General features: G+C 43.9%; 94 protein-coding genes, 4 tRNA genes and 2 rRNA genes (1 of these 100 running past the window's edge). 50 read left to right on the top strand and 50 right to left on the bottom strand.

Annotation, left to right across the window (positions count from 1 at the left end; translation table 11 throughout):
- From W293_RS0114775 to W293_RS0114705, 15 genes are all read left to right on the top strand, one after another.
- Window positions 1-207: the final stretch of a c-type cytochrome gene (locus tag W293_RS0114775; protein ID WP_025653162.1), read on the top strand. Its footprint begins 414 nt before the window's first position; 207 of the gene's 621 nt are visible here — the last part of the coding sequence; its start codon lies off the left edge, out of view; it ends in the stop codon at window positions 205-207.
- Window positions 208-337: 130 nt separating this feature from the next.
- Entirely contained in the window at window positions 338-1,006 is a 669-nt protein-coding gene (locus W293_RS0114770) for a DUF411 domain-containing protein (RefSeq protein WP_025653161.1), read from the top strand.
- 108 nt (window positions 1,007-1,114) lie between these two features.
- On the top strand, window positions 1,115-2,818 hold the full coding sequence (locus W293_RS0114765; RefSeq protein WP_025653160.1) for a copper resistance system multicopper oxidase: 1,704 nt from the start codon (window positions 1,115-1,117) through the stop codon (window positions 2,816-2,818).
- Window positions 2,819-2,849: 31 nt separating this feature from the next.
- Complete coding sequence (locus tag W293_RS0114760) at window positions 2,850-4,034, top strand: copper resistance protein B (protein WP_025653159.1); 1,185 nt, start codon at window positions 2,850-2,852, stop codon at window positions 4,032-4,034.
- Between the two features lie 51 nt (window positions 4,035-4,085).
- The gene (locus tag W293_RS0114755) at window positions 4,086-4,592 is read left to right on the top strand and encodes a DUF305 domain-containing protein (protein ID WP_037026089.1); all 507 of its coding nucleotides are present in this window, start codon (window positions 4,086-4,088) and stop codon (window positions 4,590-4,592) included.
- A gap of 135 nt (window positions 4,593-4,727) precedes the next feature.
- Entirely contained in the window at window positions 4,728-6,071 is a 1,344-nt protein-coding gene (locus W293_RS0114750; RefSeq protein ID WP_037026091.1) for an APC family permease, read from the top strand.
- Window positions 6,072-6,200: 129 nt separating this feature from the next.
- Entirely contained in the window at window positions 6,201-6,854 is a 654-nt protein-coding gene (locus tag W293_RS0114745; RefSeq protein WP_025653156.1) for a methyltransferase family protein, read from the top strand.
- Window positions 6,855-6,969: 115 nt separating this feature from the next.
- Entirely contained in the window at window positions 6,970-7,242 is a 273-nt protein-coding gene (locus tag W293_RS17565) for a DUF5676 family membrane protein (protein ID WP_025653155.1), read from the top strand.
- Between the two features lie 103 nt (window positions 7,243-7,345).
- Window positions 7,346-7,501 (top strand): hypothetical protein, encoded by a 156-nt coding sequence (locus tag W293_RS17300; RefSeq protein WP_156915658.1) that lies wholly within the window; start codon window positions 7,346-7,348, stop codon window positions 7,499-7,501.
- 138 nt (window positions 7,502-7,639) lie between these two features.
- Complete coding sequence (locus tag W293_RS0114730; RefSeq protein WP_025653154.1) at window positions 7,640-10,477, top strand: copper-transporting P-type ATPase; 2,838 nt, start codon at window positions 7,640-7,642, stop codon at window positions 10,475-10,477.
- 77 nt (window positions 10,478-10,554) lie between these two features.
- Window positions 10,555-10,836: a Sec-independent protein translocase subunit TatA gene (gene tatA, locus W293_RS0114725; RefSeq protein WP_025653153.1), complete on the top strand. Its 282-nt coding sequence runs from the start codon at window positions 10,555-10,557 to the stop codon at window positions 10,834-10,836.
- 56 nt (window positions 10,837-10,892) lie between these two features.
- Window positions 10,893-11,279: a Sec-independent protein translocase protein TatB gene (gene tatB, locus W293_RS0114720; protein ID WP_025653152.1), complete on the top strand. Its 387-nt coding sequence runs from the start codon at window positions 10,893-10,895 to the stop codon at window positions 11,277-11,279.
- The gene (tatC, locus tag W293_RS0114715) at window positions 11,276-12,133 is read left to right on the top strand and encodes a twin-arginine translocase subunit TatC (RefSeq protein ID WP_025653151.1); all 858 of its coding nucleotides are present in this window, start codon (window positions 11,276-11,278) and stop codon (window positions 12,131-12,133) included. Before tatB ends, tatC begins: the two co-directional genes overlap by 4 nt.
- A gap of 84 nt (window positions 12,134-12,217) precedes the next feature.
- Window positions 12,218-13,504, top strand: coding sequence for a hypothetical protein (locus tag W293_RS0114710; RefSeq protein WP_025653150.1), 1,287 nt, complete (start codon window positions 12,218-12,220; stop codon window positions 13,502-13,504).
- A gap of 397 nt (window positions 13,505-13,901) precedes the next feature.
- The gene (locus W293_RS0114705) at window positions 13,902-14,324 is read left to right on the top strand and encodes a two pore domain potassium channel family protein (protein ID WP_198015458.1); all 423 of its coding nucleotides are present in this window, start codon (window positions 13,902-13,904) and stop codon (window positions 14,322-14,324) included.
- Window positions 14,325-14,429: 105 nt separating this feature from the next.
- Here W293_RS0114705 and W293_RS0114700 read toward each other — a convergent pair whose 3' ends face one another.
- Window positions 14,430-14,831, bottom strand: coding sequence for a hypothetical protein (locus W293_RS0114700; RefSeq protein WP_227502393.1), 402 nt, complete (start codon window positions 14,829-14,831; stop codon window positions 14,430-14,432).
- A gap of 343 nt (window positions 14,832-15,174) precedes the next feature.
- Between W293_RS0114700 and W293_RS0114695 the strand changes: the two genes are divergently transcribed.
- Window positions 15,175-15,564 carry a DUF6122 family protein gene (locus W293_RS0114695; RefSeq protein ID WP_025653147.1) on the top strand — a complete coding sequence of 130 codons (390 nt, stop codon included), beginning with the start codon at window positions 15,175-15,177 and terminating at the stop codon, window positions 15,562-15,564.
- Between the two features lie 434 nt (window positions 15,565-15,998).
- On the opposite strand, the gene W293_RS0114690 is transcribed toward W293_RS0114695, so the two are convergent.
- Window positions 15,999-16,412 (bottom strand): PaaI family thioesterase, encoded by a 414-nt coding sequence (locus tag W293_RS0114690; RefSeq protein WP_025653146.1) that lies wholly within the window; start codon window positions 16,410-16,412, stop codon window positions 15,999-16,001.
- 252 nt (window positions 16,413-16,664) lie between these two features.
- On the opposite strand from W293_RS0114690, the gene W293_RS0114685 reads away from it, so the two are divergent.
- From W293_RS0114685 to W293_RS0114675, 3 genes are all read left to right on the top strand, one after another.
- Window positions 16,665-17,804 (top strand): siderophore-interacting protein, encoded by a 1,140-nt coding sequence (locus tag W293_RS0114685; protein WP_025653145.1) that lies wholly within the window; start codon window positions 16,665-16,667, stop codon window positions 17,802-17,804.
- Between the two features lie 267 nt (window positions 17,805-18,071).
- Window positions 18,072-20,360 (top strand): TonB-dependent receptor, encoded by a 2,289-nt coding sequence (locus W293_RS0114680; RefSeq protein ID WP_025653144.1) that lies wholly within the window; start codon window positions 18,072-18,074, stop codon window positions 20,358-20,360.
- 112 nt (window positions 20,361-20,472) lie between these two features.
- Window positions 20,473-22,185, top strand: a complete 1,713-nt coding sequence (locus W293_RS0114675) for a multidrug ABC transporter permease/ATP-binding protein (protein ID WP_025653142.1) — start codon at window positions 20,473-20,475, stop codon at window positions 22,183-22,185.
- A gap of 209 nt (window positions 22,186-22,394) precedes the next feature.
- Here W293_RS0114675 and W293_RS0114670 read toward each other — a convergent pair whose 3' ends face one another.
- Complete coding sequence (locus W293_RS0114670; protein WP_025653141.1) at window positions 22,395-23,912, bottom strand: PepSY-associated TM helix domain-containing protein; 1,518 nt, start codon at window positions 23,910-23,912, stop codon at window positions 22,395-22,397.
- Between the two features lie 379 nt (window positions 23,913-24,291).
- On the opposite strand from W293_RS0114670, the gene W293_RS0114665 reads away from it, so the two are divergent.
- Both W293_RS0114665 and W293_RS0114660 read left to right on the top strand, forming a co-directional pair.
- Window positions 24,292-26,499, top strand: coding sequence for a TonB-dependent siderophore receptor (locus W293_RS0114665; RefSeq protein ID WP_025653140.1), 2,208 nt, complete (start codon window positions 24,292-24,294; stop codon window positions 26,497-26,499).
- 105 nt (window positions 26,500-26,604) lie between these two features.
- Window positions 26,605-27,348 (top strand): siderophore-interacting protein, encoded by a 744-nt coding sequence (locus W293_RS0114660; RefSeq protein ID WP_025653139.1) that lies wholly within the window; start codon window positions 26,605-26,607, stop codon window positions 27,346-27,348.
- Window positions 27,349-27,404: 56 nt separating this feature from the next.
- Here W293_RS0114660 and W293_RS0114655 read toward each other — a convergent pair whose 3' ends face one another.
- Window positions 27,405-29,030 (bottom strand): long-chain-fatty-acid--CoA ligase, encoded by a 1,626-nt coding sequence (locus W293_RS0114655; RefSeq protein WP_025653138.1) that lies wholly within the window; start codon window positions 29,028-29,030, stop codon window positions 27,405-27,407.
- A 631-nt stretch (window positions 29,031-29,661) separates the two neighbouring features.
- On the opposite strand from W293_RS0114655, the gene W293_RS17095 reads away from it, so the two are divergent.
- Together W293_RS17095 and rluB are read left to right on the top strand one after the other, a co-directional pair.
- A protein-coding gene (locus tag W293_RS17095; protein WP_156915659.1) for an IS5 family transposase occupies window positions 29,662-30,413 on the top strand; the annotation gives its coding sequence in 2 pieces (ribosomal slippage) (window positions 29,662-29,890 and window positions 29,890-30,413; 753 coding nt in all).
- Window positions 30,414-30,603: 190 nt separating this feature from the next.
- On the top strand, window positions 30,604-31,536 hold the full coding sequence (rluB, locus tag W293_RS0114640; protein ID WP_025653136.1) for a 23S rRNA pseudouridine(2605) synthase RluB: 933 nt from the start codon (window positions 30,604-30,606) through the stop codon (window positions 31,534-31,536).
- Window positions 31,537-31,657: 121 nt separating this feature from the next.
- Here rluB and W293_RS0114635 read toward each other — a convergent pair whose 3' ends face one another.
- From W293_RS0114635 to W293_RS0114625, 3 genes are all read right to left on the bottom strand, one after another.
- Window positions 31,658-32,257 carry a hypothetical protein gene (locus W293_RS0114635; protein WP_025653135.1) on the bottom strand — a complete coding sequence of 200 codons (600 nt, stop codon included), beginning with the start codon at window positions 32,255-32,257 and terminating at the stop codon, window positions 31,658-31,660.
- A gap of 44 nt (window positions 32,258-32,301) precedes the next feature.
- Complete coding sequence (locus W293_RS0114630; RefSeq protein ID WP_025653134.1) at window positions 32,302-33,000, bottom strand: hypothetical protein; 699 nt, start codon at window positions 32,998-33,000, stop codon at window positions 32,302-32,304.
- A gap of 272 nt (window positions 33,001-33,272) precedes the next feature.
- Entirely contained in the window at window positions 33,273-34,004 is a 732-nt protein-coding gene (locus W293_RS0114625; RefSeq protein WP_025653133.1) for a hypothetical protein, read from the bottom strand.
- Window positions 34,005-34,728: 724 nt separating this feature from the next.
- On the opposite strand from W293_RS0114625, the gene W293_RS0114620 reads away from it, so the two are divergent.
- Window positions 34,729-35,331 carry a LysE/ArgO family amino acid transporter gene (locus W293_RS0114620; RefSeq protein WP_025653132.1) on the top strand — a complete coding sequence of 201 codons (603 nt, stop codon included), beginning with the start codon at window positions 34,729-34,731 and terminating at the stop codon, window positions 35,329-35,331.
- Window positions 35,332-35,474: 143 nt separating this feature from the next.
- Here the strand turns inward: W293_RS0114620 and W293_RS0114615 are convergent, their stop codons facing one another.
- The 4 genes from W293_RS0114615 to W293_RS0114600 form a co-directional block, all read right to left on the bottom strand.
- The gene (locus W293_RS0114615) at window positions 35,475-36,857 is read right to left on the bottom strand and encodes an NAD(P)-binding domain-containing protein (RefSeq protein ID WP_025653131.1); all 1,383 of its coding nucleotides are present in this window, start codon (window positions 36,855-36,857) and stop codon (window positions 35,475-35,477) included.
- 467 nt (window positions 36,858-37,324) lie between these two features.
- Window positions 37,325-37,966: a MarC family protein gene (locus W293_RS0114610; RefSeq protein WP_025653130.1), complete on the bottom strand. Its 642-nt coding sequence runs from the start codon at window positions 37,964-37,966 to the stop codon at window positions 37,325-37,327.
- Window positions 37,967-38,233: 267 nt separating this feature from the next.
- Entirely contained in the window at window positions 38,234-39,094 is an 861-nt protein-coding gene (gene nadC, locus W293_RS0114605; RefSeq protein WP_025653129.1) for a carboxylating nicotinate-nucleotide diphosphorylase, read from the bottom strand.
- A 168-nt stretch (window positions 39,095-39,262) separates the two neighbouring features.
- The gene (locus W293_RS0114600; protein ID WP_025653128.1) at window positions 39,263-40,309 is read right to left on the bottom strand and encodes an NUDIX hydrolase; all 1,047 of its coding nucleotides are present in this window, start codon (window positions 40,307-40,309) and stop codon (window positions 39,263-39,265) included.
- Window positions 40,310-40,802: 493 nt separating this feature from the next.
- On the opposite strand from W293_RS0114600, the gene nadA reads away from it, so the two are divergent.
- The 3 genes from nadA (at window position 40,803) to W293_RS16855 (ending at window position 44,865) form a co-directional block, all read left to right on the top strand.
- A complete protein-coding gene (gene nadA, locus W293_RS0114595) occupies window positions 40,803-41,942 on the top strand; it encodes a quinolinate synthase NadA (protein WP_025653127.1) in 1,140 nt (379 codons plus the stop codon).
- A gap of 1 nt (window position 41,943) precedes the next feature.
- Complete coding sequence (nadB, locus tag W293_RS0114590; protein ID WP_025653126.1) at window positions 41,944-43,893, top strand: L-aspartate oxidase; 1,950 nt, start codon at window positions 41,944-41,946, stop codon at window positions 43,891-43,893.
- A gap of 78 nt (window positions 43,894-43,971) precedes the next feature.
- The gene (locus tag W293_RS16855; RefSeq protein WP_025653125.1) at window positions 43,972-44,865 is read left to right on the top strand and encodes a phosphatidate cytidylyltransferase; all 894 of its coding nucleotides are present in this window, start codon (window positions 43,972-43,974) and stop codon (window positions 44,863-44,865) included.
- 150 nt (window positions 44,866-45,015) lie between these two features.
- Here W293_RS16855 and W293_RS0114580 read toward each other — a convergent pair whose 3' ends face one another.
- From W293_RS0114580 to W293_RS16585, 3 genes are read right to left on the bottom strand one after another with little or no spacing between them, the layout of a single operon-like run.
- Window positions 45,016-45,831: an SDR family NAD(P)-dependent oxidoreductase gene (locus tag W293_RS0114580; protein ID WP_025653124.1), complete on the bottom strand. Its 816-nt coding sequence runs from the start codon at window positions 45,829-45,831 to the stop codon at window positions 45,016-45,018.
- A gap of 8 nt (window positions 45,832-45,839) precedes the next feature.
- A complete protein-coding gene (locus tag W293_RS0114575) occupies window positions 45,840-47,045 on the bottom strand; it encodes a patatin-like phospholipase family protein (RefSeq protein ID WP_025653123.1) in 1,206 nt (401 codons plus the stop codon).
- A 14-nt stretch (window positions 47,046-47,059) separates the two neighbouring features.
- A complete protein-coding gene (locus W293_RS16585) occupies window positions 47,060-49,837 on the bottom strand; it encodes an alpha/beta fold hydrolase (protein ID WP_025653122.1) in 2,778 nt (925 codons plus the stop codon).
- Window positions 49,838-50,104: 267 nt separating this feature from the next.
- On the opposite strand from W293_RS16585, the gene W293_RS0114565 reads away from it, so the two are divergent.
- The 3 genes from W293_RS0114565 (at window position 50,105) to W293_RS0114555 (ending at window position 53,463) form a co-directional block, all read left to right on the top strand.
- Complete coding sequence (locus W293_RS0114565; RefSeq protein ID WP_025653121.1) at window positions 50,105-51,016, top strand: lysine exporter LysO family protein; 912 nt, start codon at window positions 50,105-50,107, stop codon at window positions 51,014-51,016.
- Window positions 51,017-51,191: 175 nt separating this feature from the next.
- Window positions 51,192-52,448: a hypothetical protein gene (locus tag W293_RS0114560; protein WP_025653120.1), complete on the top strand. Its 1,257-nt coding sequence runs from the start codon at window positions 51,192-51,194 to the stop codon at window positions 52,446-52,448.
- A 1-nt stretch (window position 52,449) separates the two neighbouring features.
- The gene (locus tag W293_RS0114555; RefSeq protein ID WP_025653119.1) at window positions 52,450-53,463 is read left to right on the top strand and encodes a hypothetical protein; all 1,014 of its coding nucleotides are present in this window, start codon (window positions 52,450-52,452) and stop codon (window positions 53,461-53,463) included.
- 202 nt (window positions 53,464-53,665) lie between these two features.
- Here the strand turns inward: W293_RS0114555 and W293_RS0114550 are convergent, their stop codons facing one another.
- The 6 genes from W293_RS0114550 to W293_RS0114525 all read right to left on the bottom strand — a co-directional run bounded on the left by W293_RS0114550 (window position 53,666) and on the right by W293_RS0114525 (window position 59,662).
- A complete protein-coding gene (locus tag W293_RS0114550) occupies window positions 53,666-54,859 on the bottom strand; it encodes a hypothetical protein (protein WP_025653118.1) in 1,194 nt (397 codons plus the stop codon).
- Between the two features lie 58 nt (window positions 54,860-54,917).
- Window positions 54,918-55,580: an OmpA family protein gene (locus W293_RS0114545; protein WP_025653117.1), complete on the bottom strand. Its 663-nt coding sequence runs from the start codon at window positions 55,578-55,580 to the stop codon at window positions 54,918-54,920.
- 12 nt (window positions 55,581-55,592) lie between these two features.
- Window positions 55,593-56,255: an OmpA family protein gene (locus W293_RS0114540; RefSeq protein ID WP_025653116.1), complete on the bottom strand. Its 663-nt coding sequence runs from the start codon at window positions 56,253-56,255 to the stop codon at window positions 55,593-55,595.
- A gap of 11 nt (window positions 56,256-56,266) precedes the next feature.
- The gene (locus W293_RS0114535) at window positions 56,267-56,965 is read right to left on the bottom strand and encodes an OmpA family protein (RefSeq protein ID WP_025653115.1); all 699 of its coding nucleotides are present in this window, start codon (window positions 56,963-56,965) and stop codon (window positions 56,267-56,269) included.
- A gap of 38 nt (window positions 56,966-57,003) precedes the next feature.
- Complete coding sequence (locus W293_RS0114530; protein WP_025653114.1) at window positions 57,004-58,272, bottom strand: FAD-dependent monooxygenase; 1,269 nt, start codon at window positions 58,270-58,272, stop codon at window positions 57,004-57,006.
- Between the two features lie 79 nt (window positions 58,273-58,351).
- Complete coding sequence (locus tag W293_RS0114525) at window positions 58,352-59,662, bottom strand: FAD-dependent monooxygenase (protein ID WP_025653113.1); 1,311 nt, start codon at window positions 59,660-59,662, stop codon at window positions 58,352-58,354.
- A 669-nt stretch (window positions 59,663-60,331) separates the two neighbouring features.
- Between W293_RS0114525 and W293_RS0114520 the strand changes: the two genes are divergently transcribed.
- Both W293_RS0114520 and ybeY read left to right on the top strand, forming a co-directional pair.
- Entirely contained in the window at window positions 60,332-61,420 is a 1,089-nt protein-coding gene (locus tag W293_RS0114520; RefSeq protein WP_037026095.1) for a PhoH family protein, read from the top strand.
- A 144-nt stretch (window positions 61,421-61,564) separates the two neighbouring features.
- Window positions 61,565-62,161 carry an rRNA maturation RNase YbeY gene (gene ybeY, locus W293_RS0114515; protein ID WP_025653111.1) on the top strand — a complete coding sequence of 199 codons (597 nt, stop codon included), beginning with the start codon at window positions 61,565-61,567 and terminating at the stop codon, window positions 62,159-62,161.
- Between the two features lie 93 nt (window positions 62,162-62,254).
- Here the strand turns inward: ybeY and W293_RS0114510 are convergent, their stop codons facing one another.
- Both W293_RS0114510 and W293_RS0114505 read right to left on the bottom strand, forming a co-directional pair.
- Window positions 62,255-63,130: a mechanosensitive ion channel family protein gene (locus W293_RS0114510; protein WP_025653110.1), complete on the bottom strand. Its 876-nt coding sequence runs from the start codon at window positions 63,128-63,130 to the stop codon at window positions 62,255-62,257.
- Window positions 63,131-63,291: 161 nt separating this feature from the next.
- On the bottom strand, window positions 63,292-64,179 hold the full coding sequence (locus tag W293_RS0114505; RefSeq protein WP_025653109.1) for an energy transducer TonB: 888 nt from the start codon (window positions 64,177-64,179) through the stop codon (window positions 63,292-63,294).
- 765 nt (window positions 64,180-64,944) lie between these two features.
- On the opposite strand from W293_RS0114505, the gene W293_RS0114500 reads away from it, so the two are divergent.
- Entirely contained in the window at window positions 64,945-65,742 is a 798-nt protein-coding gene (locus W293_RS0114500; RefSeq protein WP_037026097.1) for a hypothetical protein, read from the top strand.
- A gap of 189 nt (window positions 65,743-65,931) precedes the next feature.
- Here the strand turns inward: W293_RS0114500 and W293_RS0114495 are convergent, their stop codons facing one another.
- The 14 genes from W293_RS0114495 to ndhC all read right to left on the bottom strand — a co-directional run bounded on the left by W293_RS0114495 (window position 65,932) and on the right by ndhC (window position 83,541).
- Window positions 65,932-66,762 carry a ferredoxin--NADP reductase gene (locus W293_RS0114495; RefSeq protein ID WP_025653106.1) on the bottom strand — a complete coding sequence of 277 codons (831 nt, stop codon included), beginning with the start codon at window positions 66,760-66,762 and terminating at the stop codon, window positions 65,932-65,934.
- Window positions 66,763-66,933: 171 nt separating this feature from the next.
- On the bottom strand, window positions 66,934-68,412 hold the full coding sequence (gene nuoN, locus W293_RS0114490) for an NADH-quinone oxidoreductase subunit NuoN (protein WP_025653105.1): 1,479 nt from the start codon (window positions 68,410-68,412) through the stop codon (window positions 66,934-66,936).
- Window positions 68,413-68,415: 3 nt separating this feature from the next.
- On the bottom strand, window positions 68,416-70,044 hold the full coding sequence (gene nuoM, locus W293_RS0114485) for an NADH-quinone oxidoreductase subunit M (protein WP_025653104.1): 1,629 nt from the start codon (window positions 70,042-70,044) through the stop codon (window positions 68,416-68,418).
- A gap of 1 nt (window position 70,045) precedes the next feature.
- A complete protein-coding gene (gene nuoL, locus W293_RS0114480) occupies window positions 70,046-71,920 on the bottom strand; it encodes an NADH-quinone oxidoreductase subunit L (protein ID WP_025653103.1) in 1,875 nt (624 codons plus the stop codon).
- Window positions 71,921-71,924: 4 nt separating this feature from the next.
- Window positions 71,925-72,233, bottom strand: coding sequence for an NADH-quinone oxidoreductase subunit NuoK (gene nuoK / locus W293_RS0114475; protein ID WP_025653102.1), 309 nt, complete (start codon window positions 72,231-72,233; stop codon window positions 71,925-71,927).
- A gap of 98 nt (window positions 72,234-72,331) precedes the next feature.
- Window positions 72,332-73,063: an NADH-quinone oxidoreductase subunit J gene (gene nuoJ / locus W293_RS0114470; RefSeq protein ID WP_025653101.1), complete on the bottom strand. Its 732-nt coding sequence runs from the start codon at window positions 73,061-73,063 to the stop codon at window positions 72,332-72,334.
- Complete coding sequence (gene nuoI / locus W293_RS0114465; RefSeq protein WP_037026099.1) at window positions 73,060-73,620, bottom strand: NADH-quinone oxidoreductase subunit NuoI; 561 nt, start codon at window positions 73,618-73,620, stop codon at window positions 73,060-73,062. The genes nuoJ and nuoI overlap by 4 nt, the downstream gene beginning before the upstream one ends.
- A gap of 193 nt (window positions 73,621-73,813) precedes the next feature.
- On the bottom strand, window positions 73,814-74,800 hold the full coding sequence (gene nuoH, locus W293_RS0114460) for an NADH-quinone oxidoreductase subunit NuoH (protein ID WP_037026128.1): 987 nt from the start codon (window positions 74,798-74,800) through the stop codon (window positions 73,814-73,816).
- Between the two features lie 52 nt (window positions 74,801-74,852).
- The gene (gene nuoG / locus W293_RS0114455; RefSeq protein ID WP_025653098.1) at window positions 74,853-77,930 is read right to left on the bottom strand and encodes an NADH-quinone oxidoreductase subunit NuoG; all 3,078 of its coding nucleotides are present in this window, start codon (window positions 77,928-77,930) and stop codon (window positions 74,853-74,855) included.
- Between the two features lie 10 nt (window positions 77,931-77,940).
- Window positions 77,941-79,365, bottom strand: a complete 1,425-nt coding sequence (gene nuoF, locus W293_RS0114450) for an NADH-quinone oxidoreductase subunit NuoF (RefSeq protein ID WP_025653097.1) — start codon at window positions 79,363-79,365, stop codon at window positions 77,941-77,943.
- Window positions 79,362-79,871, bottom strand: coding sequence for an NADH-quinone oxidoreductase subunit NuoE (nuoE, locus tag W293_RS0114445; protein ID WP_025653096.1), 510 nt, complete (start codon window positions 79,869-79,871; stop codon window positions 79,362-79,364). Before nuoE ends, nuoF begins: the two co-directional genes overlap by 4 nt.
- 188 nt (window positions 79,872-80,059) lie before the next feature.
- Window positions 80,060-81,835 carry an NADH-quinone oxidoreductase subunit C/D gene (nuoC, locus tag W293_RS0114440; protein ID WP_025653095.1) on the bottom strand — a complete coding sequence of 592 codons (1,776 nt, stop codon included), beginning with the start codon at window positions 81,833-81,835 and terminating at the stop codon, window positions 80,060-80,062.
- A 198-nt stretch (window positions 81,836-82,033) separates the two neighbouring features.
- On the bottom strand, window positions 82,034-82,702 hold the full coding sequence (locus tag W293_RS0114435) for a NuoB/complex I 20 kDa subunit family protein (RefSeq protein WP_025653094.1): 669 nt from the start codon (window positions 82,700-82,702) through the stop codon (window positions 82,034-82,036).
- Between the two features lie 215 nt (window positions 82,703-82,917).
- Window positions 82,918-83,541 carry an NADH-quinone oxidoreductase subunit A gene (gene ndhC / locus W293_RS0114430; RefSeq protein WP_025653093.1) on the bottom strand — a complete coding sequence of 208 codons (624 nt, stop codon included), beginning with the start codon at window positions 83,539-83,541 and terminating at the stop codon, window positions 82,918-82,920.
- Window positions 83,542-83,649: 108 nt separating this feature from the next.
- On the opposite strand from ndhC, the gene W293_RS17290 reads away from it, so the two are divergent.
- The 6 genes from W293_RS17290 to argB all read left to right on the top strand — a co-directional run bounded on the left by W293_RS17290 (window position 83,650) and on the right by argB (window position 91,695).
- A complete protein-coding gene (locus W293_RS17290; protein WP_156915660.1) occupies window positions 83,650-83,811 on the top strand; it encodes a hypothetical protein in 162 nt (53 codons plus the stop codon).
- 578 nt (window positions 83,812-84,389) lie between these two features.
- Complete coding sequence (locus W293_RS0114425; RefSeq protein WP_025653092.1) at window positions 84,390-86,423, top strand: UvrD-helicase domain-containing protein; 2,034 nt, start codon at window positions 84,390-84,392, stop codon at window positions 86,421-86,423.
- 127 nt (window positions 86,424-86,550) lie between these two features.
- On the top strand, window positions 86,551-87,954 hold the full coding sequence (gene mgtE / locus W293_RS0114420) for a magnesium transporter (protein WP_025653091.1): 1,404 nt from the start codon (window positions 86,551-86,553) through the stop codon (window positions 87,952-87,954).
- A 336-nt stretch (window positions 87,955-88,290) separates the two neighbouring features.
- Window positions 88,291-88,755: a dUTP diphosphatase gene (gene dut / locus W293_RS0114415; protein ID WP_025653090.1), complete on the top strand. Its 465-nt coding sequence runs from the start codon at window positions 88,291-88,293 to the stop codon at window positions 88,753-88,755.
- A 123-nt stretch (window positions 88,756-88,878) separates the two neighbouring features.
- Window positions 88,879-90,747 (top strand): phosphomannomutase, encoded by a 1,869-nt coding sequence (locus tag W293_RS0114410; RefSeq protein ID WP_025653088.1) that lies wholly within the window; start codon window positions 88,879-88,881, stop codon window positions 90,745-90,747.
- A gap of 36 nt (window positions 90,748-90,783) precedes the next feature.
- A complete protein-coding gene (argB, locus tag W293_RS0114405) occupies window positions 90,784-91,695 on the top strand; it encodes an acetylglutamate kinase (RefSeq protein ID WP_025653087.1) in 912 nt (303 codons plus the stop codon).
- An 86-nt stretch (window positions 91,696-91,781) separates the two neighbouring features.
- Here argB and W293_RS0114400 read toward each other — a convergent pair whose 3' ends face one another.
- Together W293_RS0114400 and W293_RS0114395 are read right to left on the bottom strand one after the other, a co-directional pair.
- A complete protein-coding gene (locus W293_RS0114400) occupies window positions 91,782-92,153 on the bottom strand; it encodes an arsenate reductase (protein WP_025653085.1) in 372 nt (123 codons plus the stop codon).
- A 36-nt stretch (window positions 92,154-92,189) separates the two neighbouring features.
- Window positions 92,190-92,807, bottom strand: a complete 618-nt coding sequence (locus W293_RS0114395; protein WP_025653084.1) for a hypothetical protein — start codon at window positions 92,805-92,807, stop codon at window positions 92,190-92,192.
- A 143-nt stretch (window positions 92,808-92,950) separates the two neighbouring features.
- On the opposite strand from W293_RS0114395, the gene leuS reads away from it, so the two are divergent.
- The 7 genes from leuS (at window position 92,951) to W293_RS0114360 (ending at window position 102,025) form a co-directional block, all read left to right on the top strand.
- Window positions 92,951-95,638, top strand: coding sequence for a leucine--tRNA ligase (leuS, locus tag W293_RS0114390; protein WP_025653083.1), 2,688 nt, complete (start codon window positions 92,951-92,953; stop codon window positions 95,636-95,638).
- 122 nt (window positions 95,639-95,760) lie between these two features.
- Entirely contained in the window at window positions 95,761-96,423 is a 663-nt protein-coding gene (locus W293_RS0114385) for a hypothetical protein (RefSeq protein ID WP_025653082.1), read from the top strand.
- Between the two features lie 58 nt (window positions 96,424-96,481).
- Entirely contained in the window at window positions 96,482-97,555 is a 1,074-nt protein-coding gene (gene holA / locus W293_RS0114380; RefSeq protein ID WP_025653081.1) for a DNA polymerase III subunit delta, read from the top strand.
- Window positions 97,556-97,819: 264 nt separating this feature from the next.
- Window positions 97,820-99,148, top strand: a complete 1,329-nt coding sequence (locus tag W293_RS0114375; RefSeq protein ID WP_025653080.1) for an efflux RND transporter periplasmic adaptor subunit — start codon at window positions 97,820-97,822, stop codon at window positions 99,146-99,148.
- 119 nt (window positions 99,149-99,267) lie between these two features.
- Entirely contained in the window at window positions 99,268-101,268 is a 2,001-nt protein-coding gene (locus tag W293_RS0114370) for a MacB family efflux pump subunit (RefSeq protein ID WP_037026101.1), read from the top strand.
- Window positions 101,269-101,717: 449 nt separating this feature from the next.
- Window positions 101,718-101,793: transfer RNA gene (locus W293_RS0114365), tRNA-Lys, on the top strand.
- A 156-nt stretch (window positions 101,794-101,949) separates the two neighbouring features.
- Window positions 101,950-102,025: transfer RNA gene (locus W293_RS0114360), tRNA-Lys, on the top strand.
- A 240-nt stretch (window positions 102,026-102,265) separates the two neighbouring features.
- Here the strand turns inward: W293_RS0114360 and W293_RS0114355 are convergent.
- Window positions 102,266-103,033 carry an MBL fold metallo-hydrolase gene (locus W293_RS0114355; protein ID WP_025653078.1) on the bottom strand — a complete coding sequence of 256 codons (768 nt, stop codon included), beginning with the start codon at window positions 103,031-103,033 and terminating at the stop codon, window positions 102,266-102,268.
- A 374-nt stretch (window positions 103,034-103,407) separates the two neighbouring features.
- Window positions 103,408-105,495 (bottom strand): catalase, encoded by a 2,088-nt coding sequence (locus tag W293_RS0114350; protein WP_025653077.1) that lies wholly within the window; start codon window positions 105,493-105,495, stop codon window positions 103,408-103,410.
- A gap of 439 nt (window positions 105,496-105,934) precedes the next feature.
- On the opposite strand from W293_RS0114350, the gene W293_RS0114345 reads away from it, so the two are divergent.
- Window positions 105,935-106,729, top strand: a complete 795-nt coding sequence (locus W293_RS0114345; RefSeq protein ID WP_051395153.1) for a dienelactone hydrolase family protein — start codon at window positions 105,935-105,937, stop codon at window positions 106,727-106,729.
- 97 nt (window positions 106,730-106,826) lie between these two features.
- On the opposite strand, the gene W293_RS0114340 is transcribed toward W293_RS0114345, so the two are convergent.
- The 3 genes from W293_RS0114340 to W293_RS0114330 form a co-directional block, all read right to left on the bottom strand.
- Complete coding sequence (locus W293_RS0114340; RefSeq protein ID WP_025653075.1) at window positions 106,827-107,507, bottom strand: DUF938 domain-containing protein; 681 nt, start codon at window positions 107,505-107,507, stop codon at window positions 106,827-106,829.
- A gap of 33 nt (window positions 107,508-107,540) precedes the next feature.
- Window positions 107,541-108,005 carry a flavodoxin family protein gene (locus W293_RS0114335; RefSeq protein ID WP_025653073.1) on the bottom strand — a complete coding sequence of 155 codons (465 nt, stop codon included), beginning with the start codon at window positions 108,003-108,005 and terminating at the stop codon, window positions 107,541-107,543.
- Between the two features lie 68 nt (window positions 108,006-108,073).
- Window positions 108,074-108,484: an OsmC family protein gene (locus W293_RS0114330; protein WP_025653072.1), complete on the bottom strand. Its 411-nt coding sequence runs from the start codon at window positions 108,482-108,484 to the stop codon at window positions 108,074-108,076.
- A gap of 62 nt (window positions 108,485-108,546) precedes the next feature.
- On the opposite strand from W293_RS0114330, the gene W293_RS16580 reads away from it, so the two are divergent.
- Window positions 108,547-108,825, top strand: coding sequence for a DUF1289 domain-containing protein (locus W293_RS16580; RefSeq protein ID WP_319802581.1), 279 nt, complete (start codon window positions 108,547-108,549; stop codon window positions 108,823-108,825).
- Between the two features lie 27 nt (window positions 108,826-108,852).
- On the opposite strand, the gene W293_RS0114315 is transcribed toward W293_RS16580, so the two are convergent.
- Window positions 108,853-109,308 carry a hypothetical protein gene (locus tag W293_RS0114315; protein WP_025653071.1) on the bottom strand — a complete coding sequence of 152 codons (456 nt, stop codon included), beginning with the start codon at window positions 109,306-109,308 and terminating at the stop codon, window positions 108,853-108,855.
- Between the two features lie 43 nt (window positions 109,309-109,351).
- Window positions 109,352-110,011 (bottom strand): DUF4145 domain-containing protein, encoded by a 660-nt coding sequence (locus W293_RS0114310; protein ID WP_025653070.1) that lies wholly within the window; start codon window positions 110,009-110,011, stop codon window positions 109,352-109,354.
- 152 nt (window positions 110,012-110,163) lie between these two features.
- Between W293_RS0114310 and W293_RS16575 the strand changes: the two genes are divergently transcribed.
- The gene (locus W293_RS16575) at window positions 110,164-110,505 is read left to right on the top strand and encodes an IS630 transposase-related protein (RefSeq protein WP_037026110.1); all 342 of its coding nucleotides are present in this window, start codon (window positions 110,164-110,166) and stop codon (window positions 110,503-110,505) included.
- Window positions 110,444-111,004 carry an IS630 family transposase gene (locus W293_RS0114300; protein WP_156915661.1) on the top strand — a complete coding sequence of 187 codons (561 nt, stop codon included), beginning with the start codon at window positions 110,444-110,446 and terminating at the stop codon, window positions 111,002-111,004. Before W293_RS16575 ends, W293_RS0114300 begins: the two co-directional genes overlap by 62 nt.
- Here W293_RS0114300 and W293_RS0114295 read toward each other — a convergent pair.
- The 5 genes from W293_RS0114295 to W293_RS0114275 form a co-directional block, all read right to left on the bottom strand.
- Window positions 110,991-111,407 (bottom strand): DUF4917 family protein, encoded by a 417-nt coding sequence (locus W293_RS0114295; RefSeq protein ID WP_025653068.1) that lies wholly within the window; start codon window positions 111,405-111,407, stop codon window positions 110,991-110,993. The genes W293_RS0114300 and W293_RS0114295 overlap by 14 nt on opposite strands.
- 261 nt (window positions 111,408-111,668) lie before the next feature.
- Window positions 111,669-111,782: ribosomal RNA gene (gene rrf / locus W293_RS0114290) — 5S ribosomal RNA — on the bottom strand.
- 180 nt (window positions 111,783-111,962) lie between these two features.
- Window positions 111,963-114,824, bottom strand: a 23S ribosomal RNA gene (locus W293_RS0114285).
- Between the two features lie 357 nt (window positions 114,825-115,181).
- Window positions 115,182-115,257 (bottom strand) — tRNA-Ala (locus W293_RS0114280).
- Between the two features lie 9 nt (window positions 115,258-115,266).
- Window positions 115,267-115,343: transfer RNA gene (locus tag W293_RS0114275), tRNA-Ile, on the bottom strand.

Raw genomic sequence — 115,343 nt, 5'->3', positions numbered from 1 at the left:
TGGGGCGCAACCCATGATGACGATAGAATGTGGGCGATGGTGGCTTTTATTAGAACGCTACCTGAACTAAATGCCGACCAATATACAATGCTCACCACAAGATTTAATAGCGATATGATGGACATGGATATGAATGATATGGACATGGAGATGATGGACGCAGATATGATGGATATGTCGGGTGAAGGTGCTGAGATGCAGCATTAATTGTTGAATAAAAAACGCAGTGCTAGGTAGTACTGCTTTTTAGGCTTTAAAGCTTGCTCGTATTACTTCATTTAGTGGTCGGGCGTGATTTTCTAAAATACTCAATAATCAAACGCTCAGGAGTGGTTTTATGGGACGCTATACTAATATATTCACTAGTGGACATAACCGGGTATCAGGTCGTGTCCTTTTATTGTTAACGGCATCCTCACTATCGTTAACACTAGCTGCTTGCAGCCAAGCTAATACTAGCGCCTCTGATTCAGAGACAGCACAACCAAAAGAGGCTGTTGTTGCTACGCAAACAGCACAAGAAGCTGAAGTTGCTACGCAAGAAGTAGAAAAAGCTGAAGTTGCACCGATTATGACCCCCGTAACCACTCAGTCCACGTTACTCAAAAATGTCTCAGCAACGGTTTATAAAGATCCAAACTGTGGCTGTTGTAAAGACTGGGTAAGCTATGCAAAAGATAATGGTCTAAGTGCAACCACGCAGCACCCTAAAGACTTGTCCTTATTTAAAGATCGTTACGGCGTACCAAAGGAAATGCGCGCTTGTCATACCACAGTGACAACCGATGGCTATGTGTTTGAAGGTCACGTTCCTGCCAAATATATGGCACAGTTCTTAGAAAACCCACCGGTACAAGCGATTGGACTTGCCGTACCCGGTATGCCAGTGGGTAGCCCTGGCATGAAATATCAGGATAAATTCATGCCGTATAAAGTCATGCAATTGAACAAAGATGGCAGCACAGAAATATATGCTACTATTGAGTCTCCAGCTCAGCAACTGTAAATTTAGTTTTACTTAAATAGTGTTTTAGTTAACTTACTGGTAAGTTATTGATGTATTATTAAAATACAGGCTTAAATACCATCTCGTAAAATAAATTAGGTCAACATTATGAATAATAAGAACATGTTTAACCGCAGGCGTTTTTTGACAGGGTCATCGACCCTGCTTGGTGCGTCAATGCTATCCACGCTGCCATCCATTGCTAATAGTGCGCTAAGCAAAGGTCAGCAAAACGTTGTCGTCAATAGTGATAAAGCCGATCATGTCGTCCCTATCTTGACGGGTAATGAGTTTGACCTTTACGTCAGCGAAAAGATGATTACGGTTAATGGTAAGTCAAGTATGGCGACGCTCATTAATGACTCATTGCCAGCGCCGACGCTTAAGATGCAAGAAGGCGATACGGTCATCATCCGTGTCCATAATCAACTGAATGAGTCGACCTCTATTCATTGGCACGGCTTGCTCGTTCCGTTCGAGATGGACGGCGTGCCTGGCATCAGCTTCGATGGTATTCCTGCCAATAGTACGTTTACTTATAAATTCAAACTCAAGCAATCGGGTACTTATTGGTATCACTCGCACACGGGCTTTCAAGAACAGACCGGTATGCGCGGTGCTATCGTCGTTGAGGCTAAAGGACGAGAACGTCACCCTATCGCAGAAGACCATGTCATTTTACTTAGTGATTGGACGCACCGTGATCCGCATAATTTATTGAAACTACTAAAGCAGCGTGCTGGCTTTGATAATTATCATCTGCCAGACTTTAAAAAGCTATTGTCCGATATTGCCGCTACGGATCTAAAAGCTGCTTTTGATAAGCGCAAAACGTGGAATCAGGTGCGGATGATGCCGACAGACTTTACTGATTTATCTGGTGAGACCACGTTTACTTATCTTATGAATGGTAAAACCACAGCGGCTAACTGGACGCAACTTGTCAAGGCTGGACAGCCTGTCAAACTACGTTTTATTAATGGTTCAGCGCAGACGATATTTGATGTACGCATCCCCGGCCTAAAAATGAAAGTCGTCGCGACGGATGGGATTGATGTCAGTCCCGTCGATATCGATGATTTCCGTATTGGGGTGGCCGAGACTTATGATGTCATCGTGACGCCCACTAAAGACGCGCATACCATATTTGCTCAAAACATAGATCGGTCAGGCTATGTTGCGACAACGCTTGCTACCAAAAAAGGGGCTCGTGCTGCGATACCAGCGATGGATAAAATCGAGTGGCTCACCATGGCAGATATGATGGGAGCTATGGGTGCGAATGGCTATGACGCCAAGCACGCCAAAACAGAATATGACTTTAAGTCCGATATGCGTGTGGACAGTCCACGTATGAACCTTGACGATCCAGGTATCAACCTGCGCAATATTAATAGAGAGGTTTTGAATTATAGTCAGTTGCGCTCTGTCGGCGATGAGATAATGGCAGAGCAGCGCAAACCCACCAGAGAGATTGAAATACATCTGACGGGAAACATGGAGCGCTATATTTGGGCTCTAGACGGGGTTATGTTCAAAGATGCCGCACCGGTCAATATTAAGCCGGGCGAGCGCGTACGTATTACCTTAGTCAATGACACCATGATGAATCATCCCATGCATTTGCATGGTATGTGGAGCGATCTGCGGATGCCTTCAGGTGAGTTTCAAGTACGTAAGCATACGATAATGGTACAGCCTGCACAAAAGATAAGCTTTGATGTCACCGGAGAAGCTGGCAGATGGGCATGGCATTGCCACTTGCTCTATCACATGGAAGCAGGGATGTTTAGAGAAGTTGCCGTTGTTTAAGCAAATCTTTGGTTGATAGGTGAGAGATGAGATGAAAATACATAAAGTAGGTTTACGGTTCGCCGGGGTATCATCATTGGTATTATTAGCATCATCATTTGCTAATGCTGCTGACCCGTCCACGGTTAAAAAAGACATGACTATGTCAGATATGGACCATAGTAGTATGGACATGTCGGATATGGATCATAGCAAAATGGATATGTCTGGTATGGACATGTCGGATATGGATCACAGCAGCATGGATATGTCGGGCAATATGTCAGATATGGACCATAGTGGCATGGATATGTCAGGCGATATGTCGGATATGGATCATAGTGGTATGGATATGTCAGGCGATATGTCGGATATGGATCACAGTGGTATGGATATGTCAGGTGACATGTCAGATATGGATCATAGTGGCATGGATATGTCGGGCGATATGTCAGGTATGGATCATAGTGGCATGGATATGTCGGGCATGGATCATGGCAGTATGGACATGTCAGGAATGCAAGGTGGCGAAGCTCCAGCTGATGCTCGCAGTCCTGACTATTCAAACGGTGTTCCCTATGGTCGCTTTGGTAAGCCTGTGATGATGGGTAGCTTACCGTTATGGGGCGTATCAGTAGACGATTTGGGCTATCAATTTGACGATGATCAAATCAATTATAAGTTTGATACGTGGTACGGTACAGACAGCAACCGCGTAACGCTACGTAGCGAAGGTAGTGTTCAGACTAAGGACGATAAAAAAATTGATAGTCTGACCTCGCTCGCTTACTGGAAGCCTCTCGGTATCTATTGGAACGGAGAAGCAGGTGTCGCTTATGATACCAAAAACGATAAGGCTGCCCTTATGGCGGGTATCGTAGGTACTGCACCATACTTTGTTGAAACAGATGCAAGAGCCTATCTCTATACTGATGGTCAAGTACGTCTTGACTTAGGTACGGCATATGAGTGGCGTTTGACTCAGCGTTGGGTTGTCAGACCAGAAGTAGGGCTGACAGCCTTTAGTAAAGACGATACTGACAACGGTATTACTAAAGGATTTAATGAGTTTGGGGCTGAAGTTCGGTTAGCTTATGAAACCCTAAGTCGTCAATTATCACCCTACGTTGGTTTTAGTTATGCATCAGCCTTAGGGGATGCACGAGACTTACGCCGCCAAGAAAACGTAGCCGTTGACTCTAGTAGTGTAACCGCTGGCGTAATGTTCTGGTTCTAAATTATAAAATGTCCATTATACCAATATTGTTAAATTTAAAGAGGTCACATTATGAATACTGCTAACAATGCTGCTAACAATGGGAATATGAATCATCAAAGCCATCAACAGGGTATAAATCCTTATGTGAAGTTCACTTTGATGATATTAACATCCACAGTGGTGATGTTTATCATGATGTATTTTAATACCTATAAATTGGATCACGTCTATTTTAGTGAAACCCGAGCTTATATGGCATTGTATATGGGCGCTGTGATGGCCATTATTATGCTCGCCTTTATGAGCAATATGTATAAAAAAACCAAGATAAACTTGATGGTCTATGGGGTTAGTGTGGTGTTATTTGCCTTTGGTCTATGGGGTGTGCGCTCGCAGCAAACTGTCGACCAAGTAGATTGGATGCAAGCCATGATTCCGCATCACTCTATTGCTATTTTGACCAGTGAGCGTGCCGATATAGAAGACCCACGGGTAAGAGAGTTGGCGGATGGCATTATCGAAGCACAAAAGCGTGAAATCGCTGAGATGCAGCAACTTATTGATGATTTAGAATGATAATAATAAGTAAGTTCTTTTTTAAAGACTATTTATTAAGTCGTGACTTTTAATTCTAATTATACCTACTCCTTACTTCAAAAATAACCTGTAAAACTGAAGTTCTACGAAGAAATAGATTAAGGTCGAATAAGTATGAAGCAAGATAGAACGACTCGCTATCAGAAGGATAGTTTGACATTATCAGGAACAGTTATGCTAGGTACCGGTGTCATGATCGGCGCTGGTATTTTTGCTCTGACTGGTCAAATGGCTCAGATGACAGGTTCGCTTTTCCCCTTGGCGTTTTTAGCCGCTGCAATCGTTGTTTCTTTTAGTGCCTATTCCTATATCAAAATCTCTAATGCCTACCCATCAGCTGGTGGTGTCGCGATGTACCTACACCAAGCGTACGGAGATCGTTTACCGACTGGCTTTAATGCCCTGCTGATGTATTTCTCCATGGTTATAGCGCAGAGCTTTTTGGCTCGGACGTTCGGGTCATATACCATGCAGTTATTTGGTGGCGATGACAGCGGTCGCATGGTATCCGTTCTTGGCGCAGCGCTTATTCTTGCTGCATTTTTGATTAATTTGCTTAGCAATCGTTGGATCCAAGGGGTCGCATCGGTTATCGGTATTATAAAAATTGTTGGGATTCTCATCTTCGGGCTGGTTGGTGTCTGGCTGGCTGATAGCTTTGCAATTGATTCTTCTACATTAGGTGACACTAATACTGTTGGTAACTTTCTTGGCGCAACGGCGCTAGGCATACTGGCCTTTAAAGGCTTTACCACGATCGCCAACAGTGGCTCGGAGGTAAAAGACCCTCATCGTAACGTCGGCCGTGCCATTATAATTTCAATCGCAATCTGCGTAGTAATTTACACCCTAGTCGGTTTCGCGGTGTCTAGTAATCTATCTCTTGCTGAAATTATTGAAACCAAAGATTACTCTTTGGCTGCCGCCGCACGCCCAGCACTTGGCGACTATGGTCTATGGTTCACAGTAGCAATCGCAATGGTAGCTACCGCTGGTGGTCTCCTTGCTAGTATCTTTGCAGTCTCTCGTATGCTCGCTATGCTAACCGAAATGAAGCTGGTACCCCACCGTCATTTGGGGATGCCAGGCAGCGTTCAAAAACACACACTGGTCTATACCGTGGTGTTGGGTTTGGCTTTCACAACGTTATTTGATCTTTCACGAATTGCAGCGCTTGGCATTGTTTTCTATCTGATCATGGATATCGCTATCCACTGGGGTGTTCTAAGATACCTCCGTCAAGACATAAAAGCGGTGATGTGGGTACCTGTAGTGGCCATACTTCTTGATATCTTAGTCCTCGGTGGTTTTATCTGGATCAAACTACACTCAGATCCATTCGTGCTTGGCGTAGCAGTCGTTACTATCGTAGTGATTGCTGTGGCTGAGCAGGTTTATCTCAAGTCGTCAGCGAGGAGAAAGGCTATCGAAAAAGATGCACTTACACACCAACATTGACAATAACATTAAAGGATTTATAAAAAACTGTTTGGTTTAAAATTGCGTAGATTTAAGCGTCTACTTACTATCTTCAACAAGTGATTTCATGCAATACGATATTCATAAAGAGAACGGGGAAAGTAAGCCATGAATGAGTCATTTAATCACGCTGGAACTTGGGGTCTCGCACTAATTGTTATTGTGCTCATTTCTTGGTTCTTTTACCGTTATTTCGCACCAAAGAACTGGCGTGAATGGGCGGGTGCTGGTGTAGTTCAGGCTTTCATCATTGCACTTTACGCAGAAATGTATGGCTTTCCGCTCACTATATATTTATTAGTACGGTTTTTTGGTTTAGACAGCCAATATATCAGCGCCAGCTTATGGTCGACCCTTGTTGGTTTAGGTGAGACAGGCATGATGATCTCAATGCTACTCGGCTATGCTATTGCATTTTTAGGAGTCGGACTTTTTGCTCAAGGTTGGCGTCAAGTCCATAAAGCACGGGGTGAGAACCGCTTGATGACGGAGGGGCTTTATGCCTACGTGCGTCATCCTCAGTACACGGGGTTGTTTATTGCGCTGTTCGGGGAAGGCGTAGTGCATTGGCCAACACTATTCTCAATCGTTCTGTTTCCAATTATTGTACTAGTTTATACATGGCTCGCTCGACGTGAGGAACAACAGATGCTCAAAACATTTGGAGAAGATTACCTTGCCTATAAACGGCAAGTGCCAATGTTTATTCCTCGTTGGGGTAGATGGCGTCAACTCGCTGCCGCCTCACGAATCAAGAAGTAATATTAGTACAGCATAAAGCTTTTACTCACACTGCTTTCTTAGGCTTAAAACGGACAGATGGACGGTTGATGGGTTTAAGCTTGAACGACATCATGTAATAACAAGAAGTATTAAGATGGCTAAATCAAACTTAACAACAAGTACTTTGAGGATTGCTCCTGTTGGCAACAGTGTATCGCTGTTTCTACTCATTAGTTACCTGTTATGCATAGGCTTTGGCTTACTTGCACCCGAACAGATAAGTATGCATGAAGCTTGGGCGCCTCTACTACCTGGCTTTGAGTGGTTGACGTGGACAGGTTTTCTAATTGGGCTTGTAGAATCGTATCTTTACGGTTGGTATTTCGCAATCTTATTCGTGCCACTATATCGTTGGTTCGCAAAATAGTTCAAAGGTACTCGTATATGAATAGTCAGCAAATCTTTTCAATTTGAGCGAAAATGAATTGAAAAGTTAGAGTAATCACAGTTTAGAGTAAGGAGAAATAATAATGAATGGCATGATGAATGGGTCGATGAACGGCTCAATGATGCAGGGTATGGGCTGGGTTATGATGCTTATCTGTTTGTTATTCATCTTACTGGTTTTCGCAGTACTAGTATTAACCATCAAGGCTCTGCTCAAGTATTTGCGTGATAAAGACTAAATTCCAATTGAAAAGTATAGAAATTATTTTTTAGAGGTTTTTAGATTAATGATTAGATGAATAGCAATCAAGGATTGATGATAGTGCTTTAAGAGCTGTATTTATTATCAATATTTATTGTCTTCAAGGAGTAGTTTTATGAAACATATTGCCGATGAAAAATCTATCAAAGGTGGTCAGTACGATAAAGTACCAGAAAATTATAGTGGTACGGTTTATATCTGCCCGATGCATCCTGAGGTTAGAGATACTAAAAAGAGCAATTGTCCGATATGCAGTATGTTTCTTAAGCCTGAAGACGAGGTTGCTGAATCCGACAACAATAAAGATAGTCATGCGCATTGTCATGGAACGGATGCTAATAATAGTAATGAGGCAAAACCTATCGAAGACGGCAAGTACGATAAAGTACCGGAAAATTATAGTAGTACGGTTTATATCTGCCCTATGCATCCAGAAGTAAGAGATATCGAAAAAAGTGACTGCCCAATATGCGGGATGTTTCTTCAGCCTGAAGACGAAGTTGCTGAATCCAACAACAATAAAGATAGTCATGCGCATTGTCATGGAGCGGATGCTAATAATAGTAATGAGGCAAAACCTATCGAAGACGGCAAGTACGATAAAGTACCGGAAAATTATAGTGGTACGGTTTATATCTGCCCGATGCATCCGGAAGTTAGAGATACTAAAAAGAGCGATTGTCCGATATGCGGTATGTTTCTTAAGCCTGAAGACGAAGTTGCTGACTCTAGTAACAATGATGATCACGCTAGCTGTCATGGAAAGAGTGGTGGTAGTGGCGAAGTAAAATCTATCAAAGGTGGCAAGTACGATAAAGTACCAGATGATTATAATGGCACGGTCTACACTTGCCCTATGCACCCTGAAGTTAGAGATATTGAGAATAGCGGCTGTCCAATATGCGGCATGGCACTTGAGCCAGAAACGATCACCATTGGCGAAGAAGATACCTCAGAGCTTGACGATATGACCCGCCGATTTTGGATATGTACGGTACTCACTATACCGCTATTAATATACGTTATGAGCGGTATGTTTGGAGTTGACTTTAGTCAGTATGGTGTACCTTCACAGGTTTTACAGTGGGCTGAGTTAGTGCTTGCGACACCTGTAGTGCTTTGGGGAGCCGCCCCGTTTTTCGTCCGTGGTTGGCAGTCAATAAAAAGCCGCAATCTCAATATGTTTACTTTGATTGCGATAGGCGTAGGCGCGGCTTTTGGTTTCAGTCTGGTAGCAACCTTTCTGCCCGGTATTTTTCCAGACAGCTTTAGAGATGCTAACGGACAAGTCGGTGTCTACTATGAAGCAGCAGCTGTCATTGTAACCTTGGTATTACTGGGTCAAGTATTAGAGCTCAAAGCCAGAAGTCAGACTTCAGGTGCGATTCGAGCGTTACTTGAGCTAGCACCACCAACCGCAAGACGTGTGGAAGAAAATGGTGAAGAAGTCGAAGTCTCGCTTGATGAGGTCGTCACTGGCGATAAGCTACGGGTTAAACCAGGTGAGAAGTTACCCGTAGATGGTACAGTGATCGACGGTAATAGTAATGTCGATGAATCAATGGTAACGGGTGAACCAATCCCTGTATCAAAAGTAGCAGGAGATACCGTGACTGGTGGTACGGTAAACGGCACCGGAACGCTATTGGTCGAAGCGGTCAATGTTGGAGCAGATTCGGTATTATCTAAAATTGTACAAATGGTTGCCGAAGCCCAGCGTAGCCGCGCACCTATACAGAAATTGGTAGATAAGGTGGCTGGGTGGTTCGTACCGATTGTGCTTATCTCCTCCGTCATTACCTTTATTGTCTGGGCGATATTCGGCCCTGAGCCCGCTATGGCCTATGCTTTGGTTAATGCCATTGCGGTACTGATTATTGCCTGTCCTTGCGCCCTTGGTTTGGCAACGCCGATGTCCATTATGGTTGGTACTGGCAAAGGCGCGCAAAACGGTGTCCTTATCAAAAATGCTGAAGCGTTAGAGAGTATGGAAAAAGTCGATACCATTGTCGTCGATAAGACCGGAACACTGACCGCTGGTAAGCCTGAGCTTACCGCAATTGATGCGCAGGTAGGTCAAGATGAAGACGAGTTTTTAGCCTTAGTAGCCGCAGTAGAAAGTGCAAGCGAGCATCCTTTAGCAGAAGCTATCGTTAGAGCGGCTCAAGAAAGATCACTCATTATTCCTAAAGCTACTGACTTTAATTCGACTACTGGCGAAGGCGTACAAGCCGTGGTCGATGGTAAGAAAGTCGCTATTGGTAACTCTAAGCTTATGGAAAGCCTAAATAGTTTTGATAGTGAGCTGTCCACCAAAGCTGATGTCCGTAGAAAAGACGGTGAAACGGTCATGTTTGTGGCTATAGATGGTAAAGCTGCTGGTATTATTTCAGTTGCTGACCCTATTAAACCAAGCACCAAAGAGGCGATTTCATTGCTTCATGACGCAGGTTTAAAAGTTGTGATGCTAACCGGTGACAACGAAAAAACTGCGCAGGCAGTCGCTAATAAATTAGGTATTGATGAAGTTCATGCGGATGTCTCACCAGAGGACAAAAACCGTATTGTCAAAGAAATGCAAGACAGCGGTAAACTGGTAGCTATGGCGGGTGATGGTATTAACGACGCACCAGCGCTAGCGCAAGCTAATGTTGGTATCGCTATGGGAACGGGTACCGATGTGGCAATGGAGAGTGCGGGTATTACTCTGCTAAAAGGTGATTTAATGGGAATTGCAAAAGCTTATAAGCTTAGCCACGCCACCATGCGCAATATCAGACAGAACCTGTTTTTTGCCTTTATCTACAATGCACTTGGTGTTCCTATTGCCGCAGGTGTGCTGTATCCCATATTTGGGCTTCTGCTCAGTCCGATGATAGCAGCGGCAGCTATGAGCTTGTCATCATTCTCGGTGATCGCTAACGCACTTAGACTACGTCGGTTGGACTTGTGATGTAAATGTTAGTAAAAATTGTCAAAACGTAATACCCAATACGGGTTTTATTAGAATTTAAAAATAAGGATATCGTTATGGGTAGTTTCTCTATTACACATTGGCTGATTTTGTTAGTAGTCGTAGTCGTTGTATTTGGTACTGCCAAGCTTAAAAACGCAGGTAAAGATTTAGGCGGTGCGGTAAAGGGTTTTAAAGAAGCGGTCAAAGATGAAGAAACCGAACACGCGCGTAAGAATCGGATGCTTGATCATGAAAAGAGTACGCCAACTTCAGATATCGACTTAAATACGCGTGTAGGTAATCAGGCTGATGATGTGGAAATCAGCCCTACCACTGAGGATAAGCATAAAGTGTAAAAAGTGTCATTAGCTGACGATACTCACTCGCCTATTAACTATTACATTTGACTGTTATGTTTGATATCGGATTTTCCGAGTTACTCTTATTTGGCATCATTGCCTTGATCGTATTGGGTCCAGAAAAACTACCACAGGCTGCACGTACCGCTGGGCAATGGTATGCCAAATTGCGTCGTATGATATCCACCCTACAATCTGAAATAGAGTCTGAGCTTGATCTGACTGAAACACGAAAACAAATGCAAGATGAGCTAGCAAACATCCGTCAGACTGAGACAGATATGAAGCGTGAGCTGGCAAAGATGCGTGGTAATATACAAAAATTTGAAGACTCACAGAATCAACACTCAGATGAGCCACATCAGCCAGTCGCTCTTGATGAGCAAGATCATCAGCCCAATAGCGCCTCCTCCTTAACCAAACAGGAGGCAGATAAATGAATCTATTTAAACGACAAAAAAGCCGACAACAAAAGATAGCGGATACAGAACTTGAGGCGACAATAAACACGGCTGATAGTCATAAGTCTGATGATGTGCTGAGTGCACTTGGTGACATGCCTATTACGGCGCACTTGATAGAGTTACGCGCCCATTTAATCAAGATATGCGTAGCAGTTTTAGTTATATTTTTAGCGCTGGTAGGGTTTTCACGTGAGCTCTATACTCTTTTATCAGATCCTTTGGTTGCTCAGTTGCCTGCTAATTCGACTATGATTGCGACCGATATCACCTCGAACTTTATGGCACCTATTCGTTTGACAATTTTTGTCGCTGCATTTTTAGCAATGCCTTATATTTTGTATCAAATTTGGTCATTCGTTGCGTCTGGTCTTTATAAAAAAGAGAAAAAAATAGCCATTCCAGTATTACTGTCTTCAATATTTCTATTTTATACGGGTGTTGCCTTTGCCTACTTTATTGTACTCAAAAGCGTATTGAAGTTTTTTATCCTATTTGCGCCACAAAATGTCATACCTATGACCGATATTGATAGTTATTTGAGCTTCGCTCTCAAGTTATTTATGGTATTTGGCCTCACCTTTGAGATTCCAGTAGTTACTTTATTATTGATATTAGTTGGGATCGTTTCTACTCAGAGTCTTGAGGATAAGCGTCGTTATATCATAGTCGGTTGTTTTGGGGTTGCAGCAGTAGTGACACCGCCCGACGGGGTATCTATGCTATTGCTGGCAATTCCAATGTGGCTATTATTTGAGCTGGGTTTGTTTTTAGCAAAAGTATTGATTAAAGAGGAACCAAGTATTGATTTAACCTCAAAAAATGAAACATAAAAAAGTTACTAACCTCAAACGCCTCTGTTTTTACTATTCACTAAATATGTCAATGTGAGCACTCTACTTAGCGATGGAATTTAAATGGAAGAAATAATCGATAACAACAAAAATGACAGTCTTGCAAATCGACTTAACAAAGAATGTTACTGCATTACCCTCGATCGTAAAGCCCTCAATACAAGCCTTCACGATCAATTGGTAGAGACTAGAAACAATCCAATAGGAGCGAACGAGCTTAATAAGCTTTTTTCAGCAACACCAGTGTTCGTTCCCAAAACAGAGATAGAGGCGATGGAACGAATCGTCAGGGCTATCGAGTCAGCTGCCGAACTGCCATTGTATCAAGAGCAAGTGCTGTCGTGGGCACCAGAAATAGCTGCTTTCGACCCAGGTCCAATAGGGGCTCTCATGGGTTATGACTTTCACTTGAGTAGCGACGGCCCCCAGCTCATCGAGGTCAATACCAATGCCGGCGGCGCATTTCTGAATGTGTTGCTCGCTCGCGCACAAAAACGCTGTTGCAACCCCTCAGAGCAAAGCGCTGCAACCAATCAAATGCTAGATAGGTTCGAGGAAGCAGTGTTTGACATGTTCAAACAGGAATGGCAGCGACAATCCACTGTTGCTATGCCCAATCGGATAGCTATTGTAGATAATGATCCCAAGAGTCAATTCATGTTCTTAGAGTTCCAATTGGCCTGTCAGCTGCTCCAAGCTAAGGGTATTGATACTGTGATACTAGATCCCTCTGAACTCGAATATGTCAATGGTGTGCTGACAGCCCATGGACAGAAAATCGATATGGTCTACAATCGATTGGTCGATTTCGCATTTGAGGAGCCTGACCATGCGCTGCTTAAGCAGGCGTATCTAGAGGATGCTGTGGTAGTGACACCCAATCCTCATGTACATGCTATGTTGGCCAACAAACACAACTTAACCTTACTATCCGATGCGCAGACATTGCATGCTTGGGGGCTAGATGACGCTGCAGTTGAATATCTAAAAAATTCTGTACCAAAGACACGAATAGTTGCAAGAGATGATGCAGCAGAGTTGTGGCGTACTCGACGAGACCTGTTTTTTAAGCCAGTGGCTGGTTATGGAAGCAAAGGCGTCTATCGCGGCAGTAAACTGACTCGACGCGTTTTTGAGAACATACTGGATGAGGGTTATATTGCACAGACTTTTGTGCCTGCAACAGAGCGAGCGCTAAAAATTGATGATACCGTAATGACGAGAAAGGTGGACATACGTCTTTATACGTATGGTGGACAACTGCTGCTACCTGCTGCGCGTGTTTATCAAGGCCAAGCTACTAACTTCCGTACGCCAGGCGGTGGATTCGCGCCCGTCTTTCAGGTGTGATTATTTGGGTTTGGCTTTTTAAGTAACTTTGAGCAACATTTACTATATGAATTGTTCTGTATGCTAATGTAACAATCAAAGGATCTTGCTGAACTGGGAAAATGATGATCCAAACCGTTATTTATTACTTCTTGCATTGAAATAATTACTATAGCCGATTATCCCATCCTAGAATGAGTTAACACATTTAGGACGGGACAGATACTAAATAAAAGGGATACGTTATCTTATGACGCGAAACGGACATAAATTTTTCTGACTTATTGTGCTTACGTTGTACTTACGCCGAGAGAAAGAAAAAACTACTGTTGATAGTTAGAGCGTGATAATCTGTGCTGTTCCTTCGACTATAACATAGCTTCCTTGAAGAGGGTGAAAAGTGGTTCTGGCAATTATAATGGCAGCGATTTTGATTGCTGTCTGTACAGCAATACATTACGGCGTATTAAAATTTTCGTCACAGTTTGTGACGCCGTCGCGTCATCCGGGACACTGCCTTGGGGTCACAGTTGCTTCAATCGTACTGGCTCATATCCTTGAGGCACTGCTTTATGCGGCTGGGTTCTGGGTTGCTGTGCATAACTTTCAGGTTGGCGACCTGGCCTCGTCCTCACCCAACGGCAGTGCCCCCCTTAACTTTATGGACTACTTTTACTTCTCGCTAGTTAACTATACAACGCTTGGGCGAGGTGACCTCATGCCTGACGGTCATCTTCGATTTATGACCGCGATGGAGGCCTTTCATGGTTTCCTATTGATTACAGTGTCCGGAACCTTTGTGCTTCAGATCATGAGTGGTCAAAAACCCCTTTCAAATTAGCTAAACATCCTCTCAACGATATATCGCGCAGTACTTCATGTCAGGATATGGATATTGCCTACTCCGGAAGAGCTTTGAGAGAGTATGGTTATCGCTTTACTCGATCTACTCGCATTCGGTACGCTTCGAAACCAGCCACCCAAGAAACATCCACTTGATAGTGTAGATCAATACTATCGGGACGACCACCCACTGAGCAAGCGGCAACACACCTGTGCCAAGCAGTGGCATTTTAGGCATAAGATCACTATAGCTCCACCTCTGACCGGCTCCAGTTGCCCAATACTCAAAGATTATGGTCACAATCAGGCCAACGGCAAAGTACATTAATAAAGTCGATAGACGCCATGGCTTTGTGATCCAGAACCAGTCTCTTGTAAACAGTGCCGCAAGCGCGTAAGCACTAAAAGCAATATTAGCATCACCGACAGTTGCCCGTGTACAAAGCTCGATTACCTGCCAATGGCTCACATCAGGCATGTCAGCAAAAAAGGGGACTTGTGCCATTTCCCAAAAAAAATGTAGAAAGAAGCTTACCCCCCAAATCATTAAAGTAAGCACAGCTGACGCTACTACTCGATGCGATTGGTTTACTAAAATCATAATACCTCCAAAAATATCCATAGCAATAAATACAGCTCTATGCTCAATTGACTGTCGTTACCAGACCGAGATACTATTTATTAGTGTCTCCAAATGCTAAATTAGCATGTTACTTGATGCGCATATTTATCACAGTTAGGTGACTAATTCCCATATATTAGACGATGGGTTCGCGCATTTTTTCAGGTGTGATTGTCCTTTGCCACCAGCGCACTGTTTAAACTATTATCTTGAATTGGAAAAAACGATGATTCAGACCGTTATCCATTATTTTCTACATTTTGGCATGCCGCTGATTATCTCTTATCTATTTTTTCGTGACGACTATAAGCGCGTCTACCTCATACTCTTGGCAACCATGCTAGTAGATTTAGATCATTTGCTAGCCACGCCTATTTTCTCGCCCAATCGTTGTAGTATTAACTTTCATCCACTGCATACTTACTATGCGATGGCAGTATATATGGCTATGCTATTTTTACCTAAGCCTTATAAAATCATTGGTTTGGGCTTGTTATTACATATGCTAACCGATTTGAATGATTGCGTGATGACCTATCTTAATTGTCCGCAGTGCTTGATTGAAGCGCCTGCTCGTGAGTTGGTAGCAGAATTTGTCAGAGCTACTAAGTCTTGAAGCTACTAAATTTTGAAGCTGCTTTAGGCGGTGTTGTTTAACTCCTTTCTTATGAACCAGTCTCCTTAGAAGTTTGCGCAGAAGGCATACATACCTCGCTATTCAAACCTTAATTTTCTAACACTCATCTCAAAAATTTAACTATTCTGATGTAAATGGCTACATTATAGCGGTTTGCTATAAGTAACCTATAAGAGCTGCCTTGTCTGGCATCAATGCAGCGGTCGTCGGTTTACTACTAGCAGCGTTTTATCAACCTGTATGGGCAAGCGCTGTTCTTGAAGCTATAGAATATTAGAAGCTGTTTAGCATTCACAAATAGGCAGGGGATGCGGACTCAGTTACCGCTAGCAGGCTCAATGATATTTAGCCAAACATCTTTTGTTTTAAGTAAATGGCCTTGTCTTAAGCAAATAACCTTGCCTTAAAATCGTCTATCTAGATTTTGGTGGTACAGAATAAGTGCCAACCACATGAGCCACTAAGTCGCTAGAGCCTTCTGAATAAAGAGAAACCTCACCTACAATTAGTGTGCGCCCTACTTTCATCAACGTGCAGTCGGCGATGATACGGGCTTCTGCTGAGGGTTTACGCAAAAAGTTAATGGTCAGGTTCGTTGTCACTGTCAACGGTACAATGCCAATTTTTCCCAGTATCGCCACATAGATGGCTACATCAGCGATACTCATTAACACTGGCCCCGAGACCGTGCCACCAGGTCGCAGCTCATTGATACCTATCTCGTGCGACAAGATCGAACCCTTATCATCTACTGCCTCAACCCTGCATTTAGTTTGTGGAAACTCTGCCGTCATAAAGGCGACGATTTCTTCTTTGCTTGCAGACATACCTAGCCCTCGGTTTGATTATTTTCACTACCGACGCCAGCTCTTTGCTTGAGTAAGCGCCGTCATAAACAGTGATAGCATAACTGATATTATCAGCCGCATCTATGCCCACCTCATTTCACTTATGCGCCACTTTCACTGACAGTAAATCGATAAAAAAGATTATTAGCATAATATATATGTTAATGATTATCATTAACATATATAATGTTGTTCAAAGATTATTTGAATTTTTGGCTTGGATGACATGTTATGGCTCAACCACTTGCTCAGTACGATATCGAGAAAACACCGTTAGACATAGCTGATAAAGATCAGTTTATAAGTCATGTCAATGAAGAGCATCAAGATGAACTCGCTATGTTTATCAATGCATGGACTTCCACGACAGTGAGTGAGTACGATATCGCCTCGATAAAAGAGCTATATACGGATGGGATATTAATGGATGTCACAACCACCAATCATGACACCGAAACCTTAGCAAACACTGCCACTCTCAGCAGTCAATATTTTATCAATTTTACGACGCCTATTAGTGAGTCTATGACGCTACAAGAGCAATATATAACGCTATTACAAACCTCTGCCAATAAGCTTGGTAAGCGTACGATCAAGCTTCAAGAGCAGCGTTTTACTGTCATTAATGGCTACTACGCTAGCCCCAATATGTATCGATTAGTAGTAACCGCGCCTGATAATACGCCACTATCTCACCCCGGTTACGCGTATCTGTTTGAGCTAGATTCAGACGGCTTATCTGCCCAGAAAAATTCTTCAAAAGACCATTCAAGAGATAGCGACAAGCCTTTGCAACGCTATTATACCTTGCGAAAAGTATGGCAAGATTCGAGCAACTCGTCCGTCCAAGCGTGGATAGACGTCTACATCCATGGCGACACGGCAGGAGGCAACTGGGCTCGCGCGCTTGACTGCGGCGTGCAAATCAAAACAGTGCGTGAATATCCAGAAAAGACAGAACATCTCAGCGAAGGTCAGTGCTTACTCATCTGTGATGAAACCTCTCTGCCGACGATGGCCAATCTATTAGAGAACTGGCAGAATCCGTTGCCACCTTTAGTCATTGCCATCACTAACGATCCAGAGGATAGCAGTTATCTACAGACGCTAACGCTCAGTCATCGACTGCGCCATGATGCGCATTTTTTGCAAGACAATTTGTGCCATCTCATTAATACCCCAACGACTGATATTACTGAGCAAATAATGGTATTATTAAAGACACAATTTGCGAGACTGCCTCTCAAGATTGGAAAGGTATGGGGTGCGCTGGAAGCAGCGAATATCAAATCATTACGACAGCAATTAAAATCAACACTGGGTCTATCACGCCAAGACATGGTCATCAAAGTCTATTGGCGTGCACAATAATTATTATCTTTATCTGTTTATAAGCAGCCGCCATGTAGTAAATAATAGGCACTCGACAACCTATTAACTATTTGAGATGGCTCATAAATTTAGCTATTAATAATCATTGATGCCGATCACTTATCAACTTTAGACGACTCATTATATTACCTATCAAAAACTGACATTCAACACCATAAAAATAACTTTAGATTTAATCTAGTAATATATTGTAATGAAAATGATTATCGTTATAATATGCATTTAACCTACGTGCTGGAAATATTCATGCAACTGTCTCGCTTATATTCTGCTTTATTTCGCCCTAACCTCTTAGACATCTCTCGCCATCCATTTTCACTAAAATCACTGTGCTCATCTTGTCTGTCCACATCGGTAATATTACTGGGTGCAAGTCAAGCTGCGTGGGCACAAACAGAGGCAAGTGCCGATTCTCAAGCAGATACCCCAAGTGTGGTACTCGATGCGATTGTCGTGACCAGTAGCGCTGATGCGTCAGCCGATGGGTTACCAGATGCCTATGAAGGGGGTCAAGTAGCGACAGGAAGCCGCGTCGGAATCTTGGGCAATCAAGACATCATGGATACGCCGTTCTCTACTACCTCATATACCAATGAATATATCAGCAATCAACAAGCACAAAGTGTGGGCGACTTGCTCAAAAAAGACCCGACTGTTCGTGTCGCTAGAGGCTTTGGCAATTTTCAAGAAGCCTACTTTATGCGCGGCTTTGTCACAACCTCTGATGACACGATGTATAACGGTCTATACGGCATATTACCAAGGCAGTATATCGCTACTGAATTGTTTGAGCGCGTTGAGGTTCAGCGCGGGGCATCCGCCATGCTCAATGGCGCAGCACCAAGTGGTGGTAACGCTGGTGGTACGATTAACCTGCTGCCCAAACGAGCTGGCAATGACCCGCTACGTAAGGTGACACTCGGTTATGGTCAGGGCGATCAAGGCAAAGTTGCCGTAGACGTCAGTGATCGCTTTGGTACTGATGATGCGTTTGGCGTTCGCTTTAATGCCGCTTATCAAGATGGCGACAGCGCGATTGATGATGAATCCTCGACACTGGGTCTGGCGGCGTTGGGATTAGATTATAGAGGCGATCAGTATCGACTATCAGCTGATTTGGGCTGGCAAGACAACAAACTCAAAGAGACTCGTCCTAGTGTCACACTTGCTGGTGTTTCTAGAGTACCAAAAGCACCAGACGGCTCAAAGAATTGGGCGCAGCCTTGGACGTATTCAGATGAAGAAGATGTCTTTGGTACAATTCGAGGAGAATATGATTTTACTGATAATATTACCGCTTATGGTGCTTACGGTGTGCGAAGTGGTGAGGAAGAAAACTCACTGGCCAATCTAACCGTCAACAATGTTGATGGTGCAGGTACGTTTTATCGCTTTGATAATTCTAGAAAAGATTTGGTACAAAGTGCTGAGCTCGGTCTGCGTGGTAAATGGCAAACAGGTGAAGTGGCTCATAATTGGGTACTAGCAGCGGATCTCTATGACCAAGAAGAAAAAGGGGCATTCGCGTTTGATTTTGGCAATCAACCTGCGACCAATTTGTACCACCCTACCGACTACGCTGAGGTCCCTTTTACAAGCACAGCAATCTTCGGTGGTAACTTAGACGATCCAAAACTAACCAACGAGAAGCAATTCCAAAGCTTTGCGCTAGCAGACACCATATCACTGTTCGATGACAAATTAAAAACCACCTTAGGCGTGCGTCATCAGAATATAAAAACCACCAGCTATGATCCTAACACTCAGGCTAAAACGGCTGATTACGATAAAAGTGAGTGGACACCAAGTATCGGTATCGTCTATCAACCGAGCATGGACTGGTCTGTTTATGGTAACTATATCGAAAGCCTAGCGCCAGGCGCAAGGGCACCTCTGACTAATAGTAGTGGTGCTGTCACTAATGGTGGTCAAGATTTAGACCCTTATGTGAGTGAGCAAACTGAGGTTGGCGTTAAGTATGACAACGGTCTGATTGGCAGTAGTTTGGCGATATTCCGCACTGATGAGCCGCGTGCTTATATCAATGACTCAAACACGTTTACCGCTGCTGGAGAAAATCGCCATCAAGGGGTGGAATTGACTGTATTTGGTAGCCCGAGCGAAAACATGCGCTTCAATGCTGGTGTTACTTACTTAAATGCTGAGCAAAAAGACACGAGCGATGTGACGTTAGACGGTAATCGAGTCATCGGACTGCCGACGCTACAAAGCAACGTCAACCTAGAATATGATGTTGCGGCATTCGAAGGAATGACTTTGACCGGCGATATCATTCACACAGGTGCACGTTATGCCGATGCCGCCAACAGCTTAAAAGTTGACGGTTATACCACGTTAGATCTAGGTGCTCGCTACAAAACCATGCTCGCTGGACAAGACGTGACGCTAAAAGGAGTGGTTACTAACGTGACAGGAGAAGACTATTGGCAATCAGTAGGCGGTTATGCGGGTGCTGGGTATTTAAATGCCGGTGAGCCTACTGCGTTAAAAGTATCAGCGACGTTCGACTTTTAAGACATGCGGATTAAACCATATTTATAAGACTTAGATAAAAGGGATTAGGCACAACCTACTCCCTTTTATACCATCAAAAATACGCAAAAAAATATTCTATTATTGAGCCACTATGTCCTCTCGCACCACCGTTTCTTTATACCACATGATTTGGGCACACTATCGTCTGCCCTTTCTTAAAGTTATTTTTCTTAATTTGGTTAATGCGGCTGTCAGTGTGGGCATCATCGCTTTTATCAATCACACCTTTATTAGTCAGCCTGTTTTTAATACCTTATCGTGGGCAAGTTTGGGTCAATTCTCAGCCTTGGTTGTCCTGCTATTGGTCACTACTTTTTTATCACAATATGCCTTAACCCGTCTCGGTCACAAGTTTGTCTATGAGCTCAGAACCAAGCTGGTCAAACAAATCATCGATACCAACGTCCCACAAATAGACCATTTGGGTAGCGCACGATTACTCGCCAGCCTGTCCTCAGACATTCAATCAATTACCGTTGCCTTTGTCCGCATGCCAGAATTGGTACAAGGGGTGATTTTATCTACTGGGGTCGCTCTTTATTTGGGCTGGCTGTCATTGCCACTATTACTGATTATCATGGTTTGGATTGTGATGACCATTTGGATAAGTACTATTCTGGTTAAACATGTCTATCACCATCTCACCGCCATCAGAGAGATCAATGATGAGTTATATGCAGATTATCAATCGATAATAGAGGGCCGTAAAGAGCTCGCATTGAACCATCACCGCGCCGAAAAACTCTACCAACATGATTTTTTAAATCATGCCCAGTCTTATCAAGAGCGAATTATTAAAGCGGATACGTATCATTTATCGGCAGTGAACTGGTCGAACATCATGATGTTTGCAGCGATTGGGGTTGTGTTTGCCGTGTCCAACTATCTTGATATACCCATGGGCGTCGCGACCACTTTTTCTTTAACGATTTTATTTATGCAGTCACCTCTGCTCCATGCAGTTGGTGCTTATCCAACCATGCAAACAGCGCAAGTTGCCTTGGACAAAATACAATCATTGGAGCTAGCGGATTATCATTCAGCGTTTGCCACTGACACCATCGCAACAGACTGGCAATCTATTTCTTTGACCGATATTCACTACCGTTACGACAACAGTGATGCTGATACGTCTGCCTTAGTAACAGAAAAAACCGCTCACTCAAATGATATATTACAAGACGTCACTCTCACTTTAAGACGTGGCGATGTGGTCTTTTTGATTGGTGCGAATGGTAGCGGTAAGTCTACTCTTGCAAAGATTATTACAGGCATTTTTACCCCTACCACTGGCTCTGTACATATAGACAATCAGCTTATTGACTCCAAAAATAATACCGATTATCGACAGCTTTTTTCTGCCATTTTTAGCGATCAGCATCTTTTTAAACAATTGATTGGCAGTCATGGCAGCGATCCTGATATGACGCTAGTAACCACTTGGCTGCATAAATTAAATTTGCAAGATAAAGTCAGTGTGACGGATCATCGCTTATCTACGGACAAATTATCGCAGGGACAACGTAAACGATTGGCTATGTTAATCTCTGTTGCTGAACATAAGGACATACTGTTACTTGACGAATGGGCTGCTGACCAAGACCCTGCTTTTCGTCGCGTATTCTATCAATCATTGATTCCTGAGCTAAAAGCGCTGGGTAAAACCCTTTTTATTATCAGTCATGATGACAGCTACTTTGAGCATGCGGATCGATTGCTGCTGATGAAAGAGGGGAAATTGATCGAGCTGAATGCTGAAGAACGTCAACGCGCCAGTACCGATGCCATCTCTATGTTGAAGTAATACCAATCCCAAAAAGCATGATTAGCGACGTCAATCTCGCTTATTCTATAAAAAATAGTACTTGCACTCCTCTTCCTTGCTACCCAAATTTTTGGAAATGGTATACATATGGTCTGAAGCATAAATATTTAAGAATAGAGCAATAAGGCTAAAAAATGGGTGTCTTCTAGAAGACACCCATTTTTTCATCACAAGCAAGAGTCGATTGTTTATTTTAATAGTTTCTGTAGAAATCCAACACGCGATATCACCAAAAAGTCCAATAATCCGATGACGATAATAGCAATAATTGCGGTTGGAAAAATAATAGACACAAGCAGTAAGGGAATTGCAAACGGCCACCAGATAGAAAAACTTTGACCGCGTGCTGGTGGGTTTAGCCCCACTTTTTCACTGGAATGACGTGGACGGCGTTGCCACCACATAACATAACCGCTCACAGAAATAGCAATGACCGATAGGCAAAATAAAACGTTGGCAAGCACGCTCCATAATCCCAGCGTACCCATATGAATAGCGGCACCTGCTGCCATGAATTTGCCAAAGGGATTGTAATCATTAAAGCGAATGTCTGTTAAAACCTTACCCGAATAACGATCGATATGTACGGTACGATCCGCGGTTGGGCTCTTCATATCGTAGCTCATGGAATCTTGGCTAATCGTCCATACCCCAGTCGAGCCTTGAGGTAGATTCATCTGATAACGTCCTTCAAAACCAATTTCACGGACAAAGCGATCCACCGTATCAATCATAATAGGTATATTTGGCGCGATACCATTCTTACCCATGGTCGTCCCTGATACGGGCATCGGTGTCAACTCAAGCACCCAAGGTACATCTTTGGTACTGCCCGTGTTTAATACATCACCATGTGTGGGAGCCACGGCTGGTGATGCACCATGAACGTGCGGCGCGGCGTTAGTCATATCCATACCAGCATGGTGTTTATGGCTGGGGTCAATTGAAAGCGGTATGGGCGCAACGCCCCACTTACCTGCGGGAAATTGGCTCCATGCCTGCACGACTCGCTCGCCCCAAATACCAGCCCACGCCATGCCTGAAATGCAGAAAAATAACAACACAATAGATATCCAACTGCCTAGCGTCGCATGGATGGTTCGAAAAAATGGGCGTTTTTTCTTCAGCGTGGTATTGTCATCAGGAACCAACATGGCTTTGAAAGATTTACGTTTTTTCCACCACAGATACCATCCCGTTAAAATCATTAAAATAGTCAAGGAGGCCGTGGTTTCTTGGATATAGTCACCGACTTTACCCAATAGCAAATCACTATGAATAGCATCAAAAGTGTTATACAAACTACTATTAGTAGGTATGCTGTCAACAATATCGGCCGTGTAAGGATTCACCGACACCATATTGTCATGCCCTTCTGACACCACCTGAAACAAGGCCACCGTATTGTTCTCACGAGGAGCAATGTATTTTACCAATGTGCTATCGGGCAGCGTGTTGAGCGCGTTCTTAGCTTGAGTGGAGATAGGGGCTTGGGTAGCGACAGGTGCTTGCACCATCGACTCTGGGGTAGGCACAGTCACACGGTCATTGTCTCGCCCTGAGGTGTTAGACATGAGTATCATCCCAAGCCCTGTACACGCCAAAATAACTAAAAAAGGAGCGACAAACATGCCTGCATAAAAATGCCAGCGCCATACCGTAAAATAGCGTTGATTGTTAGTTGGTTGATGGGTGCCTCTGTTCATAAATATGACCTTTAACAATCTCTGGTTGCTCAATGAATAACCTAAATCTATCAAGAATTTTAATAAATCCTGTCCACTTATTGATCTCAAAGTTGATTTCAAATAGACGGCTGTATCATACGAGGAAACCGATTTAAACACCATCGTTTATAGTAAGAAATTATCATCATATTAGATATTTTTAGTCTATATAAATCTGTTTGACTCACACCAATTTAGAGCATACATACAATACATTTTGACGATGTATGCATCGCTCTATTGCATACAATATCTCCAAAAACTCTTTATTTGTAAATTTTTTATGATAATGATAATCATTAATGTTATTATTCCTTTTTTAATTTTTAGTATTTCATAATAATTTATAGGAGCTATGATGCGTTTTATCTCAACGTCTACATCCATTCGTCAAAAACGTTTAACACTCGCCGTGCAACTGGGATTGGCAATGGGTCTGAGTCACGCCGCTTACGCTGAGACGATACCGAATAACATCGAAAATAGTGTAGAGAACGACGTTGATAATGATGTTGATGAGACTGCGACACCATCAGCCATCTTAGATAGTATTACTGTCTATGCCGACAGCTATCGCAGTACAGGTACAAAAACTGCATTAGATCCCAATGATGCGCCCATGAGCTATACAAGAATCGATCAAGCATTACTGCAAAAACGCCAAGCAGACAGTGTCAATGCTGCATTACGTTATGAGCCAGGGGTGAGTGCTGAAAGTCGCGGTACCGTATCGATCTTTGACGAATACAACATTCGCGGTTTTAAAACTTACTCCAATTTTTATGATGGCTTAAGACTGCCCTACGATGGTGCTTGGAACCTGATGCCACAAGTCGATATTTACGCAACAGAAGCAGTCGAAATGGTAAAAGGACCAGCATCCTCGCTTTATGGTTATGCATCCCCAGGTGGCATGGTCAATCAAGTCGCTAAAACCCCCAAAAGCACCCAAGCGTCTGAAGTGCAGCTGCGACTCGGCAATCAAGACTTAAAAGAAGTGGCTGTCGATACCACAGGACCTATCTCAGACACGCTAAATTATCGTCTAGTGGCATTAAAACGCAAAAAAGATGGGCAGATGCAGACCACAGAAGAAGAACGCACGCTGATCAATCCGTCATTGGACTGGCAACCTACAGAGGATGTGTCCGTCCTTGCCAATCTGTTTTATCAAGATGATCCAGAGATGGTGCCCTCCACTCCGCTACCTGCCGTTGGCACTGTCTATAATGCCAGCTATGGAAAACTGAGCAGTGATGCTTATGCGGGTGACAAATGGAATCGCTTTAGCAAAGAAGTATTCATGCCCAGTGTCACAGTGAACTGGGACATCAATGATAAGTTGACGTTCAAGCACATTCTGCGCTATACCGATGCCGACGCGCAGCAGCGTAATATGTACAACAGCGGGTTTGTAAGCGGCAGTGACAAAATACTAAACCGTGTGGCCTACACCACTGATGAAAGTATGAACAACTGGACCACTGACAATCAGCTTGCTTATCAGCTGGATACTACCAATACCTCCCATAACCTGTTATTTGGTATTGAGTATCAAGAAACAGACAGCACCGCCACCTATTATGATGCTGGCGCGGACGGCACGCCAAACCTTGATTTGTCTAACCCAGATTTTTCGAAAATCAATGCCGATATGTTGCCTTTAGACGCTTATCGTCAAGATGAAGACATCGAACAAAGCCAGCTTGGGTTTTATGTACAGGATGAGATGAAATGGCAAGATTTGACGATAGTAGCCGGCTTACGTCACGATAATTTTGATAGTATCACTAAGCAGACAAAGGCTTCTGAAGGTGCCATCTATAGTGATCAAACTATTGACAATGATGCCTCGAAAACCAGTGGTCGTCTCGCAGCTATCTATGACTTTGATAATGGACTATCGCCTTATGCCAGCTATTCTCAGTCTTTTCAGCCAGTCGTTGGCAGTAATTTCATTACCAATGAAGCCTTCAGACCCACCACCGCCGATCAACTAGAAGCTGGTGTCAAATATCTCTCCGCCGATCGCGCCACACAAGGGACATTAGCAGTATTTGATATCACCCAAAAAAATGTAGTGGTGGCTGACGAAATCAACTATAGAAGTCAAACACAAACGGGTGAAATTACGTCCAAAGGGTTTGAAGTTTCAGGCAGCCACATGCTCAATGACTGGGTAGATATCAATGCAAGCTACAGCTATACCGATGCTGAGATTACAGAGGATGAATTCAACCCTGATGTGATCGGCAACACCCCAGCACAAACGGCAAAGCATAAAGCCACACTTTGGACAGACTATTACGCCACAGACAAACTGACACTCAATGCTGGCGTGCGCTATGAAGGCGGTATGCAACTTGACAAACAAAATTCAGATGCGCTGCCAAGCGTGACTTTGGTAGATATCGGCGGCAATTATCAAATCAATCCGATGCTCACTGTCGGCGCGAGTATCAACAATCTGTTTGATAAGACCTACGTCGGCGCTTGTTATGATATTAATAACTGCTGGATGGGGTCTGAACGCCAAATGTCCGTCAGCCTAAAAGCCCATTTTTAGGCAATGTAGGACTTACAATTACCAGAGAATGTCAGTCTTATAGATTGGCTTTCTCTCGAATGATGCATTATGGTATTAAACAATGGAATGAAAGGAAGTATTAAAATGGCAAAACCCAATCCAAGATTGCTTGAAGTCATTCAGACCAAATACATCACGCCACATATGTGCCGCGTCACATTTGGCGGTGCTGAACTGACTGATTTTCCAGCAGATCAAGAAAGTGCTTATATCAAGCTGATGTTTTCTCAAGGCGATGACACTCGACCATTGATGCGCACCTATACTGTCAGCGCCCAGCGTGATAATGAGATAGATGTCGATTTTGCGCTGCATGAGACAGAAGGCCCTGCTTCAACATGGGCACGTAACGCCCAAGTGGGTGAGCAAATATGGGTAGGCGGCCCTGGACCAAAGAAGCTGATTAATAATGAGGCAGAGTGGTTTTTATTGATCGGTGACATGACAGCGCTGCCGGCGATTACCGTCAATCTTGCCCAACTACCTGCGGACGCACGCGGCTATGCAGTCCTTGAGGTGAGCACTGAAGCAGATAAGCAACTACTTAAAAAACCAGACAACGTTGACATTCATTGGGTAATAAACGCACATCCAAATGCAGAAAGCAGCCCATTACTTGAACATACTAAAACGCTTACTTGGCTAGCAGGGCAACCTGCGGTCTGGGCGGCATGTGAATTCCATAGTATGCGCGCCCTACGTCAATACTTTAAAGTAGAGCGTCCAATACCAAAAACGCATTTATACATATCCAGCTACTGGAAAGTCGATAGCACAGAAGATCAGCATAAAATTGTGAAACGCAATGATGCCGAAAGTCTAGAATAAAGCACGTTAAATAAAAAAAGTCCGCTTATTTGCGGACTTTTTCATAAAAAATATGATTAAGCAAGCAAGACATCACCATGCTCATCACGTAAGTTATTTTTCATCATTTTCCCTGCGCCGTTGAGCACGATATTATCGACAAAGACGACTTTGTCAGGTATTTGCCAACTGGCCACTTTACCTTGGTAGAACTCAAGAATTTGCGCTTCATCGACTGCCGAATCCGCTTCTTTGACGACAATCAACACTGGACGCTCGCCCCATTGCTTATGGGTCGCTGCAATCGCTGCGGCCATCTTAACCTCTGGGTGCTCCACAGCGATGTTTTCTAGTTCCACAGAAGATATCCACTCGCCTCCTGATTTGATCAAATCTTTTGAGCGGTCACGGATATTCATATAACCATCGCCATCAATCGTAGCGATATCACCGGTATCAAACCAGCCATCGGCAGTGATGGCATCTTTATTTTCAGTGAAATAATCATCAATGACCCAATGCCCGCGAATCTGCAAGCGCCCTTGTGACTCACCATCTTCAGCAACTGGCTGGTCTTTTTGTTCCGTATCCATCAGACGTATCTTGACACCATAAGGAGGGCGACCTTGCGATTTACGCAGCTCGTTAATCTCTTCTTTACTGAGTGATTTGTGCTTGGCTTTTATCTGATTCATCGTGCCAAGTGGACTGGTCTCGGTCATGCCCCAACCATGTATCGCATCACAATTAAAGTCTTCTCTAAAGGTTTTGATAACTGATGGCGGACATGCTGCACCGCCGACGATTGTACGCGTCATACTGTCCAGCTTACTGCCTCTGTTTTTGGCAGCGGTTAGCAAACTTTGCCAAATAGTTGGCACGCCCAAAGCCACCGTCACTTTATAGTCATCAATGACAGACACCAAGCTGTCTCCATCAAGATTGGGGCCAGGCAGTATCAAAGAGCAGCCCGTCAGAGCAGCGGCATAAGGTGTGCCCCACGCGTTGACATGGAACATCGGCACGACTGGTAGCAAGACATCTTGGGCAGATAACGAGGACACATCCGGCATACACAAAGCCATCGCATGCAGGACTGAGGAGCGATGAGAGTACAAGATGCCTTTGGGATTGCCTGTCGTCCCTGAGGTATAACAGAGTGAGCTTGCCAGCTTTTCATCAAACTGCGGCCAGTCAAAATCAGGGCTATTATCTGCCAACAATTCATCAAAGAACAGAGCATTCGGCAACTGCTCTAAGACTTTTTCGTCCCTATCGCCCAAGTAAATAAAATGCTTAATGCTTTTGATATGCTCTTTAATGGCGCTAATCAGCGGCAAAAAAGTAATGTCGAAGAACAAAGCCTGATCATCCGCATCGTTAATGATATAGGCAAGCTGTTCGGGGAATAGACGGGGATTGATAGTATGGCAAATCATACCGCTACCCGATATTGCGTACCACGCTTCTAGGTGACGGCGATTGTTCCATGCCAAGGTTGCGATGCGCTCTGATGGCTTCAGCCCCAGTGCTTGTAGTGCATTTGCCAAGCGTTTTGAATTGTTGGAGACAGTCAGCCAATCACTCTTGGTCATCTCGCCATTAACTTCTTTTGACAAGATAGCGGTATCACCATGATATTGGGCGGCGTGCTCAATGAGGCTGCTAATCAGCAGCGGCTGATACATCATTTTTCCTAACATCTGAATATCCTTATAGTGATTTTAGTGCTCGTCCGTGGGCATATTTTATATATGGAGCCTCATTAGTATACGTGACTCTAGACGTTGAGGAAGCGTTTAATTTTGCTTAATAACAATTACAAATGTTTGCTTTTTTAGCACTCAAGTAGCCGTTATAAACGTTCTTAATCAATCAGTTAGCGACTTTTTTGATATTATTTAATAAGTGAGCACTGATCGAATACAAACACCTTCTATTTCCCTCTTCCTTCTGCCTCATCTAATCGATAACAAATAAAATGGGTATACGACATTATGAGACATGACTGGTACAAATTTTTTTGCTTGCTGTGCCTATGCAGACAGAGACTACAAAAAATTGATACCCGTCACGCTGTGTCGTTTTTATATTGACCTGACTATAGTAATAAATTCATCTAACCATAAAATTTATTGAAAGATTACATTATAGACTTGCAAATATGCGTATTTAGAAATACAATGTGATTAAGTATATCTAATCAATGTATATTCTTAATTAAGATATTATTATCAATAAATATGATAGGTATTAGGGCGTGTCCCTAATCTGTAAAAGTAAGTATAAAGGCTTTAAAATAAAGAGACTATTTCAAACAGGGCTCTCTAAATTATGGCAAGAACAGTGCTCACCGATAATACATGGGAACAACTCCAAAGTACCATGAAGGCTCATGGCTGTCATACTTGGAAAAACGACAAACAAGTCATGGAAGCCATATTGTGGAAACTTCGTACAGGCGCGCCATGGCGTGATATACCGAGTGAGCTATGTCCATGGAAAACGGCCTACAACCGTTTTAATAGGTTGTCAAAAAAGGGGTTGTGGGAACAATTTTTTTTGACCTACGAGCAAGTATTGATGAAGAATGGGTATTCGCAGACGGAAGCTATATCCGCTGTCATCAGCATTCAAGCGGCGCAAGACGAGGAGAGCTTCGAGCTACTGGAAAGTCACGAGGTGGAACCACTACCAAGATTCATCTCGCCGTCGATTCGCATGGAAACCCGATTAATTTTAAAATCACTGGGGGTGACGTCCACGACAGCCAAGCGGTAGATGATATTATAGAGATGCTAACGGATGCGACCTACTTTATTGCTGATAAAGCTTATGATTCTGAAACCATTAGAACTAGGCTAAAGCAAGATAACATAAGCCCTGTCATCCCTAAAAGAAAAAATGCTAAACAACCAGATGTAGCGTTTGATCACTATTTATATAAACTACGACACTTAGTTGAAAACACGTTTGCAAGGCTAAAGCACTTCCGTAGTATTGCGACTAGATACGAGAAATTGGCTCGTAATTATAAGTCTATGCTGTATCTAGCTTGTACTATGATTCATTGCAAACTGAATTAGGGACACGCCCTAGACAGTTGTTACCTAATTTTCTAAAATATATTCAAATATTTGAATATATTTTGTTTTAATAACTAAAGCAATTTTTTAATGACAATCAAGTGCTGCATATATAACACAAATAGCGTAGAATATGCCCTTCAAATTTATACATTGAGAAATGTAAACCCACCGACTCAAGGAATTGATTATGAAAGATGAAAAATTACAGAAAGCCCTCGCCCGTATGGGGCTTGGCTCACGTCGTCAGATGGAAGAAGTCATCAAGTCTGGGCGCGTCACGGTCAATAATGGCCCAGCAACCATCGGTGATCGCGTCGAACCAGGCGATGAGATCCGTGTTGATGGTCGTCAAATTAAATATACGGCTGAAAATGAGAAGCGTCGTCGCGTATTGGCATATTATAAGCCTGAAGGCGAAGTCTGCTCTGCCAACGATCCAGAAGGTCGTCCAACGGTTTTTGAACGTCTGCCAAAGCTAACTCATGATCGCTGGGTCATGGTCGGACGCTTAGACATTAACTCGACCGGTCTATTGTTATTTACCAATGATGGCGAGATGGCGCACCGTTTGATGCATCCATCTAGCGAAGTGACTCGTGAATATGCGGTACGTGTATTGGGCGAAGTTACCCCTGATATCGCCCGTGCGCTGACTTCTGGCGTTATGTTAGAAGATGGCATGGCACAGTTTGAAGACATCAAAGAAGGCGGCGGTGAAGGCGTCAACAAGTGGTATCACGTCAGACTAAAAGAAGGTCGTAATCGTGAAGTACGTCGCCTATTTGAGTCACAAGGTCTCAAAGTCAGCCGTCTATTGCGTACGCGCTACGGCACGATTGTGTTACCAAAAGAGCTGCGTACAGGTCGCTTTTTAGAGCTGGATAAAAAAGACATCAATACTCTAACAGACTTAGTCAGCTTACGCCCACGCCACGGTACTGGTCTGCATGGTGCGGCAAAAGAAAAGCAAGAACGTATCAAAAATAAGCCACTTAAAGCACGTCGCACCGATACTCGTAGCGATAGCCGTAATAGTAGTGGCAGTGCGAAACCAAAAAGTAGCGGTAGCCCTGCCAGTCGCGGTTCGCGCAATACCCGTGATCGCAACGATAAGCGTTAATCGAAATTTATGTTAAGTCGTTGCTAGATTTAACGTAAACCATAAAAAAGCTGCCCATAATGAATATTCATTATGGGCAGCTTTTTTATGCGTTTTTATAAGCACTTTACCAACTCAGGATTTAGCTACGATGACTATCCATATAACGTGTCATCACTCGTAAGTCTTGTAAATGCTGCGTCTCCTCCTGCGCTAATAATATATCTAGGCGACTCTCAATATTGTTGAATACCTGCTGTAATAACTCATTGGCTTCCGCTTTTTTGCCATTACTCATATTGTTAGCGCTTATATTGTTAGTGCTTATATCGGCCTTTGCTAGATGATAATAACTGGTTAGCGTCTCAGGCAAGCGAGTATGCAAGAGTTTGTGCAGCATAAACTGCGACTCTGTGAATTCAGGCGTTTTATGTTGCGCTTGCTGCTCTTTTTGATAATTATGATAGCTGTTTACTTTTTCATCAATACCTTTTAATTGACGCAACTGTGGCTCGGATAAAACTTTTAGATGTTCTGTATTCAATGTTAGCTGTTGCCAATGTATGGTAGATAACAACGTAGATGGTGATAATGTAGATAGTGATAACGGCGCATCATAATCTTGATAAGTGGGCACCCCTGGGGTGATACCGACGGCTTTATGCAACGCTTGCCAGCCTTTTTTACCTAAATAGAAGGTGGTCACCGTCGTCACAATGCCAATGCCTATTAAGATGCTCATATACGCTTACTCTTCATCTTTTAACCATACGACTTTGCCTTTATTTACAGTTTGATATCCTCAGCACTCACCTGTCTGTCATTGGCGCCAGTTGGACTTTCAATTGCTTGGCTTTTTACCTTAGTATCAGCATCACTGACACTATTAACCCTATTAACATTGTTATTAAGCTTTTGAATATCGGTAGTAATAGCAGGATTATTAAAACGTTGTTGTAAATATCGATTGGTCGCCAGTAGCTTTTGGCCGTCTTGGTGGTAGGAGGCATTTAATAAATCGTCAAATTGCGTATTGATGGTGCGCAATACGTCTAGTAACGCTTCTTTTCCAGTGACGTTAGAGTGCTTAATCTTAGTACTATCGGCAAGCGCGCCCTCCCCAACATCTAAATCATGCAAGCGTCGATAGTCAGCCACTGCTTGTGGTACGTGCCTGTCCATCAAATTTTGAATCATGATATAGGTTTCATTGACCGTATCTTTATCGTCTATCTTGCCATCATTGTTGGTATCACCATAAATGACCCGCAGCTTCTCCCCTTTTTCATTGATTTGCTCAAGGGCTGTTTTAACCTCAACGGGCAAGCTTTTTTCGGGGATATAACCTAGCTGCGGCATTGCTTTGTATTCCAGCATTTTAGGTGCGGTCACTTTTTTGATACCACGATATCCTAGATATAACCCTGCTACTGGTAACACCCCATATAAAACAAACATCACGAGCATCGCAGTTACTTGGGTCATTGGAGTGTCCTAATGGTTGAATAAAATGATTTAGCAGAATGATTTGCAAAGTTTATTATTATTTTTAATGATGTTTATAGCAGTCCTAAAAACTTGAATATAGTCGATTTATTATAAAATGAATACCGTGCTACTGGGATGAATTTTTCGTAGCCTCTGTCTGCGCAGTCACAGCAAGCAAGGAAAATTTATACCAGTAGCGCGTTATAATACTTGTACTCATTTTATTTGGGACTAACTATAACAAGGAGAACGAGTGCAAGTACTATCGTTCAGCTTTGCGTACGACTTTTGACATAACGATGGGTAGAAGCAAGTTTGTTCATAACCGTTTGGTGTAGCTCATCTAATAATTCATCAAGCTCATAATCAATCTCTAAAAATAAATCGGTGAGCATATCGCCTGCGGTCATTTGTCCTTGCACGGTATTATTTTTGGTGCGATGCGGGCTAAAGCGCTGTAGTTGTTCATAATGGTGTAGCGCTTCTGGAATGCTCTCAGATATGAGCTTATCAATGACAAACTGACGCTCGTTATGTTGCTGCTGTTGCTGCTCGTTCAGCTCACTGCTCCACTCACGGTAGCGCTTTAGCTTGCCGTTAATACGGTCTAGTATCGCAACGGCCTCAATAGGCATGGCATTTAGGGTGGCTTCATCGACCACATCAACAAGCTCAGTCATAATCGGACAGCGTCCATGTTTGAGATACCACAAGGTATCGGGGTCAAAAGGTGGTCTATTGGTCGGTCGCATCGCAGCGCGATTGGACAAATAGCGGTCGGTCAGTGGCGTGGGCGAGCGAATGTCATTGACTTGCGATAACGCTTCACAAATACGATCGGCACGCTCAGGAGGCGTCAGTACAGAACGCTGACTGACCGCTTGATTTTTTTTATCATTGTTATCAGTCACCTCTATATCTTGACTGATAGCCGTTGCCTGAGCATTCTTGGCAGCTATGGCTGGCAGGTCATCTTGAGCTTGCCCAAATGACTGTAGCATTCTTGTCAAACTTACGACCATGTTTTACTCTGCCCCTCACCCATTTATTACTCACGCCTACCTACCATACAGCGACGTCTATACAGACAATAAAATATCAGCCGCACTCTCAGTAGTACTTATCGCTCTATACTCAGTTTATTAATTTTACTACTTCTATTGTGAGTTGATGCTATTGCATTCAATAACTCGATGACTTATCTTAACAGTTTTTTAGCCTGCTGCCAGTAAGCAAACGTCAACGTTTTGGTCTTTAATATTAGGGTCTGTTGTACATTCAAATGTGGCACTGGCAGTGGCTATTTTTTAGGGCGTGTCCTCATTTTAAAAATGGTGATAAAAATCAGGTGAATTGCCGTCAAATGAGGAAAATAGCGCAAATAATATCGGGATATTGATCAGCTATTTGACGATGTTTGGCAAGATTTAACCATTTTTAGCCCATTTAGATTGCTATCGGTTGAATTGAGGACACGCCCTAGACAATATGCAGGGAAATTTTGGACACTTAGTCATTCTAAGTTAGAAAATTTCACAATATATTGGCAAAAAATAGTCCTGCCCTGAAAGGCTGATGCTAAAATCGCCCCAAACGTCGTTGCAAACCTCGCTAAGGTCTAGACATTAACGTCGGTATACGCCTGATTTGATAAAAGGTTTGGAACCATTTTAGCGATCAGCAGTCCTAATATTTGAATATTTAACAGACCCCAAGTAAATAACTATGAATGCGACCGACTACACCTCTGGATTTTTGCTAGGGCTTTCGCTCATCATCGCGATTGGTTCACAGAATGCCTTTGTCCTTAAACAAGGACTCAAACGCGAGCACATATTTTTTATCTGTCTATTCTGCGCAGTGAGCGATGCGTTTTTAATCTCTGCTGGCGTCGCGGGCTTTGGCGCAGTCACGGCTCAGTACCCGCAAGCCGTCAATATTGCCAAAATTGCTGGCGTCATATTTTTGCTAGGCTATGGCATCCAAAGTCTGTATGCCAGTGTGCGCTTATCACACGCGCTCACTGTCGATGGACAAGTTGTTACTAGCTTAAAAAAAGCCTTGTTACTCTGTTTTGGTTTTACTTGGCTCAATCCACACGTCTATCTAGATACCTTGGTACTCGTCGGCATGGTTTCAACAGGCGCAAGTAGCAAACTGGCCTTTGCCGTTGGTGCTGTCAGCGCCTCGTTCTTTTTCTTCTTCGCGCTAGGCTATAGTGCACGCTTACTCAGACCCTTGTTTGCCAAGCCAAAAGCTTGGAACATACTCGATGCCTTGGTAGGGTTATTGATGTTGTATTTGGCTTGGCATTTATACCAGAGCTAATATATTAAAACCAATATGTCAAAGCCGTAAAATAGCTACACAAATACAGATTTTTAGCTTAAAAGATGACACTGCTTCTTTAAAGCAAAAAAGCCAAACATATTGTATAAACGTGTTTGGCTTTTTTAGTTCGCACTTGTTATTTATGAAGCTTTTTTACGCTTTTTAGGTTTAACAAAGGTTAGGTTCAAAAAGTGCTCTAGGGAATCATCAAGGACATCCAGCCAAGGCTCTGGTAGCTCAGGCGATAACGTACCTGTCAACGTAGAACGATAGGCCTTTTCTCTAAAGGTCATGATATTGTCGGCTTTGTCTTTTTGCCATTCCTTTAAGATTTCGCCCTGCTTCTCTACCGCAAACTCTGGGTAATCGGTCGCATTGGTTAAGTCACGAATATAAGCGGCTTGAAAGTCGATCGAATCACTGACTGTCGCACACTTCGCATAAGTTGCCAACCACTCTTGCTCATCTGCTTCACGAGTCGCCAAATCAGGCAATTCGATATCACCCACCATCACATCGCGGGCATACCACGCTTGCGCATCGAACATATTAAAGGTGAAATACTGATCCTGCATACCCAGATAAATAAGCTTTGGATTGGGCTGCCAAAAGATACCTTTATACAAATTGGCTGGATATAAGCAGTTGTGCGTTTGCAAACGTAACTCATCTGGCATAAAGGGGAAGTGAAACAAATAGCCTGTGCACATAATGATGGCGTCGAATTTTTGACTAGTACCATCAGCGAAGTGCGCCACATCATCTTCAAAATGGGTGACTAAAGGCACTTCTTTAATACCTTCTGGCCAGTCATAACCTAGCGCTTGTGTGCGATAGCTAATGGTGACTGATTTGGTGCCATACTTATAGCACTGGGTGCCAATGTCTTCGGCTGAATAACTGCTGCCAATCAGTAAGATATCTTCATCTTTAAACTCTAGTGCATCACGGAAGTCATGGGCGTGTAGAATACGACCGGGGAACGCTTCTAATCCTTCGAAGTAAGGCATGTTTGGTGTGGAAAAATGACCGGTCGCAACCACGACGTAATCAAACTCTTCAACTTCTTGCTCACCGCTTTTATGATTCATCACCGTCACGGTGAATTTTTGCGTTTCATCATCGAATGATACCCAACGTACTGGGCATTCAAAACGGATGTACTTTTGAATGTCTTGCTTATCGATACGACCCATGATGTAGTCTTTTAGGACTTCACGTGGCGGGTATGAGGGGATTGCTTCACCAAAATGCTCATCAAACGAATAATCGGCAAACTCTAAGCATTCTTTTGGCCCATTCGACCATAAGTAGCGGTACATACTGCCGTGAACGGGTTCACCGTTTCTATCTAATCCAGTACGCCAACTGTAATTCCACATGCCACCGATAGCATTTTGCTTTTCATAACAGATGATCTCAGGTAAATCTGTCGCACCAGCTAAACGAGCCGCTTCAAAGGCTCGTAATTGCGCCAAACCACTTGGACCTGCTCCTAAAATAGCAATTCTTTTGTTACTCAAGATTAACTCCCATAAAAATAATGTATATCTATTATAACATATTTTCATTAATGGCGTTTTTGGCAGTACTTTTGGTAATTAATAATGATTATTGAAGACACAACTACCATTTATAGTGAGTAAAAAGTGATATCGAACCAGCACGTACTACTGATATCTAATTTTGTTGCTTGCTGTGCCTGCGCAGACAAAGACTACAAAACATTGATATCAGCAATACCATCGCTTTTTTAAGATATTTTGACTATAAAAGATAGACTCTATTCAAAGTTTAGTCTTGTAACATTAAGGTGTTCAGTAAATATCGGTTTATCTGGATTAATACTGTTGGAGGGGTTTGCTAAGCGAAGATAGACTGTATATGTGTTACACAGCCTAGAGCGTGTGCTCAATCTGAACGCAAGAGCCTAAATGGCCTGAGAATGATAGTTGGAATGTTGGAAATGAAATGTCGAAAAAATAAGCCATTAGACTAAATCGGGAAATAAGGTGCGAAGTCCACTGACAATAATTTCGATAGAGACCGCAGCCAGTAGCATCCCCATGATTCGGCTCATAATATTAAGCCCAGTATCACCCAATAGACGGCTGATACGACCTGCTGCCATCAATGCCAAATAACAAAAGAGACTGATTAATAAGCCGGCGATTAATACCGCTGATACCCGCAAAATACCAGAAACTTGTGAAGAATAAATAATAACTGTGGAGATACCACCCGGTCCAATCATCATAGGGATCGCCAATGGCACTACTGCAGCAGCCATCGTCGGTGGCGAGTCTTGTACATGATCGACATCGAAGTTTTCTTGGTCAGGCTTAACGGGATTCCCGTCGCCATTCATCATATTCAAGGCAATCAAAAATACCAATATACCACCCGCCAGCTGGAACGAGCCGATAGAGATACCCAAAGCTTTTAGTAGCGTTTCACCTGCTATCGTAAAAAAGCTGATGGTAATAAAAATAGTCAAGCAAGCAACGCGTGCCACTTTGCGGCGATTATTCATTGAATAACCACGAGTCAAGTCCAAAAATAACGTCAAGGCGCTAAACGGATTGATCAACACCACAAAAGCTAAGATAATTTTGATGATTTCAGTATTCACTGAGCGCTCGCTTGTCTATCGATAAAACTTGGGCAAAAAGATAAGGCCATCGTGCGAGTGCAACGATGACCCAATAGGCGGTTAGCAGTGGCATTGTAGCATAGGCAGATAAGCTAATTAAATCATTAACTTTGCTTACCTTTCTGACACCAGTATATCAGCGAAAATAGTGGCTGACCCCCGACCGCTCAGCAGTCATTTAGTGGGTGGATAATCTGATGAAGACTAATGGTTAAACAAGTCGTGTTAAGACAGGGGTATTGAAAACTACGCGCTAAAATCCAGACCAATATCTAGCGCAGTAGTGCTATGCGTTAAATAGCCCATAGCGATAAAATCAACGCCCGTTTTTGCGGCTGCTTGCACCGTTTCAGGGGTGATGCCGCCAGAGGCTTCTGTTCTGGCACGACCTTTACACATGGCCACCGCCTGCGACAATATCTCAGGGGACATATTGTCTAATAGCACCAAACTCACACCAGCGTCTAGTGCTTGCGCTAATTGCTCTAGCGTATCCACCTCTACTTCAATGGGAATTAAATGCCCAGCGAAATTTTGCGCTTGTTGAATAGCGGTCTTGATATCACTAGCGATAGCAATATGATTGTCTTTAATTAAAATGGCGTCATCTAAGCCCAAGCGATGATTGCGACCACCGCCGCAGCGTACCGCGTACTTTTGGAGGATACGCAGGCCAGGAATGGTCTTGCGCGTACAAGTAATTTGCGCCGGATACTCTGCCACACTGTCAACAATCTGCCGTGTTGCCGTCGCAATGCCACTCAGATGGGTCATAAAGTTCAATGCAGTACGCTCTGCCGTCAATAGATGACGCGCATTACCACGCACGATAGCCAATACCGTATCTGCTTCAACTCTCTCACCATCGGTAACTTGAGCGATGAACGCTATCTGTGCATCAACCAAGGCAAACGATAAACGCGCCAAGTCCATACCACATATCACGCCGGCTTGCCGCGCTTTAATCTGGAGCTGCGCCTGCATATCGGCGGGAATGGTGGCTTGTGATGTGACATCTCCGCGTCGACCCAAGTCTTCGGTTAGGGCAGCCTCAACCAAGGGTTTAAGCAATACTTCATCCAACGCTGGCTCTCGTGCAACTGTCATCTTTAACCCTTATATAAATTTTAATGATTTAAACTCAAAATGAGCATAAATATAGCGCAAAGTGCAAAGCCTCGCAAGAAAAGAGGGCAAATTTATAAAATCAAATAATCTGATTTAGCATTGATATGAGTATTTAGCGTCAGTATAGGAAGACTTATGCAGTTGATTCTATTTTCGTTTAGGCAATTTGCTGTCCATTAGCAAGCTTTGTAGCTCGATGTCATGACGGAAACGATAAAGCTTGGCAGGGCGACCGCGCTGGGCGCTACTACTCTGCCCCGTCGGTACCACTAAGTTTTGCGAGTCTAGCAATCGGCGAAAGTTTTGCTTGTGCAGGCGCATTCCTGATAACGCCTCAACGCTTTGTTGTAATTGTGACAAGGTAAAAACGTCTGGCATCAAACCAAAAATAAGCGGTCGGTATTCAATCTTTGCGCGCAATCTAGAGATAGCAGTGGCAATCACGCGACGATGATCGTAATACATGGGCACGCCAATCAGCTGCGACCAATCGGCTGGCAACTTGCTTTGCGTATCGGATGAATAGCTAGGTGGATAAGTCGGTGCTTCAGGTATCAGCCCTGCTTCATACAGCATCTCATAGCGCAGCAGGACATGCTCAGCGACCCACTCTCTACTCTCATAAGCTTTGTCATGACTTACTTCGCTAGCATTTTCTGTATCTGTACCGTCAACGATAGGCGCTGCCGCTAAGCCCCAGCATAAGCCAATACGCTGACGGCGGCGCTGCTGAATGATCTCATCAGACCCAGCGTTTGCCCAGTTCAATAACGCTGGCACAATATAATCCAAAATGATGCTAGGCGTACCATTCAAGTGATTTTCCCATGGGAAATAATCATACCAATCTCGCCACAATGCCTGACTTTGTCGTGCTTGCATTTGTGTCTCTTGCACCAGACCCAGATAGCTCACATACACCAGTGCATGACCGTCAACATTGCGTCTATTGGTATCGACAAAGGTATATAACTGCTCTAGATAACCAAGCGGCTGCTGCGTTTGCTCTTCCACCCATTGCCGTACACCTGCTTGCAAGGAGCGATGCAACGGCATCAAAGGGCCATTGGGCAAGAGTTTGCCTTGATCCACTGTTAAGACCCGGGCGCTGTGGTCGGTAATCGCAACTAACACCGCGACCACCTCAGTGGTACCACTTCCCTGTTGATGTGCATGTGAATAAGACAACGTCATGACTTTAGCAACGATCCTTTGATTATATGAATGGAATGATGAGCTCGTCATATGCAACTCTAACAATAGTGCTCAGTATAACGTGAATCTAAAACTATCATAGCCTGCGGTTGTAATTATAAGGGGTTGAAAGAGTTGGATACCAACAATCATTAGGGCGTGTCCTCAATTCAACCGATAGCAATCTAAATGGGCTAAAAACGGTTAAATCTTGCCAAGCATCGTCAAATAGCTAGGTAATATCTCGATATTGTCTGCACTATTTTCCTTGTTTGACTGCAATTCACCTCATTTTTATCACCATTTTTAAAATGAGGACACGCCCTAGGAAAATTCTGTAAAAATAAATATTATTTTGAAATCAAGTTATAAAAAATACTTGTATTTATGCTCAAAATGAGCATAATTAAAACATCTGATTCGCCAGCTGTCTCTAATTGACTTGTTTTTCGCGACATATTGCTTGTCGTTACTGCCTAAAAGGTTTGCATTTATGAAAACTTATCCTTACGACGCGCCCATCATGAGCAATGACACTCGCATTGCCACTCAAATGAATGTTGAATATGCCAAAGCTAAAATGCCAGCAGACTTACCACGTGCTGAACGGCTTGCGGTTGAAGAAAATATCAAGCAATTGTTGAAAGAACATAATGCGGTATTGGTCGCCCATTATTATGTCGATCCCTTTATTCAGGATTTGGCATTAGCAACTGGCGGTTGCGTGGGTGATTCACTCGAGATGGCGCGCTTTGGACAAGCGCATAGTGCGCAAACCCTAGTGGTCGCAGGCGTCCGCTTTATGGGTGAGTCGGCCAAAATTTTAAGTATGGAGAAGACCGTACTGATGCCAGACTTGGAAGCCGAGTGCTCGCTCGATTTGGGCTGCCCTGCTGATGAGTTCTCGGCCTTTTGTGATGCTCACCCTGAGCGTACCGTCGTGGTTTATGCCAATACCAGTGCTGCTGTGAAAGCCCGTGCCGATTGGGTAGTTACGTCATCGGTTGGCATCGACATCATTCGTCATTTGCATGCGAATGGTGAAAAAATTATTTGGGGCCCCGATCGCCATTTGGGTAAATATGTTGCTAAAGAGACGGGCGCAGATATGCTGCTCTGGCAAGGTTCGTGCCTCGTACATAACGAGTTTAAAGCGACCGAGCTGCTGCAATTAAAAGAGGATCATCCAGATGCCAAAGTATTGGTACACCCTGAATCACCTGATAGCGTCGTAGCACTGGCCGATGTGGTCGGCTCAACCAGTAAGCTGTTGCAATCAACTTATGAGATGGATGCCGATACCTTTATCGTCGCCACCGACTTGGGCATCTTGCATGAAATGCAAAAGCGCTCGCCAAACAAACGCTTCTTAGCCGCACCGACGGCTGGTGAAAGCGCCAGCTGTAAAAGCTGTGCGTTTTGCCCATGGATGGCAATGAATGGCCTAAAAGGTATTGAGCAGTGCTTAACGCATCATAGCGGTGAGGTATTAATGACGCCTGAGCTGGCAGTCGCGGCTAAAAAGCCCTTGCAACGTATGCTTGATTTTGCCGAAGCGCAAAAGCAACGTGTGGCAGCGAGCGGCGATATTGTCAAAGACCGCGAGCTGTTCGCCAATGTCGGGGCTGCCTAATATGAGCGCGGTATTTACAGCGGAATTATTAGGTGCTAATAGCCCTGCTGCTATGGTACAAACGGATGTGCTTATTATTGGTGCGGGATTAGCAGGCTTAAGCACGGCTCTAGCATTACCAAAATCACTGAATATTACCGTACTCAGCAAAGCCAGCTTGGAGGTTTGCTCCAGTCATTATGCCCAAGGCGGTATCGCAGCAAGCTTGGATAAAGAGGACTCTGTCGCTGACCATATCGCTGATACTCTAATCGCTGGCGCAGGCCTATGCGAAGCTGACAATACCAGTAGCATTTTAAGTGCCGGACAACAAGCAGTGCAATGGCTGTGCGAGCAAGGGGTTCCTTTTACCCAGATACCGCAAGCAGATAATGCAAAACCTGTCACCGAACTACAGACTGAATTACAAACTGCCGACTTACATTTAACCAAAGAAGGCGGACATGGTTGTAGGCGGGTCGCACATGCGGATGACGCGACTGGTCGACACATTATGGAAGCTTTAACAATAAAGGTAAAAGCGGCAAGCAACATTAATGTTTTACCGTTTCATGAGGCGCTCAGCCTTTTAACGAATAGCGCCAATCCAAATAAGCAATGCCAAGGGGCGCTTGTTTTTGATCATACTCATCAACGACAGCTTACGTTTCACAGTCGTGCCGTTGTCTTAGCCAGTGGTGGCTTGGGGCAACTGTTTAAACGTGCCAGCGCGCCAAATGTCTGTGTCGGCGACGGGGTTATGATGGCATGGCAAGCAGGCTGCCGCTTAGCAAATTTAGAGTTTATCCAATTTCATCCGACCGGTTTAGCGTTAGATGACAGTAGCTTTCTAATATCCGAAGCACTACGCGGTGAAGGTGGACGGCTGACTTGTCCGCAAACTGGCAAGCGCTTTATGTTAGAGATTGACGAGCGAGCGGAATTGGCACCACGCGATATCGTCGCGCGCGCCATCGCTGAGCAGATCAGTAATAATGGTCTTGGCTACGTGCATTTGGATGTCAGCCATTTACCAGAACAATTTTTACGAGAGCACTTTCCACAGATTTATCAAACACTATTAGAGCTTGGCATCGATATCACGAAACGACCTATCCCCGTTGCCCCTACCGCTCATTACAGTTGTGGCGGTGTGATAACCTGTGCCAATGGTTTGACCGATGTGATAGGTTTATATGCTGCAGGCGAAGTTGCCTATACTGGTCTGCATGGTGCGAATCGCTTGGCGAGTAATTCACTTTTGGAATGCGTGGTGGTTGGGCGCAATATCGCTGCTGACTTGCCGCACTATTTGAAAGCATTAGAAAATCTAGATACCGTTGCCATTTATGATCACTTAAATTTATCAGGGACTACTATTTGGACACCACCAACGCTTAAAGACGCTCAGGCCGTCATACTACCACTGTCTAATTTACCTGCATCTCCTTCATATGGAAGCAAGGCGAATGACAATGTTAATGACAATGTTAATGACAATTGCAATATAGAGGCTGACATTAGCGAAATAACCGCACAGCTAAAGATATTGATGACCAATAATATGGGCATTACTCGCAGGGCTGGGCAATTAGAACAAGCCTTAATACAGATAGAAAGTTGGCAGCACCAGCTTAGATACCTCAAGTCTCATTCAACCAACCTCAGTAGTGAGAGTAAGAGCGATACACCTACCCTTGCCAACCTGAGATACTTTCAGTTAGCACGACAATTACAATTAGCCACATTGGTTATTCAGTCAGCTTATCAGCGTTATGAGAGTCGCGGTGGTCATTATCGTCAAGACTATCCACATTTGGCATCTACACCTCGGACCAGTGTGATTGCGCCATTATCGAAGTTGATAGATGATGACAAAGCAGGTGACAAAGAGGGTGGCATTGGTTGGTTGGTTCAGCCTATAATCGATAACACAGAAGTTGGATTAACACATACAGTTGCTAACGTCTAACAGCAATTAAAGGTTGCCACTCTAATCATGACAAAACGGTAAATTGCCGTTCTTTATTGACCTCAAAGTGCTAAAAATATGGCTACTGATTTACAGTTTGTGATCGGACTTATGATGGTCGTCAGTTTGACGTGGGCAATGCTTGCCCTACCTCGCTTGCGTCAGCGCTTACCGAAAATTTATCTGATTGCCCGCTCGTGGTGGCTGATGCTAGCAGCGCTTTGCGCTTGTTATGTTATCGCTAAGATAACTGATAATAGCCAGCCCTCACAGCCTCCTACCTACCCATACCAGTGGTTACTCATCGCCTTTTTCGTCTTAATTGGCCTGCGTGGCTGTTATGAGATCAAACGCTTATGGTGTCTGCGCAACAAAGCTGTGCTGATTAACAAGCTCCAAGCGCGCGGTTTACAAGCAAATACTCAGCCTTTTAGCAAAACTCCTAACCATTCTACTCAAGCTTACACACGTTTAAATCTATTAGACCTAGTCTTTAGTTTTGCTTTTATCGCACTGATTATCAGTCTCATTGCCTTACAACAATTAATCTGGCAACGCGAGCAGTATGGCGTTTTATTTTTTGTATTATTCGCCAGTCAATTTAATGATATTGCCCAGTATTTATGTGGACAATTGCTTGGTCACAAGCTGTTTAAGCGCGGTCTTGCCCCAACCATTAGCCCGAATAAAAGTATCGAGGGCGCTCTTTTCGGTAGTATGCTCGCGGCAGTATTGGCAACGCTATTAGGCATTTGGCTCACGCCGTTTAGTTGGTTGGTATGCTCATTAGCCGCTTATGGCTTAGCGGTCAGTGGTATCGCTGGAGACTTATTAGAATCCGCCTTTAAACGTCAGCACGGGGTAAAAGATACGGGTACGATGCTTGCCGGACATGGCGGCGTATTAGATAGAGTGGATAGCTTGCTCATTGGTGTGCCGCTATTTACCTTGTTTTATTGGCTGCTCGGCTAAGCGGTTATAGTCGATCCGCTTTTAAAAGAATATAGTGCTACTGGGATGATTTATTCGCAGCCTCTGTCGGCGTAGGCACAGCAAACAAGAAAAATGGATACCAGTAGCACGTTATAATAGTTGTCTTTCTTTTATTTAGGACTGACTATATCAACTAGGTTTATCCAATTTACTGCGCAATATCCAGTTAAGCACAGGCTTAGGTAAATGATTGAGCGCCCGAGTAATATAGCGCATGGAGCGTGGAAATATGGCTAGCTCAACATCCTCATCAATCGCTTGCATGATATGGTCAATTGCTGTTTGAGTCGTCATTATAAAGGGCTTATGGCTGGCATCACCGTTATTTAAATCGCGTAAGGCTTGGGTATCGATATAGCCCGAGGCGATGCAGTTGACTTGAATATGATAAGGCGAAAGTGCCGCTCGATAAGCGCTAGCAATCGCAATCATCGCGCGTTTGCTTTTGGCATAAAGACTGGTATAAGGATAATCCATAATACCGGCGATAGAGGCGATACAAATCAGGCTTCGTCTGTTGTTTTCGTTGAAATCTGATGGATAGCTTTGGCGCTTTAACTGCTCACTTGCCCATCTAAAAACCTGCTCAAACGCTTGCAAATTAATCGCTAGCATTTGATCGCTGTCCACTTGACTAAGATGGTGGACGCGCTCATTGGTGTAACTGCCCGCACTATAAATCACTCTTTGAAAACTAACATCTGACAAGCTCTCTAACAAACTTTGTGTTTGCACGCTATCCGTTAAATCACAACAATGAGTATTGATATTAGAGTGTTGCTTTTTGATATGGGTTATTTTCTCCATACTATGGCCAACGACACTCACCTGCCAGCCAAGCGCCTGATGATGCAGCGCCAATGCCAAGCCAAGTCCGCTCGTACCACCAAAGACGATGATATGCGATGGCTGATGAGTTGAAGTAGATTGTGTAAGGTCTTTCATTTGCGAGTTCATAGCCCATGCTGTTGTATATAGTTGACCGTACGCTGATAGCCATACTGCCACTGCGCCTGCATTTGCTGTACAAAGCCATCATAATCACTGTGAATGAGTTCAACGGTCATTTGCCTGATATTAAAACGCTTTTGTACATGCTGTCCTGCCAACTGTTGGCCATTATCTGCAAAGGGTAACCAATGCAATTGACGGCTATTTCTTTCTGACTCCACAAGTGATGACGTTTCCATTGGCTGATAACCATGCACTTGTGCCAAACGCTCATTGGGGTCAAAACCAAAAACGCGCTGAATCGCTGGTGCCGCCAGCCATGAATCATAACCTGCCTTGGTCTCTGCAAATACAGTCTGTCCTAACTGACACGCCAGCTCAACGGGCGTGAGATTAATTACCCCGCCTAAGCAACAACCTAAATTGTCTATAAGCGTCGGTGGTAGATAATACATATCTGCCATAGAAGCACGAACCGCTGAATTAAATCCCCACTGCTTTACGACATTTACTGATTGATGAATACGCCTATCGGCAAACGTATGTGCAGGTGAATCAAGTATTTCATCAAAGTATTCTGATGCTGCCAAACGCGGTGGTGCAAATAACAACTCTTGCAACTTAAACTCATCGTGAACAGAATTATCAGCAGTAGGCATCTGATTAGATGTTTGACTGGAATTTTTATGTAGTCGGCTGGCAATAATGGCTATCTCTGGTGCGGCGGTATTAAACGAATTATTATTCTGCTGGGGCGAAAAACGAGACAATTCATCGAGCCATTGTCCCTCGTTATCTATCCGAAACATCGCTAACTGCTGCAACTCATCTAATAGTCGCTCGTAGCTATCTGCTTGCTGCTGTTTTTGGCGGTTAGAAACTTGCCGTGACAAGCGCCAGCGTTTTAGTGCCTGCGTCATATAACGTATTTTCGAACGTTTATTGGCTTCATCTGGCGCGACATGTCTGATTGCAGTAATGACTCGATATAATTCACGACTGCACATGAGCTCCTGCAAATCCTTGGGGTCAGGCGCTAGATTGACCAAATAAGCCGAAAGACTACCACCGCAAGTGCCGACGATGATATCTGGCGTCAAATCATGGGCAACCAATGCTGCATAACTGCCTAAATAATAGCCAAAACGGGAGCCGCCCCCTGAAAACAGCTGGACGCGCTCATAAGGCTTGGCACTTTTATCACTCATCTATTATCCATCTATCACTGAGCAGCATTTGGTGCTGTTTTAATCGCTAGCGACACGGTAAAGATACCAAAACGGTCGATACGCATGGCGACTTTCTTAAAACCAGCATTCTCAACCAATTGATCCATTTCCGCTTGTGAGCGACAGCGCATCACCCAACTGCTACCGCGATGATTGTTTAGGGTTTTGCTGATAAATTCCTGCTCAGGATGCCACGGCTGATTGGTATAAAGTAAATAACCACCCGATTTTAAACGGTCATAAATACCCGCCAATGCAGTGGCAGGGAGCGTATTATCAGAAAATAATTCAAAAACCCCAGAAGCAATAGCGATATCGAATTTTTTATCATCAAGACCTTTAGCATTGTTACTTCCCTTCTGCATATTAGAATAACTGGCAGGGTCAAACGCATCTTTTTGACAAGTAAGGACACGATCAGCAATCTCTAACTGTTCCGCCTTTTTCTGTAAGGCTTGGATATTATGCTGCTCATAATCGCGTAGCTCAGCATATAAGCTTTCAAACTCTGTCAATAAGTCAAAGGCATAAAAGCCATGTCCACTAGCGATATCGAGTAGTTTTGGTTGGTATGGTTTACTGCTCTGGTTTTTGTCTTCAATATCCGCTAAAGCTTCACGTGCCAGCTCTAATATATGCTCACGGCGGATACGAATCCCTTGCCAGCCAATATTGCTTAAGTAAAACTTATCGACCGCCTGACCAAATTTATTCTGACCACTGGGCTGATTATAATACACGTGATCAAGCGAATGACCAGAATCAAATCCATGCTCCAGTCCTGTGGCAATCGCGTCGCTGACATGACCAAATTTTTGCATGGCAAATCGAGTGATGGCAAAGCTTGGATTAAAGGGTTTAATCGCTAAGCGGTCAACTTTATCTTTACTGGCACTATTAAGATGAGCCGCGCTTAAATCAGGCGCTTTAACATCAGTACTGAATACCTGCTCAGCGAAATCGATACAATCCGCGAAGACGTCCGCTTTATTGGTCTCATGAAATATTGCATGGTAGCTATCTGGATATAATTGCCAGCGTTTATCAGTGGTATTGATGGCCTCATAAAAATCGCGCTCTGCCTGTTTATCGACCACGTAATCCTTACCCGCACATAATATAAAGGTTGGCACGGTGATAGCACCCGCATCATCGAGCAAGCGTTGACCCGTTGCATGCGTATCGATGAGCAAGTCGGTCGAGATGCTATTCGATATCAGCGGATCGGCATTATAAGCTTGCTGTGCGTCTTTATCATGCGTTAAGACTTGCGCCTTGACGTAGCTGCTCACGCGTGACATCAGTCCAAGCGCGCGAGCTACCTTTAGCGATGGTATGGCAAATGGCATGTACAAGCGAATACTCAACGCTGGCGTACCCAATATCATCCCGCGAATATTTGGCGCATAATCATGTACCCATGCTGCTGCGAGTACTGCGCCGATACTACTGGCGACGATTAATGTATCGGTAATAGCAATGCCCGTTTGCCCCATAACCAGTTGCACAAAACCGTCTAAATCGCGCTCCAGCTCGGTGACGCTTTCGGCATGATCCTTGATACCACCCGAGCGCCCATTACCGCGCGCATCCCAAGCAAATACTTGATAGCCAGCTTTTGCAAATTGTTCCCCAAGTTCTGCTAAGCGTCCCGAATGCTCGTGACCACGATGTAATAGAATGACTTGGCGCTGTTGTGTGTGTTGCTGACTGGCTTGTTTGACATTCTCTAAAGGCATCGTCAACCAATAGCGATAATAGATTGCCGTGCCATCATACGCGTTGTAGCAACTTTCACCGCTAACAACTTCAGACGATGATAGATGAAGGTCATCGCTAACCTTGTTTGGGGCAGCTTTGGCATTGGTAGACTGGGGATTTTTAGAAATAGCAGGCATTGTCTGGGACTCCAAAAGGGACGTTTTAGCAGCAGAGTTTGATAGATGGGCATTTAATAAAGGAAAATTTGATGAAAAGGTATTGGGAGATAGCGTATCAGGTTGATCAATAATCGCTTGGCAATCGATAGACGAAATAGATTGATACGATGATTCTGGTATTGACTCAAGACTGTCTAAACGGTTTGAGCGTAGCACAGGTGGTTTACGCATCAAGTATAAGTCTGCCATATAACGCAGTCGATTGAGACAGGTTTTTAGTAGCAGCGCCTCTGTGACTATAAATAATTGCCCTACTCTCATATGAGATAGCGCGATCGGTGCTTTAATTGCCATAACAGTGCCAAGCACACCGAGCACAAAAGCACGATCACTTTTGCCCAAAGGCCCTTGATTCGCCCGAACGCCTAAGCTTTTATTACTGAGTATCGCTAGCAATTCAGTGCCAATACTAAGCACGATTAGACCGACAATATGTGGCTGATGGATTGATATACGGTTTGGTAAATTGACTGTCGACGCTTGCGCATTATCATTCGCAACATGCGGGGCAAGACTTGCGATAAGCGCCGTATCAGCCACGATATCGCCCACTTCATTAAGCACTGCGCCAAGTTTAGAAGCTTGCCCATGCTCGCGTGCCATCATGCCATCGATCGCATTGAGCGCCATGCGTACAAAGAGAGATGATGGCAACAGCAACCAGAGTCTAGGCTGATTTTGCGCAGGTTTAGCAATGACATACGCCGTACCAAGGCTCAATAAGATGGCTGATACGGTCACTTGGTTAGCGGTAACCTTTTGCTCAACCAATGCATCGCTAATGGGACGCAATTGATCTTGAAATTGAGACTTGAGCTGATAGAGCGACATAAGGCGAACCAAATATATTCAGTTCTTTAATGTAGCAACAAAAGTTGGTTAGGTAAATACGTAAACGTTGTTAGTAGTCAAATTATCATGAATAAAACCCTAACTTACGGCTTCGTGATTCAGTTGCTTACTTTAACGCCCAATATTTAGTCGTTAAACAGTCAGCTTTTACAAGGAATCTTAGTCGCTCATGTCAGTATTAATAGCTTGATATGATACAATCCCCAGCTTCCTAAAAATGCCTTCGAAAGCTGCGAGCACATCATCATGCAAAGCCTAGTTACCCTTGTTTTGGTATTAATGCCAATGTTTATTGGCTTTGCCATCCCCTCCAATCCCAAAATGACCAAGCTTGCTGATAAAGGCTTGTCTTATTTGGTATTTATTATCTTAGCGCTGATTGGGATTGAGCTGTCGCAAGTGGAAGGGCTTGGCAGTCAGATAGGCGAGATTGCCCTGTATGTGACCATATTATCAATATTGACGATTGGGTCGGGCTTATTTGCCTTGATGTTATTCGATCATTTGCGCCCGTGGCATGCCAAAAAACCCAGCGTAAAATCTAAAGAGCACCGTGTCAGCATCCGTGGCAGCTTGGCACAAGTGATTTGTGTGGTGATTGGTATGGTGATTGGATACTTCCTGCCAGAAAATTATATGCCACCCGAAAATACGATGACGGTGATGTTAATGATATTAATTTTGCTAGTCGGTATTGGCTTAAAGGGCTCGGGTATTACTTTAAAAGAAGTGCTGCTTAATAAACGCGGGGTGGAAATGAGCGTTATCTTTACGCTCTCGGTATTGGTTGGTGGTTTATTCTTTGCGCTGATGTTTAGCGATGTCTCTTGGACGAAGGGAATGGCATTGGCGTCAGGATTTGGTTGGTATTCGCTATCAGCAATCGTCATGACCGATGCTTATGGCGCGGTTTGGGGCAGTGTGGCACTCTTTAACGACTTGGTACGTGAGTTCTTTGCATTGATATTTATCCCTGTGTTTATGCGTAAATATCCGTCAGCGGCAGTAGGACTTGGCGGTGCGACGAGCTTGGACTTTACCTTACCCATTATTCAGCAGTCTGGCGGTCTAAAAGTCGTGCCTTTAGCGATTAGCTTTGGCTTTATTATTAATATTGTCTCGCCCGTGCTGATGGTAGTATTTTCGGCGTTGGGGTAACCAGTTTAAAGTTCAATGTCTCTAGATTTTGAAAGAGATTGATTAAAAATGATATTTAAAGTCTTAATTATATTGAATTATTCTTTAATTCAATATAGGCTACATTTACCAAATATACCAAAAAAATCATATAAAAAACAAATAACTTTAACTGTGAATTTAAGAAGATTATCTAATGGAAAATAGAACCAAAGGTGCATGGATTATTCATCATGCTAAAAAACTACAAGGATTCACTGCTACATCCAATTTTGAAGATATTGATTTAGCGGGAAAATGTGGGCTGTTTTTATCAAGTTTAGCTGCTTCTGATGAAACCAGCACTTTAAATTTAGAAAAAGTAAATGCAATTTCCGATTCTTTAAATTTAAGTAAAAGACTTGAACTACCTACCATAAAAGATATATTGCAGGAAGCTCAACTGATTGATGTATCGAAAGGTGGAGATATATCAGTCTTAGGTATAACAACTTCTAATGTTCTAGATCATACTTCACAAATATTTAATGAGCATTCTGACAGCTATCAGCAAGCATCTTTGGAGTTGACTAACTACAGTTCAGACAAACCAAGAACTGAAACTCTTTTAAAAGAATATATTTCGGATAAGTATCAGTTAGATAGTAAAACAAACTTAAAACTATTTCAGCAATCAGAAGAAATTGGAATAGTTGATTTTGAAGACCTTGGTGGCGAAAAAACATATTTTAATGGTAATTTATTTAAAAGAAATTCAATAGAAAAAGTTTCTAAAGTTTTAAGTTCGTTAAATAACTCAGATGCTATTAGAGTGAATGAGCTAAACGAAATGATTTCCAAGGAAGGCTGTGTAACCTATGAAATCGCTGATAAAATACTAGGACAAAATTTATTAGAAAAACTACAGGCAATTGCTATGTATGATTTTAATGAAGTAAGCAACGACAGACATTCAAGAGTATTTTTAACTAAGCCCTCATCTTTTGCTAAGTTCGGTAACCCTTTTGAAGATGATGCCTTAGACATGGCCAAAGCTTTTATATCTTCTCTGATCTACGGTTTAAAAGTTAGCTCTTCAAGTAGAGGTAGAATTCAAGATAATACAATGTTAGTAAATACTTTAAAGAAACTTTTAAGAGGCGAATCAGTTGGTCCCTGTACCGCAATTGGAAAAGATTATCAAGTTTTGGAACTTAATAGAGTTATTGAACTAACTCATAGCCGTGGCGATATGTATTATATGAAGCTTTTGAAATATGATATTGCAAGGTTGGCATTAGATGTCATGGAAAAAGGTGATCTTACTGAGAATACTACTTTTGGCTCCACAATAACTAGTTCAGCTGTTTCTAACTATACAGGGCCAGAAGAAAATAGAACTAAGGTCAGAAGAAAGAAGAAAAATTCGCCACAAGTCAATATCGCCGAACTACTAAGAACTATGAGAAATTAAAATGGAAAATCAGCCACAGCTTTTTAAAGGTGAATTATTAGAGGAAAAACTGCGTTCGTATTTTTTGAACAATGGTTATTATGTAGTTCGTGGCGCTAAGTACTCTTATAAAGGTCATGATATTACTGATATCGATTTGCTTCTGTATGGTAGAGTTTCAAGCCTTAGTAGAGAAAGGACAAATGTTGATATAAAGAATAAAAAGTCTCCTAAAGCTTTTGAAAGAATATTATGGGCTAAGGGTTTGCAACAATTACTTGGTTTCGATAATTGTGTAGTTGCCACTACTGATAAAAAAGACGTAGTAGGTAAATTTGGAAAAAAACATAATACGACTATTTTAGATGGAAACTTCCTAAATAAGCTGATAGTTAATGAAGAACGAATAAGTGAAGAAGAACTTACTAATTTTTTTGATCAATTCAAAAGTTTCAGAGAATTCAAGCATCAATCGTGGAAAAGCATTTATGAAAATTCCAAGTCTAGATTATTAAATGAATTAGATTTCAGTGGTTATAACTCTACGTTATTAACTCTTAAATATTTTATAGAAAAATGCTTTGATGATTTGAAAAAAGAAACGGCTTTAAGAGCTACTTACATTTTACTTTCTCATAGCTTTATTATTTTAGACTATATATTAAAAGATATCGCTTTTTTAGAGCCTTCTCAAAGACGAGCTATATTGAAAGATGGATTCATGTATGGTAATTTGGGTCAAAGCGGAGTAAATAGAACTATTGAAATGGCTATAAAAATAGCAGGATCAGACCAAACTGTAGGTCAAATAAAGAATTCTTTAGATACAGGTGGAACTGATATACTTGAAGAGTATTTTTCGAAAGTTGAAGCTATCAAGAATGTTTTTAAATGGGCTTTAGCTTTTGAAGAAAAAGCTTTTGATAAAAACTTGGTTAAACCTCAAGATTTAGATAGTAATTTAAAGGGTTCTTTGGCTCTTATGTTAGACTTTTTCAATATAAATCGTACAGATTTTTTTAAATTATATAGGTGAAAATTAATTTAAATTTAACATAAATAAGATTCGTATGAAAACTGATAATGAATGGATATATAGTCAGTTAAATTTAAAAATATTATAGCAAGTCTGTTGATAATTTTTTCAGCCTCTGTCTGCGTAGGCACAGTCCACCAGAAAATTTTATCAGACTTGCTGGTTGGCATTACACTTTTATTTAATATTTACTATATATTCATCACGCCATCGGCAGCGCTTTATTCACCTGACAAGCACGGTCATGCCATTGTACAAAATCATCAATACTGGCTTGTACTTTGCTGTTATTAGCAACTTCTTTACCAGCCATACTTTCAACATAATGGCACGCTCGATAGCCTTGGGCAAAACGATCATAGTCAACAATCCACTGTTTACGCGCCTTTAACGCGTCTTGACGTTGCTCAATGCTATTCTCCACATCGGTATTATCAGAGCCAAACCAAAAGTCCTTAGCAGGGATATCTTTAGCCAACTTATTATTTTCAACCTCAGTCATACGCCACGGCTTGGCAGTGAGGCGCGCTCGAAAACATTGCTGCGCTTGACAAAGGCGCACATAGTTGGCATCCGCATGGAAATACTCAAACCATTCTTCGACTAATTTATCACTTGGCGAAATGGTATCGTGTGTGGCAATAATGCGAAATCCTGCTGGCGTTTGATATAAACAAAAGCGTTCGGTAGGATGATTTACAACACGTTTTTTGATTAAATCTGTCATATAAGGCAGTAATGAGGCAATATCATCGGTATATTTTTGTGCGCGGGTCTTGTCTCTGGCACTGGCTTGTTGCCATAAATAGGCAGTCGCACTGAACATGACCACTAACAGCCATAACCACGACACTCCTAGCCAAGCGATGACACTGGCGATGAGTATAAAGGCAATAACAAAAAACCAAATTTTAATTTTGCTGGTGGGATTACTTTGATTAACGAGAAAGGCAGGCATAAAGCCATGATGGGTATAATCATCAGGATAGATATGACGCAATAAATCGTCATTATCAACATCAATAATAGCGATGTTATCAACGTTGGCGACTTGTGCGCCATAGCTGTTGCGCGTGACGATGAGCTTCGTTACTGCTGCACTATTATTAGATGATTCATTCTCTGGAAAAGAATGCTTGGAGACAATTTGCTCACGAATAGGAATGCTATTGCCTTCGTTATACTCTTCCCTGCGTTCACGACGCACAATATCTTCACCTGCCAGCCAGCGATGATGGGCGTCATCTACTCGTGATTTAGCATGGGATAGCGCTTCCATTTGGCTGATATCTGACCAACCGTAACGTTTAATAGTGGCTTGCTTGGAGGAGTTACTAGACGTCTCTAGCGATTCAAAGCGCTGTTTGTATTGCGCCCAGTATTTTGGGATAAGCATGGGGTTTGCCTTTGGATAGTTGTTTTAAACTAAAATCTGCTGATTAAATATTAAATAATTAATCTTTAGGCTCCGTAGCTATATCATAAACTCGGCGGTGCATAGACATCTCCTCTTCGGTATCAAAATCTGCAGTAGCTATCCCATAAACACGGCGGTTCATAGACTTACCTTCTTCAGTGTCAGAGGGCGCGATAGGTTGTTCAGCACCATAACTAGCGATGCTCAAGCGATCAGGATCAATTTGATGCTGCATTATTAAATAATTTTTAATGATAATCGCCCTATTTCTTGATAAAGAATCTGGTCGTAAGACGGTAGCTGATATTTCATCCACTTCATCTGCTGAAGCATGCCCTTCAATACGCATCGTTGCCGTATAGTACTCTTGCAGCTTTGCTGCTACTTTATCAAGCTCAAGCTGATACTTTGGCGATAGATCACTGCTACCCTTGGCAAAAAAGGCACGATATTCCATTTTTAGACCTATCCCCATGCCAGTAAAGGGACAACCCCTTTCATCTGTTACTATGTTCATTGGTGTACCTGGGCACATGTCTATATCATCAGAATATCCGTCGCCATCGCTATCTAAAATAGCTTCAACAACTGGTATATCAATAACTTGAGTTGCTTGATTAGACAAGTCGGCGGTTTGACAGCCTGTTAATACCAAAGCGCTTACCCAAACTAGAATTGTATTTCTTAATTTAATTTTCATTGTATTTTACCTTTAAAACTCGATACATCTGTTTGAGCCTAGGTCATTTTGATAATAATCAGCTTTGTGGTTTTTTGAATCGCTTACTAAGCTATAAACTCTACGATTCATAGATCTATTTTCCTCAGTATCAGAAGGTGCAATAGGACCTCTAATACCGCAATCAAGAGTAGTCAGACGACTAGGCTCAATTTTGTGATTTAAAATTAGGTAATTTTTAACAACGAGCGCTCGACTCTTAGCCAGTGAGTTTGATTGCAAAGTTGAGGTAGAAGCTTTACTGACCTCGTCCTCTGAGACATGAGCTTCAATTCTTATAGTAGCCGTCTCATAGTTATTCATCTGTGCTGCTACTCTATCAAGCTCATCATGATACTGTGGCAATAATTCACTGCTGTCCTTGGTAAAAAAAGCACGATACTCCATCATTGGAGGCATACCAATAAGACTCGTAATCTCAGGACAACCTCTTTCGTCCATTACCACGTTCTCTGTCGTATTTGGACACTGATCTAGCTCATCAGGAACGCCATCATTGTCACTATCCAAATTAACGACAACCGTTGGCATGTTGATGGTTTGACTTGTTTGCTTAGACAAATCGGCGGTTTGACATGCGGATAGCGTTAAGACGCTGATTAAAACAACAAGCGTACTTCTTAATAGCATGGTCATGTCTTCTACCTTTAAAATTGCTGACAAAATTCTTTATAGTACGTGAGTGAGTGCTCATTACCACTGCCCGTATAAAAATCATCTGCCTTTAACGCTTTACCATAAATACGCTGGTTCATTGAAGCGCCTTCCTCATTATCGTTAGGTGCAATCGGCATACTATCAGCGCAATCAAACGTATAAATTTTATCAGCAGCTATATTTCTGTTAATCAAAGCAGTTTTTATTACCTGTGCCCGCTCACGTCCTAATGGACGTTTATCAGCTTTTACTTGATTCATTTTTCCGTCTATATCTACTGATTTTTGCGCAGCTTCAGGCTCCGAGATGTGACCAGATAAGACTACCACCAGCTCAGGATCACTATGCATTTTTTCCGTTACTTTTTCTACTTCTGGTAAGTACTTCGTTTGCAACTCATTACTATTTTGCTCAAAGAAAACTCGTAGCTCCATCGTAAGATAATCGATCAAGCTCACCGCTACTGGACAGCCATACTCATCTACCACTACCCCTTTAGGAGTGTTTGGACAGTTATCAAGTTCATCGGGCACGCCATCATTGTCTGTATCTGCAAGTGGCTCTATCAGGACTTTAGGTGTGTTGTCTGCCTTTTCATCGATTATGGTTTTTTTGGGTACGGATTGGCAGGAAGTTAAAGTAAAACTAGCTATTACCACGGCTATCGTCATCCATGACTTAGTTTTCATACGCCATCCTTAGTGTAGTTAATAACTTCAATAAAACGCTAAACCCCGCTCGCCTGCTTAGCAAACAGTCTCATCAATGGCTTAATCTTACCAACTCGATACATACCTTCGCTGCGGATTTGTTGAATAGGACGCATCTGTGCAAGCGACCCTGCAAATAGCCAGTTAAGCGCGGAAAAGCTATGCATCATTAGACTGTTATGCGGACGGCGCAAACGCTCGTAGCTACGCAACGTTTGATTGCTGCCCCAACTGGTTCCACCGCTACGGGCAAAGTCGTGTGACAATTGCTCGCTTAACGTCTGCACATCGAGCATGCCCAGATTCAACCCTTGACCTGCCAGCGGATGCACGCCATGTGCCGCATCACCGATTAAGACCAAATTATCTGCGACATAGCTCTTTGCTTGTTGCGCAGTCAATGGAAAACTCGCGATTGATTCAATCTGACTGATAGCACCTAGCTCATAGTTACTGGCAGCAGCCAATTTATCAGCAATGACGCGCGCGTCCTCCTCTATCAACGCCAATGCTTGATTGCGCGGCAACGTCCAGACTACCGATTGCCAATGTTGTGGGTTGGCTTTATCCTCATCGGTAATATCGGCTAACGGTAATAGTGCCAGCGTACCGGTAGGTAGCATCGCTTGACGCGCAGTAGCTTGGTGAGGTTTATCAGTTTGAATAGCGCAGCAAATCGCCGTTTGCTTATAATCGAGTACATCCAACCCAATCGCTGCTTGCTGACGCACAAATGAGCCACGACCATCAGCACCGACCAGCAGCGTCGCTGCTATAGCAGTATGATCGTCTAAAGTCACACAGTAGCCTTGCTGCGCACCCAGCCAATCCATATTGATAACTTTATGTCCAGCGATGACGGTTAAATAGTCACTGACATCATCTTCAGATAAACGCTGCCATAACGCATGTTCAATGACGGCGGGCTCAACCATGCTGCCAAGTATTTGCGGCAGCGTACTGTTAGGATGATTGTCGCTGCTATCGCCAAATAACAGCTCGCCCATACCGTTGAGTTGCCATACCTGCATTTGTGAGTAGTCCGCTTTACGCTCAGAGGCTGCTATCTTTTGCCACGCGCCGACATCGCTCAGCAAGTTAATACTGGCCACGCTCAGTGCATAAACGCGAGCGTCGCGTTGCTTCAATATGTCTTGCCACTCTGACTCATCACGTTCAGGACGTGCATCAATCAACGTCACTGGCATTTTGGCTTGCGCAAGCTTTAACGCCAATGTCGCCCCAACAATACCGCTACCGATAATCAGCGTATGATTATTTTTCATAAGTTATTCCTACATTTAAGTGCCATCGTATAGAACATTGGTATAGACAATTGATATAACGTGCTCGTGCTATGACAAACTACGACTTCAAGCCCATCGCATAGTTAGCGATTAGCGGCTTAATATTTGGCAGTTTATCAAAGGCAACCAAAGCCACGTTACGTGCCAGCTTCACCGCTGGATTTGGATGCGTAAAGCCATGTACGACGGCATCACAAAAGCGAATCACGCGTTTTTGATCCGTTTGACGTGCCTTCTCATAGCGTTTTAACAGTTGCGTATCACCGATATCTGCGCCCTTTAACACTTGCCTACTCATCATTTGCGCCAGTACATGAGCGTCACGCATACACAGGTTAAAGCCTTGTCCAGCGACTGGATGCAAGGTGTGCGCTGCATTACCCATGATGACGCAGCGACCCTCGACTTGTTTGTCAGCGAGCACTCGCGTTAAAGGATAAGCGCCGCGACGACCAGCCGCTATAAAGGTGCCAGCGCGCGCGCCAAAAGCCTGCTGCAAGGTTGCCAAGAAATGCGCATCATCTTCTAGATACTGCGTTTCCTCACCCGTTGGACAAACCCAAACGACTGAACGTCTATAGCCTTTTTGATAGTCATCATTACCATCACCTTCTGGATCGGTCAATGGCAATACCGCCAGTGGCCCTGCTGGGCTAAAACGCTCAATCGCCACATGCTCATGTGGCTTGTCAGTCTCTACCACGCCGACGATAGCAGTTTGCTGATAATCATAAGTTGTCGTGCCGATATTCAATAGCTGACGTACGGTAGAGTCACGACCATCACAAGCGACCAACACGCTGCCCTGCAATTGCTGCTCATCGTCCTTTTCACCATGGCGGCTAAAGCTCAGCGTCACCATATCGTTTTGCTGCGCAACTGCCGTGACATTGGCATTATCAATCAAAGTGATCAGCGGTTCTTGTTGCGCAGCTAATAACAGCTTGCGTCCGAGCCACGCATTTTCCATTACTTGGCCGAATGACTCGACCCGCTCTTCCGCTTTGTTTAATTGCGCGCGCCCAAAGCTGCCCTGCTCGCTAATTTGCACCGCATCAATACGGCAAGCGTGACTTTGCAGCTCATCCCAAAGGCCAATCTCTTGATAAATCTGTACCGTACGCCGCGATAAAGCAGTATTACGGCTATCCAAATAATGGCTGCGCTTAGCATCATCACTGGGACTAATGGTTGGATAGCTCATCTTCTCAAGCAAGGTGCTACCAATACCATGATGTGCGAGTAACAGCGCAAAAGACAAGCCTACATGACCACCGCCGGCGATAAGGACTTGCTGCTCAGTCATTGCCTTTGTATTTTTAGACTGGTTTGTAGCATCCGATAAATTTGAACCTTTCTGTTGTGTCATTATTATTCCTTATGTGATCTCTTTAGCATGCTGGCTGGCTATCCATCATTAGCAAAAACGAGTTATTGATGAACCTTCAAGAACGTTATTATCGTAGACGTTATATTGTTCTATCTAAAAACGTCATCGTTCTATTAAGACGTGAATTTTTCTGTTAAGTTAGCTATTTAGATATAGTCAAAATATCCTAAAAACGTGACGGTATGGCTGATATTATTTTTCACCTCTATAACTAATTAAATTGTGATGATATGGCTGATAGATTACCACAAATTGTCTACTATTCTGTGCTCTCGACGGTATAGACAGCGTGTACAAAAACTATTGAAATATCTAAAACAGCAGTGATAGTGTGCTTGAGACACAAAGTTGTATAGCTTAAGCATCAGCGCTTGTAAAATCTTGGCGCAGCGGTTGCAATCGTCATACAAAAACCAGGCCTTTCACGCCATCTATTGCTTGAATTTTAAAATCTATCTACCATAATGAAGGCAGGCCATTCACTTATTATCATCCACAAACCCCACAATAATTTTACCGTCATTGTTGTCGCTACTCTCTAAAAGCAATAAAGCATTACTGACTATTTTATCTATTATGCCCCTGCTTCTATCAATAATAGCAATAGCATCGGGCTACCAATATAAGGATAATCGATTGACTGACTCCATGAGCCGCCGTATAAAGTTCGAATCATTGACTCCAGCACAGCTAAAAACCGTGCTTGGTGAATACAATAACCACATGAAATATATCCAAGAACGCCTCGATATCAAAATTAGCCAACGCCAAGGCGATTTTTGTTTGAGTGGCGATATCACTGGCGTTGAGCGCGGCGAACGTATCATTTATAAAATGGTCGATGAAGCTCAAAATTCAAAAGATATTAGCGCAGAAGAGCTGCACCTCATTATCCAGTCAAGCATCTCGCGCGATCAAGACAATGAGGAAGATGAGCAAGCAGCTGCTGAGGAGAATAAGGACGACTTAGCTACTGCTAGTGAGTTTACCCCGATCAGCTTGCGCACGCGCAAAGGTAAAATCATTCCGCGCGGTGGCAATCAGCAGCGTTATGTGAGAGATATTTTATCGTCTGATGTGTCGTTCGGGATTGGGCCTGCCGGTACCGGTAAGACTTATTTGGCGGTCGCTTGTGCCGTCGATATGATAGAGCGTAATGAGATTGAGCGTATTTTATTAGTGCGCCCTGCGGTAGAAGCAGGCGAAAAGCTAGGCTTTTTACCCGGTGACTTGTCACAAAAAATCGATCCCTACTTACGCCCTTTATACGATGCGTTGTACGAGATGCTTGGCTTTGAAAAAGTCGGCAAAATGATTGAGAAGCAAATTATTGAAGTTGCCCCGCTGGCCTATATGCGTGGTCGTACTTTGAACAATTCGTTTGTCATTTTGGATGAAGCGCAGAACACCACGCCTGAGCAAATGAAAATGTTTTTGACACGCTTAGGCTTTGGCTCACGTGCAGTCATCACGGGTGACATTACTCAGGTCGATTTGCCCCGCGGTACCAAATCAGGACTGACGCAGGCGCTCGAAATCCTAAGCGGTATCGAAGAGATTCATATCACTAAGTTTGATTCAAAAGACGTGGTCCGCCATCAGTTGGTGCAACAAATCGTTGAAGCTTATGATGTGTTTGATAATGAGCAGTTGATACTAGAAGAAAAACGCAAACAAGAACGCTTAGCTGAGCAAGAGCGCAGACAAGCGATAAGTAACGCGGCGGCTAAACTATAGGTGAAAAGCTATAGCTGTTGAATTGTAGCTATCATGAAACGTTTAGCTTTAAAACGTTTAGCTTCAAACTAATCAAAACCGGATTACTAAAGACAGTAGTTCGGTTTTTTATTAGGCCGTGCTATTTGTTAATAGGATAGAAAAATGAACCAATCTAATGATAATAATATGAATGAAACAGATGCAAACAATCTCACCAGTGCTGAGCTCAATGTCAGCGCTATTGACAGTATTAATGATGATTTGATTGAGCGCTTTTATAGTGAAGATAGTCTGTTGTCAGTCATAATGGCGACTTTAAATTATATCGATAAACGTATTAACACTGGCATGACGCTGCCTTATTTTGCAGATATCAGTCATGAGCAATGGCAACAGAAGCCAAAAGCACTCGATATATATATTACGGATGAGGCGGAGGGACGCGAGTTAAATCTGGAAGCGCGTGGCAAAAATTATGCGACCAATATTCTGTCCTACCCCAGTGAGATGCCAGCCAACATTATTGAGCTGATGCCAACGCTGCCGCTGGGTGAGCTAATTATTTGTCATGAAGTCATGGTACGTGAGGCCGCCGAGCAAAACAAAACCGTCGCGCAGCATATTAGTCACCTATTGATACACGGTATGCTGCACTTATTAGGGTTTGATCATGAGCTCGGACAGACCGAGCAAGATGAGATGGAAAGTTTTGAGATTGAGATTTTGGCAGGTTTAAACCTACCAAATCCTTATATTTAATTTAATGGCTGTTTAACTTAATAACCGTTAAGTTAATAACGGTTATTAAGCGATAAGTTAATAAACAGTTAAATTTATGCGGACAATCTTTGGTTAGTCTTTAGTCATGGTTAGCTTTTGTGCCTCACCCATTTGGTTAATCATTTGATCTAGACCTTTGACATGGACACTGCGCTGCGGGAATGGAATCTCAATTTTCTCATCATCAAGCGCATGTTTAAACTGTTCAAGCAAGTCACATTGCATTGACCACCAGTCGGCGTTAGTCGTCCAGACATTTAAAGTCAGATCAACCGAGTTATCACCTAGGTTGGTCACCCGTACGATGGGCTCAGGGTCCGTAAAGGCCATTGCATTATTTCTAGCCAAACTTAGCATGACCTCTTTTGCCGTTTTAATATCGGCATCATAGCCGATACCTACTGTGATATCGACACGGCGATTGGGCAGCGCCGTATAGTTGATGACCGCTGAGGTAGTGATATTGCTATTAGGAATAATAATATCGTGATTGTTGGTCGTCGTAATATGCGTATTGACTAGCGTAATCTCAGTGACGGTGCCAGTGTAACTGCTGATCTGCACAAAATCACCGCGTACGAAGGGACGAAAAGTCACAATCATGATACCAGCCGCGAAGTTTGACAGCTGATCTTTGAGGGACAGACCAATCGCAACCGCAGCACCACCTAATATAGCGACAACCGAGGTAGTCTGTACGCCAACTTTACTTAGCGCAGCCAAAGATACCACGACCAGCAGTACCCCATAAATTAACCGACCTAAAAAGCTTGCAACGGTGTCATCTAAGTGGCTACGTAGCATAATTCGATGCGCGACGGTGACAGCTTTTTTTGCCAGCCAGCGCCCTACGACGAATATGAGTATGGCTAAGGCCACTTTAATAACTAAGCCTAAAGCGTTACTGGTTAAGCTGGCAACATCTACGGTAAAACCTAAAAATTCCATACTGACTCTTTACTCTATTACTGTGTTTTATGAATGTGGGTAGTTGCTATAAAAGACACGATTATTAAAAAACGGTCATTAAAGACTATCATTAAAAAATTGTCGTTAAATTTATACCGTTATAGACGTCATTTTGAAAAATAGAATGGGCTTTTAACAGTTTAATAAGTCACGTCTACTTTGTCACTATAACGATAGGTACGTATCAAACGCAACTCGACGATATCATGCATGTCTTCAGTGAATTTGCCAAAGGGCGCTGCTTGCCGTACTGATTGCTTGGCAGCTTCATCGAGTATCGTGGAGTTTGAGCTTTCAAGCAGACGAATGGCTTTAATATTGCCATCATGATTGATAATAACCATGAGGCGCACCTCGCCCGTAATACCTTGCGCACGCGCTTGGGCAGGATACTGTAAGTTGCCAACGCGCTCGACGTGCTCACGAAAAGTATTGATATAATCGGCAGCTGCACCACGCGTCGTTGAATTACTGTCAACGGTCACCACTTTCGACTTGGTCGCGTAGAGCTGCTGACGCTGAGACAGTTGCGCCTCTAACGTGGCAATCTCTTTACGCAGCCGCTCTTCTTGCGCCATGAGATCATCTTTTGCTTGCTTACTGTCATTATCAGACTCTACCGTAGCCTGCCGCCAGCTCAGCGTGGTACGCAGATAGCTCTCTTGATAGCGCTGCTGGCGCACTTGGCGCTGCAAACTGATCACATCTTGCGTTTCGCTCATTTGCTCAGCAGAGAGCGGACTGCTCTGATCGCTCTCTTGCCGCAACGGTTCACGCACTGTGCCACCGCCCTCTTGGGAGGCATTGGCAATAAAATGCGCATCTTCATTCGGCTGCATATTATCGGTAAGTGCCTTAGCCACGTCTTGCATCATCGCGGCAGGGTCTTTGCCCATCGAAAAGCTGATACCAAAAATAATCACCGCATGGACGACAACGGCGATGACAATAGCAACAGGCAAGCTAATATCACGCTTAGGGGTTTGCGCTGAAAAGTGGTAGCTTTGCGAGTCTTTGATATAGGCCACAATTGGTCTCAGCTTTTAGGTATGAGCGAGCTTATAGTTATTTATAAATAAAGGGTGCAGACAATATGATTGTAATGTTGGCGCGCGCTATTTAAAGCACATGAGCATATGTCGGCGCTATCATAACATGACACATAATTATGTCGCTAGCATAACCGTTGCACATTGCATCATCTTGGCCTTTTTTGGCAAAGTCATAACCTAGCGAGGGTGAGACAGTTTTATGACGAATATCCGTTAACAGGGGTACATTATTAGTTTATTAACCTGCAATAGGTTTAAATGAATAGCGACAAAACGCATGTGTTCATTTTGCATGCTGCTGATTTGTTATATACTGTTTCTAATGATGACAATAATAAATAGTAGGTATTACCCTAACAATCGTGAATTTCTATTGTATATGACATAGCGCTGCTCTAAGCTTAGGGCGTGTCCTCCTTTGAAAAATGGAGATAAAAATGAAATAAATTGCAGTCAATCAAGGAAAACAGCGCAGATAATATCGGGATATTGCCCAGCTCTTTGACGACGTTTGACAAAATTTAGCCATTTTTAGTTCATTTAGAGGTTCATCGCTTGAATTGAGGACACGCCCTAGTATCAATATATGTCATTTAAACCCGTTTTATAGTGACCATTTTTTGAGCCAAAACTACTTTGAACTCATGTAGCATGTCTGACTTTTACAAGACGTTTTCTATTTTATAGACGCTATTTTTCATAAACGCTACTTTGCGTCGCCTCTGATGTTGCTGCCCGATAATGATAAGGATAATAAGTTTGAGTGATTTTGATAACATGAATAATTCAGACAGCTTCGATGACTTCTTCGATAGTATCGGCTATCGTTTTGACGAGTCATTCAGCGATGGTTGGGAGCGCCTGACCCAGACTATTAAGAATATATATAACAAAACGACTGACAAGTTTGAGGACGAGCTATCGCTGCCAGTGGCACAAATCTATGTCAATGATGCCCTGCAAAAGTTCGTGACCGACAATGTCAAAGCCATCTTAGAGCTGCGTGTTGAGATGCATGACGATTGGTTCCGCTTATACTGCACGATAAATGCAGCCGGTATTTATGCGGAAGTTGCCAGTAATTTTAGCTTGGTTCATGTGCAGCTTGATCGCAATGTACAGCGCTTTGTATTTGGGCAGCAGACTTATACCGATGTGCTCAACCTACGCTGCGAGTCGTTTATCAAGCGCCAAGGCATTAAGCTCTTTATCTGGTTCTATCACCGCATCTTGAAAAAAGACCCGTTGGGTTTTATTTTGTCCTATATCAATATCGCTCGCGCAAAAGACGAAGTCATCTATCTTGATATCAATCGCTGGCTGAAGAAGAACAAAAAAATCATGAGCACTTTGCATAAGGTGCAAGTAAATTATGGCGAAATTGAAGAAGAGCAAATGATTTTGAAAACGCAAATCAATTATCGAGATCTATTGGCAGCGAGCAGCAACGAAGACATCATTGGTGACGATGATGAGCCTGAGCTGATGCAAGGCCCAATCAATCCAATTGCTGATGCCACTGAGCCGAGTCAAGTTTAGACATTATTACTCTTAGCTCATAAAAAAACGCTGATTCTTGGAGACTATGGTCTTTTAAGAGTCAGCGTTTTTTTATTGATACCAATTTTTTGTAGCCTCTGTCTGCGCAGGCACAGCAAGCAAGCAAGGAAAATTGATATCAGCAGTGCGTCATGTATCGATATTACTTTTTACTAACTATAGCGAGCGTTACCAGTAGTTTTCTACCGCAATATTGCCCTCACCGCGACGATTCATCACCAAACCTAACGACTTTAGCGTTTCTTTAGTGTCTTCTACCATATCTGGATTGCCACATAACATAACATGCGTGCTCTCAGTGTCTAACGCTATGCCCGCGCGTTCTTGTAACGTACCATCTAATAGCAGTTTTGGTAGCCGCTCTGTCAGTGCGCCCTCAACTGGCTCACGAGTAACAATAGGAATGAAGATTAATTTGGCTGGATTATCGACCAGCGAGCCAAAGTCTTCTTGCAAGCGTTCAATCTGCTCGACATAGGCCAGCTCCTCTATCGAGCGCGCACTATACGCCAAGACAATATGATCGTAATCCTGCCACGTTTGCAAGTCTTGTAGCATCGACAAGAACGGTGCCAAGCCCGTACCTGTCGCCAGCAGCCATAAGTCTTTTGGCAACGGCTTTTGATAACGTGCTAAGGTTAAAAAACCAAACGGCATGGTATTGAGCAATAGCTCATCGCCCACTTGTAAGTGCTGCAGCTGCGAGGTGAACGCGCCATCAGGAATCACGATAGAGAAAAACTCTAATACCTCATCAAAAGGAGATGAGACGATAGAATAGGCACGAAAGATATCTTCATTCAATGCAGCATTAGGTGCATCTTTGGCAGACTCGCCTTGCTGCTGATAATATTTTAATTGACTCGGGTTGACACCCAAACGTACAAATTGCCCCGCCGTAAATTTAAAACTATCTGGACGGCTGACGGTAAAGCTAAACAAATTCGGGGTCCAAGTGGTTTTACTCAGTACCGTCACGCTTTGGATATTGTCACTCATAATCATTTGTCACTCATATTTTATTAAGATTTATACTTATAAGAATTTAAAAAGTACAAAAAAAGATGCGCCAAGCTTATCATAAAGCGGGCGCATCTTGTTTTTCTAACCGTAACAGCAGATAAGCAGCTCCATAAAAATGCAGCGACTTACCTTACATTTATAATAGTATTACCAAATACGAGCCAGACTTGCCCACTCAATTAAGGTGTTTGGCAAGATACCGAAGAAGACAATCAGCGCAGTCGCGGCAATCACCATGATACCACCGGTACGAATACCCCATTGTCCAGCGACGTCAAACTCGATAAATTGCTTAGGACGTTTAAATAAGGTAAGCATCACGCGCAAGTAATAGAACAAGCCAATGGCACTACCCAAGATAATCATAGCCGCCAAGAACCAATGCGTGCCTTGTACCGCAGCCAATATCGCAAACAACTTAGTGATAAAGCCTGCCGTCAGTGGAATACCAGCCAATGACAACATCATAATTGTCATAACAGCGGTCAGCACCGGACGACGCCAAAACAGCCCTTGATAATGGGTCAGCTCATCCGCTTCACCAGCCAATCGATACGGGCTCGACATCAAGGTCACCACACCAAAAGCACCGATAGAGGTAAACGCATAAACGGCCATATACATGCTAGAAATACTATCCGCTGCCGTACCAATGCTGACGATGACAATAAGCACGTAACCCATATGCGCAATGGATGAATAACCCAATAAGCGTTTTAGGCTAGTCTGACGGACTGCCAACAAGTTACCCGCCAAAATCGATAAGGTCGCCATAACCATCAGTAACATCTGTACCGACGGTAATGCCAATAAAGACGTATCGATTAAGAATCGTACTGCAAGCGCCATCATAGCGACCTTTGATACCGATGCTAAAAACGTGGCAATCGGTGCCGGTGCGCCTTCGTAAACATCGGGCGTCCACATATGAAAGGGTGCAGCCGACAGTTTAAACGCAATACCGAACATCATCATTGCCGCGCCGAGTATTAATAGTGGCGACTCAAACACATCACCCAACATAATACTAATCGGTTTAAAGGCCAACGTGCCGACTTGCGCATAGATAAAGGCCATGCCCATGAGCAAGGTTGCCGATGCCGTCGCTGACAGCACCAGATACTTAAGCCCTGATTCAAGCGAGCGATTGCGCATGTAAGTATAAGACAACAGACCATAGAGTGGCACTGAGAGCAGCTCTAAGCTCATAAAGAACGATGCCATATGCTGAGCACAGACCATGAGCAGCGCGCCAGTGGTCGATAGCAGCATGAGCAAGTACAGCTCATCTTTATTGTCTTTGAAATCAGCCAAATAAGCATAAGACAACGTACAACAAGCCAGCGCACAGATCAATATCACTACCATGTTGAACTGCGCAAAGTTATCAATCACAAAAAGCTGTTCGGCGACTGGTAACTGCGACCCACTAGTAATGATGCCTGCCATTTGCCCAATTAACGTAAACAGACCAATATTAAGACCAACGACTGTAATAGTGCCGGTTATCATATGTGAGCGTTTAATAGTGATGGCGATCATTACCAGCAATACCGTAATGACGACGGCAATGATCGGTGCATAAGGCATCAGTCCCATCAAATCATTCATCGTAAATTCATTCATGACTTAACGTGCCTCCATTGCATCAAGCAGCTGCGATGCGTCTACTTGTGTCACTTGACTATATATATAGGCATTATTAATCCACTGCATCGCGTGGCTTGAGGTATCAAGGAACGGCTGTGGATACAGTCCGAGCCAGACCAAGCCTGCGGCGAGCATCAGTAATAATGACAGCTCACGTTTGCCCAAATCTTTTAATTTGCGGCTCGGTAAACCGTGTGATTTGGTCTCGCGCATGGCCAATTCTTTAACATTATTGGTACCAAACAACGCGCTATGAATCAAGATAAGCGAGTACAACCCTGCCAATACCAAGCTAAAGGTGGCCAATATCACAAACACTGGATACTGAGCAAATGCGCCTAATAAAATCATGAATTCGCCAATGAAGTTACCGGTACCGGGAATACCTAACAAAGCGGCACAGAAGAACATTAGTATCGGTGCATAATAGCGGAACTGACCCCACATACCGCCCATCAAGGTCAAATCGCGGGTATGCAGACGCTCGTACAACTGCCCTGCCATAATAAATAGGGCAGCTGAGCTTAAGCCATGGGCCAGCATTTGAATCATTAAACCTTGCAAGCTGAGCAACGTACCTGCATAGATTGCCAATACCACAAAACCCATGTGCGAGATACTGGTATAAGCCAGCAGGCGCTTCATATCGGTCTGCATAAAGGCTAGCCATGCGCCATAAAAGATACCAATCGTACCCAAGGTCATGGCTATTGGCGCAAAATCTTGTGATGCGGCTGGGAACAGTGGTAAGACAAAACGAATCAAACCATAAGCGGCGGTCTTGATCAGTACCCCTGCCAAATCCACTGAACCGGCGGTTGGTGCCTGCGCATGGGCGTCAGGTAGCCAGCCGTGAAAGGGAACAATCGGTAGCTTGACCGCAAAGCCAATAAAGAAGCATAGCATGATGGGATATTCCCAACCGCCAAGCGAGGTACCGAGCAAGTCATTATAATTAAAGCTGACCACGCCTTTTTGTGCGTAGCTAATGATTACCAGTACCAAGATACCGACCAACATGATGAGGCCAGACGCTTGGGTATAGATAAAGAACTTGGTTGCCGCGTATTCTTTGGTCTTGCCACCGACCACATCATGACCCCAAATAGCAATCAAGAAGTAGATAGGAACCAGCATCATCTCCCAAAAGAAGAAGAATAAAAACAAGTCAATTGCTAAGAAAACACCGATAACGCCGCCTAAACTCCACAGCAAGTTTAGATGAAAGAAACCAACGCGGCGCTGAATCTCATTCCACGAACAGGCCACTGCTGCGATACCCAGTAGCCCTGTAAGAGCCACCATCATAAGCGACAAACCATCCATCGCTAAATGAAAACTAATACCAAAAGTCGGTATCCAAGGCACCATAAATTCAGCGACCCAAGGCACAGCAGCATCTGGTGCAATCACCTGCTTGCTCATACCACCAAAATCACCGTATTGCCACAGTACCAGTGACAAAGCAAAAGTCAACGTCATACCAATTAAAGCAATCCAGCGCGGCAGACGTTTATTAAAGCGCTCTACCAGCCAACACAGCAATCCAGCAATAAACGGAATCGCAATCAATGCTGGTAGCATCCACGTTTGTTGTAACTCAATCATCTTATACCACCGTCATCATTACCAGCACCAGCAATACAGCCATGCCCAAGCCAAAGCTTGTAGCGTAACCTCGAAGTGACCCTGTTTGCGTCGCAGACAATACCCTATTACCAGCCGATGCCAGCTTAGGTAATAGGAGCCACGATTTATCGACAGGATCGGCTTTAAATAAGCGGCCGATGAACAAAAAGGGTTTTACAAAAATTATATCGTATAGCGCATCAAAGCCCAGACCGTGGTAGCACCAATGATATAACGCACCGCCGATACGTGAGCGCTTAAAGCGTGTGAGTGTACGACCTTTATCCACCACATATAATAGTGCTGCTAAGACAAGCCCTGCGAGCATCGCACCCATCGCGATATACTCTGCGGTGTGCTTGGCATGCGCTTGACCAGCAACTTCTAATAAGTGTCCAACGCTCTCTGGCAGCACCCCTTGCAATGGCGGAGTAATCAATGCGCCGACCGCAGTTGATAACACCAGCAATACAGTCAGTGGCAACCAATATGACACCCCTGACAACTTGTGCGCATGGGTTTTTTCTTCGCCAAAAAACACAATCCAAATCATACGGAAAGTATAAAGCGCGGTTAAGAAAGCACCGAATACACCCATATAGAATAAAACTTGATGACCAGTGGCATAGGTTTCCCACAGAATGGCTTCTTTAGAATAAAAGCCAACGGTGACCCAAGGTATCGCAGCCAGCGCACCGCCACCGATGATATAACACCAAAACACCAATGGAATCTTTTTGCGTAAGCCGCCCATCTTAAAGATATCTTGCTCGTGGTGTACCGCCAAAATGACTGCGCCTGATGATAAAAATAGCAACGCTTTAAAGAAAGCGTGGGTCATCAAGTGGAAGATAGCCCCTTGCCATGCGCCAACGCCGAGTGCTAAGAACATATAGCCAATTTGGCTCATGGTCGAATAGGCAAGAATACGTTTAATATCAGTTTGCGCCAGTGCACAAAAGCCAGCAACGACCAACGTCAGTGCTCCAACGCCGCCGACCCAATATAATAAAATACCAGGCGTCAGCTCAAACAGTGGATGCAGACGGGCGATTAAATAAACCCCTGCCGTGACCATCGTTGCCGCGTGAATCAATGCCGAAACTGGCGTCGGACCTGCCATCGCATCGGCAAGCCACGTATGTAATGGTAGCTGCGCTGATTTACCCATCGCGCCACCAACGAGCATCATGGTCGTTAGAATCATCGTTGGATTGTTAATATCAAACACGTCTGGAGCGCGCGTAATAATCTCTTGAATATTAAGCGTGCCAAATTCGCGGAATAATAAAAACAAACCAAAGGCTAAGAACACATCACCCACACGGGTGACGGTAAAGGCTTTCATCGCCGCCCGACCATTGGCTCTGTCATGATAATAAAAACCAATGAGTAAGTATGAACAGATACCGACGCCTTCCCAACCGAGATAGAGCAAGAATAAATTGTCCGCCAATACCAGCAATAACATACTGGCGACGAACAAGTTCATATAGCTAAAGAAACGGGCAAAACCAGTGTCGCCTTTCATATACCAAGCGGCAAACAGGTGAATCAAAAAGCCAATGCCAGTAATAACACCTGTCATCGTTAATGCTAAACCGTCAAAGCTCAAGCCAAAGCTTGGTGCAAAGTCTCCCACTTGGAACCAAGTCCATAGCGGAACCTCAATGACCGTGCCCGCAGGATGCGTCGTTAAAAAAGTATAGCTGACCACCAGTGTGCATAGCGCTGATAGCAGCATACTACCGACACCGACAATCGCGGCTACTTGCTCTGATAATTTGTCACGCATAAAGGCTAAAATCAAAAAGCCAACGAGCGGGAATATAAAGGTTAATGGTAATAAACTCATGACATCATCCTTTCATCTCATTGGCGCTATCGACATCGAGATGCCCACGCTGGTGATAAAAACGTAATAATATTGCCAGACCAATAGAGGCTTCAGCGGCTGCCAACGTCAAAATAAAGATAAACATAATTTGTCCATCCGGATCGACCCAGCGACTGCCTGCGACCACAAACGCTAAGGCTGCCGCGTTCATCATGATCTCAAGGCTCATTAGCATAAATAAAAAGTTACGCCGTACCATGACACCGCACAGACCAATGGCGAATAAAATTCCCGCCAAAATTAGTCCGTGGCTCATGGGTATCATACCCAGTACATTCTGCGCCGCGGCAGCGGGCTGTACTAAGCCTGCCACCTCATGGGCAAACGGCACGTTCGACACGTCTTGTGCCACGCTTGCTGCTAGTACCATCAGTCAGACTCCTTGCGCGTGACTTTCTTCATACCCACCTGCATACTTACCTTCTTACCAACGTAGTCATGTGGATCGACATCTTTATATTCGTAGGGTTTAGCCATTTTTACCGCATCATGTTCAGTATGAGTGCTATCGTTATCGTATTGGGTGATACTGCCCACACTGGGCTTAAAGTCCTGACTGTCATTGCCGACAATTTCATCATCACTCGACTCTTTGCCCACATGATACGCAGCCACTAGCGCCGCTAATAATAACAAAGCAGCGACTTCTACCAACATAATATACTTACTAAATAAGGCAGTACCTACTGCTTTAGCAGTAACACTCATACCACCAATGACGGCTGCTTCGTCGTGATTAAGACCAATCAGCGCATAGAGCACAACGGCGATAACGATCGTCAACCCTGTCGGTATTGCCCAAGTGCCTGCATCGAGCCAGCGCTCTTCACGCTCATCATTACTCATACCCAAGTTGAGCATCATAATAACAAAGACGAAGAGCACTAAAATTGCGCCAGCGTAAACAACAATTTCTAACGCCCCAGCAAATGGCGCACCCAGCACAAAAAATATGCCAGCGACCGCCAATAAAGACACAATCATCGACAAAATAGCGTGTACAGGATTGGCATGGGTAACTACCCGTAGACTGGCAAAGATAGCCACCGCGGCAAGCGCATAAAAACCTGCCAGTTCAGGATTGTTCAAGATATTCATCATGGCAGCAAGCTCCTTAGATCAATCGGTGCTGCTTCATTTTGAGCAGCGCCTTTTGGTTTGTCCGCTACCGCCATACCCGTCACACGATAATAGTTATAATCGGGATATTTACCCGGTCCTGAAATCAGCAAATGCTCTTTTTCATAGACCAAATCTTGGCGCTTATATTCACCCAGCTCAAAATCGGGGGTCATTTGAATCGCGGTCGTCGGACAGGCTTCTTCGCATAGGCCACAAAAAATACAGCGCGAGAAGTTGATACGGAACAACTCCGGATACCAACGACCATCTTCACGCTCCGCTTTTTGTAAGGAGATACAGCCGACTGGACAGGCCACGGCACATAAGTTACAAGCAACACAGCGCTCATCACCATCAGGGTCGCGAGACAATATAATACGTCCACGAAAGCGCGGCGGTACCGGTACCGGCTCTTCAGGATAAAGGATGGTGTCACGTGGCCTAAGGGCATGACTGTTAACCATCCACATACTGCGTACAATGGTAAACATACCAATGACGATCTTTTTTATGGCCGTAAAAAAAGTTGCTAACATGGAACTTTCCTTTGCATATTTGCAATGCTAAATGATTAGGTTTATCCCAAATATGGATAAAGTTGCTCAACAATACGAGCAATCACCTCATTTCTATCCGAAAAATCACGGATGTATCTACCACAAACAAACTTATAAAATAAGATACGTGTTCTTCATTCCAAACTACCGCAATGATATTACGTCAATGCCTTTAATCCATCATCAGCAATATGACTGCCGCAGTAGCCAATAAATTAATCAGCGTGACGGGCAGGCAGACTTTCCAGCCAAAGTTCATCACCTGATCATAGCGCGGACGCATGAGTGAGCCTCGAGCCAGAATAAACATGGTCATAAAGAATAGCGTCTTAATCATGAACCAAAAAGCGGGTGGAATGAATGGAATATCTAGGTTAAAAGGCGCAAGCCAACCACCGAAGAATAAACATGTCATTAATGCAGAAATCAAAACGACGTTGACATATTCGCCGATAAAGAACATCCCAAACTTCATGCCTGAATATTCAACATGATAGCCTTCGGCCAGCTCTTGCTCTGCTTCTGGCTGATCAAATGGATGTCTGTGCGTAACAGCCACACCAGCCACGACAAAGGTCAAAAATCCGAAAAACTGTGGAATGATATACCAGCCATCAATTTGTGACTCGACAATCTCGCGTAAGTTAAATGAGCCGGTCAAGGCGACGACACCCATCAACGATAAACCCAAGAATACTTCATAACTGATGGTTTGTGCCGCAGACCGTAAGCCACCGAGTAACGAAAATTTATTAGCCGATGCCCAGCCACCGAACATAACGGCATAAACAGCGATACCTGCCATCGCAAAGAAAAACAGGATACCGATATCCCAATCAGCCACACCCAGTGTTGGTGAGATAGGAATAACTGCGAACGATGCCAATGCAGTAAACATGGCCACTGCAGGTGCTAGAGTAAATATAAATTTGTCGGTAAAATTGGGCGTCCAATCTTCTTTAAAGAAGATTTTGAGCATATCCGCGACCAGTTGTAGTGAACCAAAAGGCCCAACACGGTTTGGACCATAACGGTCTTGCCAAAGCGCCAACATACGGCGCTCATAGACAATCATCAACGCTGCAACAATGACTACCACTAAAAAGATAACCAAAGATTGTACGACCAAAAAAAGTATCGACCAAGTATCAAAGCTCATGCTACTCGCCAAAAAGCTTGGCACATCAGGGATAATACGGGTAACTTGCATATTACACCTCCTGTGTAGTGGTCGGCGCGTTGTCTACTGGCGCTGTATCGTTAGTATTCGCAGTTAAAGAGCTGTCATTAGCCATACTGCCCATCATCGTTACTGGCGCATCAACCTTACGTACTGATGCTGGCATGGATGGATGAATAATACTCACCTGCCCAACCGGATAACCAATACAACCTTCTGCTAGATAACCGACAATCTGTACTGGCAAGGTGATTTGCTGCTTATCAATCTCAATGGCTAAGTAATCACCAGCTGCAATATTCCAGTCTTTGGCATCGTCCATACCAATACGCCATGTCGCGATAGGCAGTTGCTCAGCTACGATTGGGCTACGTGATGCCATCATTGAGCTGGCATAAATATTATAAATAGGCACAAGCTTAGCCTGTCCCTGCTGCATGTCGGTCGTGGTTGCAGACATCGCTTCTGGTGCAACATATTGACGCATGGCTAAACGCTCTAATTGATCAAATAAGCGTACACCGGGATCACCATTTTTTAGACTGCCGCCCACTTTGTCTTGATACTTATTCCACGCTTGCGGTGAGTTCCAACCTGCCGCATTGGCAAAAGGAATCATCGAGCTTGGTGTTTGTTTGCCACTATAGCCTTCCATTGAAAAGGTTAAACCAGTATCCAAATCTTTTGGCTGCATTGGCTCATGGACTGAGATTGGGGCCCGCATGGCGGTACGGCCTGAATAGCGACGCGGCTGACGGGCAATCTTTAGACCCGTCATACGGTAATCAGCATCAGGCGCAGCATTCTTGATACCAGCAAGCTTAGGATGCGTAGCGATTAGTGCATTAATAACATCATCAAGCTGTGTCCAATCGACGTCGCGACCTTCAATACTGCTATGTACCGCGTGCAGCCAGCGCCAGCCTTCTTTGATGCTACTCATCGGATGATAATATTCGTTATCATAAACTTGGAAGAAGCGCTGGGCACGACCCTCAGCAGATATCAATGTGCCGTCCGCTTCTGCAAAGCTTGCGGCTGGTAATACGATATCGACATCTTTGTGCCAATCAAGTAGCTGATGATCCAGTGCAATGACGGTCTTATCAGATAATAGCTGCGTTAATTTATTGGCATCGATGGCATCAGTTAGCTGGTTTTCAGCGACGATGACGACATCAAAATCAGTCGCTAACAATTCTTCGACTGACTGACCGCCGAGCATGCAGACACCCATGCTGTTGGCATCAGGAACCGTTAGATAGATACCGGCTTGCGCATGATAGCTATCATTCACTTCTTTTAGCTCAAGCTTGGTTGCAGGCTCACGCTCGACGTCGTCTTGTGCTTCTGTATCAACGCCCGTTTCCGGTTTGTTGGGTTTAGCAGACAAGTCTTTGTCTTCGCTTTGCTGAGCAGTTGCTGTTTGTGCTTCAGCGGCGCGAACCTGCTCATTATGTGCCTCAACTTGCTGCTGTTCCGTTGCTTTAATCGCAGCACGTTTTTGTGTTAATGCTTGAGTAATCTGTGCCGCCGCTTCTATTAATGCGGTAGACGACAGGCTAGTACCAGAGATGATTAATGGCTTATCCGCTTGAACCAAATCATAAGCGATCTGCTGAGCCAATGCTTGCATCGCATCCACATTAGCGTCTTGTTCAGCCGCTTGTGGGTCCGCTACTTCTGCTAAATCATCAGCGAAGTTAGCAATTTCATCAGCGACTTTAAAGCCAAGTTTAGTGATGTCTTCAGGTGTCGCGACTACGCTGACTTTACTGATGTCTTCTAGCTTGGTTTGGGTCACATCAATGACATAAACTGGGCTTAATGCATCTTGCGCGATACGCTTAACTGGTTCAGCAAGCCAAGGCTGCGTTTGCAGCGCCGCCGCCATTTTTAGGCCTTCGTTCTTTGCGGCTTGGCGTACTGATAGCGCCACTCGTGATGAGGTTTGCGTGATGTCCTCACCTAATACGAGCACTGCATCATGCGTTTCGATATCGGTCATGCTAGGGTTATAAATGCCTTCCATGCTAAGCACTTCGATGCATTTATTGACCAGTGCTTGTTGCTGATGATTCAGACCTGTTGAGAAGTTATCAAAGCCAACGAGGTTTTTTAGGGCAAAGTTAGTCTCTAAACTGGCACGTGGTGAGCCAATCCCGATAACTTTTTTATCTTTGATACGTTTGATGGTTTCATCAAGAGCGTAGTCAATATTAATTTTGACATGCTTATCATTGATGCGTTCAAGCGCTTGGGTTGGACGATCATCACGATTGACATAGCCATAACCAAAGCGACCACGATCACATAAGAAGTAACGGTTTACTTCGCCGTTATAGCGGTTTTCGATGCGGCGCAATTCACCATAACGCTCACCTGGTGAGATATTACAACCTGCTGAGCAACCATGACAGATGCTTGGTGCGTACTGCATATCCCATTTGCGGTTATAGCGTTCAGAATGCGTTTTATCGGTAAATACACCCGTTGGGCATACTTCGGTTAAGTTGCCTGAGAACTCGCTTTCAAACTGACCATCTTTGTCACGGCCAAAATAGACGCGATTGTTTGAGCCATAAACACCCAAATCTTCGCCGCCCGCATAGTCTTTATAAAAACGTACACAACGATAGCAAGCGATGCAACGGTTCATCTCATGGGCGATAAATGGCCCAAGCTCTTGGTTATGATGGGTGCGTTTGGTAAAGCGATAGCGACGACGGCTATGACCTGACATATAGGTCATGTCCTGCAAATGACAATGTCCACCCTCTTCACAAGTTGGACAATCATGTGGATGGTTAGTCATAAGTAACTCAACCATCGACTTGCGGAATGCTTTGGCTTCATCGTCAGTCACAGAGATGTACATATCATCGCCAGGAGCGACCATACATGACATCACGAGGCGACCGCGACCCGCTTCCATATCTTCTTTATTTTGGAATTGCTTGACCGCGCACTGACGGCACGAGCCTACTGAGCCTAGGGCTGGATGATAACAAAAATACGGCACATCAATGCCGAGTGATAAGCAGGCTTGTAGTAAGTTGTCGCTGCTATCTACTTCGACAGTGGTTCCATCAATATGTATGACTGCCATGCCGCTCTCCTTATTTCACTGCTGGCTGTTGGTTGGCTGCCGCATCAATCACATCGACACCAACCGCCTGCGCGATTTTTTGATCAAACTCTGGACGGAAATATTTAATCGCACTCATTAGTGGTTCCATCGCACCTGGCGCATGCGCACAGAATGTCTTACCAATCCATAAATCACGCGTCAGGCCCTCTAGTTTTTCGACATCGCCCACTTGTCCCTCACCGTTATTGATAGCGGTCAGCAATTTGACGCCCCACGGTAAGCCATCACGACACGGTGTACACCAGCCGCACGACTCGCGTTGAAAGAAAATCTCAAGGTTACGAAGTAACGGCACCATATCTTGCGACTCATCGACGACCATGATAAGCCCAGTACCCATACGGCTACCCGCTTCTTGAATGGTGTCAAAATCTACGACCACGTCCAAATGTTCTGCAGTCAAAAAGTCAGTCGAGGCGCCGCCCGGTAACCAAGCCTTCAGCGTTTTACCATCTTTCATACCACCGGCTAAATCTTCAATGATTTCGCGAGCCGTATAACCAAAGGGTAACTCCCAGAGGCCTGGATCATTGACCAAGCCTGAACAGCCAAATAATTTGGTGCCTGGCGTTTTACTTTTACCTTTAATCTCGGATAGTGATTGATACCACTCTACGCCGTGATTCAAGATGGCTGGCATATTGCATAAGGTCTCAACGTTATTGACAACCGTTGGTCTGCCCCATGCACCAGAGATTTGCGGGAAAGGGGGTTTGGTACGTGGGTTAGCACGGCGACCTTCTAAGCTGTTAATCAATGCGGTTTCTTCACCGCAAATATAACGTCCAGCGCCAGTATGCACATGCAGATTAAAACTAAAATCTGAGCCTAAAATATTGTCGCCCATGAGATTGTTGGCCAAACATTCTTCGATAGCAGCGACCAAACGTTCAGCGGCCAAGATATACTCACCGCGGATAAAGATATAACCGTCAGTGGCACCAATCGCATGCGCGGTAATAAGCATACCTTCAATCAACTGAAACGGTAAACGCTCCATTAATAGACGGTCTTTAAAAGTACCCGGCTCCATTTCATCAGCATTACAGATAAGATAACGCGGCAAACCGTCCGGCGGCGACATAAACGACCACTTTAGACCCGCGTTAAAACCTGCACCGCCGCGACCTCGGACATTGGCGGCTTTAATCATATTGCCGACGTCTTTTGGCGATTTAGATAGCGCTTCTTTTAGACCAGTGAAGCCTTTTAGAGACTCATAAGTGGCTAAATCAAGCACCGCATCATGATGCGCCAAACGCCAAGTCAATGGTTTGGTTTCGCTAGTAGCGGTTGCTTTATCGCCATAAATTGGAACACGCTGTGCATTTAGCTGGCTTGGCGCTTGGCCTTGACCGCGACGAGCAATCTGCTCTGAAATCGTTAAACTCATGCGTATAGCTCCAATAATTGCGCGACCTCGGAGGGCTGGACAGGACCATAAGTGTCTTCATCTATCAGCACCGCAGGACCTTTATCACAGTTACCCAAACAGCAAATCGGTAATAGCGTAAAACGACCATCAGCAGTCGTCTGGCCGTACTCAATATTTAATTGCGCTCTGATTTCAGCCGATAACGCCTCATAACCGGTCAAATAACAAGCCACTGAATCACAAATGAGAATGACGTGACGACCGACAGGCTGACGATAGATACGGTTAAAGAAGGTTGCTACGCCATCCATATCAGTCATAGGCACATTTAGAATATTGGCAATGGCATTAACTTGCGCATCATCAACCCAGCCATTACGCTTTTGCACAATTTTTAGCGCATCTAAAGACGCGGCACGCGGATGGGGATAGTGATGCATATGTTCATGGATTGCTGCAATTTCTTCAGCGGTTAAGATACTTGCCACATCTACTTTTGGCATTTTATCGGAAACAATTCTCATAATCTTTTTCTTTCCTCACTCAGCCCACTGTTTAGGTTGCGCTCATCGCGCGCCAACAGCGTTTTGGTGTGCCAGTTTGGCGATAACATATTAATGAACTTGTCTTACTTTTTAACTCATAGGTTTATAGCTATTCGCTTATAACCCTAACAAACTTATCATCTTATTAACTGATAATTACAGACGTTCTAACGGTCACAATCTGCCATCACAATATCAATCGATGCTAAATACATAATGGCATCGGATACGAGCGAGCCATTAATAACCGATGGCATTTGCTGTAAATGTGCAAATGTCGGCGTACGAATACGAGTACGGTAGCTCATTGTCGCTTTGTCTGAAGTAATATAATAACTGTTCAGACCTTTGGTCGCTTCTACGATCGTCGTACACTCGCCCGCTGGCATCACAGGACCCCAAGATACGGAGATAAAGTGGTTAATCAAGGTCTCGATGTCATTCAACGTACGGTCTTTTGGCGGTGGTACTGCCAATGGATGATCGGCTTTATAAGGACCTTGCGGCATATTGTCCATACATTGACGGATGATACGTAACGACTGGCGCATCTCTTCGACTTTCACCATACAGCGATCATAAGCATCACCGTTATAGCCGACTGGGACTTCAAAGTCGTAATTCTCGTAGCCCATATAAGGACGCGCTTTACGCAAATCGAAATCTAAGCCTGTCGCACGTAAACCTGCGCCAGTCACGCCCCATGCCAATGCTTGCTTGGTGTTATATTGCGCCACGCCTTGGGTACGACCTTTGAGCACGCTGTTTTGCAGTGCCGCTTTGACATATTCATCCAAGCGTTTTGGCATCCAATCCAAGAATTCACGAACCAAACGCTGCCAGCCGCGCGGTAAATCGTGCGCCGTACCACCGATACGGAACCACGCAGGATGCATACGGTAGCCAGTCACGGCTTCGATGACATCATAAGCTTTTTGGCGATCGGTAAACATATAGAATACTGGGGTCATACCACCTGCATCCTGAATAAAGGTACCGACAAATAACAAGTTATTGGTAATACGGAAAAACTCACTCATCATCACGCGGATGGTTTCAGCGCGCGGTGGAATGGTAATCCCAGCAAGCTTTTCAACCGACATGATGTACGGTAGCTCATTCATTACGCCGCCGAGGTAATCAATACGGTCGGTATAAGGAATAAATGAGTGCCATGTTTGACGCTCAGCCATTTTTTCGGCACCGCGATGGTGATAGCCAATATCTGGGATACAGTCGACGACTTCTTCGCCATCAAGCTGTAAAACTAGGCGAAATGCACCATGAGCGGATGGATGGTTAGGACCAATGTTCAAGAACATAAAGTCTTCATCACGACCCGAGCGTTTCATGCCCCACTCTTCGGGAACAAAGCGCAGGTTTTCTTGCTCGTATTGTTGTTTGGCGTTATTTAGAAAGTAAGGAGTAAATTCAGTCGCCCGCGCATGATACTCTTTACGCAGTGGATGACCTTCCCAATATTTAGGTAATAAAATACGGGTTAGATGCGGATGACCACTAAAGACAATACCAAACATATCCCACACTTCACGCTCATACCAATTGGCATTTGGCCAAATCTGGGTGGCGCTCGGTACATTGACATCGTCTTCGCTCAGTGCCACCTTGATACGCACATCACTATTACGCTCAAACGACATTAAGTGATAAAACACCGTAAAGTCACTGTCGGGCATGCCTTGGCGATGTTGGCGCAAGCGCTCATCTATCGCTGACAAGTCAAAGAGCATGACATAGGGTTTTGGCAATTTACGCAGGAATAAGAGAATATCCAGCAAATCAGCACGCGCTACCCAAACCGTTGGAATCTCATCAACAGTGTGCTGTACCACGAATTTGCCAGCATATTTATGCTCTAGCTCTTTGATAACTGCTGGAACAGGCTTAATCTTAGGATCTGTGTTTTCGACTACCGTGACCATGAATGATGTATTCCTTCATTAATCATAACTGAACTATGTTAGTCATAACTGAGCTGTATTAGTCATAATTTAGCTATGTTAAACATAACTAAATTATGATGCACGTACGCGTACTTGGCATTGCTACGAATTATTAACGATCAAGCCAACTTAACGAGAGTTGCCAAACCAAATATTCATTAAATAAAAGCTGGTTGGCTAAATACTATCTGGACTACGCAAGTTTTTCACCGCGATACGATCCGCTTGCTTGCGGTCACGCTCAGGCGTCATTTGTGGCTGGTAGATACCCTGATCATTGACATGAATGCCCAGCGGACGACGCTCTTTGGTGATAGATTCTTGTAGTAACATCAAGCCTTGAATCAACGCTTCTGGACGCGGCGGACAGCCTGGCACATAGACGTCTACTGGAATAATCTTATCCACGCCTTGCACAACAGAATAGATATCGTACATGCCGCCCGAGTTAGCACAAGCACCCATTGAGATAACCCATTTTGGCTCAAGCATTTGCTCATAAAGGCGCTGGATAACCGGTGCCATTTTAACAAAGCAAGTACCAGCAACAATCATGACATCTGCCTGACGGGGCGAGGCACGAATAACTTCTGCCCCAAAACGTGACAAATCATGAACGGCTGTTAAAGTAGTGGCGTATTCGACATAACAGCAAGAAGTACCAAAGTTAAATGGCCATAGTGAGTGCTTGCGCCCCCAGTTTGCTGTTGAATGAACAAGGTCTTCTAGACGACCCATAAAGACGTTTTTATTGACTTCGTCTTCGATAGGATCGTTGACCGTTTGACTGGTCTGTGCAGGATAGACATCTGCATCAGGGTTGGCTTTTGTTAATGTGTATTTCATAACATACAACCTTTATATTAGGCGCAGCGTGACAATTAACTTGCCCTCACTATCACCTTAACTTCTATTATTAATAAGTGACCATTAATATAAATCGACTGCCATCTTCTTTACAGTATTATCATTATCATATCGTTGCCACCAGCGTTGACTCTTATAATCTTTTGTAAAACCTAAGTATAAGTTTTAAAAGCCGATAGGTATAAGGAAAATAGTTATCGCTTAGTATTATCCTGATGCGCGGACGTCGCAAAGTCCACAGAGGTAACATTACCTGTGGTATTAATATGATCGATATTTTGTAGATGACGACGATTGGTCTCAATATTGTTTGAGACATTAATCTGTCCTGAAGACTGCGCGGGTATTTTGCCGGTCGGGTCAACCATCAGCTCATCGACACCATCGAACTTGGTGATATCTGCCAAGTTAAAGCCCGCAGGCGCAGTATAGAGACGTACTTTTTTACGCAGTTTGTCAGCAGGTGCCCAGTTTAGCGCGCCCAAACTCAAAGCGTATACCAGACCAATTAACAAATCAATGATAAAGGTCGCTGCTGCAATAAACCCAGCCCAGCCAGTTTCGCGTACTGAAACAGCATAAGCGTATAAATACAGCGCCTCTAAATCAAAGATAACAAAGAAGATTGCCACCAAATAGAATTTGGCAGACAAACGAATGCGGGCGTTGCCAGCTCCGACAACACCCGCTTCAAATACTTCTTCTTTTTGTGAGCCCTGAGAGCGACCGCCAAGTAAGCGCGGAACGACCAGCATAAAGACAACTAGCCCAATGGCGGCTAAAATAAAAGCAACTGCTGACCAATTAAAAGCAGACATGATAATACGTGCTCCTCACCCAATCGAGTGTTAAGCGCAGCGCAGATACACCAGTTAAGGCAGTCGTGCGACAGGCGTAACGCAGACGAAAACACAAAGTAACTGTCAATGAGTCACTCACATAAGCAACTCATTAACTATTATAGGTACTGTGCTGGTAATAACCAATTATCAAGCTTATTGACGACGGTGTCAGACGTGACCAACTATAGAATTTCCGGCACGCATGCGGAGAAAGCTGGTCGCCTAACGCATCTTCTAACAACGTAAGATCAACGTATTAAATCAATATCATATTTGATGTTTTATTTAATTGATTTAATAGCTCATTACACGTGGTCAATAATGACGTGACAACTGGCATAAATTATTTACGTACTATACGCATATCATGGCTCAAAAGCTAGTTTTTAACTGTATTGTACGGTCACTTTATAGGCAAAAAAAACATATTTTTTTTATTATAAATTATGCTATAGACGTTACCTTATATTGAGCACAAATCCACATTTCTAAAAAAGCGCTGGTATATATAATGTAAGTCACCAGATCCAAACGATTTTTTACTAGGCACTCATCATTGAACTCCTCACCCAAAGATAGGGTTTTTGCTTTATAATAACCCACCGAATTTCATGGTTATGTAAGTGGCTGTTTTAATGACGGCTCTCATGATTAATTGTCACAAAATATTAATGATCATGAGCTTGATGAGCAGACTGCATGATTAACCCTATCGATGCCATATGACACTATCAATTTGCTTAGTATGGGCATTTTTCATTTAGCTAAATCGCTTTCAATATCAGCTCTGTTCTCTTTTTCGCTTTTGTCTTACAGGTCACCTTATGAGTCAACTTAATCCCAAACAACAAGAAGCGATGCTCTACGTATCCGGTCCATTGCTTGTGCTAGCAGGTGCAGGCTCCGGTAAGACGTCAGTGATTACTCGCAAAATTGCTTACCTTATCGAAGAATGCAACATGCCAGCTGAGCGCATCACGGCGGTGACCTTTACCAATAAAGCCGCGCGCGAGATGAAAGCTCGTGTCAGTAAATTGCTGCCAAGCGAAAAAATGCGCGGTTTAACGGTATCTACCTTTCACCAATTCGGTCTGCAATTTTTGCGTTATGAGCTGATTCATACGCCGTTAAAGGGCAACTTCTCCATCATGGACAGCGACGATAGTAAGCGTTTGCTGATGGAGCTGATGATGCGTGACAACTTAAGCGGTGCGGAAAGTCGCGAACTGGTTGGTAAAGCCATTAAATTCATATCTGACTGGAAGAACGATTTGGTTGAGCCGGATAAGGCGATGGAAACCTTAGACGATCCAGAAGATATGATTTTTGCCACTTTATATGCCCTATATGAGCGTAATCTACGTGCTTATAATGCCGTCGATTTTGACGACTTGATTGTACTACCAACCAAGATACTGCGTGAAAATCGAGAACTACGTGACAAATGGCAAAACCGTATTCGTTATTTGCTCGTCGATGAGTATCAAGACACCAATACCGCCCAGTACGAAATGATTAAATATCTGGTCGGACCGCAAGGGCGCTTTACCGTGGTTGGTGACGATGATCAGTCTATCTATGCGTGGCGCGGGGCTAAGCCTGAAAACATGGCGCTGCTAAAAGAAGACTTTCCAAAGTTGAAAATCGTCATGCTTGAGCAAAATTATCGCTCGACTACCCGTATTTTGACCTCAGCCAACGCCGTTATTATGAATAACGAGCATTTATTCGAAAAGAAACTGTGGTCAGATAAAGGGCAAGGCGAAAAGATTCGCATTATTAATTGCCGTAATGACGACGATGAGTCTGAGCGCGTGGCAAAAGAGATTGTCACGCATAAGCTACGTTTCGGTAATGAGTGGGAGCAGTATGCCGTTCTGTATCGCAGTAACTTTCAGGCGCGCATGCTGGAGGCGCAATTGCGCCAGTTGCAAGTGCCTTATAAACTATCGGGTGGTCAGTCGTTCTTTGCCCGTAGTGAAATCAAAGACATCATGGGTTATCTGCGTCTTATCCTAAACCCAGAAGACGACAGTGCATTTTTACGTATTATCAATACGCCCAAACGCGGCATGGGACCGGCAACGCTGGAAAAATTAGGCTTGTTTTCGCAAGAGCATAGCATCTCATTATTAGCCTCTTGCACGCACGCCGGTCTTGCTCATGTCTTGCCGTCTAAAGCGTATGGCACGATAAAAGAGTTTGGTGAGTTCATTGAGCATTATACTCGCGAGCTGGATCAACACCCTGACCCTGTGCCAATCGTGCGCCAGATGATTGATGAGACCGGTTATATTGACTTCGTGCGTAGCGACGCCAAAACGCCGCAACAAGAAAAGAACCGTATCGATAATATCGATATGCTTTATACCAGTATCCAATCGTTGATTAATCGCGCGGAAGAAGATGAAGACCGGACGATTGATACCATTATTCGCAAGCTGGTGTTACTCGACATGCTTGAGCAACAGCAAGAAGAAGAAAACACCAACAAGGTCAACCTAATGACCTTGCATGCGGCAAAAGGTCTGGAGTTTGATTTTGTTTATATCATGGGCCTTGAGGAAGAGATGCTGCCACATCGCAACTCTATCATGAGCGAGACGGTCGAAGAAGAACGGCGTTTGATGTATGTGGGTATTACCCGAGCCCGTCGTGAGCTGACGTTGACTTTAGCGACTCAGCGCCGCGCCGGTGGGCAGATGCGCGTGACCTCTGAATCACGCTTTTTAGATGAATTACCAGAAGATCATATCGACTGGCCAGCCAAAGCGAAAAAGAAAAAAGCGACCAAAGATCCAGAAGCCGTCGCTGATGAATATTTGGCCAATATTCGTGCCTTACTGGGTAAACGCTAGACCGATAAAAATCGTAACATGGCTAGTGGCTAGAACATGCATTAGCCATGTTACATTGAGCGCCACACCATTAGCATGAGGTTAATGGTTGGCAAAAAAACTATTCACTCACTACTCTGGAACGATTATGCCTGCTCCCACGCCTACTCCTGATCGTCAGCCAACCTTGCAGGCAGATTATAATCCGTTAGAATATAGTGCCGAATATAAGCTGTTATATCTACAGGAACTGGTCGCTAAAGACTCGCATAGCGACATCGCTGAGTTCTTAATCAAGCAGTCAGAGTATGAGATTGCCAACCTACTCGAATCTTTCCCGACCCAAGCGCGGCGCATTATCTGGGCACAAGTCCCTGACAACTTAAGAGGTGAAGTCCTCGCTGAGCTGGACGTAGATACGCGCCAGCCTTTGATGGAAAACATCTCTTCAAAAGAGATATCGCTTTTTACCCAAGACCTTGATGCGCAAGATATCTCTGAGATTCTAGACACCGTTACTGAGAGCGTGCGTACCTCAGTCATGGCGACTTTAGATGAAGATATTAGGATTCAGGTTAATAAGCTCGATACCTATGCTGACTGGGAAGTTGGCAGCTATATGGATCCAGATATTATCCAAGTAAAGGACGATATTAGTCTGGCGCAAGTACAGCACTGGCTACGCGAAAACGATGACTTACTTGATGACCAAAGCCAAGAGCTACTGGTCGTCGATCAAAGCCAGCAATTACTTGGACTACTCAGTCTGGTAGATTTGATTAAGCATAATCAAAACACTCTGGTCTCAGCGCTGATTGATAATGCTATTACCATTAATGACCGCTTAGATATTCAAGATGCTGCCGCGATTTTTCGGTCAGAAGACATTCGTTTTGCGCCCGTCATTAATAGTCATGGTGAGCTCGTTGGTCAATTAAATGGTGAAGACATCATGGAAATTATCCAAGATGATGTCGATAGCACCATGAAAAACCTTGCGGGTGTCAGTCAAGACGAGGAGCTGTTTGCTCCTATTTTAACCAGTGCCAAAAGCCGTAGCGTTTGGCTGGGCATCAACTTGTGTACCGCGCTTTTGGCGGCAGCGGTGATTGGACAGTTCGAGGAAGTATTGGCGCAAGTGGTGGCGCTGGCGATATTGATGCCCGTGGTTGCCAGTATGGGCGGCATCGCTGGCTCGCAGACGCTGACCGTGGTCATTCGCGGTATGGCGATGGGTCAAATCGGTGGTTCTAACCGTCTGTGGTTACTCAATAAAGAACTGTGGGTCGGTGCGATAAACGGTATCATCTGGGCGATAATTATGGCGTTTATCGCGCAACTGTGGTTTCATGATATTAAAATTAGCTCGGTGATCGGTTTTGCTATTGCCATTAATATGACCGCTGCCAATGTATCGGGCATTAGTATTCCATTGGCATTGAAACGCATGAATATCGATCCTGCGCTGTCCGCTTCGGTTATCTTAACCACCGTGACTGATATCGTCGGCTTTATGTCATTCTTGGGCTTGGCAAGCGTGCTGATTCTTTAAGGCGTGTCCTCAATTCAAGCGATTGTATCTAAATGGGCTAAAAATGGCTAAATTTTGCCAAACATCGTCAAATAGCTGATTAATATCCCGATATTATTTGCGCTATTTTCCTCGTTTGACGGCAATTTATCTCATTTTAGGACCATTTTTAAAATGAGGATACGCCCTAGTAAAGCAGTTATTAGAAGTTAAATACCAAAAGTTAAAAATCAGCAGCTATTTATAATAATAGTTGCTGTTAAGTATATTTAAAATACTCAAAGTTAAAAATGTGATTCGTTCTATTTATAAAACATAAAATCAACTTAAATCAAAAAATCGCTAAGTGAGTGCGTTATGCAAGCTGTACAAGTCAAAGTATTAAACCCTAAAATCACTGAAGATAAAGCATTTTCTCTACCAACGCGCGTCACCGATGGCAGTGCCGGTATTGACTTACGTGCTTGCATTGACGAGCCTTTAACGATTAAAGCAGGTGCCACGCATTTAATAGGTACTGGCCTCGCCGTTTATATTCAAGATCCCAATTTTGCGGGGATGATTTTACCGCGTTCAGGTCTGGGTCATAAGCATGGTATCGTTTTGGGTAACTTGGTCGGCTTGATTGATGCCGATTATCAAGGTGAGCTGATGGTCAGTATTTGGAATCGCAGCAATGAAGACTTTGTACTCAACCCAGCAGAACGTATGGCACAGTATGTGGTCGTACCCGTCGCCCGCCCAGAGTTTGCAGTGGTGGCAGAATTTAGTGATACCAGCGCGCGCGGTGCGGGTGGTTTTGGACATTCTGGTCGTCAGTAGCATTGAATATAAGCATTAAGCATTATTGGATTTTCATTTAGCATCAATCGCAGCAATAAAAATAATCAGCGATTTTTTGTTTCACCACTAGCCCATTTATTACGACTATAAGGAGAGTAAGCGATGCCGTCTTTTGCTGCGCAGCACTCCTTATTTCGTGCTTATGATATTCGCGGCGACGAGCAGTACTTTACGCCAGATTTTATAAAGGCTTTGGGCAGCGCCTTTGTACGACTTTATAAAAGCTACCATGCTGCCAAACATGGCAAGCTCATTGCTAATGGCGATACTGCTAACAGCGATATTTGTAAAAGCCATGCTAAACCGCATCATACACCAAAAGAAACCACGGTCATCATCGGCTATGATGTACGCTGCGATAGCGATAGCATGGCTCAGGCATTAGCGACCAGCCTGCAAGAGCAAGGCCTGCAAGTGATTAATTTAGGCTTGGTCACTACACCGATGATGGCATTTTGGACTGAGCAATACGACGGTCATGGCATCATGGTCACCGCCAGTCACTCTGCCAAAGGCATTTTGGGTATCAAGTGGCTGGTTGGCAACGCCTCTCCTAGTGCCGAAGATATTCAGTTGCTTTATCAAGATTTGACAGCGTTTGCGGCTAACCAACGCAACAATCAAAATGACAATAACAGTGACAATGGCAATGACAGCCCTAAACTCTCAAATGCATGCCACAGTGATGACGCTACAGCACCGTCGATATTATCCGTTATAGGCTTGCCCACTGATATTGTGGCAGAGCCTTATATTGATGCCATTGCCGATGTATTTATCAATATTTATCCCGATCAAAGCCTATCTGCTAGCAACAAACGAACCTTTAAAAAACTTGATCTCACCATCGTTATTGATTGTATGCATGGGGCGACCAGTAGAATCGCCCTACCGTTATTCACGACCTTCTGTCAGCGCGTTATCATCATCAATGACACGCCTGATGGTAGCTTTCCTATGGGCAACCCTGACCCTACTGAGCCGAATCGATTGGCCGAACTGCAACAAACCGTCATCGTAAATACTGCCGATATTGGTCTGGCATTCGATGGCGATGGCGATCGATTAATGATTGTCGACAACAGCGGTAAAGTGATTATGCCTGACCATCTACTGTATTTGCTCGCCTCAGTTGCCATTAGCGAGCGTCCAGAACCGTGGCAGGCTGATACCGTGAGCCCGCAAGTACTGTTTGATATTAAATGCTCACACCATCTGCCTATGCTCTTAAGCGACTTGGGGGCGACTCCCATTCTAAGCAAAACCGGCAGTAGCTTAATGCGGCAACAGCTGCGGGTCGATGACAGTCAAATCCTATTCGCAGGCGAGTTATCTGGACATTTTATTTTTAACGACGGTTATTTTACTGCTTATGATGATGCGATGTACGCAGGCTTACGGCTGCTGCATTGGCTGGTATATACAGCGGCGCTTGCTGATAACGCATCAGCCGCCGTTGGTCTATGGGGCGAAGCCATTGAGACCTCCCGCCCTCCTCGGTTGACTGATATCACCCGTCAATTACCGACGTTGGTCAGTACAGCGGATCATTATTTACCTTTACCCAATAGCGCGTCTCTACAATGCCCAATCGTGCAACAGTTAGCAGAATTTTGTTATTATCTACAACGTTTGGTTACGCCGCCTTTTGATGACGTCGACAATACCTTGGCTGCGGCTCATGGCTCATCATCATGCTCTTGTGTGTCGAGTGTCGAGCATACGACCTTAGCCCAAGCCAAGCAATTGTTACCGAGTGGCACTCGGCTGACCTGTATTGATGGCGTGCGCTTAGATTTCGCTCATGGTTTTGGCGTATTGCGCCAATCAAACACCAGTCATCATTTGACCGTGCGCTTTGCTGGCGACAGCTTAGCGGATTTAAAAGACATACAAGCACGCTTCGTCGCGCTCTGCCGTCCCTTTGATAAAAATTTGGCAGCGCAGATTGCAGACCTTATTTCTGAATAACCAGCCTTTTAAACCCATATCTTTTAGGAGTTAGTCATGACGCTTAATCTGGATGAAGCCAAAATCACCGCTGAAGTATTGACCACAGCGCTGCCCTATATCCAACGCTACGTCGGCAAACTAATCGTCGTCAAATACGGTGGTAATGCGATGACTGATCCTGAGCTTGAGAGCTCTTTTGCACGTGATATTGTGCTACTAAAGACAGTAGGTATGCATCCGGTAGTGGTGCACGGCGGTGGACCGCAAGTAGATAATTTGTTAAAGGAGCTCGGACGCAAATCTGAGCGTATCGATGGTATGCGAGTCACTGACAAAAGCACCATGGATATTGTCGAGATGGTACTAGGCGGCGGCGTCAATAAATCTATCGTCAGCTTAATCAACAAGCATGGTGGCCGCGCCATTGGTCTGACGGGTAAAGACGCCAACTTAATCTTAGCCAAAAAGCTAATGATGGAAAAAATTGGTGCAGATGGTGTTGCGGTGCCCGTTGATTTAGGTTTTGTTGGTGATGTGGTCAGCGTCAATAAAGACGTGATTAATATGCTTATCTCCTCCAACTTTATCCCTGTTATCGCGCCGCTTGGTGTTGATAGCGAAGGCAATACCTACAATATCAACGCTGATTTGGTCGCGGGAAAAGTCGCTGAATTTTTGCAAGCTGAAAAGCTCATGCTCCTAACCAATATCAAAGGGGTATTGGGACGCGACGGTGAAGTCGTGACTGGACTTACGCCAAAGAAAGTCGATGGTCTTATTGAAGATGGCATTATCTCAGGTGGTATGATTCCTAAGATTCAATGCGCGCTTGACGCAGTACGTAGCGGCGTAAAAAGCGCGGTTATCGTCGATGGTCGTGTCCCGCATGCCACGCTGTTAGAGATTTTTACTAACGAAGGTGTTGGTACGCTGATTAGTCGTGAAATCGATGCTGCCATGAGCTAGCGATAAGCTCTCAAATTCAAATATGAAAAATCCCGAACCTAGTCATTGCTAAGTTCGGGATTTTTTGCACTTGACCAAAATTTCCTTTACGAAAAGTTCATATCGAATGCTTCTTCATCAAAACCGCACAATAAGACCGCCTGATCCTTATTCTTAAGCTGACCTTCGACGATGGGACGTTTAATCATGCTGGTATTTTCGACAAGTAAATCAATGGCATTAGTTACATTAGTATCAGCGGCTTGCTTTTGCTCATCGGTGAGCTTACGCCATGTGGTGCCGCGCTTGTTTAATACTTTATCAATGCCAAGCTCGTTGACCCAACGCTGAAGCGTTTCTTTATCGATACCTTGTTTTTTATAATCATGAAAATCATAGCTGATGCCTAGCTCATCGAGCTTAGTAAAAGCCTTTTTCATCGTGCTACAAGATTTAATACCGTAAATAGTGATGGTCATAATTAATCCTTAAGGGGTTATATTTAGCGCGTACTTTTATTTAATCATAAAAAATAGATAGAAAACTATACAAAGAAAAATCAAGGCTAACAATAACCACTGCACTCTTGGAGTGATCAGTTTAATTCTTTCCATTCCTATAGGCCCATAATGTATAGCGGAACGGCCTTCAGAGGCAAGTTGCACTAAATGCACCACTTCCACTTCATTCAAGATGGCATCTTTATATCTCATAGACCTTATGGGGTATTGTATAATTTTGCCTTGTTTAGGTTGAATCATTAATAGCCAAATTTCGTGGCGCTTGATGACTCGACAATCGATACCTATACACTCAACATCCTGCCACAACAAATATCTCTGTTGTGGTCGGCGCAAGACTTGTAAAATCGTTATCCCTTTATCTGTAATTTGAAAAACGGGCTTACCAGTAATAAAGGCAAATAATACCGTGAATACCGCAACAGCTATCAAAATTATTGATAACCACATCACTATAATGAAAAACCAACCTTCATCTTTTGCGATGGGTAGCCCATAATAATACAGCGGAAAAATTAACAAACCTAAAGCCAAAATCGACAGCATGTGTTTGTTCGATAAATACAAATCAATAGGATACTTTAGTACCTGACCTTTCTTTAGTTTTTGCATGCCGAGCCTTACTGTGGATTCATAAGTTGTTATATACTTCTTAATACTGCTCTATTATTACGTTGCCCCATCGCATTTTTTGCCGATTTGCGCTATTCTAGCGTATCTAATTTCTTATCAAAATATTCAATCTAGAGCCGACTATGAGCAATACTGTGACATCTGATCAATCAGAAAATAATTATTATAACCCACAAGCTATTGAAGCCGCACAACAAGCCAAATGGGCAACGGATAAGCGCTTTGAAGTCAGCAATGAGCCAAGCGACAAGCCAAGTCGTTATATGCTGTCGATGTTCCCTTACCCAAGCGGCAAGCTGCACATGGGTCACGTGCGCAACTATACTATCTCAGATGTGCTGAGCCGTTACTATCGCCTTAAGGGCTATGAAGTCATGCAGCCAATGGGCTGGGACGGCTTTGGCCTGCCCGCTGAAAACGCTGCGATTGCCAATCAGACGCCACCTGCTAAATGGACGTTTGCCAATATCGACAGCATGCGCGCGCAGCTAAAATTGCTAGGTTTGTCTATCGATTGGTCACGTGAATTTGCCACTTGTAGCCCTGAGTATTATCAGTGGGAGCAGTGGTTGTTTTTACAGTTATACAAAAAAGGCTTGGTCTATAAGAAGCTGGCGACGGTCAATTGGGATCCGATTGATAATACGGTTTTAGCCAATGAGCAAGTCATTGACGGTAAAGGTTGGCGTAGTGGCGCGGCGGTCGAAAAGCGCGACATTCCGATGTATTACTTTAATATCACTGATTATGCTGACGAATTGCTTGACGATTTGGATCAATTAGAAGGTCACTGGCCATCAGAAGTATTGACTATGCAGCGCAATTGGATTGGTCGTAGCGCAGGTATGGAAGTGCATTTCCCTTATGAGCTTGCTGGCGAAACCAATACCCTAGATGTATTCACGACGCGTCCTGACACCTTGATGGGCGTCACTTATGTGGCGGTTGCTGCTGAGCACCCATTGGCACAGTACGCCGCTGAGCATGATGAGGCGATTGCCCAGTTTAATGCGCTGTGTAAAAAAGGCTCAGTGGCAGAAGCCGATCTAGCCAAAGCTGAAAAAATCGGTATGGATACCGGTCTTACCGTGACGCATCCACTGACCGGCGAAGAAGTACCCGTATGGGTCGCCAACTATGTGCTCATGAGCTACGGCTCTGGCGCAGTTATGGCAGTACCGGCACATGACGAGCGCGATTATGAATTTGCCGTTAAGTACAAGCTACCAATTAAACAAGTTATCGATATCCCTGCTGGGTATTTTGATGAGTTAGAAGCAGACGCAAAGGCGAACGATGCTGAGATTAATCTTGCCTATACTGAGCGCAATATTTTGGTCAATTCAGGTGAATTTGATGGCTTAGACTTTGAGCAAGCGTTTGAGGCTATGTTAGCCAAACTTGAGCCACAAGAACTGGCCAAGAAAAAAATCCAATACCGTCTCCGTGATTGGGGTGTTTCTCGCCAGCGTTATTGGGGCTGCCCTATTCCAATGGTCAACTGTGAGCATTGCGGTACCGTACCTGTTGAAGAGCAAGATTTGCCCGTTGTCTTGCCGACTGACGTCGTTCCTGATGGTCGCGGTAATCCACTCAAAAACATTCCAGAGTTTGTGAATACCACTTGCCCGAAATGTGGCAACCCTGCTGAACGTGAGACTGACACCTTTGATACCTTTGTAGAGTCAAGCTGGTACTATGCGCGTTTTGCCAGTCCGAATGATGCACAGAACATGGTCAACAAGTCTGCCGCCAATAAATGGCTACCTGTCGATCAATATGTTGGCGGTGTAGAGCACGCCGTCATGCATCTGCTTTATGCACGCTTCTTCCATAAGCTTATGCGCGATGAGTCACTGGTGTCAGGCGATGAACCATTTGCCAATCTTATGACCCAAGGTATGGTGCTTGCCGGTACTTTTTACCGTCTTAATGCCGATGGCAGCACGACGTATTACTTCGCAGAAGACATCGATATCGACTACAACGAGCGTGGTCAACCGATTAAAGCGATTTTAAAAGCTGATGGACAGCCAGTAACCATTGGCAAAATCGAAAAAATGTCTAAGTCCAAAAACAACGGTGTTGATCCACAGATCACTATTGATAAATACGGCGCTGATACCGTTCGTCTCTATACCCTATTTACCGCGCCTGCCGATCAGACGCTAGAATGGTCGGATGACGCGCTAAAAGGCCCTTATAATTTTGTTAAAAAAGTATGGCGTATTGCTACTGAGCATATGCAAGCGCTCACTGAAGCAAACCTAAGCCTTGAGACACTCAATAATGTCGCCTTGAAAACTGATGGCTTAAGCAAAGAAGCGAAAAATTTACGCCGTAAAACTCATGAGACCATTGCCAAGATCGATAGTGACTTGGGTGATCGTCTGGCGCTAAACACGCCTGTATCAAGTTTGATGGAGCTTGCCAACGAGCTGACTGGCTTTAAAGCAAATAGTGAGCAAGACCTACAAGTGCAGCATGAAGCGTTGATTGATCTGCTTATTATGCTATCAGTCTACGCGCCACACGCGGGCGAGCACTTACTTGAGCAGTTAGGGCTGGATACCCTTACCCTGAGCTACCCAGCCGTCGATGAAAGTGCCTTAGTACAAGACATGATCACGATGGTGGTACAGGTCAACGGCAAAATGCGCGGTAAGATGGATGTCGCGCCGAACAGCGACCCTGAACAGCTAAAGGCGCAAGCGCGTGCGATAGAAAGCGTGGCGAAATTCCTAACGGGTGACATCAAAAAAGAAATCGTCGTGCCGAATAAACTGGTCAATATCGTGGTGGCAGGCTAAACTTTTTTAAACGTAGTGTTTTAAGCCTTTTTATCAACATAAGGATAGCGATTATGTCTTGTAAGCAGCGAGCTGTGCAGTCATCTCAAACGAAATCAAGCAAGCCAAGTGGACAATGCAATATGGCAAAAAAGTCTAATGCACAGAAGCTAGCGACAGCATTACTCGCAAGCTTGCCACTGCTTTCTGTACTGGGAGCCACAGCGGCTCTTAGTGGCTGCGGCTTTCAGCTAAGAGGTTATGGCACACCGATGCTATTTGATGTGGCCAAAACAGCCATCATCATCGAAGACAATCGCACCTCCTTTCCACTAAAGTTACCGTTGTCACGACGCCTAGAAGCCTTGGGCGTCGATGTAATCGATAATATGACCTTGGTCGATATTACCAATAACAATAAAAACGCGACGGCGGAACCCATTGCTGCGATTAGCGTCAAAAATATGCGCTTTAAGCGTTATGAATTGGTCGGTGTTTTAACAGAAATCCGCTTAGTATTGTCAGCAGATGTCAGCTACCAAACCCTACAAAATGGCAAAGTGGTGACACTAACCAACCCTATCCAAGTCGAGCGCAGTTACCAGTATAATGAGGCATCGGTCAGTACCGATGACCAACAAGGCGATCAAATTCGTGACTGGCTCTATGACAGTTTGGCACGCCGTATCACTGATCAATATGTTGCCATTGCATTGCCTAGAGTCACCCCTGCCAATGCCAATAAAACGGCACAAACAGGCTCAGCGTCTACGGCTGTTATCGTTCCAAGCACACCAACCCCTTAATGGTTAGCGTAAGGTATTCTGTCCATCCATTCTCATAAACCTGTGTCCTCATTAGTCTATGCAAGAGTCTTTTATACAAGCCTATCCCAAACTACTACAGTCATCCGTGGCCGTAGCTGGTTTGTGGCTGGCACATGGAGATGAGACGTTATTGAGTCAGTGGCTGATCGATGCCTTGCGTCCGCATTGGCGTGCGCAGAATTACGCGATTAAACGTATAGAGCTGGTGTCGGTTAAGAGCTGGCAAGAAGTACTCTCAGAGCTTGGTAGCCAGTCTTTATTTGATGATGCCAGCGCCTTGATCGTAACCGGTAATCATAAACCGGATAAAGCCGTTATCGCTGAGCTTGAGCGCTTTGCTGTCGAGGCACAAACAGGGGCGCACAGTCATAGCTTATTATGGTTAACGCCCAAGCAAGACAAACGCGCGCAAAGCAGCAAGTGGTTTGCGCCATTTGCGCAATACGGTCACATCATTGACTGCAATTTATACAACGAACAGCAACGTCAGCAGCTGTTGCAGATTCAAGCCCAGCAATTTGGACTCAGGCTGTCACAAGAAGCGTGGCAACTGCTCATGTCGCACACCGAGCATCACCTGCTAAGTGCTTATCAAACCTTGTGGCGGCTGTCTTATCTATTTGCACCGCAGTTGGATGCTAGTAGTCATGACGCAACTCACGAAGGCAATAATCAGTCTACAACGACCGCGCCAAACGTAGCATTAGACATCAAAGATCTTCAGGCCGCCTTGGTCAGCGACGCTCAATTCAGCGTCTTTGATTTATCTGATGCAATGCTGGCAGGCAATAGCGCACAAGTGGCGAAAATCATTTTTCAGCTGAAAGCCACTGATGAGCCGACGACCTTGGTACTGTGGGCAATCAGCAAAGACATGCGCCAAATTATACAATTAATGGATGGGCAAGATCCGCAAGCACTGGGTATTTGGCGTAGCAAACAAGGTCTCTATCAACAAGCGTGCCGCCGCCCAGCGCAAACGGCTGAATGGCCTGCCCTGCTATATCGTTGTGACCAAGCGATTAAAGGTCTCATTCGTCAGCCAGCGTGGGAGTTGTTATTGCAGGCCGCGCTTGAATTAACAGGTAAGCGCTTGTTTGCTGCACGATAAATTTCAGTCACTATTGTTATTGATGTGATGCAGCCATTCCCTGTCAAAAACAGCGTCAGTAATGACTTCTCACAAATCTCCGATGCCTTCTGCTGCCCTCTATAATTTTTAGATACACCCACTTTTGCAACGCCCTCCTATTCTTTATTTATTCCCACCATACTCAAAAACGCCTTAACCTTTCGTAAACTAATTCTCATTCCATTTTGCCCATGAAGTCTCTACTATAGCTACACTTGATTTAATTGTAATTGGATTGTTGTCATGCGCAAAATAAGCAAAAAGTCTGCTATCAAATGGGGTGTTATTGCCTTAATTATCATCGCATTGGGAGCTTTGGCCTATAGCTTTTTTAAACCGAAAGAAACCACCCCCAACTATTTAACAGCCATCGCTGAAATGGGCGATATTGAAAATAATGTCATGGCCTCTGGTAAGGTCAAAGCGCTTAATACCGTCGATGTTGGGGCGCAGGTATCTGGTGAAGTAACGCGGCTGTTTGTCGACGTCGGTGATGAAGTCAAAAAAGGCGATTTAATTGCGCAGATTTATCAGGTGACGCAAAAGAATAATTTAAGTAATGAGCAAGCGAGCCTCGAGCAAAGTGAAGCGGCGTTACAAAGCGCGCGTGCCGAGTCGCTAAGCCGTCAAGCGAGTCTAAAAAGTGCGCAAGCGGATCTTGCCAGCCGTCAAGCTGAATTAAAGCAAGCACAAGCAGATTTCTCACGCTTGCAAGGTTTACTGGCTATCGATGCCATATCACAGCAAGATTACGATACGCAAGCGACCAAAGTTGCCACCGCACAAGCATCAGTCGCCAATGCCCGCGCTGCTATCGATACCGCAAAAGCAGCGATTGCAACAACTGAGGCCAATATCAACAGCCAGCAAGCGGCACTACGCAAATCGCAAACCAACGTCAGTACTGCCCAAGAAGATCTGAGCTATACCACTATCCGTGCCCCAATGGCAGGTACTGTGGTATCGGTCACTACCGAGCAAGGTACGACTGTTAATGCCAATCAAACGGCACCAACAATTGTGACTTTGGCAGATTTATCCACGGTTCGTATTAACGCGCAAATCTCTGAAGCGGACGTTATTAATGTCCAAGCGGGTTTGCCCGTCTACTTTAATATCATTGGTAATCCTGATCAAAAATTTGACTCTGTCCTCAAGGCGATTGAACCCGCCCCTGAGAGTATCAGTGACACCAGCTCAACGGACGCGGCTATTTATTATGTCGGTTATATTGAAGTGCCCAATACCGATCGCCGTTTCCGTATCGACATGACCGCGCAGGTTTATATCGTTATTGATCAAGCAAAAAATACGCTACTTATCCCCTCTGCGGCCCTGCAACCTGCTGGCGATACTAAAAATACCAAAAGCAGAAATGAGGATCCGAACGTAAAAACATCCAAGGTTCGCGTGCTAAAAGCGGATGGTCAAGTCGTCGAGCAAATAGTGAAGACTGGTATTAACAACCGCGTGAATGTTCAGATTTTGAGTGGTCTTAATAAAGGCGATGAAGTCATCTTAAGCGAAGAAGGTCCCGCAAAAGCAAATGCCCGAGGCGGACGTCCGTTTTAATGCCTAGCACTAAAATTGGCGTACCATCTGCACAGATACATCGCTCAGCAAACATCGCCCAGCAGATAAGTTTTTGAAATTGATTCATATTAGCAGTATTGATATAGGTAGCATTCTAGATGAATAGTGGCAACCCCAACCCTAATATCGCAGCAGACGTCCCATTGATGCAGGTCAAAGGGCTGATAAAAGAGTTTAAAGCGGGTGAACAAACCATTCGTGTGCTTCATGATATCGATCTGACTATCAATCAAGGTGAGATGGTGGCCATCATTGGTCAATCGGGTTCGGGTAAGTCGACCCTGATGAACATCTTAGGCTGCTTAGATCAAGCCAGTGCTGGCGAATACAAAATATTTGGCAAACCCGTTGACCGCCTAGAAGCCGATGAGTTGGCCAAACTGCGCCGCGAGCACTTTGGCTTTATTTTTCAACGTTATCATTTACTCGGCGATATCAGCGCGCGCGATAACGTCTCGGTGCCTGCAGTATATGCAGGGATGGATGGGCAAGCCCGTAACGAGCGAGCTGAAAAACTGCTAACGGACTTGGGATTGGCAGACAAGGTCAATAACCGTCCTAATCAGCTGTCAGGCGGCCAACAGCAGCGTGTTTCTATCGCTCGGGCACTGATGAATGGCGGCGACATTATTTTAGCGGATGAGCCAACTGGGGCACTCGATAGTAAGTCTGGCGACGATGTGATGCAGATATTGTATGAGTTAAATGCCCAAGGTCATACTATTATCATGGTCACGCATGATCCCAACCTTGCGGCACAAGCCGAGCGGGTAATTGAGCTCAAAGACGGTTATGTGATTGCTGACTATGAAAATGAGCGCTACCAGCGAAAAGAGGTAGAACCTGAGCCTATTTTAGACAAACATCGAAAGAGTGCCTTTAGCAGCTTTATCGACCGTATATTTGAAGCGTTTAAGATGTCATTACTGGCCATGCGTGCTCATAAAATGCGTACCTTGCTGACGATGCTAGGCATTATTATTGGTATCGCATCAGTCGTCTCGGTCGTCGGTCTCGGTAAAGGCTCTCAGGCGCAGATCCTCTCCAATATTAGCTCTCTTGGCACCAATACTATTACCGTCTCTGACGGCTATCCTTATGGCGATCCCAGACGGCAATACAATGATGACAATTTAACGCCAGAAGACGCCCAAGCGGTCGCTGATCAGCCTTATGTCGTTAGTGTGAGCCCGCAGCTCGATACCAATATTAATGTGCGTTATCGCAGCGTCCAGGAGGCGGCTAGCGTTAGTGGTGTGGGTAAAGACTATCTTGATGTCAGTGGCGAAACACTGGTTCAGGGTCAAGGTTTTGATGAGGACAGCATCTTACGCCGTACTCAAGACATTATCATCGACAACAACGCCAAAAATACCTTTTTTCCGGACAACCCCAACCCCATTGGTGAAGTCATGCTGATAGGTAGCGTACCAGGGCGAGTCATTGGCGTCTTAGCCCCCAACTCTAGCGGCTTCGGCAGAGGTTCTGTCGATACGCCTACGCTATATATGCCCTATACCACGATGATGTCGCGACTTATCGGTAGTGCCTATATTGAAAATTTTGTCGCCCTCATTGATGATAATATCTCATCGGCCGCTGCAGAATCAGCCATTTCCGAATTGATGGAAAGTCGCCATGGTACCGATGACTTTCGCATACGCAACTCAGACTCGATTCGCCAAACCATCGAATCGACCACCACTGCCATGACCTTACTGATTTCATCAATCGCTATTATCTCACTAGTTGTTGGTGGCATCGGGGTGATGAATATCATGCTGGTGTCGGTCACTGAACGCACCAATGAGATTGGGGTACGTATGGCGGTCGGTGCTCGTCAAAACGACATTATGCAGCAGTTTTTAATCGAGGCCGTACTGGTCTGTATTTTAGGCGGACTACTTGGTATTGGGCTGGCATTTGCGATTGGTGAGGTCATTAACCGCGTTGGTGGCGATAGCTTTAAAGTCATTTATTCATCCACCTCTATCATTGCCGCCTTTTTGTGCTCGACGCTGATTGGTGTTATCTTCGGTTTCTTGCCTGCACGCAATGCGGCCAGACTGGATCCTGTAGAAGCGCTGTCTAGAGATTAAACGGATAGATAATTGCTAAATAGTAAACGAACGATTAAATCAGACGCTACGATGGTTATTCAGTAAATTATCTCAGCTAACTGACCTTCTAAAATTGCATTTACTCGTGAATATAATAAAAACACCCATTGTTTTGCCTCAATTACACTTTTTTTGTTCTACGGGGTTGTAATTGTCTTAATAATATATATAATGTGCTCTCACGTTTAGAGATACAAATAATCTAAACGAGTAAACAAGCTTATTGTCTCTTTTGATATTGATTCAAGAATAGATAAAGAAGTTAAGCTTATAGATATTTTTAATGTCTAGTTTTAATAAATATCCCTTTAAGGGAATTTATCTTGCAGTAAATGCAAACCTAGTTTGGATACTGAGTTTTTAGAACTTACGAAAATGTAAATTCTCTTGCGCTCAGACGAAGCAGTGTTTCGTGTTATCCTCGCTCAGGGCCGATAGCTCAGTTGGTAGAGCAGTTGACTTTTAATCAATTGGTCCCGCGTTCGAGTCGCGGTCGGCCCACCATCTTTAGTATGATTCTTATCATGTATGCTACCCTATTCGGTAGTAGCGTTATAAGTTTAAAGACATTGTTTTTGATGTCTAGTTTTAATAAATTTCCCTTTAAGGAAATTTATCTTGCGAAGCTAAAATTGTCATGCAATTTTTTAACGCTTCTCAGGGCCGATAGCTCAGTTGGTAGAGCAGTTGACTTTTAATCAATTGGTCCCGCGTTCGAGTCGCGGTCGGCCCACCATATTCTAAAAGCCCAGCCATTATTTATAATGGCTGGGCTTTTTTTGTCTTAAATTTGGTTTTAATAAAGAATAGTGTATATAACTGAAATATCCTAAAAACGCGACGATATTACTTTCACTGACTATATCGATATAATTTGGATATAGGGAAAGCGAATGAGAGTACTGCAAATAGTAGACTAAGCGAGCCTGACATCGTATCTGATTTATAGAGGACTACCTATAGAAGCTATTCTACTTTAGTAATCCTTGACCTTTGTTTTTCCACCTTTTAATTTATGCTTAATGGTGTCGGTTATAGTACGAGGCTTTTTGGGAGCTTGTGCGATAAGCATGTCAAAAGTTGCCGCGTCAATAGGCAGCTCGCAGCCATGCGCCATCATAACGTTAGAAGGACGTAAGTCTTTTATTTTTTGAAGAGATTGAACATAAGCTTTTGGATAATGAACTGGAAAAGGAGCGACAAACTTATGGCGTAGCTTTATAATTAAGTCAGCCGTATATACTTGCCTAGTTGAAAGGTGAAACAAAGACAAATCCCGATCGGTATGACCCGGTGTTTCCAGTACCTGCCACTCCTCAAAGCTAGGAATACAATCACCCTCCTTAACGGTAATATCAGGGCGCAGATGTGTTGGGTACCATAGGTTTGCATAAGGACGTTGTGTACGACGAGCAACATAATGAGCCAGCGCAATATCCGTTAAATACATAGCTTTTCCACTAATACCTGCATACCACGGCTTCGGTTTATCTGCGGAAACAATAAGGCAGCCTGTCGCTTTTCTGAGCGCACTAGCACCTCCTGCATGATCTGGATGCATATGCGTCACGACAACGACCTTCAAGTCTGTTATAGGACGTTGCAGCGTTTTTTGAATGTAACTAAGAACCATAGAGACGTCAGCACGGCAACAGCCATCTAGCAACATCAATTTATCGGGATATACTGCTAAATAGGTGCTTTGTATATAACCATCAAGACGTACAATCTCACATAAACTCATTATCTAACCCTAAGCCTGATCGTATCAGACTACTTTTATTAGGGTCTGTTGAACATTCAAATGTGGCACTGGCAGTGGCTAAAACCACCCAAAACGTCGTTATAAACCTAGCTAAGGTCTCGACATTATCGTCGGTTTACGCCTGATTTAATAAAAGGTTTGGTGCAATTTTAGCGATCAGCAGTCCTAATATTTGAATGTTCAACAGACCTTAATTAATATAATTTTCTTTATTATAACCTTCGTTATCTAATAGTCAGTGACATTCAGTGAACGCTTGTGGCTATCTTTCTAAGTGAATAATAATTGTAGGGTTATAAAAGCAAAAAACCCAGCACTTAGGCTGGATTCTTTGTATAGTAAAACAGGTTTAATTAAGCAAGGTCACGTACCTTTGGTTCACGCTCCCACAGACGAGATTTTGCATTATCAATAAAGATATCCAAATCAGCCAATGGCGTGACAAAAGCATCTTTTTGGACGGGCAGTTTACTTAATATAAACTCATCCGTCGCCCCGCAATAAGCAATGGCCTTACAATGCACGTAAGCATCGGTGAACCAATCTAATGCTGAGCTATCTTCTGCAAGCTTTTTGGCTTGATCCGGCATAATGATACTGACTACCGCATCAAACAATACTGAAGGGCCACCAGCCAAACGCTCGTCGGCTTGGATACGTGTGCCGTCATCCAACTCTACTTCTTTGTTAGGAGCAACGATTTTTACCATGCCGCCCTCTTTATTGACCGCTTCTTCAAACTTCTGAATTTCGCTATGCTTTGACCCTTTAGCTACTAGAATACCGACTAAGCGACCATTCAAAGTTTTAGGCGTTCGACCGATAGTTTGTAGAGGTTTTGAAGTCGCCATATCTACTACTGGGGCTGCGGCATCAGCAGGTTCAGGCAATTCCATTCCCAAGGCTTTCGCAACTCGATTGGCCAAGTCTTCATCGATATGCGGCAAGTGACTTAGCATACGAGTACGAACGTGTGCGGTGTCTACTTTACCTAGCTCGAACGCATAAGCTGAAGCGATATGTGCTTGCTCTGTAGGCGTTTGGCTACGATAGAACATACGCGGCTGACTATAATGGTCAGCGAAGCTCTCAGCGCGTACGCGGCCTTTTACACCGTCATCTAACTGCTCATGGAACGACTCAAAGCCACGCTTGACACTTTCACGTGGACGAGTGGCATCTAAGCTTTGTGGCTCATAAAGGGTGCGAGTTTTCGGCACTTGCATCTGCATATGACCGTCTTGCTGATTGTTGGCAAACGGACACTTTGGCGCATTAATAGGAATCTGGGCAAAGTTAGGCGAGCCTAAGCGCGATAGCTGGGTGTCGAGATAGCTGAACAGGCGACCTTGTAATAATGGGTCGTTACTGAAGTCAACACCAGGTGGCAAATGCGAGGGACAAAAGGCTACTTGCTCAGTTTCTGCGAAGAAATTGTCTACATTACGGTTCAACACCATTTTGCCAATGATTTTTACTGGTACCATTTCTTCCGGAATCAATTTGGTCGCATCTAAATGATCGAATGGAAACTCATTGGCTTCTTCTTCCGTGAACAGCTGAACACCAAACTCCCATTCTGGATACGCTTCATTATCGATGGCTTCATATAGATCACGGCGATGATAATCAGGATCTGCGCCAGAGATTTTTACCGCTTCATCCCATGTCGTTGATTGGACACCAAGTACGGGCTTCCAGTGGAAACGTACAAAGGTACTTTTGCCGTCTTTATTGAGCAGGCGATAACTGTGAATACCAAAACCTTCCATCATACGTAGGCTACGCGGCAGCGCGCGATCACTCATTAGCCAAATCAGGTTGTGCATGGTTTCAGGGCTTAGCGAGACAAAATCCCAAAAAGTATCATGGGCAGACGCTGCTTGTGGGAATCCGCGATCAGGCTCTGGTTTCACCGCATGAATCAAATCTGGAAATTTAATGGCATCCTGAATAAAGAAAATCGGCATATTGTTACCGACAATATCCCAATTACCCTCTTCAGTATAAATTTTTACAGAAAACCCTCGGACATCACGTGGCGTATCTTTGGAGCCTTTATTACCGGCAACCGTAGAAAAACGCGTAAATAAAGGTGTCTGCTTACCTGTTTCAGTCAGAATTTTAGCGGTGGTATATTCTTCTAATGACTCTGTTAGCTCAAAATAACCATGCGCCGCACTACCACGAGCATGGACGATACGCTCTGGAATGCGCTCATGGTCGAAGTGATTGATTTTTTCGCGTAAGACGAAATCTTCTAACAAGGCCGGACCACGTGCGCCAGCTTTTAACGAGTTTTGGTTGTCTGAAATTGCAACGCCTTGTTGCGTGGTTAACACCTTGCCATCGTCACTAGCACGCTGATGAGTCTCGCCACCATTACCACGCGCAGGGTTCATATCTTTGGCGGGGTCGTTATGATCAATATTCTTTTTCATAAAATATCCTAGCTTATAAGTGAAATGGACTCTAATGAGACCAAAGAAAGCACCTACACAGTTCTAATATCCCTAGAGATAATAATGACTTCAACTGTCGTTTAATTGTCTGTGTTTTAGCGATGCTGATTGTTAAAAAGATAAAGAAATTATAGGCTTGCGACTTATCTTAGCGAAAAATTCAAAGTTACACGTCATATAAATAGTTAAGCTTGTTGATATTTGGTTAATAATACTGGGAATTGACAGTAAAAATGAGGTGCATTTTATTATTGATAGCCATGCTTGTCATGAGCAGGTTCTATAAGGTACTCTCTAAAGTATGCCTTGCTAAAATATGCTTCATCAAACTATAGCTTGCTTGCGAGCCACATCTTATGAATAAAAAGAGAGCTCAGCCAAGCATTTACCCTGATCATTCATAAATAAAGGACTACTTATGTTATCGAACGTCATTCACCCCGCTAAGCGTTTGTGCCAATCTCTGCTCTTTACCACGTCATTGGGCTTAATGGCACTGACCGTTAGTCAAACAGCAGCAGCTATTACGACTAAAAATATCACTTATACGGTAGACAATCAAAATTATGAAGGCTATTACGCCAAAGCCGATAAGGCCAATGCGCCTTTTATTTTGCTCATTCATGATTGGGATGGGTTGACTGATTACGAAAAAAAACGAGCTGATATGCTGGCGACTGAGGGCTATAATGTCCTAGCTGCTGATATGTTTGGCACGGGTATTCGCCCGACTGAGTTAGCAGACAAAAAGCGTCTGACTTCTGAGCTTTATAAGAATCGCAGTAAGATGCGCCGTATTCTGACGGCGGCGTTAAATACTGGACAAGCCCAAGGTAATAATGTCCGCGAAGGCGTGACGATGGGTTATTGCTTCGGTGGTGGTGTCGCGCTAGAGCTGGCACGTTCAGGATTTGAGCAAAAAGCCTTTGTCCCTTTTCACGGTGGCTTGGAGACGCCAACAGGTCAAAGCTATAGCAATACTAAAGGCGAGATATTGGTGTTTCATGGCTCAGCCGATGAAGCCGTACCGTTCGAAGATTTTGCCGCGCTTAACAAAACGCTAGAAGCAGCTAAAGTACCGCATGAAATGATTACTTATAGTGGTGCAGTACATGCTTTTACGGACTTCAATAATAAAGATAGATATGATGCTCGCGCAGATGAACGCTCTTGGAATCGTTATCTAAACTTTTTAGAGAATACTTACAAATGAGTTGCTACTCAAGTTGTTAAATGACATTTTTATGAATGGTATTATTTTGCACCACTTTAGCTATCAGCAGTGCTTTCTTGTGAATGTTCAACACGCACTAAACTGACTCTATCTTTTTGAAAACAAGTAGCTGATTGTTGGCTGGCATCGGATACACTTTAACCAATGTCAGCCAATTTTTTTCAGCCAACGCTACAACATCTTCTTTATCGCGTATACCGCTATTAGCATCACGTTGTCGTAGTGCTTTATCAAACTGACGATTGCTGTTACTCGTATAAAGCCCATTGTCATTGAAAGGGCCATACACTATAAATTTACCACTATCAGGTAACATCTCTCCCACTGACTCAAAAAGTCTTTCGACCAAAGACCACGAAATAATATGTAAAGTGTTGGCCGTAAATACTGCATCATAAGGCTTGTCGTTAGCACTTATAGAAGACTCATTGTTAAGGCTTCTAGGTAGCGTGTCAGTCGTTAAGTCAAAAGCCAAAGGTTTATATAAATTAGAGGCAGGGTGAGCATCATGCCAAGCTTTTATAGCAGCGTGATTGGCGACAATATCGCTAGTTTGCCAATTGAGATGAGTTAGGTTTGGTGCAAAGTACACGCTGTGCTGACCCGTTCCTGATCCTACTTCTAATACTTGCGAATATCCTACTAACTCTTTTTGCAAAACAGACAGAATGGGTCGCTTATTGTTCTCACAAGCTTGCGAAAACGGTAGCTTACTTTGATTATTGATACCGGTGTTGCCTAAGTTTTTATTATTCATAACAGCCTTTTAAACCCAATTCAGAATTAAAAACTAGTAAATACCCGCTTCTAATCCAGCTGCCAATGTCATAGCAAGCTCTTCTACTTGCTCAGCAAAACTGTCTTGCCAATCGCCCTGTAGTATCAGCGCCTCTTGAATCCATGACCAACGTAGCCCCGTTGTAATCGTTTTGAGCGCAAGCTTGGTGCCTGTACCATCATGCCCTGCCCGTATATATACCGCAAATGGCATACCCTGCTTTTCCTCTAACACAGGAGAATAGCAACGATCAAAGAAGTCTTTGGTGAGCCCAGCCATATACGCTAAATTCTCTGTCGTTCCAAGAAGAAGTGCGTCCGCCGCGAGTACATCTTCAAGCTGCGTGTCTTGTGGTGATTTCAGAATGACATTGATATCTATATCAGGATGGTTCGCACCATCGTAGGCCGCTTGTGCTAATTTTTTAGTATTCGGCGATGGTGCATGCGCAACGATAAGTAAGGTTTTGCTAGCCATATCAATCACCCTTATAGAGGTCACTAGTTCTTGGAATTAGTTGTTCTTGGAATCAGCAAATCTTAGAATTAATAGCTCTTAGAATTAATAGTCACTTTTTGAATAATATCAGGGTGCAAGCTATTAGCCACTGGGCAAGTTAAGGCGGTGTTATAGAATATTTTTTGCGTTTTATCATCTAACTGTTGATTAAAAGTAATTACGATATGTACTTCGCTAACACGTCTTGGGTCAGCTGCCATTACTTTGGTCACTTCAGCCATAGTGCCTGCAATATCGATATCCATATCACGAGCTTTGATACCAATAATCGTCAACATGCAACTGGCTAAGCTAGTCGCCAATAAATCAGTCGGTGAAAACGCCTCGCCCTTACCTTGGTTGTCAGTCGGTGCATCGGTAATTATTTGATTATTCGACTGTAGGTGAATGGCTTGGGTGCGTAAATTGCCTTGGTAGGTTACTTTTGAGGTGGTCATGGGGTTCTCTTTGGTAGTTATTATCGGACTACTGATTTTCAACATAATATCGTTTTACGACTATAAAGTTAAATGCACCATTTAAAGTAACATATTTAAGTCTGATTGAACTGCTTGATATTAGCAGTACTTGCACGATCAATAAAAAAGGCTATTGCTTTGGTTGCCTGCGCAGTCGAGCCGAGCGCCAACGATGGCATCATATGACGACAGAGCAGCAACGCGAGGTACTAAGGCTTATCGCAGGACGTAAACTACGTATCGAGCTCATGCGGCTGCGTAAAAACGAGCAGTTGGGATTTGATTTTGAAGAAGACGTTGAGATGGGTGAGTTGTTTTGATATAAGTTGTAGAAGATGAAAAGCATTTTATTGCTGAGATTTATTTTTAGATAATTCATTATGTATAGGATGAACCCAATACACTTTTCCTTCCAGTTCCTCAAGGTCAAGACTCTCTCTTAGTTCATCTCGAAGAGATGCAATCAAAGGATCAAAAGAAAAATCAGAGTCTCCTGTTCCTAATTCTGAATCTATTAACTGCTGCATTTGTTCTACTTGCCATTTTGTACCCATGAACTGGATGGATATTGATGCATCTCTAAGATGTTTAGCGGCTTCTTCTTTATTTGGATTACTACTGTACATCAACAAAGATTTAAAAGATTTTTTTAGATGATCAATTCGTTGTTCTGATTTTTGCTCATTTATTTGGAGTTTTACTGCTGATTGGTGAGAGTAGAAGGCAGTCGCTATAGCGATAATAGCTGGTATGAATATTTTTAAAAAATCAATAGAAACGAAGATTGCTAAAAAACGAGACATATTCTTTTACCTTTAATAACTTTGCTAGAGAAGTAAGAATTAATTAAGCTAAATGAACAATTAGAAACTGTTCAATATCACTAATCATAATTGCCACATCGCTATCGGTAAATTCTTCAGGCTTGCCATGTGCAGCGCTGTTTCTTATATCTGCTAAAGCGGTAATTCTTTTCTGTTGGAGCTTATTATAAACTCCCGCTTTAACAAGATCTGAATTCATTTTATCTAATTTACCTATAGTTAAGGCGTTTTGATAGCATATATCACGAAGTGTAGTTTCCAATACAACCCCAGCAATAACCGCAGCTGCTAGCTTATATCCACTAGACAGCAATTCTTGAGCCTGTTCAAGTTCGCTATCAAAAACATCTGCTTGTATCAAATTTTTTAATGAGGTTAGATAACCATTTTTATAATCATCCATTGCTGCTATAAATACAGACTTCATTCTCTTAAATGCATCCCACTGAGTTTCGTAACTACGTAGCTTTTCCGCCTTTATAAACTCTTCATAGTGTTGTGAATCTTTGCCACATGTGGAAACTAATAAATTTTTAGATTTTACTTTCCAAGTTAGGGTTTTTTCATTATCTACAACATTAACATTTCCGACAAGTTGATTATGTTGTGTTCCACGTGTTGCTTCAATTTCTTTCGTTTCTTCAAATAACTGATCAAATCTTTCAGATAATTTTTGAATCATGTACAGAACTCCATTTTAAGACAACACTAAGCTAAATGAAAGAATAACAGATGTTAGCGAAAAACACTTTTATTACTTATGCTTGCTAACTATAGTAGATCTTTTATAAAAGTGGTACAGTCGTTTTAAAACAAGCGAAAAGTAAAAAGATTATGACTTATTCAGCAGACTTCCGTGCTCAAGTGATTAAAAGTGTCGAACAACAAGATATGAGTATCAGACAAGCTTGTGCATTTTATGACATTAGTAAGGCCACGCTACAGAATTGGCTCAAAGACCCTAGTATTAAACTCACTCGCAATAAACCACCCAGTAAAATACCTAACGAAGCTTTATTAAAAGATGTTGAACAGCATCCAGACGATTACATGTACGAGAGAGCACAGCGTTTTGGCTGTAGTAAGTCGGGCATCGAGGCCGCTTTAAAACGTCTTGGTATCAGTCAAAAAAAAGACCTTAGAGCATCCAAAAGCTTGCCCATTAAACAGAGCTAAATATCTAAGTAAACTGGGCGACTACATCGCTCAAGGCTATGCAATTGTATACATGGATGAGAGTGGCTTCGAGGCTGAGACCATCCGCTCTCATGGCTATGCACCTATTGGTACCCCTTGCATCGATAGCTATAACTGGCAAGGTAGAAAACGCACCAATGTTATTGGTGCCTTATATGAAAAAGCGTTATTTGCACTTGATTACTTCGAAAAGAATATCAATGGCGACATATTCTACAACTGGTGCAAAAACACGCTAATACCAAGTCTTAAAATAAAATGCGTAATCGTCATAGATAACGCCAGCTTTCATAAACGCGTTCAGAGATTACTCAACAGGCATGGTCATCGCTTGTTATTTCTACCGCCTTACAGCCCTGATTTAAACCCTATTGAAAAAAAATGGGCACAGGCTAAGTTTCTACGACAAGGGTGGATGGAGAATAATTTACCTAAGCTGTTTCATGATATGGGTTGTACTAATTTTATTCTGGATTGACTATAGCATTATTCCAAACTCCTGAGCTATTACTAAGGAAAAAACTCACTTGAACTTGGGTTCCTAATATTTGATGTATAATATGACTTACTCTATTACAATAGGCCTGATCATTCCCATAAACTGAAACTGCAACACTCCGAACTTGGGACAAGGCTATACGCTCCAAAATATAGATATCTTGTTCCCATAATCCCCATCCATATATAACTAAAGAAGGCTCTAAAGTAGTGAGAACCTCTCTATAAACCGTATTTAAATAGCTACTACTTCGTATTGAATTTATTTTCTGCTTAGATGTACCTTCACTAACAAATAGTGGAACTACCTGCTCAGATTGCCATGCTCTTAGTATTGCTTCAAGCAAACCATCGCTGTTACCCTTATCATTAATTAACACCATGCTGAGAAAGTATCATGATACATTAACTTATAATTGTTGACTAATAATTAAAATATAAAAAATCCCCCAACCAGATAAATGATTGGGGGATAATCAGGAATAGAGAGCTGACGATGACCTGAGCGCCGTTAAGGCAAAGCACTGCTTTGCTAGGCAGCACAAGAGCAAATTCTTTAAATAGGATTTACTGTGTAGGTCACTAGGAATAAAAGATAAAAAAAAGAGCCATCCAATTAAGGATGACTCTTTTTTAGAATAGAGAGCTGACGATGACCTACTCTCACATGGGCGAACCACACTACCATTGGCGCAACGATGTTTCACTTCTGAGTTCGGGAAGGGATCAGGTGGGGCCATCGCGCTATTGTCGTCAGCAAAGGGGGTTAGATATGAGTCTGATGTTATTATGACGTCAAGATATTATCTATTGGTCGACCAACTTGTAACCTAACTGAATCAAGGTTAAAGGTGATATCGAAATATATATATTCTATAAGCTTTCGCTTATACAAGATAGATTAATTAGAGCTTTGATACAAACCACTTGGGTGTTGTATGGTCAAGCCAAACGAGCAATTAGTACAGGTTAGCTACACACATCGCTGTGCTTCCACACCCTGCCTATCAACGTCGTAGTCTTCAACGGCTCTTTAGGGAAATCTAATCTTGAGGTGGGCTTCCCGCTTAGATGCTTTCAGCGGTTATCCCATCCGAACGTAGCTACCGGGCAATGCCACTGGCGTGACAACCCGAACACCAGAGGTTCGTCCACTCTGGTCCTCTCGTACTAGGAGCAGATCCTCTCAAATTTCCAACGCCCACGGTAGATAGGGACCGAACTGTCTCACGACGTTCTAAACCCAGCTCGCGTACCTCTTTAAATGGCGAACAGCCATACCCTTAGGACCTGCTTCAGCCCTAGGATGAGATGAGCCGACATCGAGGTGCCAAACACCGCCGTCGATATGAACTCTTGGGCGGTATCAGCCTGTTATCCCCAGAGTACCTTTTATCCGTTGAGCGATGGCCCTTCCATACAGAACCACCGGATCACTAAGACCTACTTTCGTACCTGCTCGACTTGTGGGTCTCGCAGTTAAGCGCGCTTTTGCCTTTATACTCTACGACCGATTTCCGACCGGTCTGAGCGCACCTTCGTACTCCTCCGTTACTCTTTAGGAGGAGACCGCCCCAGTCAAACTACCCACCATACATTGTCCTCGGTATTGTTATACCTGAGTTAGAACCCCAACATGACCAGGGTGGTATTTCAAGATTGGCTCCACCAAGACTAGCGTCTCGGCTTCAAAGCCTCCCACCTATCCTGCACAAGTCAGGTCAAAGTTCAATGTAAAGCTGTAGTAAAGGTTCACGGGGTCTTTCCGTCTAGCCGCGGGTACACAGCATCTTCACTGCGATTTCGATTTCACTGAGTCTCTGCTGGAGACAGCGCTGCCATCATTATGCCATTCGTGCAGGTCGGAACTTACCCGACAAGGAATTTCGCTACCTTAGGACCGTTATAGTTACGGCCGCCGTTTACTGGGGCTTCGATCAAGAGCTTCGCTTACGCTAACCCCATCAATTAACCTTCCAGCACCGGGCAGGCATCACACCCTATACGTCCACTTTCGTGTTTGCAGAGTGCTGTGTTTTTAATAAACAGTTGCAGCAGCCTGGTATCTGCGACTGTCAACAGCTCAAGGAGCAAGTCCTATCACCATCAACAGCGTACCTTCTCCCGAAGTTACGGTACCATTTTGCCTAGTTCCTTCAGCAGAGTTCTCTCAAGCGCCTTGGTATTCTCTACCTGATCACCTGTGTCGGTTTAGGGTACGATTCGTTTATAACTATTGCTTAGAAGCTTTTCCTGGAAGCATGGTATTTGCCACTTCGCTGTACAAGTACAGCTTGCTATCAGATCTCAGCCATATAACAACCCGGATTTACCTAAGTTGTAAGCCTACATCCTTTCACCTGGACAACCAACGCCAGGCTGACATAACCTTCTCCGTCCCTCCATCGCATTATAAACAAGTATCGGAATATTAACCGATTTCCCATCGACTACGCCTTTCGGCCTCGCCTTAGGGGTCGACTCACCCAGCCCCGATTAACGTTGGACTGGAACCCTTGATCTTCCGGCGTGCGAGCTTTTCACTCGCATTATCGTTACTCACGTCAGCATTCGCTCTTGTGATACCTCCAGCATGCCTTACGACACACCTTCACAGGCTTACACAACGCTCCCCTACCACTTGAAAACAAATTCAAATCCGCAGCTTCGGCTCCTAGTTTGAGCCCCGTTACATCTTCCGCGCGGGCCGACTCGACTAGTGAGCTATTACGCTTTCTTTAAAGGATGGCTGCTTCTAAGCCAACCTCCTAGCTGTCTATGCCTTCCCACCTCGTTTCCCACTTAACTAGGAATTTGGGGCCTTAGCTGGCGGTCTGGGTTGTTTCCCTCTCCACAATGGACGTTAGCACCCACTGTGTGTCTCCCGGATATCACTCATCGGTATTCGGAGTTTGCATCGGTTTGGTAAGTCGGTATGACCCCCTAGCCGAAACAGTGCTCTACCCCCAATGGTGTTCGTCCGAGGCGCTACCTAAATAGCTTTCGGGGAGAACCAGCTATCACCGAGTTTGATTAGCCTTTCACCCCTATCCACAAGTCATCCCCTGGCTTTTCAACGACAGTGGGTTCGGTCCTCCGGTGCCTGTTACGGCACTTTCAACCTGCTCATGGATAGATCACTCGGTTTCGGGTCTATGCCCTGCAACTAAACGCCCTATTAAGACTCGGTTTCCCTACGGCTCCCCTAAACGGTTAACCTTGCTACAGAACATAAGTCGCTGACCCATTATACAAAAGGTACGCGGTCACCCTAATAAATTAAGGCTCCCACTGCTTGTACGCACACGGTTTCAGGTTCTATTTCACTCCCCTCACAGGGGTTCTTTTCGCCTTTCCCTCACGGTACTGGTTCACTATCGGTCAGTCAGGAGTATTTAGCCTTGGAGGATGGTCCCCCCATCTTCAAACAGGATTTCTCGTGCCCCGCTCTACTTAATATGTTAACGCTAATGTTTCGAATACAGGACTATCACCTACTACGGTCAGCTTTCCCACGCTGTTCTTCTACATTAGCACTAATCGGCTTCTCCCCGTTCGCTCGCCGCTACTTGGGGAATCTCATTTGATGTCTATTCCTAAGGGTACTGAGATGTTTCACTTCCCCTCGTTCGCTTCTTGTACAAGTACAAGATACCTACCTTATGGTAAGTGGGTTTCCCCATTCAGAAATCTCCGGATCACAGGATATTGCCGCCTCCCCGAAGCTTATCGCAGGCTGTCACGTCTTTCATCGCCTCTGACTGCCAAGGCATCCACCATGTGCGCTTCATTACTTGACCATACAACCCCAAGTAGTCTTAACTTATAAATAAGTTTTAACTTCAAAGTGTTATATAAGTCTAATTATGATAACGATATCACCTATGTTTATACGCTTGATTCAGTTCTCTTTACTTTTTTAATAACTCACTACTGGGATAACAACTGATGTCGTTAAGTAGTGAGTTATTAAGGTTAGGAACAACGCGTGAACACGTGTTCCTAACCCAGACTCATATCTATGTTTTTAAATAGTTCTTACGCTCTCGTCGAGTCATAAGTTCTGTATAAAACAGAAAGAAATAATCGTATGATGTAATATCTGAATTATTTGTTTCTGTTTATGCTTGTTTATATAGTTACTATCGTATTTATTATGGTGGAGCCAAACGGAGTCGAACCGTTGACCTCCTGCGTGCAAGGCAGGCGCTCTACCAACTGAGCTATGGCCCCGTAAATAAATGGTAGGCCTGGGCAGACTTGAACTGCCGACCCCCGCGTTATCAACACGGTGCTCTAACCAGCTGAGCTACAGGCCT

Source organism: Psychrobacter sp. TB67, from assembly GCF_000511065.1.
Lineage (GTDB): Bacteria > Pseudomonadota > Gammaproteobacteria > Pseudomonadales > Moraxellaceae > Psychrobacter > Psychrobacter okhotskensis.
The sequence above is the reverse complement of the archived record's forward strand: the minus strand, read 5'-3'. Positions and strand labels throughout refer to the sequence as shown.

What these genes read in the sequence shown, in the direction of transcription:
- W293_RS0114600 (WP_025653128.1), bottom strand. Translation starts at nt 40,309, where the DNA reads ATGACGTTGTCTTATTCACATGCACATCAACAGGGAAGTGGTACCACT.
- W293_RS0114765 (WP_025653160.1), top strand. Translation starts at nt 1,115, where the DNA reads ATGAATAATAAGAACATGTTTAACCGCAGGCGTTTTTTGACAGGGTCA.
- nuoC (WP_025653095.1), bottom strand. Translation starts at nt 81,835, where the DNA reads ATGGTCACGGTAGTCGAAAACACAGATCCTAAGATTAAGCCTGTTCCA.
- W293_RS0114670 (WP_025653141.1), bottom strand. Translation starts at nt 23,912, where the DNA reads ATGAACAGAGGCACCCATCAACCAACTAACAATCAACGCTATTTTACG.
- W293_RS0114330 (WP_025653072.1), bottom strand. Translation starts at nt 108,484, where the DNA reads ATGACCACCTCAAAAGTAACCTACCAAGGCAATTTACGCACCCAAGCC.
- W293_RS0114550 (WP_025653118.1), bottom strand. Translation starts at nt 54,859, where the DNA reads ATGCTTATCCCAAAATACTGGGCGCAATACAAACAGCGCTTTGAATCG.
- W293_RS0114755 (WP_037026089.1), top strand. Translation starts at nt 4,086, where the DNA reads ATGAATACTGCTAACAATGCTGCTAACAATGGGAATATGAATCATCAA.
- W293_RS0114530 (WP_025653114.1), bottom strand. Translation starts at nt 58,272, where the DNA reads ATGAAAAATAATCATACGCTGATTATCGGTAGCGGTATTGTTGGGGCG.
- W293_RS0114695 (WP_025653147.1), top strand. Translation starts at nt 15,175, where the DNA reads ATGATTCAGACCGTTATCCATTATTTTCTACATTTTGGCATGCCGCTG.
- W293_RS0114495 (WP_025653106.1), bottom strand. Translation starts at nt 66,762, where the DNA reads ATGAGTGACAATATCCAAAGCGTGACGGTACTGAGTAAAACCACTTGG.
- W293_RS0114345 (WP_051395153.1), top strand. Translation starts at nt 105,935, where the DNA reads ATGTTATCGAACGTCATTCACCCCGCTAAGCGTTTGTGCCAATCTCTG.
- W293_RS0114655 (WP_025653138.1), bottom strand. Translation starts at nt 29,030, where the DNA reads ATGTTAGGAAAAATGATGTATCAGCCGCTGCTGATTAGCAGCCTCATT.
- W293_RS0114310 (WP_025653070.1), bottom strand. Translation starts at nt 110,011, where the DNA reads ATGATTCAAAAATTATCTGAAAGATTTGATCAGTTATTTGAAGAAACG.
- nuoE (WP_025653096.1), bottom strand. Translation starts at nt 79,871, where the DNA reads ATGAGAATTGTTTCCGATAAAATGCCAAAAGTAGATGTGGCAAGTATC.
- W293_RS0114760 (WP_025653159.1), top strand. Translation starts at nt 2,850, where the DNA reads ATGAAAATACATAAAGTAGGTTTACGGTTCGCCGGGGTATCATCATTG.
- W293_RS0114395 (WP_025653084.1), bottom strand. Translation starts at nt 92,807, where the DNA reads ATGCAAAAACTAAAGAAAGGTCAGGTACTAAAGTATCCTATTGATTTG.
- nadC (WP_025653129.1), bottom strand. Translation starts at nt 39,094, where the DNA reads ATGACAGTTGCACGAGAGCCAGCGTTGGATGAAGTATTGCTTAAACCC.
- W293_RS16575 (WP_037026110.1), top strand. Translation starts at nt 110,164, where the DNA reads ATGACTTATTCAGCAGACTTCCGTGCTCAAGTGATTAAAAGTGTCGAA.
- W293_RS0114520 (WP_037026095.1), top strand. Translation starts at nt 60,332, where the DNA reads ATGAGCCGCCGTATAAAGTTCGAATCATTGACTCCAGCACAGCTAAAA.
- leuS (WP_025653083.1), top strand. Translation starts at nt 92,951, where the DNA reads ATGAGCAATACTGTGACATCTGATCAATCAGAAAATAATTATTATAAC.
- nuoM (WP_025653104.1), bottom strand. Translation starts at nt 70,044, where the DNA reads ATGATTGAGTTACAACAAACGTGGATGCTACCAGCATTGATTGCGATT.
- W293_RS0114630 (WP_025653134.1), bottom strand. Translation starts at nt 33,000, where the DNA reads ATGACCCAAGTAACTGCGATGCTCGTGATGTTTGTTTTATATGGGGTG.
- W293_RS0114400 (WP_025653085.1), bottom strand. Translation starts at nt 92,153, where the DNA reads ATGACCATCACTATTTACGGTATTAAATCTTGTAGCACGATGAAAAAG.
- W293_RS0114410 (WP_025653088.1), top strand. Translation starts at nt 88,879, where the DNA reads ATGCCGTCTTTTGCTGCGCAGCACTCCTTATTTCGTGCTTATGATATT.
- nuoF (WP_025653097.1), bottom strand. Translation starts at nt 79,365, where the DNA reads ATGAGTTTAACGATTTCAGAGCAGATTGCTCGTCGCGGTCAAGGCCAA.
- nuoJ (WP_025653101.1), bottom strand. Translation starts at nt 73,063, where the DNA reads ATGATGAATATCTTGAACAATCCTGAACTGGCAGGTTTTTATGCGCTT.
- W293_RS0114635 (WP_025653135.1), bottom strand. Translation starts at nt 32,257, where the DNA reads ATGAGCATCTTAATAGGCATTGGCATTGTGACGACGGTGACCACCTTC.
- nadB (WP_025653126.1), top strand. Translation starts at nt 41,944, where the DNA reads ATGAGCGCGGTATTTACAGCGGAATTATTAGGTGCTAATAGCCCTGCT.
- rluB (WP_025653136.1), top strand. Translation starts at nt 30,604, where the DNA reads ATGAAAGATGAAAAATTACAGAAAGCCCTCGCCCGTATGGGGCTTGGC.
- W293_RS0114620 (WP_025653132.1), top strand. Translation starts at nt 34,729, where the DNA reads ATGAATGCGACCGACTACACCTCTGGATTTTTGCTAGGGCTTTCGCTC.
- W293_RS0114335 (WP_025653073.1), bottom strand. Translation starts at nt 108,005, where the DNA reads ATGGCTAGCAAAACCTTACTTATCGTTGCGCATGCACCATCGCCGAAT.
- W293_RS0114535 (WP_025653115.1), bottom strand. Translation starts at nt 56,965, where the DNA reads ATGAAAACTAAGTCATGGATGACGATAGCCGTGGTAATAGCTAGTTTT.
- nuoI (WP_037026099.1), bottom strand. Translation starts at nt 73,620, where the DNA reads ATGTTAGCAACTTTTTTTACGGCCATAAAAAAGATCGTCATTGGTATG.
- W293_RS0114685 (WP_025653145.1), top strand. Translation starts at nt 16,665, where the DNA reads ATGGCTCAACCACTTGCTCAGTACGATATCGAGAAAACACCGTTAGAC.
- W293_RS0114315 (WP_025653071.1), bottom strand. Translation starts at nt 109,308, where the DNA reads ATGTCTCGTTTTTTAGCAATCTTCGTTTCTATTGATTTTTTAAAAATA.
- argB (WP_025653087.1), top strand. Translation starts at nt 90,784, where the DNA reads ATGACGCTTAATCTGGATGAAGCCAAAATCACCGCTGAAGTATTGACC.
- W293_RS17565 (WP_025653155.1), top strand. Translation starts at nt 6,970, where the DNA reads ATGGCTAAATCAAACTTAACAACAAGTACTTTGAGGATTGCTCCTGTT.
- W293_RS0114730 (WP_025653154.1), top strand. Translation starts at nt 7,640, where the DNA reads ATGAAACATATTGCCGATGAAAAATCTATCAAAGGTGGTCAGTACGAT.
- W293_RS0114745 (WP_025653156.1), top strand. Translation starts at nt 6,201, where the DNA reads ATGAATGAGTCATTTAATCACGCTGGAACTTGGGGTCTCGCACTAATT.
- W293_RS0114770 (WP_025653161.1), top strand. Translation starts at nt 338, where the DNA reads ATGGGACGCTATACTAATATATTCACTAGTGGACATAACCGGGTATCA.
- tatC (WP_025653151.1), top strand. Translation starts at nt 11,276, where the DNA reads ATGAATCTATTTAAACGACAAAAAAGCCGACAACAAAAGATAGCGGAT.
- nuoG (WP_025653098.1), bottom strand. Translation starts at nt 77,930, where the DNA reads ATGGCAGTCATACATATTGATGGAACCACTGTCGAAGTAGATAGCAGC.
- W293_RS0114705 (WP_198015458.1), top strand. Translation starts at nt 13,902, where the DNA reads ATGGCAGCGATTTTGATTGCTGTCTGTACAGCAATACATTACGGCGTA.
- W293_RS0114385 (WP_025653082.1), top strand. Translation starts at nt 95,761, where the DNA reads ATGGCAAAAAAGTCTAATGCACAGAAGCTAGCGACAGCATTACTCGCA.
- W293_RS0114355 (WP_025653078.1), bottom strand. Translation starts at nt 103,033, where the DNA reads ATGAGTTTATGTGAGATTGTACGTCTTGATGGTTATATACAAAGCACC.
- W293_RS0114375 (WP_025653080.1), top strand. Translation starts at nt 97,820, where the DNA reads ATGCGCAAAATAAGCAAAAAGTCTGCTATCAAATGGGGTGTTATTGCC.
- W293_RS17300 (WP_156915658.1), top strand. Translation starts at nt 7,346, where the DNA reads ATGAATGGCATGATGAATGGGTCGATGAACGGCTCAATGATGCAGGGT.
- W293_RS0114510 (WP_025653110.1), bottom strand. Translation starts at nt 63,130, where the DNA reads ATGGAATTTTTAGGTTTTACCGTAGATGTTGCCAGCTTAACCAGTAAC.
- W293_RS0114425 (WP_025653092.1), top strand. Translation starts at nt 84,390, where the DNA reads ATGAGTCAACTTAATCCCAAACAACAAGAAGCGATGCTCTACGTATCC.
- W293_RS0114370 (WP_037026101.1), top strand. Translation starts at nt 99,268, where the DNA reads ATGAATAGTGGCAACCCCAACCCTAATATCGCAGCAGACGTCCCATTG.
- W293_RS0114665 (WP_025653140.1), top strand. Translation starts at nt 24,292, where the DNA reads ATGCGTTTTATCTCAACGTCTACATCCATTCGTCAAAAACGTTTAACA.
- tatB (WP_025653152.1), top strand. Translation starts at nt 10,893, where the DNA reads ATGTTTGATATCGGATTTTCCGAGTTACTCTTATTTGGCATCATTGCC.
- W293_RS0114625 (WP_025653133.1), bottom strand. Translation starts at nt 34,004, where the DNA reads ATGCTACAGTCATTTGGGCAAGCTCAAGATGACCTGCCAGCCATAGCT.
- W293_RS0114545 (WP_025653117.1), bottom strand. Translation starts at nt 55,580, where the DNA reads ATGAAAATTAAATTAAGAAATACAATTCTAGTTTGGGTAAGCGCTTTG.
- W293_RS0114575 (WP_025653123.1), bottom strand. Translation starts at nt 47,045, where the DNA reads ATGAGTGATAAAAGTGCCAAGCCTTATGAGCGCGTCCAGCTGTTTTCA.
- W293_RS0114295 (WP_025653068.1), bottom strand. Translation starts at nt 111,407, where the DNA reads ATGGTGTTAATTAATGATAAGGGTAACAGCGATGGTTTGCTTGAAGCA.
- W293_RS16585 (WP_025653122.1), bottom strand. Translation starts at nt 49,837, where the DNA reads ATGTCGCTCTATCAGCTCAAGTCTCAATTTCAAGATCAATTGCGTCCC.
- W293_RS17290 (WP_156915660.1), top strand. Translation starts at nt 83,650, where the DNA reads ATGAGTCACTCACATAAGCAACTCATTAACTATTATAGGTACTGTGCT.
- dut (WP_025653090.1), top strand. Translation starts at nt 88,291, where the DNA reads ATGCAAGCTGTACAAGTCAAAGTATTAAACCCTAAAATCACTGAAGAT.
- ybeY (WP_025653111.1), top strand. Translation starts at nt 61,565, where the DNA reads ATGAACCAATCTAATGATAATAATATGAATGAAACAGATGCAAACAAT.
- ndhC (WP_025653093.1), bottom strand. Translation starts at nt 83,541, where the DNA reads ATGTCTGCTTTTAATTGGTCAGCAGTTGCTTTTATTTTAGCCGCCATT.
- W293_RS0114540 (WP_025653116.1), bottom strand. Translation starts at nt 56,255, where the DNA reads ATGACCATGCTATTAAGAAGTACGCTTGTTGTTTTAATCAGCGTCTTA.
- nadA (WP_025653127.1), top strand. Translation starts at nt 40,803, where the DNA reads ATGAAAACTTATCCTTACGACGCGCCCATCATGAGCAATGACACTCGC.
- W293_RS0114700 (WP_227502393.1), bottom strand. Translation starts at nt 14,831, where the DNA reads ATGGCACAAGTCCCCTTTTTTGCTGACATGCCTGATGTGAGCCATTGG.
- nuoL (WP_025653103.1), bottom strand. Translation starts at nt 71,920, where the DNA reads ATGAGTTTATTACCATTAACCTTTATATTCCCGCTCGTTGGCTTTTTG.
- W293_RS0114750 (WP_037026091.1), top strand. Translation starts at nt 4,728, where the DNA reads ATGAAGCAAGATAGAACGACTCGCTATCAGAAGGATAGTTTGACATTA.
- W293_RS16855 (WP_025653125.1), top strand. Translation starts at nt 43,972, where the DNA reads ATGGCTACTGATTTACAGTTTGTGATCGGACTTATGATGGTCGTCAGT.
- W293_RS0114680 (WP_025653144.1), top strand. Translation starts at nt 18,072, where the DNA reads ATGCAACTGTCTCGCTTATATTCTGCTTTATTTCGCCCTAACCTCTTA.
- W293_RS0114690 (WP_025653146.1), bottom strand. Translation starts at nt 16,412, where the DNA reads ATGTCTGCAAGCAAAGAAGAAATCGTCGCCTTTATGACGGCAGAGTTT.
- W293_RS0114675 (WP_025653142.1), top strand. Translation starts at nt 20,473, where the DNA reads ATGTCCTCTCGCACCACCGTTTCTTTATACCACATGATTTGGGCACAC.
- W293_RS0114525 (WP_025653113.1), bottom strand. Translation starts at nt 59,662, where the DNA reads ATGACACAACAGAAAGGTTCAAATTTATCGGATGCTACAAACCAGTCT.
- holA (WP_025653081.1), top strand. Translation starts at nt 96,482, where the DNA reads ATGCAAGAGTCTTTTATACAAGCCTATCCCAAACTACTACAGTCATCC.
- W293_RS0114660 (WP_025653139.1), top strand. Translation starts at nt 26,605, where the DNA reads ATGGCAAAACCCAATCCAAGATTGCTTGAAGTCATTCAGACCAAATAC.
- W293_RS0114560 (WP_025653120.1), top strand. Translation starts at nt 51,192, where the DNA reads ATGGAAAATAGAACCAAAGGTGCATGGATTATTCATCATGCTAAAAAA.
- W293_RS0114340 (WP_025653075.1), bottom strand. Translation starts at nt 107,507, where the DNA reads ATGAATAATAAAAACTTAGGCAACACCGGTATCAATAATCAAAGTAAG.
- W293_RS0114435 (WP_025653094.1), bottom strand. Translation starts at nt 82,702, where the DNA reads ATGAAATACACATTAACAAAAGCCAACCCTGATGCAGATGTCTATCCT.
- W293_RS0114500 (WP_037026097.1), top strand. Translation starts at nt 64,945, where the DNA reads ATGATAAGGATAATAAGTTTGAGTGATTTTGATAACATGAATAATTCA.
- W293_RS0114555 (WP_025653119.1), top strand. Translation starts at nt 52,450, where the DNA reads ATGGAAAATCAGCCACAGCTTTTTAAAGGTGAATTATTAGAGGAAAAA.
- W293_RS0114710 (WP_025653150.1), top strand. Translation starts at nt 12,218, where the DNA reads ATGGAAGAAATAATCGATAACAACAAAAATGACAGTCTTGCAAATCGA.
- W293_RS0114350 (WP_025653077.1), bottom strand. Translation starts at nt 105,495, where the DNA reads ATGAAAAAGAATATTGATCATAACGACCCCGCCAAAGATATGAACCCT.
- W293_RS0114580 (WP_025653124.1), bottom strand. Translation starts at nt 45,831, where the DNA reads ATGAAAGACCTTACACAATCTACTTCAACTCATCAGCCATCGCATATC.
- mgtE (WP_025653091.1), top strand. Translation starts at nt 86,551, where the DNA reads ATGCCTGCTCCCACGCCTACTCCTGATCGTCAGCCAACCTTGCAGGCA.
- tatA (WP_025653153.1), top strand. Translation starts at nt 10,555, where the DNA reads ATGGGTAGTTTCTCTATTACACATTGGCTGATTTTGTTAGTAGTCGTA.
- nuoN (WP_025653105.1), bottom strand. Translation starts at nt 68,412, where the DNA reads ATGAATGAATTTACGATGAATGATTTGATGGGACTGATGCCTTATGCA.
- nuoH (WP_037026128.1), bottom strand. Translation starts at nt 74,800, where the DNA reads ATGAGCTTTGATACTTGGTCGATACTTTTTTTGGTCGTACAATCTTTG.
- W293_RS0114565 (WP_025653121.1), top strand. Translation starts at nt 50,105, where the DNA reads ATGCAAAGCCTAGTTACCCTTGTTTTGGTATTAATGCCAATGTTTATT.